The sequence below is a fragment of the Shewanella sp. HL-SH5 genome, from assembly GCF_051163755.1.
GTDB lineage: Bacteria > Pseudomonadota > Gammaproteobacteria > Enterobacterales > Shewanellaceae > Shewanella > Shewanella glacialimarina.
In genome coordinates this window covers 4,029,165-4,144,507 of the sequence record NZ_CP195038.1, presented here as the reverse complement: position 1 = coordinate 4,144,507, position 115,343 = coordinate 4,029,165, and the positions used below count along the sequence as shown (strand labels likewise).

98 protein-coding genes, 1 tRNA gene, 3 rRNA genes and 4 pseudogenes (2 of these 106 cut by a window edge) are annotated in these 115,343 nt (G+C 41.4%); 74 read left to right on the top strand and 32 right to left on the bottom strand.

The features are described 5' to 3' along the window. Positions 1 to 700 carry the 3' portion of a glycine--tRNA ligase subunit alpha gene (gene glyQ, locus ACRWQM_RS18190; protein WP_235087217.1) on the top strand. It extends 206 nt beyond the left edge of the window, so 700 of the gene's 906 nt are visible here — the last part of the coding sequence; its start codon lies beyond the left edge, outside the window; it ends in the stop codon at positions 698 to 700. 10 nt (positions 701 to 710) lie between these two features. Continuing rightward, positions 711 to 2,780, top strand: a complete 2,070-nt coding sequence (gene glyS / locus ACRWQM_RS18185; RefSeq protein WP_434930825.1) for a glycine--tRNA ligase subunit beta — start codon at positions 711 to 713, stop codon at positions 2,778 to 2,780. Positions 2,781 to 2,854: 74 nt separating this feature from the next. On the opposite strand, the gene ACRWQM_RS18180 is transcribed toward glyS, so the two are convergent. Together ACRWQM_RS18180 and ACRWQM_RS18175 are read right to left on the bottom strand one after the other, a co-directional pair. Next, complete coding sequence (locus tag ACRWQM_RS18180; protein ID WP_434927667.1) at positions 2,855 to 3,919, bottom strand: HDOD domain-containing protein; 1,065 nt, start codon at positions 3,917 to 3,919, stop codon at positions 2,855 to 2,857. Positions 3,920 to 4,414: 495 nt separating this feature from the next. Then, positions 4,415 to 7,150, bottom strand: coding sequence for a choice-of-anchor B family protein (locus tag ACRWQM_RS18175; RefSeq protein WP_434930824.1), 2,736 nt, complete (start codon positions 7,148 to 7,150; stop codon positions 4,415 to 4,417). A 110-nt stretch (positions 7,151 to 7,260) separates the two neighbouring features. On the opposite strand from ACRWQM_RS18175, the gene ACRWQM_RS18170 reads away from it, so the two are divergent. Both ACRWQM_RS18170 and ACRWQM_RS18165 read left to right on the top strand, forming a co-directional pair. Beyond that, positions 7,261 to 8,208 carry an MbnP family copper-binding protein gene (locus ACRWQM_RS18170; RefSeq protein WP_434930823.1) on the top strand — a complete coding sequence of 316 codons (948 nt, stop codon included), beginning with the start codon at positions 7,261 to 7,263 and terminating at the stop codon, positions 8,206 to 8,208. Next, the gene (locus ACRWQM_RS18165) at positions 8,208 to 9,485 is read left to right on the top strand and encodes an MbnH family di-heme enzyme (protein WP_434930822.1); all 1,278 of its coding nucleotides are present in this window, start codon (positions 8,208 to 8,210) and stop codon (positions 9,483 to 9,485) included. Before ACRWQM_RS18170 ends, ACRWQM_RS18165 begins: the two co-directional genes overlap by 1 nt. 63 nt (positions 9,486 to 9,548) lie before the next feature. On the opposite strand, the gene gyrB is transcribed toward ACRWQM_RS18165, so the two are convergent. The 4 genes from gyrB to dnaA all read right to left on the bottom strand — a co-directional run bounded on the left by gyrB (position 9,549) and on the right by dnaA (position 15,668). Next, positions 9,549 to 11,966, bottom strand: a complete 2,418-nt coding sequence (gene gyrB / locus ACRWQM_RS18160; protein WP_434927671.1) for a DNA topoisomerase (ATP-hydrolyzing) subunit B — start codon at positions 11,964 to 11,966, stop codon at positions 9,549 to 9,551. Positions 11,967 to 11,981: 15 nt separating this feature from the next. Then, positions 11,982 to 13,064 carry a DNA replication/repair protein RecF gene (gene recF, locus ACRWQM_RS18155; RefSeq protein ID WP_434927672.1) on the bottom strand — a complete coding sequence of 361 codons (1,083 nt, stop codon included), beginning with the start codon at positions 13,062 to 13,064 and terminating at the stop codon, positions 11,982 to 11,984. Positions 13,065 to 13,159: 95 nt separating this feature from the next. Then, positions 13,160 to 14,260 (bottom strand): DNA polymerase III subunit beta, encoded by a 1,101-nt coding sequence (dnaN, locus tag ACRWQM_RS18150; RefSeq protein WP_226412260.1) that lies wholly within the window; start codon positions 14,258 to 14,260, stop codon positions 13,160 to 13,162. Positions 14,261 to 14,279: 19 nt separating this feature from the next. Beyond that, complete coding sequence (gene dnaA / locus ACRWQM_RS18145) at positions 14,280 to 15,668, bottom strand: chromosomal replication initiator protein DnaA (RefSeq protein ID WP_226412258.1); 1,389 nt, start codon at positions 15,666 to 15,668, stop codon at positions 14,280 to 14,282. Between the two features lie 447 nt (positions 15,669 to 16,115). On the opposite strand from dnaA, the gene rpmH reads away from it, so the two are divergent. The 6 genes and pseudogenes from rpmH (at position 16,116) to ACRWQM_RS18115 (ending at position 20,563) form a co-directional block, all read left to right on the top strand. Next, positions 16,116 to 16,253, top strand: coding sequence for a 50S ribosomal protein L34 (gene rpmH / locus ACRWQM_RS18140; protein ID WP_006083827.1), 138 nt, complete (start codon positions 16,116 to 16,118; stop codon positions 16,251 to 16,253). A gap of 16 nt (positions 16,254 to 16,269) precedes the next feature. Continuing rightward, positions 16,270 to 16,626, top strand: coding sequence for a ribonuclease P protein component (gene rnpA / locus ACRWQM_RS18135; protein ID WP_434927673.1), 357 nt, complete (start codon positions 16,270 to 16,272; stop codon positions 16,624 to 16,626). Then, positions 16,593 to 16,847 (top strand): membrane protein insertion efficiency factor YidD, encoded by a 255-nt coding sequence (yidD, locus tag ACRWQM_RS18130; RefSeq protein WP_434930821.1) that lies wholly within the window; start codon positions 16,593 to 16,595, stop codon positions 16,845 to 16,847. Before rnpA ends, yidD begins: the two co-directional genes overlap by 34 nt. Before the next feature lie 3 nt (positions 16,848 to 16,850). Next, positions 16,851 to 18,478: pseudogene (yidC, locus tag ACRWQM_RS18125) on the top strand (membrane protein insertase YidC). A 91-nt stretch (positions 18,479 to 18,569) separates the two neighbouring features. Beyond that, complete coding sequence (gene mnmE, locus ACRWQM_RS18120; RefSeq protein ID WP_434930820.1) at positions 18,570 to 19,931, top strand: tRNA uridine-5-carboxymethylaminomethyl(34) synthesis GTPase MnmE; 1,362 nt, start codon at positions 18,570 to 18,572, stop codon at positions 19,929 to 19,931. A gap of 20 nt (positions 19,932 to 19,951) precedes the next feature. Further along, positions 19,952 to 20,563, top strand: a complete 612-nt coding sequence (locus ACRWQM_RS18115; protein WP_434928904.1) for a 3'-5' exonuclease — start codon at positions 19,952 to 19,954, stop codon at positions 20,561 to 20,563. A gap of 17 nt (positions 20,564 to 20,580) precedes the next feature. On the opposite strand, the gene ACRWQM_RS18110 is transcribed toward ACRWQM_RS18115, so the two are convergent. Further along, on the bottom strand, positions 20,581 to 21,450 hold the full coding sequence (locus ACRWQM_RS18110) for a LysR substrate-binding domain-containing protein (protein WP_434930819.1): 870 nt from the start codon (positions 21,448 to 21,450) through the stop codon (positions 20,581 to 20,583). A gap of 141 nt (positions 21,451 to 21,591) precedes the next feature. On the opposite strand from ACRWQM_RS18110, the gene ACRWQM_RS18105 reads away from it, so the two are divergent. Next, positions 21,592 to 22,722, top strand: a complete 1,131-nt coding sequence (locus tag ACRWQM_RS18105) for an S-(hydroxymethyl)glutathione dehydrogenase/class III alcohol dehydrogenase (RefSeq protein WP_226412246.1) — start codon at positions 21,592 to 21,594, stop codon at positions 22,720 to 22,722. Positions 22,723 to 22,821: 99 nt separating this feature from the next. After that, entirely contained in the window at positions 22,822 to 23,667 is an 846-nt protein-coding gene (gene fghA, locus ACRWQM_RS18100; protein ID WP_434930818.1) for an S-formylglutathione hydrolase, read from the top strand. 77 nt (positions 23,668 to 23,744) lie between these two features. On the opposite strand, the gene ACRWQM_RS18095 is transcribed toward fghA, so the two are convergent. Then, positions 23,745 to 25,118 (bottom strand): alanine/glycine:cation symporter family protein, encoded by a 1,374-nt coding sequence (locus tag ACRWQM_RS18095; protein WP_434930817.1) that lies wholly within the window; start codon positions 25,116 to 25,118, stop codon positions 23,745 to 23,747. Positions 25,119 to 25,243: 125 nt separating this feature from the next. Here ACRWQM_RS18095 and mioC point away from each other — a divergent pair, with 125 nt between their 5' ends. The 19 genes and pseudogenes from mioC (at position 25,244) to ACRWQM_RS18000 (ending at position 45,284) form a co-directional block, all read left to right on the top strand. Beyond that, positions 25,244 to 25,687 carry an FMN-binding protein MioC gene (mioC, locus tag ACRWQM_RS18090; protein ID WP_434930816.1) on the top strand — a complete coding sequence of 148 codons (444 nt, stop codon included), beginning with the start codon at positions 25,244 to 25,246 and terminating at the stop codon, positions 25,685 to 25,687. 485 nt (positions 25,688 to 26,172) lie between these two features. After that, on the top strand, positions 26,173 to 28,062 hold the full coding sequence (gene mnmG / locus ACRWQM_RS18085) for a tRNA uridine-5-carboxymethylaminomethyl(34) synthesis enzyme MnmG (protein ID WP_434930815.1): 1,890 nt from the start codon (positions 26,173 to 26,175) through the stop codon (positions 28,060 to 28,062). Between the two features lie 113 nt (positions 28,063 to 28,175). Then, entirely contained in the window at positions 28,176 to 28,796 is a 621-nt protein-coding gene (gene rsmG / locus ACRWQM_RS18080) for a 16S rRNA (guanine(527)-N(7))-methyltransferase RsmG (protein WP_434927682.1), read from the top strand. A gap of 56 nt (positions 28,797 to 28,852) precedes the next feature. Next, positions 28,853 to 29,641, top strand: coding sequence for a ParA family protein (locus ACRWQM_RS18075; RefSeq protein WP_226412236.1), 789 nt, complete (start codon positions 28,853 to 28,855; stop codon positions 29,639 to 29,641). Positions 29,642 to 29,650: 9 nt separating this feature from the next. Then, positions 29,651 to 30,532 carry a ParB/RepB/Spo0J family partition protein gene (locus ACRWQM_RS18070; protein ID WP_434927683.1) on the top strand — a complete coding sequence of 294 codons (882 nt, stop codon included), beginning with the start codon at positions 29,651 to 29,653 and terminating at the stop codon, positions 30,530 to 30,532. A 226-nt stretch (positions 30,533 to 30,758) separates the two neighbouring features. Then, complete coding sequence (locus ACRWQM_RS18065) at positions 30,759 to 31,142, top strand: ATP synthase subunit I (protein ID WP_434927684.1); 384 nt, start codon at positions 30,759 to 30,761, stop codon at positions 31,140 to 31,142. 12 nt (positions 31,143 to 31,154) lie between these two features. Further along, complete coding sequence (gene atpB / locus ACRWQM_RS18060; RefSeq protein ID WP_434927685.1) at positions 31,155 to 31,976, top strand: F0F1 ATP synthase subunit A; 822 nt, start codon at positions 31,155 to 31,157, stop codon at positions 31,974 to 31,976. Between the two features lie 37 nt (positions 31,977 to 32,013). Then, positions 32,014 to 32,268 carry a F0F1 ATP synthase subunit C gene (gene atpE, locus ACRWQM_RS18055; RefSeq protein ID WP_188843213.1) on the top strand — a complete coding sequence of 85 codons (255 nt, stop codon included), beginning with the start codon at positions 32,014 to 32,016 and terminating at the stop codon, positions 32,266 to 32,268. Positions 32,269 to 32,295: 27 nt separating this feature from the next. Beyond that, positions 32,296 to 32,767 (top strand): annotated as a pseudogene (gene atpF, locus ACRWQM_RS18050) (F0F1 ATP synthase subunit B). Between the two features lie 15 nt (positions 32,768 to 32,782). Next, positions 32,783 to 33,316, top strand: a complete 534-nt coding sequence (gene atpH, locus ACRWQM_RS18045) for a F0F1 ATP synthase subunit delta (protein WP_434927686.1) — start codon at positions 32,783 to 32,785, stop codon at positions 33,314 to 33,316. Positions 33,317 to 33,330: 14 nt separating this feature from the next. After that, entirely contained in the window at positions 33,331 to 34,872 is a 1,542-nt protein-coding gene (atpA, locus tag ACRWQM_RS18040) for a F0F1 ATP synthase subunit alpha (protein ID WP_434927687.1), read from the top strand. A 51-nt stretch (positions 34,873 to 34,923) separates the two neighbouring features. Next, complete coding sequence (gene atpG, locus ACRWQM_RS18035; protein ID WP_226412220.1) at positions 34,924 to 35,784, top strand: F0F1 ATP synthase subunit gamma; 861 nt, start codon at positions 34,924 to 34,926, stop codon at positions 35,782 to 35,784. Between the two features lie 35 nt (positions 35,785 to 35,819). Then, positions 35,820 to 37,211 carry a F0F1 ATP synthase subunit beta gene (gene atpD / locus ACRWQM_RS18030; protein ID WP_434927688.1) on the top strand — a complete coding sequence of 464 codons (1,392 nt, stop codon included), beginning with the start codon at positions 35,820 to 35,822 and terminating at the stop codon, positions 37,209 to 37,211. A 36-nt stretch (positions 37,212 to 37,247) separates the two neighbouring features. Then, complete coding sequence (locus tag ACRWQM_RS18025; protein WP_226412216.1) at positions 37,248 to 37,676, top strand: F0F1 ATP synthase subunit epsilon; 429 nt, start codon at positions 37,248 to 37,250, stop codon at positions 37,674 to 37,676. A 175-nt stretch (positions 37,677 to 37,851) separates the two neighbouring features. Beyond that, a complete protein-coding gene (glmU, locus tag ACRWQM_RS18020) occupies positions 37,852 to 39,216 on the top strand; it encodes a bifunctional UDP-N-acetylglucosamine diphosphorylase/glucosamine-1-phosphate N-acetyltransferase GlmU (protein WP_434930814.1) in 1,365 nt (454 codons plus the stop codon). A gap of 164 nt (positions 39,217 to 39,380) precedes the next feature. Beyond that, positions 39,381 to 41,537 carry a TonB-dependent receptor gene (locus ACRWQM_RS18015; protein ID WP_434930813.1) on the top strand — a complete coding sequence of 719 codons (2,157 nt, stop codon included), beginning with the start codon at positions 39,381 to 39,383 and terminating at the stop codon, positions 41,535 to 41,537. Positions 41,538 to 41,677: 140 nt separating this feature from the next. Next, positions 41,678 to 42,454 (top strand): DeoR/GlpR family DNA-binding transcription regulator, encoded by a 777-nt coding sequence (locus ACRWQM_RS18010; RefSeq protein ID WP_434927691.1) that lies wholly within the window; start codon positions 41,678 to 41,680, stop codon positions 42,452 to 42,454. Positions 42,455 to 42,483: 29 nt separating this feature from the next. After that, a complete protein-coding gene (gene glmS / locus ACRWQM_RS18005; protein WP_434930812.1) occupies positions 42,484 to 44,313 on the top strand; it encodes a glutamine--fructose-6-phosphate transaminase (isomerizing) in 1,830 nt (609 codons plus the stop codon). Positions 44,314 to 44,690: 377 nt separating this feature from the next. Continuing rightward, the gene (locus tag ACRWQM_RS18000) at positions 44,691 to 45,284 is read left to right on the top strand and encodes a TetR/AcrR family transcriptional regulator (RefSeq protein WP_434930811.1); all 594 of its coding nucleotides are present in this window, start codon (positions 44,691 to 44,693) and stop codon (positions 45,282 to 45,284) included. 125 nt (positions 45,285 to 45,409) lie between these two features. Here the strand turns inward: ACRWQM_RS18000 and ACRWQM_RS17995 are convergent, their stop codons facing one another. Next, positions 45,410 to 46,063: a DsbA family oxidoreductase gene (locus ACRWQM_RS17995; protein WP_434930810.1), complete on the bottom strand. Its 654-nt coding sequence runs from the start codon at positions 46,061 to 46,063 to the stop codon at positions 45,410 to 45,412. A gap of 146 nt (positions 46,064 to 46,209) precedes the next feature. After that, entirely contained in the window at positions 46,210 to 46,764 is a 555-nt protein-coding gene (locus ACRWQM_RS17990) for a carboxymuconolactone decarboxylase family protein (protein WP_226412192.1), read from the bottom strand. A gap of 295 nt (positions 46,765 to 47,059) precedes the next feature. Here ACRWQM_RS17990 and ACRWQM_RS17985 point away from each other — a divergent pair, with 295 nt between their 5' ends. The 5 genes and pseudogenes from ACRWQM_RS17985 to ACRWQM_RS17965 all read left to right on the top strand — a co-directional run bounded on the left by ACRWQM_RS17985 (position 47,060) and on the right by ACRWQM_RS17965 (position 53,134). Next, on the top strand, positions 47,060 to 48,025 hold the full coding sequence (locus ACRWQM_RS17985; RefSeq protein ID WP_434930809.1) for an HlyD family secretion protein: 966 nt from the start codon (positions 47,060 to 47,062) through the stop codon (positions 48,023 to 48,025). A 2-nt stretch (positions 48,026 to 48,027) separates the two neighbouring features. Next, positions 48,028 to 48,953 (top strand): annotated as a pseudogene (locus ACRWQM_RS17980) (ABC transporter ATP-binding protein). Continuing rightward, positions 48,950 to 50,047: an ABC transporter permease gene (locus tag ACRWQM_RS17975; protein WP_434930808.1), complete on the top strand. Its 1,098-nt coding sequence runs from the start codon at positions 48,950 to 48,952 to the stop codon at positions 50,045 to 50,047. The pseudogene ACRWQM_RS17980 and the gene ACRWQM_RS17975 overlap by 4 nt, the downstream one beginning before the upstream one ends. Positions 50,048 to 50,270: 223 nt before the next feature. After that, entirely contained in the window at positions 50,271 to 52,280 is a 2,010-nt protein-coding gene (locus ACRWQM_RS17970) for an alpha-amylase (RefSeq protein ID WP_434930807.1), read from the top strand. A gap of 155 nt (positions 52,281 to 52,435) precedes the next feature. Further along, positions 52,436 to 53,134: a FadR/GntR family transcriptional regulator gene (locus ACRWQM_RS17965; RefSeq protein WP_434930806.1), complete on the top strand. Its 699-nt coding sequence runs from the start codon at positions 52,436 to 52,438 to the stop codon at positions 53,132 to 53,134. Between the two features lie 225 nt (positions 53,135 to 53,359). On the opposite strand, the gene ACRWQM_RS17960 is transcribed toward ACRWQM_RS17965, so the two are convergent. The 3 genes from ACRWQM_RS17960 to ACRWQM_RS17950 form a co-directional block, all read right to left on the bottom strand. Next, a complete protein-coding gene (locus ACRWQM_RS17960; protein ID WP_434927698.1) occupies positions 53,360 to 53,569 on the bottom strand; it encodes a DUF2061 domain-containing protein in 210 nt (69 codons plus the stop codon). 161 nt (positions 53,570 to 53,730) lie between these two features. Then, entirely contained in the window at positions 53,731 to 54,633 is a 903-nt protein-coding gene (locus ACRWQM_RS17955) for a 1,4-dihydroxy-2-naphthoyl-CoA synthase (protein WP_434930805.1), read from the bottom strand. Between the two features lie 84 nt (positions 54,634 to 54,717). Continuing rightward, positions 54,718 to 55,068, bottom strand: a complete 351-nt coding sequence (locus ACRWQM_RS17950; RefSeq protein WP_434930804.1) for a hypothetical protein — start codon at positions 55,066 to 55,068, stop codon at positions 54,718 to 54,720. A 77-nt stretch (positions 55,069 to 55,145) separates the two neighbouring features. On the opposite strand from ACRWQM_RS17950, the gene ccoG reads away from it, so the two are divergent. From ccoG to ACRWQM_RS17915, 7 genes are all read left to right on the top strand, one after another. Beyond that, positions 55,146 to 56,573, top strand: a complete 1,428-nt coding sequence (gene ccoG, locus ACRWQM_RS17945) for a cytochrome c oxidase accessory protein CcoG (RefSeq protein WP_434927701.1) — start codon at positions 55,146 to 55,148, stop codon at positions 56,571 to 56,573. Positions 56,574 to 57,135: 562 nt separating this feature from the next. Further along, positions 57,136 to 58,680, top strand: a 16S ribosomal RNA gene (locus tag ACRWQM_RS17940). A 396-nt stretch (positions 58,681 to 59,076) separates the two neighbouring features. Next, positions 59,077 to 61,979, top strand: a 23S ribosomal RNA gene (locus ACRWQM_RS17935). A 144-nt stretch (positions 61,980 to 62,123) separates the two neighbouring features. Then, positions 62,124 to 62,239 (top strand): 5S ribosomal RNA (gene rrf, locus ACRWQM_RS17930). The 16S, 23S and 5S rRNA genes sit together here with 1 tRNA gene alongside, the layout of an rRNA operon. 94 nt (positions 62,240 to 62,333) lie before the next feature. Further along, positions 62,334 to 62,410, top strand: a tRNA-Asp gene (locus tag ACRWQM_RS17925). Positions 62,411 to 63,025: 615 nt separating this feature from the next. Next, positions 63,026 to 63,277: a YkgJ family cysteine cluster protein gene (locus ACRWQM_RS17920; RefSeq protein WP_434930803.1), complete on the top strand. Its 252-nt coding sequence runs from the start codon at positions 63,026 to 63,028 to the stop codon at positions 63,275 to 63,277. A 34-nt stretch (positions 63,278 to 63,311) separates the two neighbouring features. Beyond that, the gene (locus ACRWQM_RS17915; RefSeq protein ID WP_434927703.1) at positions 63,312 to 63,767 is read left to right on the top strand and encodes an Rrf2 family transcriptional regulator; all 456 of its coding nucleotides are present in this window, start codon (positions 63,312 to 63,314) and stop codon (positions 63,765 to 63,767) included. Here ACRWQM_RS17915 and ACRWQM_RS17910 read toward each other — a convergent pair. Genes ACRWQM_RS17910 through gpmM form a run of 4 tightly spaced genes read right to left on the bottom strand, consistent with a single transcriptional unit; the run spans position 63,742 to position 68,462 of the window. Then, a complete protein-coding gene (locus ACRWQM_RS17910; RefSeq protein ID WP_434927704.1) occupies positions 63,742 to 64,497 on the bottom strand; it encodes a divergent polysaccharide deacetylase family protein in 756 nt (251 codons plus the stop codon). The two genes, ACRWQM_RS17915 and ACRWQM_RS17910, sit on opposite strands and share 26 nt — an antisense overlap. A gap of 29 nt (positions 64,498 to 64,526) precedes the next feature. Beyond that, positions 64,527 to 65,738 (bottom strand): S41 family peptidase, encoded by a 1,212-nt coding sequence (locus ACRWQM_RS17905; protein WP_434927705.1) that lies wholly within the window; start codon positions 65,736 to 65,738, stop codon positions 64,527 to 64,529. Between the two features lie 35 nt (positions 65,739 to 65,773). Next, entirely contained in the window at positions 65,774 to 66,907 is a 1,134-nt protein-coding gene (locus tag ACRWQM_RS17900; RefSeq protein WP_434930802.1) for a murein hydrolase activator EnvC family protein, read from the bottom strand. Positions 66,908 to 66,917: 10 nt separating this feature from the next. Continuing rightward, positions 66,918 to 68,462 carry a 2,3-bisphosphoglycerate-independent phosphoglycerate mutase gene (gene gpmM / locus ACRWQM_RS17895; protein ID WP_434930801.1) on the bottom strand — a complete coding sequence of 515 codons (1,545 nt, stop codon included), beginning with the start codon at positions 68,460 to 68,462 and terminating at the stop codon, positions 66,918 to 66,920. Positions 68,463 to 68,801: 339 nt separating this feature from the next. Between gpmM and ACRWQM_RS17890 the strand changes: the two genes are divergently transcribed. The 7 genes from ACRWQM_RS17890 to ACRWQM_RS17860 all read left to right on the top strand — a co-directional run bounded on the left by ACRWQM_RS17890 (position 68,802) and on the right by ACRWQM_RS17860 (position 74,859). Further along, a complete protein-coding gene (locus tag ACRWQM_RS17890; protein WP_434930800.1) occupies positions 68,802 to 69,236 on the top strand; it encodes a rhodanese-like domain-containing protein in 435 nt (144 codons plus the stop codon). 206 nt (positions 69,237 to 69,442) lie between these two features. Beyond that, positions 69,443 to 69,928 carry a protein-export chaperone SecB gene (gene secB, locus ACRWQM_RS17885; protein ID WP_226412160.1) on the top strand — a complete coding sequence of 162 codons (486 nt, stop codon included), beginning with the start codon at positions 69,443 to 69,445 and terminating at the stop codon, positions 69,926 to 69,928. A gap of 3 nt (positions 69,929 to 69,931) precedes the next feature. Beyond that, positions 69,932 to 70,948, top strand: a complete 1,017-nt coding sequence (gene gpsA, locus ACRWQM_RS17880) for an NAD(P)H-dependent glycerol-3-phosphate dehydrogenase (RefSeq protein ID WP_434927709.1) — start codon at positions 69,932 to 69,934, stop codon at positions 70,946 to 70,948. Positions 70,949 to 71,072: 124 nt separating this feature from the next. Next, positions 71,073 to 72,254, top strand: a complete 1,182-nt coding sequence (locus ACRWQM_RS17875; protein WP_434927710.1) for an NAD(P)/FAD-dependent oxidoreductase — start codon at positions 71,073 to 71,075, stop codon at positions 72,252 to 72,254. Positions 72,255 to 72,681: 427 nt separating this feature from the next. Next, positions 72,682 to 72,858 carry a DUF1328 domain-containing protein gene (locus tag ACRWQM_RS17870; protein WP_434927711.1) on the top strand — a complete coding sequence of 59 codons (177 nt, stop codon included), beginning with the start codon at positions 72,682 to 72,684 and terminating at the stop codon, positions 72,856 to 72,858. A gap of 74 nt (positions 72,859 to 72,932) precedes the next feature. Beyond that, complete coding sequence (locus ACRWQM_RS17865; protein ID WP_434930799.1) at positions 72,933 to 73,127, top strand: hypothetical protein; 195 nt, start codon at positions 72,933 to 72,935, stop codon at positions 73,125 to 73,127. 61 nt (positions 73,128 to 73,188) lie between these two features. After that, positions 73,189 to 74,859, top strand: coding sequence for a diacylglycerol kinase family protein (locus ACRWQM_RS17860; protein ID WP_434930798.1), 1,671 nt, complete (start codon positions 73,189 to 73,191; stop codon positions 74,857 to 74,859). Here ACRWQM_RS17860 and ACRWQM_RS17855 read toward each other — a convergent pair. Further along, positions 74,856 to 76,213: pseudogene (locus ACRWQM_RS17855) on the bottom strand (sigma-54 interaction domain-containing protein). The gene ACRWQM_RS17860 and the pseudogene ACRWQM_RS17855 sit on opposite strands and share 4 nt — an antisense overlap. A gap of 260 nt (positions 76,214 to 76,473) precedes the next feature. Here ACRWQM_RS17855 and ACRWQM_RS17850 point away from each other — a divergent pair. Then, positions 76,474 to 76,974, top strand: coding sequence for a hypothetical protein (locus ACRWQM_RS17850; protein ID WP_434930797.1), 501 nt, complete (start codon positions 76,474 to 76,476; stop codon positions 76,972 to 76,974). Between the two features lie 188 nt (positions 76,975 to 77,162). Further along, a complete protein-coding gene (locus ACRWQM_RS17845; RefSeq protein ID WP_434930796.1) occupies positions 77,163 to 77,717 on the top strand; it encodes a BON domain-containing protein in 555 nt (184 codons plus the stop codon). A 102-nt stretch (positions 77,718 to 77,819) separates the two neighbouring features. On the opposite strand, the gene ACRWQM_RS17840 is transcribed toward ACRWQM_RS17845, so the two are convergent. Continuing rightward, positions 77,820 to 78,593: a substrate-binding periplasmic protein gene (locus tag ACRWQM_RS17840; protein WP_434930795.1), complete on the bottom strand. Its 774-nt coding sequence runs from the start codon at positions 78,591 to 78,593 to the stop codon at positions 77,820 to 77,822. Between the two features lie 302 nt (positions 78,594 to 78,895). Here ACRWQM_RS17840 and ACRWQM_RS17835 point away from each other — a divergent pair, with 302 nt between their 5' ends. Continuing rightward, on the top strand, positions 78,896 to 80,212 hold the full coding sequence (locus ACRWQM_RS17835) for an anaerobic C4-dicarboxylate transporter (protein ID WP_434930794.1): 1,317 nt from the start codon (positions 78,896 to 78,898) through the stop codon (positions 80,210 to 80,212). 213 nt (positions 80,213 to 80,425) lie between these two features. After that, positions 80,426 to 80,989: a C40 family peptidase gene (locus ACRWQM_RS17830; RefSeq protein WP_434930793.1), complete on the top strand. Its 564-nt coding sequence runs from the start codon at positions 80,426 to 80,428 to the stop codon at positions 80,987 to 80,989. 102 nt (positions 80,990 to 81,091) lie between these two features. On the opposite strand, the gene ACRWQM_RS17825 is transcribed toward ACRWQM_RS17830, so the two are convergent. Continuing rightward, positions 81,092 to 84,235 carry an efflux RND transporter permease subunit gene (locus ACRWQM_RS17825; protein ID WP_434930792.1) on the bottom strand — a complete coding sequence of 1,048 codons (3,144 nt, stop codon included), beginning with the start codon at positions 84,233 to 84,235 and terminating at the stop codon, positions 81,092 to 81,094. An 11-nt stretch (positions 84,236 to 84,246) separates the two neighbouring features. Then, on the bottom strand, positions 84,247 to 85,482 hold the full coding sequence (locus ACRWQM_RS17820; RefSeq protein WP_434930791.1) for an efflux RND transporter periplasmic adaptor subunit: 1,236 nt from the start codon (positions 85,480 to 85,482) through the stop codon (positions 84,247 to 84,249). A 416-nt stretch (positions 85,483 to 85,898) separates the two neighbouring features. On the opposite strand from ACRWQM_RS17820, the gene ACRWQM_RS17815 reads away from it, so the two are divergent. The 3 genes from ACRWQM_RS17815 to ACRWQM_RS17805 all read left to right on the top strand — a co-directional run bounded on the left by ACRWQM_RS17815 (position 85,899) and on the right by ACRWQM_RS17805 (position 89,063). After that, the gene (locus ACRWQM_RS17815; RefSeq protein ID WP_434930790.1) at positions 85,899 to 86,519 is read left to right on the top strand and encodes a TetR/AcrR family transcriptional regulator; all 621 of its coding nucleotides are present in this window, start codon (positions 85,899 to 85,901) and stop codon (positions 86,517 to 86,519) included. Positions 86,520 to 86,803: 284 nt separating this feature from the next. After that, positions 86,804 to 87,337 (top strand): molybdopterin adenylyltransferase, encoded by a 534-nt coding sequence (gene mog, locus ACRWQM_RS17810; RefSeq protein ID WP_434930789.1) that lies wholly within the window; start codon positions 86,804 to 86,806, stop codon positions 87,335 to 87,337. 154 nt (positions 87,338 to 87,491) lie between these two features. Next, positions 87,492 to 89,063, top strand: a complete 1,572-nt coding sequence (locus ACRWQM_RS17805; RefSeq protein ID WP_434930788.1) for a diguanylate cyclase — start codon at positions 87,492 to 87,494, stop codon at positions 89,061 to 89,063. A 135-nt stretch (positions 89,064 to 89,198) separates the two neighbouring features. On the opposite strand, the gene ACRWQM_RS17800 is transcribed toward ACRWQM_RS17805, so the two are convergent. The 3 genes from ACRWQM_RS17800 to ACRWQM_RS17790 all read right to left on the bottom strand — a co-directional run bounded on the left by ACRWQM_RS17800 (position 89,199) and on the right by ACRWQM_RS17790 (position 91,199). After that, positions 89,199 to 89,456: a hypothetical protein gene (locus ACRWQM_RS17800; RefSeq protein ID WP_434930787.1), complete on the bottom strand. Its 258-nt coding sequence runs from the start codon at positions 89,454 to 89,456 to the stop codon at positions 89,199 to 89,201. Between the two features lie 20 nt (positions 89,457 to 89,476). Next, positions 89,477 to 89,818 (bottom strand): ISAs1 family transposase, encoded by a 342-nt coding sequence (locus ACRWQM_RS17795; RefSeq protein WP_434927729.1) that lies wholly within the window; start codon positions 89,816 to 89,818, stop codon positions 89,477 to 89,479. A gap of 203 nt (positions 89,819 to 90,021) precedes the next feature. Beyond that, a protein-coding gene (locus tag ACRWQM_RS17790; RefSeq protein WP_434929781.1) for an IS3 family transposase occupies positions 90,022 to 91,199 on the bottom strand; the annotation gives its coding sequence in 2 pieces (ribosomal slippage) (positions 90,022 to 90,941 and positions 90,941 to 91,199; 1,179 coding nt in all). Positions 91,200 to 92,116: 917 nt separating this feature from the next. Here ACRWQM_RS17790 and ACRWQM_RS17785 point away from each other — a divergent pair. From ACRWQM_RS17785 to ACRWQM_RS17745, 9 genes are all read left to right on the top strand, one after another. Continuing rightward, positions 92,117 to 93,085 carry a HEAT repeat domain-containing protein gene (locus ACRWQM_RS17785; RefSeq protein WP_434927730.1) on the top strand — a complete coding sequence of 323 codons (969 nt, stop codon included), beginning with the start codon at positions 92,117 to 92,119 and terminating at the stop codon, positions 93,083 to 93,085. 283 nt (positions 93,086 to 93,368) lie between these two features. Further along, positions 93,369 to 94,289, top strand: a complete 921-nt coding sequence (locus tag ACRWQM_RS17780; protein WP_434930786.1) for a hypothetical protein — start codon at positions 93,369 to 93,371, stop codon at positions 94,287 to 94,289. Between the two features lie 26 nt (positions 94,290 to 94,315). Beyond that, positions 94,316 to 94,534, top strand: coding sequence for a superinfection immunity protein (locus ACRWQM_RS17775; protein WP_434927732.1), 219 nt, complete (start codon positions 94,316 to 94,318; stop codon positions 94,532 to 94,534). 210 nt (positions 94,535 to 94,744) lie between these two features. After that, positions 94,745 to 95,443, top strand: coding sequence for a YIP1 family protein (locus tag ACRWQM_RS17770; protein WP_434927733.1), 699 nt, complete (start codon positions 94,745 to 94,747; stop codon positions 95,441 to 95,443). 21 nt (positions 95,444 to 95,464) lie between these two features. Next, entirely contained in the window at positions 95,465 to 96,622 is a 1,158-nt protein-coding gene (locus ACRWQM_RS17765; protein ID WP_434927734.1) for an efflux RND transporter periplasmic adaptor subunit, read from the top strand. Continuing rightward, positions 96,609 to 97,328 (top strand): ABC transporter ATP-binding protein, encoded by a 720-nt coding sequence (locus ACRWQM_RS17760; protein WP_434927735.1) that lies wholly within the window; start codon positions 96,609 to 96,611, stop codon positions 97,326 to 97,328. The genes ACRWQM_RS17765 and ACRWQM_RS17760 overlap by 14 nt, the downstream gene beginning before the upstream one ends. Next, positions 97,322 to 98,563, top strand: coding sequence for an ABC transporter permease (locus ACRWQM_RS17755; RefSeq protein ID WP_434927736.1), 1,242 nt, complete (start codon positions 97,322 to 97,324; stop codon positions 98,561 to 98,563). Before ACRWQM_RS17760 ends, ACRWQM_RS17755 begins: the two co-directional genes overlap by 7 nt. Positions 98,564 to 98,574: 11 nt before the next feature. After that, complete coding sequence (locus ACRWQM_RS17750; RefSeq protein ID WP_434927737.1) at positions 98,575 to 99,687, top strand: sensor histidine kinase; 1,113 nt, start codon at positions 98,575 to 98,577, stop codon at positions 99,685 to 99,687. Next, entirely contained in the window at positions 99,665 to 100,408 is a 744-nt protein-coding gene (locus ACRWQM_RS17745) for a LytR/AlgR family response regulator transcription factor (protein WP_434927738.1), read from the top strand. Before ACRWQM_RS17750 ends, ACRWQM_RS17745 begins: the two co-directional genes overlap by 23 nt. Before the next feature lie 146 nt (positions 100,409 to 100,554). Here ACRWQM_RS17745 and ACRWQM_RS17740 read toward each other — a convergent pair whose 3' ends face one another. The 4 genes from ACRWQM_RS17740 to ACRWQM_RS17725 form a co-directional block, all read right to left on the bottom strand. Further along, positions 100,555 to 100,779: a hypothetical protein gene (locus ACRWQM_RS17740; RefSeq protein ID WP_226412123.1), complete on the bottom strand. Its 225-nt coding sequence runs from the start codon at positions 100,777 to 100,779 to the stop codon at positions 100,555 to 100,557. Positions 100,780 to 100,856: 77 nt separating this feature from the next. After that, positions 100,857 to 102,005, bottom strand: a complete 1,149-nt coding sequence (locus ACRWQM_RS17735; RefSeq protein WP_434930785.1) for an ABC transporter permease — start codon at positions 102,003 to 102,005, stop codon at positions 100,857 to 100,859. Beyond that, on the bottom strand, positions 102,005 to 102,739 hold the full coding sequence (locus ACRWQM_RS17730) for an ABC transporter ATP-binding protein (protein ID WP_434930784.1): 735 nt from the start codon (positions 102,737 to 102,739) through the stop codon (positions 102,005 to 102,007). The genes ACRWQM_RS17735 and ACRWQM_RS17730 overlap by 1 nt, the downstream gene beginning before the upstream one ends. A 2-nt stretch (positions 102,740 to 102,741) precedes the next feature. Next, entirely contained in the window at positions 102,742 to 104,436 is a 1,695-nt protein-coding gene (locus tag ACRWQM_RS17725) for an alpha/beta hydrolase (RefSeq protein ID WP_434930783.1), read from the bottom strand. A gap of 93 nt (positions 104,437 to 104,529) precedes the next feature. Here ACRWQM_RS17725 and ACRWQM_RS17720 point away from each other — a divergent pair, with 93 nt between their 5' ends. The 4 genes from ACRWQM_RS17720 (at position 104,530) to ACRWQM_RS17705 (ending at position 109,081) form a co-directional block, all read left to right on the top strand. Beyond that, the gene (locus tag ACRWQM_RS17720; RefSeq protein ID WP_226412115.1) at positions 104,530 to 104,904 is read left to right on the top strand and encodes a GntR family transcriptional regulator; all 375 of its coding nucleotides are present in this window, start codon (positions 104,530 to 104,532) and stop codon (positions 104,902 to 104,904) included. A gap of 52 nt (positions 104,905 to 104,956) precedes the next feature. Then, positions 104,957 to 105,835, top strand: a complete 879-nt coding sequence (locus tag ACRWQM_RS17715; RefSeq protein ID WP_434927741.1) for an ABC transporter ATP-binding protein — start codon at positions 104,957 to 104,959, stop codon at positions 105,833 to 105,835. Further along, a complete protein-coding gene (locus tag ACRWQM_RS17710) occupies positions 105,832 to 107,163 on the top strand; it encodes a hypothetical protein (RefSeq protein ID WP_434930782.1) in 1,332 nt (443 codons plus the stop codon). Before ACRWQM_RS17715 ends, ACRWQM_RS17710 begins: the two co-directional genes overlap by 4 nt. A 130-nt stretch (positions 107,164 to 107,293) precedes the next feature. Continuing rightward, entirely contained in the window at positions 107,294 to 109,081 is a 1,788-nt protein-coding gene (locus tag ACRWQM_RS17705; RefSeq protein WP_434930781.1) for an AMP-dependent synthetase/ligase, read from the top strand. 59 nt (positions 109,082 to 109,140) lie between these two features. Here ACRWQM_RS17705 and ACRWQM_RS17700 read toward each other — a convergent pair whose 3' ends face one another. Then, on the bottom strand, positions 109,141 to 110,091 hold the full coding sequence (locus tag ACRWQM_RS17700; RefSeq protein WP_434929890.1) for an IS110 family transposase: 951 nt from the start codon (positions 110,089 to 110,091) through the stop codon (positions 109,141 to 109,143). A gap of 333 nt (positions 110,092 to 110,424) precedes the next feature. Here ACRWQM_RS17700 and ACRWQM_RS17695 point away from each other — a divergent pair, with 333 nt between their 5' ends. Both ACRWQM_RS17695 and ACRWQM_RS17690 read left to right on the top strand, forming a co-directional pair. Continuing rightward, a complete protein-coding gene (locus ACRWQM_RS17695) occupies positions 110,425 to 111,213 on the top strand; it encodes a lipase family protein (protein WP_434930780.1) in 789 nt (262 codons plus the stop codon). An 82-nt stretch (positions 111,214 to 111,295) separates the two neighbouring features. Further along, positions 111,296 to 111,697 carry an acyl-CoA thioesterase gene (locus ACRWQM_RS17690; RefSeq protein ID WP_434927745.1) on the top strand — a complete coding sequence of 134 codons (402 nt, stop codon included), beginning with the start codon at positions 111,296 to 111,298 and terminating at the stop codon, positions 111,695 to 111,697. A gap of 34 nt (positions 111,698 to 111,731) precedes the next feature. Here ACRWQM_RS17690 and ACRWQM_RS17685 read toward each other — a convergent pair whose 3' ends face one another. Beyond that, entirely contained in the window at positions 111,732 to 111,980 is a 249-nt protein-coding gene (locus ACRWQM_RS17685) for a GNAT family N-acetyltransferase (RefSeq protein WP_434927746.1), read from the bottom strand. Positions 111,981 to 111,990: 10 nt separating this feature from the next. Next, entirely contained in the window at positions 111,991 to 112,419 is a 429-nt protein-coding gene (locus ACRWQM_RS17680; protein WP_434927747.1) for an acyl-CoA thioesterase, read from the bottom strand. A 198-nt stretch (positions 112,420 to 112,617) separates the two neighbouring features. On the opposite strand from ACRWQM_RS17680, the gene ACRWQM_RS17675 reads away from it, so the two are divergent. Further along, positions 112,618 to 113,658: a hypothetical protein gene (locus ACRWQM_RS17675; protein ID WP_434930779.1), complete on the top strand. Its 1,041-nt coding sequence runs from the start codon at positions 112,618 to 112,620 to the stop codon at positions 113,656 to 113,658. 35 nt (positions 113,659 to 113,693) lie between these two features. Here the strand turns inward: ACRWQM_RS17675 and mtnC are convergent, their stop codons facing one another. Continuing rightward, complete coding sequence (mtnC, locus tag ACRWQM_RS17670; RefSeq protein WP_434927749.1) at positions 113,694 to 114,371, bottom strand: acireductone synthase; 678 nt, start codon at positions 114,369 to 114,371, stop codon at positions 113,694 to 113,696. Between the two features lie 216 nt (positions 114,372 to 114,587). Here mtnC and ACRWQM_RS17665 point away from each other — a divergent pair, with 216 nt between their 5' ends. Beyond that, a protein-coding gene (locus ACRWQM_RS17665) for an alpha/beta hydrolase-fold protein (protein WP_434930778.1) crosses the window boundary here: on the top strand, positions 114,588 to 115,343 show its 5' portion. 411 nt of this gene lie beyond the right edge of the window; 756 of the gene's 1,167 nt are visible here — the first part of the coding sequence; it begins with the start codon at positions 114,588 to 114,590; the stop codon falls past the right edge of the window.

Here is a 115,343-nt window from a genome sequence, read left to right as displayed (position 1 = left end):
ACGCTACGGTGACAACCCTAACCGCTTGCAACATTATTACCAGTTCCAAGTGGTATTGAAACCTTCTCCAGATAATATTCAAGAGTTGTACCTTGGCTCACTTGAGGCTTTAGGTATTGATACTCAAGTCCATGACATTCGTTTTGTAGAAGATAACTGGGAATCACCGACTTTAGGTGCTTGGGGTTTAGGCTGGGAAGTCTGGCTAAATGGCATGGAAGTGACTCAGTTCACCTACTTCCAGCAAGTTGGCGGTATAGAGTGTAGCCCTGTTACGGGTGAAATCACCTATGGCTTGGAACGCTTAGCCATGTATATCCAAGAAGTCGATAGTGTCTATGACTTAGTATGGACAGACGGCCCAATGGGAAGAGTCACATACGGCGATATTTTCCATCAAAATGAAGTTGAACAGTCCACTTATAACTTTGAGCACGCGAATGTTGAAGTACTATTTAGACAGTTTGATGACTGTGAAAAGGCCTGCCAACTATTATTAGGCTTAGAAAAACCATTACCTCTTCCTGCATACGAACAAGTCATGAAAGCCTCCCATGCTTTTAACTTACTTGATGCACGCCATGCTATTTCAGTGACCGAGCGCCAGCGTTATATTTTACGCGTTCGTACCATGGCTAAAGGTGTAGCAGAATCTTATTATAAAGCACGTGAAGCGTTAGGCTTCCCTATGTGTAAGTAGAGGTTATTAGATGAAATTTGAAAACTTACTCATTGAAATTGGCACTGAAGAGTTACCGCCAAAAGCACTACGCACACTTGCGGAATCATTTTTAGCTAACTTTGAAGCAGAACTCACTAAAGCTGACTTACCTTTTACCACATCTACTTGGTATGCAGCACCTCGCCGATTAGCCATTAGCATTACTCAGTTAGCGTTAGCGCAAGCGGATAAAGTTGTTGAAAAACGTGGCCCTGCTGTTAGCTCAGCATTTGATGCTGACGGTAATCCAACCAAAGCAGCCCAAGGCTGGGCTCGTGGTAACGGTATTACGGTAGAGCAAGCTGAACGTTTAGTGACAGACAAAGGTGAATGGTTAGTTCATCAAGCCAAAATAGTGGGTGTAGCCACAAGCAGCCTTATTGCTGACATGACTCAACAAGCATTAGATAAGCTGCCTATTCCAAAGCCAATGCGCTGGGGTAATAACAAAACTCAGTTTATTCGCCCGGTTCATACTGTCACCATGTTATTAGGTGCCGAGTCTATTTCAGGTGAAGTGTTAGGGATTCAATCTGCACGAACCATTCGAGGTCACCGCTTTATGGGGCAAGCCTCATTTGAGTTAGATCATGCAGATAACTACATCACTATGCTCAAAGAACAAGGTAAAGTGATTGCAGATTATCATGCCCGTAAAACCTTGATAAAAGCTGATGCAGAAAAAGCTGCTGCGGTTATTGGTGGTATAGCAGAACTTGAAGATGACTTACTTGAAGAAGTCACCTCATTAGTTGAATGGCCAGTGGTATTAACCGCCAGCTTTGAAGAAAAGTTCTTAAACGTGCCAGCTGAAGCTTTGGTTTACACCATGAAAGGCGATCAGAAGTATTTTCCTGTGTTTGATAACGCAGGCAAGTTACTGCCTAACTTCATCTTTGTCACCAACATTGAATCGAAAGATCCGCAGCAAATTATTTCAGGTAATGAAAAAGTGGTTCGCCCACGTCTTGCTGATGCTGAGTTTTTCTTCAACACAGATAAAAAGCACACCCTAGAGTCTCGTTTAGCCAGCCTAGAAACCGTGGTATTCCAAAAGCAATTAGGCACGTTAAAGCAACGCGTTGAACGTATTTCTGCAATGGCAGGTTTTATCGCTGCACAATTAAATGCCAGCGAAGCTGATGCTAGTCGTGCAGGCTTACTATCAAAAGCAGACTTGATGACCAATATGGTGATGGAGTTTACCGATACCCAAGGCACTATGGGTATGCATTACGCCCGCTTAGATGGTGAGTCAGAAGCGGTTGCTGTTGCTATTGAACAACAATATAAGCCTAAGTTTTCAGGTGATACAGTGCCAACAGATGCGGTATCTTGTGCGGTTGCCTTAGCTGAAAAATTTGACACCCTTGTGGGTATTTTCGGTATTGGCCAAGCCCCTAAGGGAGCAGCAGATCCATTTGCTCTTCGCCGTGCCGCTATTGGTATTTTACGTATTATTGTAGAAAACAATCTACCGTTAGACTTAGTGGAATTAATCGCTCAAGCGCAAACACTTCACGGTGATAGTCTTAGCAATAAAACAACCGCTGATGATGTTCTTGAATTCTTTATGGCCCGCTTCCGTAGCTGGTATCAAGATAAAGGCATTCAAGTTGATGTGATTCTTGCAGTGTTAGCACGTCGCCCAACGCGCCCTGCTGATTTTGATAGTCGTGTTAAAGCGGTATCACACTTCCGCAGTTTAGAGGCATCCACAGCCCTTGCTGCAGCTAATAAGCGAGTGTCTAATATCTTGGCCAAGGTTGAAGGCACACTGCCTGAAACCATTAACCAGAGCTTATTAGTTGAACCGGCAGAAAAAGCTTTAGCGGATAAGTTAATCCAACTGCAACCAGAATTAGCACCCCTATTTGCTAATGCTGATTATCAGCAGGCATTAACCTTGCTAGCCGATTTACGTGAAAGTGTAGACACCTTCTTTGAAGATGTCATGGTGATGGCTGATGATGAAGCACTTAAGAATAACCGCTTAGCGTTACTTAATAGCTTACGTGAGCAATTCTTACATATTGCAGACATTTCTGTACTGCAGTAACGATTAGTTTAAATGTCATTACATAAAAAAAGCGCCCTAGGCGCTTTTTTTATGTGTATTCAAATCAGAGTGATTTAAAACTGTAATAATTTTTGATGTAGTTCATCAAAAGACTCGCGGGAAATGTCGACTTGAGCCAATAACTTAATCAGTACTTCTTCTGATATTTTATTCGCTTGTACTAACATAGAACATTCGCTTATCACATTCGCTCGCCAAACCGCTTTAGCTGCACCTGACTTAGGCGGTACATTAGCATTGGCCAGTAAAGATAAATTTTCAGCAAAGGTATTTGGCAATTGCCAATATTTAGCTAATAAAGCACTTAGCGTCAGTGATTTTGAGGTCATGAGCTGACTAAACAATAATGAATTGGGCTGTTCGCCGGGTTCTGCTTGATGAAAAGCATCAATCAACATTTTGAATATAGCAATCTTACCCACATCATGTAATAGTCCTAATAAAAAAGCGCTATCACGCTCACCTTCAACAAGCTCGCTAGATAAAAAAGCCACCTGCATTGAATGACGCCATATTTCAGCGCCAAAACGACGGAAATAAATTGGCTTAATATCTATCATTTCGCGGGCCAAACAAGCCGTTACAAACTGCCTTAATTGTTCACGGCCCAATTGCACTAAAGCTTGTTGTAAATTAGTCACCTCTCTATCAGAGCGTTTGAAAGTTGTCGAGTTACATAACTTTAAGACTTCAACACTTAACAAAGGATCCTGTTCTATTAATTGCAATACGTCTTTAATATCGACGTCTTGATTAGCCAGCTTATTATCTAATTCAACTATTTTACTGGGAAGTTTTAACACATTTTCAGCTATGTCTTTGGGAGAGCTTAACGCAATCTCAATTTTGCCCATCACTTGGTGCTCAAGATTATTAGCTATACCCGTACCTTGCTGTTGCACAGGAAAAAGTAAACTATAAAATAACGCTGAAACATCAATTGATGACAACTGCTCAGCTTCATTAATCTGCGACTCTACCTGTGTTGTAGTGGCTCGTTCAGCGGCTTTAGCGCGTGATGCAGCTTTTAATTTTTCAGTATTGGACACACCGGTAAACTTAGCTTGTTCTTGATTATCACGAATATTAAACAACTTCTTAAAAAATGTTCTGACCACGGCATTGATCCAAATGATAATGAATAAAAGGCTCTGACTTAACCATAGCACTCTGCAATAAAAGTCGCAGCTAGATGGCGCTGTTTTATAATTTAGCTCAACAATAAAATCTAGATAAGTTATATTTAATTTGCTGATTTCAACAAGCTCACCATAGAACTTTATGTGAGACTCATCAACACAAGTCTGTCCTTGGCCAGTCCAATTACCAATCACCCTCAATGGTTAATCGTTATAAGCCGATATACTCGAATAATGAAGTTTACCATAATTAATCTAGGTGAAATCTACCTAAACTATTTGATCTAAGTACAAGTCATATCAAGCCGACACAAAAACATTATGTACAACCATAGCCGCTAGATAGTAGGGTTTTAACTGTAACGCTTGCCAGTTTAATAAAATAGCAAAGTTAGTAGGTGTTCACTCACTAACAAAAATGGAACCATTAGGTTCCATTTCTTATAACACGCTAATAATTACCCACAACCACGATTAAGCTATTCTACGCTTACCTATTAAAGCCAATAATAATAGCGATATCCAACCTAAGCTGCCGCCACTGCTGCCACCGGATGGCTCAGTTATTGGTACAGGTAATGGCACAACAGCCGCCTTGACCGTAATAGTTACGCTTGTTGAAGCGCTAGCTTGCAAACTATCCGTTGCTGTCACACTAAACACTAAGCTTGTATCATACGTTGGTGAAACAAACTGCGCAGAGGCTGTATTCGCATTAGTTAGGCTCACTGCAGTACCACCTGTTTGTTGCCATAGGTAACTAATAGCATCATTTTCAGGATCGGAAGCCACTGCGGTTAATGTCACGGTTTCCCCTGCATTCACCTCACGACTGTCGCCCACAGTAACAATAGGAGCGCGATTAAGCCTGTCATTATCAACTAAAGTCACTGTCTGGATGTAATAACCAAGTACACTTGAGTCAACACTGGTCAGTTTTATCAAAAATAGCTCATTACCTTCAACGAGAGTATCTTCCTTGGGGGTAATAATAATTTCCTTAGCTTCTGAGTCGCCATCTAACCAGACGAGTTCACCACTTAGGTTACCTTGAAGATCCTCTGTTAACGATGCGGTGCCTTCTATAAACTCATAGTTAACACGCACCTCACCTACACTACCACCAACGCGTAATACCGATACACTTAGTGGATCTGCTCCTTCATTAATAGTGCTTAGTTCGCGCTCAAAACCAAGGGTGCCTGGCTGAGGTACATCTTCGCCAATAGATAACTCATGGTAGCTTGGGCTGGTAATGCCTAAACCGCCCTGGGGATCAAACAAACGGACAAATGCCTTAAGCTCACGGTTTTGACCACTGTCAAAGGTGGTGATAACAATTTGCTTGTGCGTAAGGTCATTGGCCTCCCAACTTAACCGCCCTGTTTGAGCCTCAAAATCACGCCCTTGCTTTGCACTTGCCTCTAGGGTTTCATAACCCACATCAACAACACCTTCGCCTTGCGGACGTTGCACATTAACAGTAATCACATCTCCCGCTAGTGCAGATGATGTTGTTGAACTAAAGCTCGCATTACCCTGAATCTGGCTTTGCGTCTTATCTCGCAGAATATACAAACCACTATTGATATCGCTAGCAATCACTAAACCAGATGGCAAGTAAGGGTAAACGCCCCAAACGCCGTTAAACGCATTACTGTCTGACGCTGGAAAGGTATCAAAGTAACCTACCTCTTTAGGGTCGTCTGGCTGACTAATGTCTAAAATAGTCACGCCACGTTGATAATTGGACATGTAATATCGATTTCCACGAACATAGCCATTATGATCTATCGCCTTAGTCGGTCCAGACCATACTTTAACTAAACTAGGAGCATCTAGATTATCAACATTAAAAACCCGTAATGTAGTATTAAGTCCGGCTCTTTGTTCATCTAATTCATCGTGGACAAACACATAACGTTTATCCTCGCTCCACCAGCCTGAATGAACATATTCAGCTTTAGCATAGCTAACTTCTGACAATGACTTACTCTGTGAGGGGTTGGTAATATTCCAAAGGCGCATGCTGTTTTCATTAAAATCTAATAAAACCGTGCATATGGCCGTTTGACAGCTGGCTTGTGCTCTAGCATCGTCAACTACCATAGAACTGGCATCATGAGTGTAATCATCACGCGTGGCACCGCTATGACTAAAACTAGCACTTAAGCGACCGGGGTTTGTTAGGGAATAACTCTTAAAGGCACCACCAGCACTACTTTGACCTACAATATGAAGGTTGGGTGTTAAACCACTTAACGCGGTATTGGTAGTATAATCAAGATTACTGATATACACATTGTGCGCCGCTCCTTCAGCTGAATCAGTTGCTAGTCGAGTGATAGAGGTCGGCAACTGGCTTAAATCAATAATTTGAATCTTATCTGAGCCTTCTGATGTCACGTAGGCATTGGCTTTCCAGCGAGAAGTTAAGGTGTCAAACCATTGATAAACTTTAATATCGCGCCAACTGGTATTGCTACCAGAAACAGTACCGATTTCAACCGGATTAGCAGGATCGGCCAGACTCACTACGGCGGTACCATTGGTTAATCCAATAATGGCATATTCTGTACCGGTATTAAGATCTACATGGCCCCAAATATCATTGGCAGCCGAAGGTTTGGAAGAAAAGCTACCAAGGGAAACATGGGATACTAAGTCGATGGCATCACAGTTAAAGCCACCCGCCTTACCACCTGTACACTCCTGACTTGAATGGTCTTGCTGTAACGCTTGATGCTCTTTTAACATCTCATCAAGCTGACTGCCATACTGTCCTATACCATCACTTATCACCCTAAAACCACGATCGTGTAAGCTAGATGCAAACTCTAATGGTACACCTGCCAAAACAGTATTATTAAGCTGTGGCGCCTGGGAAAGATAATGATCAAAACGATTAAATCCCCCCATAACAGGCACGATTTCACTGGTCAGTAAGAAGAGTTCATCGATATCTTGAATTTGATAATAACCATCAGCAACCAATACACGATCGCCCTTATTAGCGTGAGTCACTGCATAAGCAATTGTTTTACAAGGGCGCAATGCGTTATCACATAAGCCCTTATCTTGACCCGTCTCACTGACAAATCTTGCTTTATCATGCTCTGAATGCGCCAGTGCGGAAGTATTAACAAAACAACTAAGAGACAATAAACCTACAAGTTTAAGGCCACTCTTACATAAATAAGGGAACGTCATAATGAACTCCGTTTTTGTTCCAGTAGTTAAAATCAACGAGAAATCAGTGCTTTTTGAGGGTTTATTTTGTAGGATACAGAAAAGCAACACATAAACAACAATAAGATAACATGTCATCATTTATTTATATTACTTCCCTTAGCACCCATTTTAGACGGTTAAAAAAATCCTTAGCGTTAAGCCCTACACATCTATGGATATGGCCTTTAATATGCTTACTTGTCGCTTGTAGTGACGGTTCTGAAGCGCAATCAGCACAAAACAAGTCATTAAGAGTTATATTGATGTGGCATGACAAAACAGTAACGTGCAACGAGCCTCTATTAGCACAGTGGCATTTAGCACAACTCCAATTTTACTTAAGTAACTTTACCCTTAACGGTCAACCCATCACGCTCAAGACAGATGCCGATTTGGAGACATTAAGCCATCAACAGAAAAATTTATTGTTATTGGGAGGAGATTGCCAAGGTAAGGAAAATTGGACAATTGATTTTGAAAGACCATTGACACCGGGCTTAATGGGTTTTGAATTGGGTGTGCCATTTAAGCTTAATCACGGTAATCCACTTAAAGCGCTACCGCCACTTAATCAAAGTGATATGTTTTGGACATGGCAACAAGGGCATAAATTTTTACGATTGGATTTGAATAAAACTAACCAGCCAAACTCAGCAGTTACCACTAATCAGACAACTGCAAACATACCTTTAGCTAGTCTGCAAACCGGCTGGCAATTTCATTTAGGCTCTATCGGTTGCCAATCAGCAAGTGTAATGCGTGCACCTTTAAAGGCTTGCCGCTACCCCAATAGAGCCAAAGTCGAATTAGCTTATCAAGGGGAGCAAAAGCTAATATTAGACTTAGCTCCTCTACTAACGACTGTACTTAATGATGACAAACTCTCGCAACAGGCTTGTATGTCTGATCCACAAAGCCTAAGTTGCCAGCCTCTGTTTAACGCTTTAGGGATAAACAGTGCGAGTGAAGCAGCTTTAACACTCAAACCTCTGGATAGCGATATATCTGATACCCCTAAAATGTGGCGATTTAATTAATGCAGATTAACCGACCCAGCAAACCTCAATGGCTGGCCACCATGGCACTTGCGCTGTTAATGCTGCTCGCATTGGGCTGTGGGCAAGAAAGTCACCAACAAAATGATAATCAGGCAGAATCTGCTAGCAAAGTCAGCCAATATGAATGGCCAATACCAGAAGGCTTCCCAAAGCCTGAAGTGCCTGCCGACAACCCAATCACACAGGCCAAGGTCACATTAGGCCGTTACTTATTTTATGACACTCGCCTGTCTGCCAATCAAACACAAAGCTGTGCCAGTTGCCATTTACAATCCAAAGCCTTTGCCGAAACACTCAAGGTTTCCATAGGCAGTACAGGGCAAGCGCACACTCGTAATGCGCCAGCCTTAGTCAATATTGCCTACAACAAAACCCTCACCTGGGCCCACGACGGTCTAACTCATATAGAGGAGCAGGTTTTACTGCCCCTGTTTAGTGAGCAGCCAGTAGAAATGGGGCTCGCGGGTAAAGAAGCATTAATACTCGCACGATTTACCCAAGCGCCCTACCCAGCACTATTTGAGCAAGCTTTCGGCCAACAAGCTAACGGTGTTGACTTTATACAGATAACTCAAGCTTTAGCGAGTTTTGTAAGAAGCTTAGTATCCTTAAACTCACCCTTTGATGCTTACGCCTACAATGAGCAAGACGATGCCCTGAATGAAGCCCAACTCGCGGGAATGGCGCTATTCTTCTCAGAAAAACTTGAGTGCCATCATTGCCATGGCGGCTTTAACTTTACCCAATCCACCAGCCACGAAAAGCAACCACTAGACAGACGCCCTTTCCACAATACCGGCTTATATTACACTGAACGTACTGGGTTACTTGGCACATCATTAGCCAGTAATAGTTTGGCTGACACGGCATTGACACCAGTACAGCAAAATAGCCAGCTAGGTTACCCTCAAAAGGATACTGGTCTAGCTCAAGTCAGTGGTAAAGCTATCGATGACGGTCGTTTTAGGGCCCCAAGCTTAAGAAATATCAGCCTAACAGCGCCTTATATGCATGACGGTAGCGTGGCGAGTTTATCTGAAGTGATAGATATTTATGCAGCTGGTGGCCGTAATATTACAGCAGGGGAACACCAAGGAGATGGACGACAAAATCCATTAAAAAGTCCATTCATTAAGGGCTTTGAAATCAGTGAAGCGGAAAAACAACAGTTACTGGCTTTTCTCGCCAGCTTAACCGATGAAAAATTCATCACCAATATCGAATTTAGCGATCCCTGGGTTGAGATTAAACCGTAAAAAATGCAAACAAAAAAGGAAAGCCTAAGCTTTCCTTTTTTATCGCTACTGTTACGCTTAAAGCTAGACGTCTAAGTTAGCCACATTTAACGCATTAGTTTCAATAAACTCACGACGAGGCTCAACATGATCACCCATCAAACAACTGAACAGTTGATCGGCAGCGACCGCATCTTCAATCATGACTCGCAACATACGACGAGACTCTGGATCCATTGTAGTTTCCCACAATTGCTCAGGGTTCATTTCACCCAATCCTTTGTAACGTTGAATATATAAGCCACGCTTTGCTTCACTAATGGTCCAATCTAACGCTTCTAAGAAGCTATCCACTTCTTTTAGACGCTCACCACGTTGCACATAGCCGCCTTCTTCAATCATACCGTCTAAAGCAGCACCTAATTTAGCAATGCGCAAATAGTCATTCGAAGTGAAGAAGTCATAGCCAAATACGTAACTAGTATCAATACCGTGCTTACGAATAATGACTTTTGGGGTATACACTTTACGCTCAGGATCTAAAATAACTTCAGATGAATAAATCACCCCACTATTTTCTAAAGCAACTAAATCAGCAATAAAGGCATCACACCATGCATTCATCACACCTTGATCAGCAAGCATTGCAGTGGTGATTTCAGGATGATAAAGCATACGATTAGTAATGTTAGTTGGAAAACGTTTTTCTAAGCGTTTGATAATCTTTTCAACTTCACGATACTGGGTCACTAAACGCTCTAATGGTTCACCGCTCATACCTAATGAACCTTGGCTTGGATAGATGTGAGTACCATCTAAAGCCTGAGTTGTTAGATATTCAGTTAACGCTAACTCATCTTTTAAATACTGTTCTTGTTTGCCTTTTTTAACTTTGTACAAAGGTGGTTGTGCAATATACACATAGCCACGTTCAATAAGCTCAGGCATTTGACGGAAGAAGAAGGTCAACAGCAAGGTACGAATGTGCGAGCCGTCGACGTCAGCATCGGTCATGATAACGATATTGTGGTAACGGGTTTTGTCTGGATCGTATTCATCACGGCCAATACCACAACCTAGAGCAGTGATAAGCGTGGCTACTTCTTGTGAAGATAACATTTTGTCAAAACGGGCTTTTTCTACGTTTAAAATTTTACCTTTCAACGGCAGAATGGCCTGATTTTTACGATTACGCCCCTGCTTAGCACTACCGCCAGCAGAGTCTCCTTCCACTATATATATTTCAGAAAGACCAGGGTCTTTCTCTTGGCAATCAGCTAGTTTACCTGGCAAACCACCTAAATCTAATGCGCCTTTACGACGTGTCATTTCACGCGCTTTACGCGCAGCTTCACGCGCACGAGCTGCATCAACAATTTTACCGACAATCAACTTAGCATTAACTGGGTTTTCCAATAGGTAGTCATTCAACTTCTCACCCATGGTTTGTTCTACCGCGCTTTTCACTTCACTTGACACTAATTTATCTTTGGTCTGTGAGCTGAACTTTGGATCAGGCACTTTAACTGAAATAACCGCAGTTAAGCCTTCACGGGCATCATCACCTGTGGCACTAGTTTTGCCTTTTTTATTGAAGCCTTCACGCTCCATATAGGTATTCAAGTTACGCGTTAACGCACCTCTAAAACCGGCTAAGTGAGTACCACCATCACGTTGGGGGATATTATTGGTAAAACAGAAAATATTTTCTTGATAACCATCATTCCATTGCATAGCCACTTCAACGGTAATGCCGTCTTCACGCTCTTGCACAAAATGGAATACTTCTTTGTTAATAGGTGTCTTATTACGGTTTAAGTAATCGACGAACGCGCTAATACCGCCTTCGTATTTAAAGAACTCTTCTCTATTTTCACGCTCATCTACAAGGCGAATACCAACGCCCGAGTTAAGGAAAGAGAGCTCGCGAACACGTTTAGCTAAAATATCGAAATGAAATTCTACATCGGTAAACGTTTCAGAGCTTGGCCAAAAACGAATTTCAGTACCGGTTTTAACTGCATCACCAATTTCGGTAATAGGTGAATCAGGTACACCATGAGTGTAGAACTGTTCATAAATCTTACCCGCACGACGAATAGTCAGCTGCAGTTTTTTTGATAACGCATTAACTACCGATACGCCCACACCGTGAAGGCCGCCAGAGACTTTATATGAGTTATCATCAAACTTACCGCCAGCATGCAGTATGGTCATGATCACTTCAGCGGCAGAAACCCCTTCTTCTTCATGAATAGCAACCGGAATACCACGGCCATCATCTTTGACAGACACAGATCCATCGCTATGAATCATGATAGTAATGTCACTACAGTGACCGGCTAACGCTTCATCGATAGAGTTATCGACGACTTCGAATACCATATGGTGAAGGCCCGTACCATCATCAGTATCACCAATATACATACCAGGGCGCTTACGTACTGCATCAAGGCCTTTTAGAACCTTAATACTCGAAGAATCGTAACTATTCTCTGACATATTTCTCTCTCGTTGTTATTCAATAACCGTTACTTGTCCATCTTCAACATGAAATATCCTGTCGGGGGGACTTGTTAACGAATCGACTATTGCTGCAGGCTCGATTGCGGTGACAAATATTTGTGCGCCGGTTTCGGTTAACTGTTTCAACAATAGCTGCCTATGCTGTGCATCCAACTCTGACGGTAAATCGTCGACTAAATAAATGCTGTTTTTATTCAGTTGTTGTTTGAGCAACTTTCCCTGTGCAATACGCAGTGCACAGACTAATAATTTTAATTGACCACGGGATAACGCGTCCTGCGCAGGCAAGTTGCCTACCCGTAAACGTAAATCCGCTTTATGCGGGCCGCTTGCGGTATTTCCGGTGGCTAAATCTCTAGGATATTGGTTTTCTAATAATTGCGAAAAGTCCGTTTTGCTATCCCATCCTCGGGTAAAGGAAACATTAATATTAACCTGAGGTAAAAACTCATTGATTATACCCTTTAGTAGCTCATTTAACGAGTCTACATAGTGATTTCGTATATCAGTGACCTGTTCAGCATACCGTACCAATTCCTTATCCCAAAACTGTATTTGAGAATAGGCGGCTTGATTTCTAAGAAGTTGATTTCTTTGCTTTAAAATACGTCTAGTATTAACCCAGGCTTGATAGAATTGTGGATCAGAATGAAACGCGCCCCAATCGATAAACTGTCGTCTAGCCTTTGGTCCTTCAAACAGCAGTGAGAAACTTTCTGGGGTTATCACCTGAATAGGTAATGTTTCAGCCAATACAGACAGCTTTTTTACTTTATCACCATTAATTTTAACTTCTATTTCACCGCTGCGATGGCGGCGCAAACCAATTTTTGTATGCTCTTCACCATCGGTAAGTTGGGCAAATAACACTAAATTATCGGCGTCAGTATTAATCACCCGTTGCGATAAGTGGCTACGAAAAGAACGTCCCATGCCTAAAAAGAAAATCGCTTCAAGAATACTGGTTTTACCACTGCCATTTTGGCCATAAATCAAATTTAATCCATTGCCAGTACTAAGATTAGCAGACAAAATATTGCGGAAAGAGTTAATGGTTAAGCGGCTAAGATTCATGCAAACCTATGGGTACTGTACGCGCTGAATTAAAGACAAAACAAGGTGCATATAAGCACCTTGTTAACTATGGTTAATAGACTACCACAACACCCTTATAGGCGCATTGGCATAACCACATACATGGAGTCTTCTTCAAGGTGATTCTCAATTAAAGCACTTGAGTTACCATCTATTAAGGTGATGCGAACTTCATCACTGGCAAGGTTATTGAGTACATCCAATAAATAGCTAACATTAAAGCCAATTTCTAAATTATCTGAATTATAGTCAACATCAATAATCTCTTCGGCTTCTTCCTGCTCAGGGTTATTAGCGGTAATTTTTAATAAGCCAGGTTCAAGCTGAATACGCACACCACGGAACTTCTCGTTAGAAAGAATCGAGGCGCGGGTTAATGCTTGTTTAAGCTGATTACGGCTGGCAATGACTATTTTATTGCCCCCTTTTGGCAGCACTCTTCGATAGTCAGGGAAACGCCCATCAACGAGTTTACTGGTAAATACTGCATTGGCCGTTACGGCACGAATGGCATTATCACCAATACTGATTGTAATATCTTGATCTTCACTATCCAGTAAGCGCGACATTTCTACCACGCCTTTACGCGGGACAATAACTTGTTTTTCTGGCAGTGTTTGTTCAACTTGGCGGTGGCTTAGCGCTAAACGATGGCCATCTGTGGCAATAGAACGCAGCATGTTGCCTTCGGTTTCAAATAGTAAACCATTAAGATAATAGCGCACATCCTGGTTAGCCATTGAAAACTGAGTAGAATCAATAATCGATTTCAACACACCTTGTTTTATACTAAATTCAATATCCGCTTGGAATGCTTCAACGTTAGGGTAATCTTCGGCCGGTAATGTGGCCAATGAAAAACGACTACGGCCAGAACGCAGCAACCATTTATTATCTTGTTGCTCAATATGCAGTTCTGATGAGTCAGGTAATGATTTAACAATATCTAACAGCTTTTTGGCTGGAACCGTTGTGCGTCCAGTAACAACATCACCTTGAATAGCGGCTTGACCAACCAGCTCAACCTCTAAATCTGTACCGGTTAACTTAAGTGAGTTGTCACTAACTTCAACAAGTAAATTGGCAAGAATGGGTAAGTTGTGTCTACGTTCAACGGCACCACAAACCAATTGCAATGGTTTTAACAGTGCATCCCTATCAATTGAAAATTTCATTGTGTCAGTATTCCCTGAATTAAGAAGAAAGCGTTCTTATTAAGTTGGCATAGTCTTCTTTAATGTCGTGACTTTCTTCGCGCAGCTGCGCAATCTTACGACAGGCATGCAGCACGGTTGTATGGTCTCGACCACCAAATGCATCACCTATTTCAGGTAAGCTATGGTTTGTGAGTTCTTTAGATAGCGCCATCGCCACTTGTCTTGGCCTTGCCACACTACGCGAGCGACGTTTAGACAGCATATCTGCCATTTTTATTTTGTAGTATTCTGCCACTGTTTTCTGAATATTGTCTATCGTGACTAGCTTTTCTTGTAATGCTAAGAGATCACGTAATGCTTCACGGACAAAATCAATGGTAATTGGGCGGCCAGTGAAGTTAGCATTAGCAATAACACGGTTTAATGCCCCTTCTAGTTCACGTACGTTAGAACGTAAACGTTTAGCAATAAAGAACGCCACTTCATCAGGTAGGTTTATTCCACTCTCTTGTGCTTTACGCATTAAAATCGCCACACGGGTTTCTAACTCTGGTGGCTCAATAGCTACTGTTAAGCCCCAACCAAAACGCGATTTTAAGCGATCTTCAACACCGTCAATCTCTTTAGGATAACGATCTGAAGTCAAGATGATCTGATGATTGCCTTCCAATAACGCATTGAAGGTATGGAAAAATTCTTCTTGTGAACGATCTTTGTTAGCGAAAAATTGAATATCATCAATAAACAAAGCATCAACACTGCGATAGTAACGTTTGAATTCTTCTATAGCATTATTTTGTAATGCTTTAACCATGTCCTGAACAAAACGCTCAGAATGCATGTAAACCACTTTTGCATTTGGGTTATTTTTAATGATGCCATTGCCGACAGCATGCAATAAGTGAGTTTTACCTAAACCTGTGCCGCCATATAAAAATAACGGGTTATAAGCGCCACCCGGATTTTCAGCAACTTGTAATGCAGCAGCTTTACCTAATTGGTTTGATTTACCTTCAACGAAGTTATCAAACTGATAAGTAGGGTTAATGTTACTACGATGGTTAGCATTGGCTACAGGGTCAGCTTGAGTGTTAAAGGTTGTGCCAACACGCGCCTTAGTCTGGTGACCACTTGGCTTTGCATAAACAGGGGCTGACACCACTGGAGTTTGGCGAGCTGAAGGACGACTACCAATATCAAAACGCAATTTAGGCGCATTACTGCCCATTTGCTCGGTAAAAAATTGATTAATGATATTAATGTACTTATCACGCACCCAATCTAATACGAATCTATTTGGAGCATAAAGAACTAACGTATCACCATCCATTTCAGCTTGTAACGGACGGATCCACATACTGAACTGCTGAGCCGATAATTCGTCTTGCAGCCTACCGATACATTGTTGCCAAAGTGAAACCGCCACTTATTTCTTCCCCAAAAATAGGTTAACAAAAGGAGATCTATTCTATAGTGAGATCAGGATGATCGCTATCGTTAATCTAATATTTATCCCCAAGGCGATCATTGTATGTGGATATCTTCGATCATTAAAGATCAAAGCCGATCTATTTTCTATCAAAATGATGCAAATCCCGCTTTATTAACCGATCCAGAATGATCTATAATGCGCATTCTTCGATCTGGTAATATAGTTTTAAAACCACTATATATTGTGTTGGTACACAGAGTTATCCACACAATATTGTGGTATTTAACAAATCTTAACGAAGGTTAATTGGCAGAAATTTATCATATAACCATTTTGGCTGTTGACGCTGAGAGTTAAAGTGATTACAATTCGGCCTCTTTTTTACCCTTACCTCTAATGTTGGAGATAAGGCAAATTCACTAACAAAGACGGATTGCCATCATGAGTAAACGTACTTTTCAACCTAGCAACCTGAAGCGCAAGCGTTCTCACGGCTTTCGCGCTCGTATGGCCACTGTAGGCGGCCGTAAGGTGCTTGCACGTCGTCGTGCGAAAGGTCGCGCTCGTTTGTCTGCTTAATTAAGTAGATAACTAGGTGACTAGCTATACCTTTACGCGGGAGTTACGTTTGCTAACTCCCGCGCAATTTAAATCTGTATTCTCCAATCCAATCAAAGCATCCTCTGCTGAAATAACTCTGCTCGCTGTTCCAAACCAAGAGCAACATCCCCGTTTAGGATTAACTGTTGCAAAACGTTTTGTTAAACGTGCTAATCAGCGTAATCGTATTAAACGTGTGATAAGAGATAGTTTTCGTTTACATCAACACGACATCCCCAACATAGATATCGTAGTATTGGTCAGAAATGGCGTGATGGAAATGGAAAATGCAGAACTACATAAATTAATAGAAAAGCTATGGCGCAAACTCAGTCGCCGTTACAATGGCTAGCAACCACGTTAATTCGTGGCTATCAACTTCTTATCAGCCCTATGATTGGACCGCGTTGTCGATTCAATCCAACATGTTCACATTATGCTATTGAAGCAATAAAAACACATGGAACGGCAAAAGGTAGTTGGTTTGCAATCAAACGCATATTAAAATGTCACCCTTTACATGCCGGCGGTAATGATCCCGTCCCCCCTAAAAATGACAGGTGTAATAAATAGGCTATGGAATCTCAACGCAATATATTGCTAATAGGTCTGCTGTTTGTCAGCTTTTTAATGTGGCAACAATGGCAAACAGATAAAACACCACAACCCGTCGCAATTGAATCATCAGTTGTAGCATCGACGGCAAATAATTCTCAAACATCTGATGTTCCAGATGCTGATACTTCCCTACCGGAAGTGGTTAGCGCATCTAAAGAACTGATCACTATTACTACAGACCAATTAGTATTAAAAATTGATCCAGTAGGTGGCGATATTGTTTATTCAGCATTAGTTGGACACAGACTTGAAATAGATAAAGAAGAATCTTTTGTACTGCTTGAGCAAACAAAAGACATCTACTATATCGCCCAAAGCGGCTTAATTGGCCGTAATGGTATCGATAGCAGTGCAAAAGGTCGCGCGCACTATACTAGCCAGTCACAGCAATATACTTTAGCTGATGGCCAAGATAGTTTAGAAGTGCCACTCACTTTTGTTGCTGACAACGGCGTTACTTACACGAAAGTCTTTGTACTTCACCGTGGTAAATTTAGTATTGACGTTGATTACCGCATAAACAACACTTCAGCAGAACCACTGCAAGTTCAAATGTATGGTCAAATTAAGCACAGCATCAAAGAAAGCGAAAGCAGCATGATGATGCCAACTTATCGCGGTGCGGCTTTCTCAACTGCAGACACTCGTTATGAGAAATACAGCTTCGATGACATGGCTGACAAAAACCTAGACAAGAAAACATTAGGTGGTTGGGCTGCAATGCTTCAACACTACTTTGTGTCTGCTTGGGTGCCACCAGCTGATGATCAAAACACCATTTTTTCAAGCGTCAGTGCGGGGGGTTGGCTAACATAGGCTTCCGTGGCGCGATATATGATATTGCACCAGGTGCTGAGCAAACGATTTCATCGCAATTTTATGTTGGTCCTAAGGATCAAGAAGCATTATCTGCCATTTCTGAGTCACTGAACTTAGTGGTCGATTACGGTTTCCTTTGGTGGTTAGCCATTCCAATTCACTGGTTATTGATGTTCTATCAATCATTTGTGGGTAACTGGGGTATGGCGATTATTTTAATCACTCTTACAGTACGTGGTTTGTTATATCCACTCACCAAAGCACAGTACACCTCTATGGCTAGAATGCGTAACCTGCAGCCTAAACTAGCGGACATGAAAGAGCGCTTTGGTGATGACCGTCAAAAGATGGGTCAAGCTATGATGGAACTCTACAAGAAAGAAAAAGTAAATCCACTTGGTGGCTGTTTACCTATCCTTCTGCAAATGCCTATCTTCATTGCACTTTACTGGGTATTACTTGAAAGTTATGAATTGCGTCATGCGCCATTCATGCTATGGATTAACGATTTATCGGTACAAGATCCTTACTATGTACTTCCGTTATTAATGGGTGTGTCTATGTGGTTAATGCAAAAGATGCAACCAATGGCACCGACTATGGACCCTATGCAAGTTAAGATGATGCAGTGGATGCCAGTTATCTTTACTGTGTTCTTCCTATGGTTCCCAGCAGGTTTAGTTCTTTACTGGTTAGTGGGTAACTTAGTGGCCATTACCCAACAAAAAATTATTTATGCCGGACTTGATAAAAAAGGCTTAAAATAAGCCCAAGCTCTGCAGTAAACTAAATAGTTTGATAATAAAAAGGCGGCTTAATTGGCCGCCTTTTCCATTAATGATTTAGCAGGAAATAACCGTGACAACAGATACTATTGTGGCACAAGCTACCGCACCCGGTCGTGGTGGTGTAGGCATTATTCGCGTATCAGGTGACTTAGCCAGCAAAGTGGCCACCGCTATTATTGGTCATATTCCTAAAACACGTTATGCCGAATATTGTGACTTTAATAGTAGCGATGGTCTGGTGATCGACCAAGGTATCGCTTTGTTCTTTAAAGGGCCTAACTCATTTACCGGTGAAGATGTTTTAGAGCTACAAGGTCATGGCGGCCAAATAGTATTAGACATGCTAATAAAGCGTGTTATGGAAATTGACGGTATTCGTATTGCCAAACCGGGTGAGTTTAGTGAACAGGCCTTTTTAAATGACAAGCTTGATTTAACCCAGGCAGAAGCCATTGCTGACCTAATTGATGCAACCAGTGAACAGGCTGCTAAAAGTGCACTGCAATCACTTCAAGGTGAGTTTTCTAAGGAGGTTCATCAGTTAGTTGAACAAGTCACCAACCTGCGTTTATATGTCGAAGCGGCGATTGATTTTCCCGATGAGGAAGTCGACTTTTTATCCGATGGAAAAATTGCCAGTGCGTTATATAAAATCATCGATAAACTAGACACTGTTCAAGCCAGTGCTAAGCAAGGGTCCATTATTCGCGAAGGCATGAAAGTGGTTATTGCAGGCCGCCCTAATGCCGGTAAATCAAGTTTACTCAATGCACTAGCTGGAAAAGAGTCAGCCATTGTTACCGAAATTGCTGGCACTACCCGTGATGTATTACGTGAGCATATTCACCTTGATGGCATGCCACTGCATATCATCGATACTGCGGGTTTACGTGATACCACAGATACCGTTGAGCAAATAGGTATTGAACGTGCCTGGGCTGAAATAGCCACCGCTGACAGAGTGTTGTTTATGGTCGATGGCACCACAACCTATGCCATTAATCCACATGATATTTGGCCAGACTTTATTGACCGCTTGCCACCAAGATTAGGTATTACCGTTATTCGTAATAAAGCGGACTTAACTGGCGAACCGTTAACAATGTCGGAAGAACAGGGTTATGACGTCTACCGTATATCTGCTAAAACGGGTTTAGGAATTGAAGATCTTAAGCAGCATCTAAAATCGTTAATGGGTTATCAAAGTAATTTAGAAGGCGGATTTATTGCCCGTCGTCGTCATTTAGAAGCCTTAGATTTAGCTGCAAGCCATTTAATGCTGGGTAAAGAACAACTTGAAGTGTATTTAGCTGGTGAATTACTCGCAGAAGAGTTACGTATGTGCCAGATGGCATTATCAGAAATAACCGGTAAATTTACCTCAGATGACTTGCTAGGCAAAATATTCGGCTCATTCTGTATTGGTAAGTAGTGTATAGGTAATAAGTGAATATGCTGTTAGCTAATAATGTCATCGTACTCGATTTTGAAACCACCGGCTTATCACCTGATAACGGTGACAGGGCGATAGAAATAGGCGCGGTAAAGATTGTTGACGGTGTCATTATTGATACCTTCCAGTCTTTAATCAACCCAGGCAGAAGAGTGAATGCCTTTATTGAACAATATACTGGGATCACTAATGCTATGTTACGTGATGCACCAAGCTGTCAGGTAGTTATGGATAAATTTGCAGACTTTATTGGTGACTTTAATTTGGTTGCTCACAATGCCAGTTTTGATAAAAAATTTCTAGATGCTGAATTTGCTTTATGCAAGCGACGCTATTCAGGACAATTTGCGTGCTCATTATTGTTATCACGTCGCATAAGCCAACAGGCACCGAACCATAAACTAGCTACTTTAGTGGAATATCATCAACTGCCAACCGATGGATTATTCCATCGCGCATTAGCAGATGCCACAATGACAGCACATTTATGGTTGCATCAATTAACATTACTTAGTGATAAATCGCCAGGTATTGATTTAGCTTTTGATACCGTCAATAACATTACTCGAATGCCCAGAGCTCAAATTAATCGATATTTAACCCATTTATAAACAATTAAAACCATTAATTAAGGTAATTTGTCAGCCAACATATCGACTAATAAACGCACTTTGGCAGATAAATGCCTATTTTGCGGATACAAGGCCCAAATACCTTCTTTTGCCTGTTGGTACTGACCCAGTAACACCGTCAGTTGGCCCAGTGCTATTGCCTCATTGACGTAATAACCGGGTAATTGCACAACTCCCATGCCCCTTATAGCCGCATCTAATAACGTCATGCCACTGCTACATTGCAAACGTCCCTGCACTTTAATGACTTTCTCTTTACCCTGCTCATCAAAGTGCCAATGGCTATTAGTGCCAATTAAACAATCATGTTTATTTAAATCGGTTAAATTTTCAGGCACACCGTATTGCTTAAGATAAGCAGGCGAAGCGCAAACATATTGGCGACGGCTACTGAGCCGTTTAGCAATTAAGCTCGAATCAGCCAAACGCCCTAATCGAATAGCCAAATCATAACTGCCATCTACCAAATCCAGCTGTTTATTGGTTAATTCACAAATAACTTCAACTTGTGGATATTGCGCCATAAAATCTACCACAATAGGCATAACAAACCGTTCACCATAAGTGACTGGTGCTGTCATTCTAATAAGCCCTTGTGGAGAATGCTGCAAACTAGAAATAGCCCGTTCAGCCTCTTCTAGCCCATCCAACACTTGACGACAATGGCGAAAATATATCGCGCCTTCTTCAGTAAGAGAGACTTTACGTGTAGTACGATAGAATAATTTTATTGCGAGCCTATTCTCAAGTTGGCTCACTTGGCGACTCACCTGTGCGGTGGAAATACCTAAACGGCTAGCGGCTTGAGTAAAGCTTTCTGTTTGAGCAACAGCGACAAACTCAACCACTCCATCCCATGGCATCATTATTACATCCTCGTAAAAGTAATTTGTAAAATAAGCTTATTATCATCTTACAGAAAACAATTACAATAGTTTAATCATCTACACTGTGTAGAGCGCTTTTTTGTTAACCTAGCTAAAGTAACCTTAAACAGGAATAACCACATGTCAGCACAATTTATAAAATCTAAAGCCGCCGTTGCTTGGGGACCAGGTCAGCCATTAAAAGTGGAAGAAGTAGACGTAATGTACCCAAAAGCAGGTGAAGTGATGGTCCGCATTGTGGCATCAGGTGTTTGTCATACAGATGCCTTCACATTATCAGGAGATGATCCTGAAGGTGTATTTCCGGCTATTTTAGGACATGAAGGTGGCGGCGTAGTCCACATGGTAGGTGAAGGCGTTACCAGTGTTAAAGTGGGTGATCACGTAATTCCACTGTATACCGCTGAGTGTGGCAAGTGTAAATTTTGTACTTCAGGTAAAACCAATTTATGTAGCGCCGTTCGTGCAACTCAAGGTAAAGGTCTAATGCCTGACGGCACTACACGTTTCTTTAAAGACGGTGAACCTATTTTTCATTATATGGGCTGTTCAACATTTTCTGAATACACAGTATTACCGGAAATATCTTTAGCCAAAGTAAACCCTATAGCACCACTTGAAGAAGTATGTTTACTCGGTTGTGGTGTCACTACAGGGATAGGTGCTGTACTTAAAACAGCGAAAGTACAAAAAGGTGATACGGTTGCTATTTTTGGTCTAGGTGGTATTGGTTTATCGGCAATTATTGGCGCAACCATGGCCGGTGCAAGCAGAATTATTGGCATAGACTTAAACGAATCTAAGTTCGAGTTAGCTAAAAAGCTGGGTGCAACTGACTGCATTAATCCTAAAAACTTTGATAAACCCATTCAAGATGTGATTGTTGAAATGACTGACGGCGGCGTTGATTTCTCATTCGAATGTATTGGTAACGTCAACGTAATGCGCAGCGCATTAGAATGTTGTCATAAAGGTTGGGGTGAGTCTGTCGTGATTGGCGTAGCAGGCGCAGGCCAAGAAATATCAACCCGTCCATTCCAATTAGTTACTGGCCGAGTATGGCGTGGTAGTGCATTTGGTGGTGTAAAAGGACGCAGTGAATTACCCGGAATTGTTGAGCAATATCTCGCAGGCGAATTTAAACTAGACCAGTTTATTACCCACACAATGGGACTTGAAGGAATTAATGATGCATTTGATCTTATGCACAAAGGAGAAAGTATTCGCAGTGTAATTCACTTTAATAAGTGATTTTAATCGGCACTATCTAGCTATAATAAACAGACTAATAACACTATCTACTTTAGTGTTATTAGGTTTTCTTGCAAGTAACAGCAAAAAGGAACCAAGATGCCTATTGAACAAGTGAGCTCTACTAAAGTATTTAATGGCTGGCATAAACAGTTTAGTCATCAATCAACCAGCACACATTGTAGTATGCGTTTTGCTATTTTTTTGCCGCCACAAGCACAAACAAAAAAAGTCCCCGTCCTTTATTGGTTATCAGGATTAACCTGCACCGATGAAAACTTTATGCAAAAAGCAGGTGCACTTAAACTTGCTGCAGAACTGGGTTTTGCTATTGTTTGTCCTGATACCAGCCCCCGCGGTGATGAAGTACCTGACGATAGTAAAGGAGCATATGATTTTGGCTTAGGCGCTGGCTTTTATGTTAATGCCACTCAAGCGCCTTTCAATAAACACTATCAAATGTATGATTATGTCGTTGATGAGTTACCCGCCATTATTGAAGCTAACTTTCCCGTCACAAAACAACGTGCAATTAGCGGCCATTCTATGGGCGGCCATGGTGCACTGCTTATCGCCTTTAGTAATCTTGCTAGATACAGCAGCGTGTCAGCATTCAGCCCAATCTGTCATCCCATAAGTAGTCCTTGGGGCCAAAAAGCTTTCAAAGGTTATTTAGGAGAAGATGAAAGTACCTGGCTTGAATATGACAGCTGTGAGCGACTAAAAACGTTAACAGATGTAAAAGCGTATATTCCTGCGCTGGTGGATCAGGGTAGTGATGATAACTTTTTAGCTGAACAACTTAACCCACAAGCCTTAAAAGATGCCGCTAAACATGTTAATTACCCGTTAACCTTACGTATGCAAGAAGGTTATGATCACAGTTATTATTTCATCTCCAGTTTTATTGAAGAACACCTTCGCTTTCACGCTAAATATTTTTAACAAGTAAACCCACTTATATAAATGAAAAAGGAATGCAGATGCATTCCTTTTTTAAGTTATAAAGTAAATATACCCAATTAATTTAGCTGATTAACTTTTAACTTAGCAAAGTATTTAACCGAAGCTGCCTTAACTTTAGGTGCAAGTAAAATAGCTGATGTCATTGTTGGAATAGCCATTAATGCGTACGCAGCATCAATAATATTAACAATTTCTTGAAGACTAGCAGTTGCTGCAAACAAAATGGCCAATAAATAAAAGTATTGATAATAGCGTATTTTGCTACGACCAAATAGAAATGCAAAACATTGACCACCATAAAAAGCCTGAGTAAAAATGGTACTAATACTGAAAAACACCACACATAAAATCAATAAATAAGGTCCAACACCAGGCATAGTTATACTAAATGCCTGAGCAGATAAATTAACCCCTTCAGCTTCTGTTCCCTGCCAAACCCCAGATATTAATATAATCATCGCCGTAGCAGTACACACCATTAGGGTGTCAATAGCAGGACCAAGCATAGCCACTAAGCCTTCTTTTACTGGCTCGTTAGTTTTAGCACAACCATGGGCCATCACTTCAGTTCCAATACCAGCCTCGTTAGAAAAAGCCGCTCGGCGAATACCTATTAACATAGTGCCTAAAATCCCTCCTCCAACCGAATTTAATGAGAAAGCTTCGGTGAAAATTAATGCAAAATACCCGGGTATTTCATTTAGATGAGTGGCTATAACGTAGAAAGCACAACCCATATAGATCAAAATCATCAAAGGAACCACTTTAGATGCAACCGTTGCAATTCGCTTGATCCCACCCAAAATGACGCTAGCAACAATTAACATCACTACGATCCCAAGGCCAAGATCCAACATAAAAGTCGATTCATTTGCAGGAAAATAGCCCGGCTTAACGATCAACCATTCACGAATGATCTGCACTAATTGATTTGAATTAAATAATGGAAAATTACCGACTAATCCTACAACACAAAAAAATACCGCTAAAAAGTGCCATTTTTTAGAAAGTCCCTGGGTGATAATGTACATAGGTCCGCCCTGTACATCCCCATTTTCATCTTTTCCACGGTACATAATAGCTAAGGTACAGGTAAAAAATTTAGTTGCCATCCCCACTATGGCACTGATCCACATCCAAAAAATAGCACCAGGTCCCCCCACCATAATAGCCACAGCCACACTCCCTATGTTGCCCATACCTACAGTACCGGCCATCGCACTGGATAAGGCTCCCGCATGACTAATATGGCCCTCTGCACCATCATCAGGATGTTTACCACGCAAAATATTAATTGCATGACCTATATATCTAAATGGCACAAACCGAGAGTAAATCAGGAAGAATAATCCACCTCCCACGAGTAAAATGAGCATATGTGGGCCCCAGGCAATATCGGCAAATTGCTGAGTAAGTTCAACTAAAGTCATTATTTATGTTACACAATTGTAAGAAGATTAATCTAAAACTACTGAGTCTCCCTAAAAGGTGCAATGAATAAATTGCATAAATCAGGCAAAATGAATAAATATCTCGAACATTATTTGGAGTTAACATGGCAAAAATAGCACTATTAGTAGGCACAACGTTAGGCGGCAGTGAGTATATTGCCGATGATTTAGCCGCTCAGCTCGTTGAAATAGGCCATCAAACAAGCGTTATGCTGGAGCCAAATCTAGATAATTTGAGCGAATATCCACTATGGATTTTAGTTTGTTCTACTCATGGAGCAGGCGATCTACCCGATAATATCCAGCCATTTTATCAACAATTAATGCTAAAAATGCCGGATCTGAAACAATATCAGTTTGCTTTATGCGCTATTGGCGATTCAAGTTACGATACTTTTTGTCAGGGGCCAGAATTACTGATTAGCTTATTTGAAGCCGCTGGAGCAAAAGCCATTGTGGATAAGATCCAAATTGATGTACAACGCGATCCTATCCCAGAAGAGCCCGCCTTATCATGGTTATCTAACTGGCAAGGGCTGATCATTTAGATCTATTAACACTTTTTATGGGTGTAATAGATCAATAACCCACAATTTAGTTCCAGTTTATCCACAAAAAACTAATTTTATTTATAAGTATGTGGATAAACTATTAATTTATACGATCATAACCCTGTACTGTTCACACCCCGATCTTGATCAAGATCCCCCTTGTGGATAACTATGCGATCTATCCCCAGCTTATCTTGGGTTTGATCGCTAAATGATCACAGGATTAGGATCTTGTAAGCCTATAATATTAATTAAAAATTAGCGTTACCCACAGATTTCATCGATCCTAATAATAAACATAATAAGAAGATCTATATAAAGATCTTAAGATCTATTAGTCAAACCACATTAGATCGAACAGGTAAAAATGATCTTTCACCAAGTGCCCTTCAAATGCTAAAATGATCCGCTCAATTTGAACTCGACTAAAACTCGACAATTTTTTTAACCCATTTTTTTAAATTAGTTAACGTAGGTTGCAAATGCATTTTCATGAACGGTTTGATGTAATTGTTGTTGGTGGTGGTCATGCCGGAACTGAAGCCGCACTCGCCGCTGCAAGAATGGGATCAAAAACCCTATTACTCACGCACAATATCGATACTCTAGGACAAATGTCCTGTAACCCAGCAATCGGTGGTATCGGAAAAGGTCATTTGGTCAAAGAAATTGACGCTTTGGGCGGTTCAATGGCAATAGCAACTGACTTTGCAGGAATTCAATTTAGAACATTAAATTCCAGCAAAGGACCAGCGGTTCGAGCTACTCGGGCACAAGCTGACAGAGCTTTGTATCGTCAAAAAATTCAACACATTCTTCAAAATCAAGCTAACTTGCGAATATTCCAACAAGCTGTAGATGACGTTGTTGTTGAAAATAATAGAATTATTGGTGTTGTTACTCAAATGGGATTAGCATTTGAAGCACCAAGTGTTGTGTTAACAACAGGCACTTTTTTAAGCGGTAAAATTCACATTGGCATGCAAAACTACAGCGGTGGTAGAGCAGGTGATCCACCAGCTATCGCACTAGCAAATCGTTTACGTGAATTACCAATCCGTGTCGGACGATTAAAAACCGGTACACCACCTCGTATTGATGCAAACACTATTGATTTTAATCAAATGACAGAACAAAAAGGCGATACACCATTGCCAGTAATGTCATTTATTGGTGATGTTAGTCAGCATCCTAGACAAGTATCTTGTTATATCACACACACCAATGAAAAGACCCACGATATCATTCGTGGTGCTTTAGATAGAAGTCCAATGTATTCAGGGGTTATCGAAGGTATTGGTCCAAGATATTGTCCATCTATTGAAGATAAAATACATCGCTTTGCAGATAAATCATCACATCAGATATTTATTGAGCCAGAAGGCCTAAGCACTAATGAAATTTATCCAAATGGTATTTCAACCAGTTTGCCATTTGATGTACAGCTTAATTTAGTTCGTTCGATTAAAGGCATGGAAAATGCTGAAATTATGCGACCAGGTTATGCTATTGAATATGATTATTTTGATCCAAGGGATCTTAAAAATTCACTAGAAACAAAAGCGATCGCTGGATTATTCTTTGCAGGGCAAATTAACGGTACAACAGGATACGAAGAAGCTGCTGCACAGGGCTTACTTGCAGGAATGAATGCTAGTTTACTGGTGCAAGGTAAAGAAAGCTGGTGTCCACGCCGTGATGAAGCTTATCTTGGTGTTTTAGTTGATGATTTATCAACTTTAGGCACCAAAGAACCGTACCGTATGTTCACCAGTCGTGCTGAGTATCGTTTATTATTACGTGAAGATAATGCCGATTTACGTTTGACTGAAAAAGGCCGTGAATTAGGATTAGTTGATGATGATCGCTGGGCTAAATTCAGTGAAAAACGTGAATCGATCGAATTGGAATTGCAGCGTCTTCGTGGCCAATGGGTTCACCCAAATTCACCTTTGCTAGATGTATTAAATCCAGAGTTAAATACACCTATATCACGTGAAGCTTCTTTTGAGGACTTATTACGTCGACCAGAAATGGACTACTCTAAGTTAATGTCTTTAGAAGGATTTGGCCCTGGACTTGAAGATCCACAAGCAGCAGAACAAGTACAAATTCAAGTTAAATATTCAGGTTATATACAACGTCAGCAAGGCGAAATAGATAAAGCTATTCGTCATGAAAGTTCATTGTTGCCGTTAGATTTGGATTATCAAGAAGTACCCGGTTTATCCAATGAGGTTATTGCAAAATTAAATAACCATAAACCTGATACAGTTGGTCAAGCATCGCGTATATCTGGAATAACCCCAGCAGCAATATCCATTTTATTGGTACATTTGAAAAAACGTGGCTTATTGAGAAAAACTGCATAAATTCAACTAAACCGATTAAACTCAATCATAAGGGGAGCCATAAGGCTTCCCTTAGTGCTTTTACGGCTTCATAATACCGAAGATTATCGATAAAAATTAAAGAGGCGTTATTTGTGCTAGCAGCTCAACTTAGTGATTATTTAGCTGAAATAAACATATCAGCGACAGAATTACAACAAAAACAACTTGTTGGCTTTGTTGAAATGCTCAACAAATGGAATAAAGCCTATAATTTAACTTCGGTTAGATTACCTGAACAAATGTTAATCCGCCATGTGATGGACAGTTTAGTGGTATCCCCTTATCTTGAGGGCCAACGATTTATTGATGTTGGAACCGGCCCGGGTTTACCTGGGATCCCACTTGCAATCTTAAATCCGGATAAAGAATTTGTCTTACTAGACAGTTTAGGTAAACGTATCCGTTTTCAAAAACAGGTTCAATTCGAGTTAAAGATTAACAATTTCAGCTCTATTGAAAGCAGAGTAGAAGCTTATCATCCCAAAGATAAATTTGATGGTGTGTTGAGCAGAGCATTTGCTTCTATTACTGACATGTTGAACTGGTGTCATCATTTACCTAAAGAAGGTGGATTATTCTACGCATTAAAAGGTCAATTGACCGAAGCTGAAATAGCCGCAATACCTGCTGAGTTTAAGCTGATTGAAACCATCGTTTTACAAGTACCAAAGCTTGATGAACAGCGACATTTATTAAAATTGGTAAAAATGTAATACTCACTAGCAGATATACGTATACCGGACATCAATAATTACAACAGGATAATATTGTGGGTAAAATCATTGCCGTTGCCAACCAAAAAGGTGGCGTAGGAAAAACAACAACTTGCGTAAATTTAGCCGCATCACTTGCCGCCACAAAGCGTAAAGTGTTGTTGATTGATTTAGATCCACAAGGTAATGCCACTATGGGCAGTGGTGTTGACAAATATGAAGTCGAAAACACCGCCTATGAGTTACTGGTAGAAGAAAAACCGTTCGATGAAATGGTGATAAGAAATACCGTAGGTAAATATGATCTCATTGCTGGCAATGGAGATGTTACCGCAGCAGAGATCAAATTAATGGAATTTTACGCTCGTGAAATTCGCTTACGTAATGCACTGGCCCCGATTAAAGATCAATACGATTTTATTTTTATTGATTGTCCGCCATCACTCAATATGTTGACCGTAAATGCCATGTCAGCAGCTGATTCAGTATTAGTACCTATGCAATGTGAATATTATGCCCTTGAAGGACTCACCGCATTAATTGATACCATCACAAAATTAGGCGCTATGGTTAATCCGGCGCTAAAAATAGAAGGGATCCTTCGTACTATGTACGACCCTCGTAATCGATTATCTAACGATGTATCTGATCAACTAAAACAACATTTTGGTGAAAAAGTTTATCGTACCGTGATCCCGAGAAATATTCGTTTAGCTGAAGCACCAAGTTTTGGCGCACCTGCCATGTATTATGATAAGAGCAGTGCCGGAGCTAAAGCATATTTAGCCTTAGCAGGCGAAATTATTCGCCGTGCAGAGCAGCAAACAACCATTAAACAAGCGTAGGATGAGATAATGACGGTAAAAAAACGCGGTTTAGGTAAAGGCTTGGATGCCCTACTAAGCCATAGCAATGCGGCAAGTCGACAATCAGATATTCAGCAAAATAGTGTCAATCAACAGGATAATGAGCTGATACATCTTGATCTGGATTTATTGCAACCGGGCAAATATCAACCTCGTAAAGATATGTCACCTGAAGCGCTAGAAGAATTAGCTGAATCTATTCGCTCACAAGGGATTATTCAGCCCATTGTTGTGCGTAAAGTATCAGAATTTAAATATGAAATTATTGCCGGTGAACGTCGTTGGCGTGCAGCTCAAATCGCAAAGCTGAATAAAGTGCCATGTTTAGTTAAACAAGTGGCTGATGAAGCTGCTGTGGCGATTGCCTTAATTGAGAATATTCAGCGTGAAGACCTCAATGCAATGGAAGAAGCCATAGCATTGCAGCGCCTATTGACTGAATTTGAACTCACCCATCAACAAGTGGCCGATGCCGTAGGCAAGTCACGTGCATCAGTATCTAATTTGTTGCGTTTAAACAGTCTTAATGAGCCGGTAAAGCGTTTATTAGAAAATGGCGATATAGATATGGGCCATGCCCGTGCCTTACTTGCTATTGAAGGTGATGAGCAAACTAACCTTGCCAGATTAGTCGCATCGAAAGAAATGACTGTTCGTGAAACAGAACGGTTAGTAAATAAAGCGATAAATCCTGCTAAACCTCCTGAAACTATGCCTAAAGATCATGATGTAAGCCGTTTAGAGCAACAGTTAATTGAAAGATTAGGTGCTAAAGTTGCAATTAATCATGGCAGTAAAGGAAAGGGTAAAATTGTAATAAATTATCAAAATCTTGCTGAATTAGACGGTATTTTGAGTAAAATTCACTAATTTTTAACAATAAACCACATCATCAATAAGTTTGTGATGCAGCTATCTATTTTTGTTTTTGCAGTTCTTGATGCAAATCACCTTTAAAATAGCTGTTTTACGCTTATCAAAGTTGCAAACAAAATGCGAAAAGGTATACTTTGCAGGCTTTTTGTAAGTTAAGGCTGGGTTAATAAAGTTAATTTAGACTGCAACTCGCAAAAAGCACGAATGCGGAGAGAAAAATTTGACTAATGTTTTAGCGCGTCGTGGCCGGTCTTCAGCCTATAAAATGGTGATATTTCAGGCGGCGGTTGTTGGGGCTACATCAATTTTACTTTTCGCTCTGTGGGGTGTTCAGTATGGTCTTTCTGCTTTGGCGGGAGGTCTCATTGCTGTACTGCCCAATTTTGTATTCGCAACCCTAGCCTTTTCCCATGCGGGGGCAAGTGCGTCAGGAAAAGTCGTTCAATCGTTTTTTCTGGGGGAAGCGGTAAAGTTACTGCTAACCATAGTATTGTTTGCTATTGCGTTTGGTTTGTTAGATATGGTGTTCGCACCTTTATTTGCAACCTATGCTTTAGGTCTTATAGTGCCATGGACAGTCCCTTTATACTTCAAGCAAAATTAAGTGAGATTAATCATGGCGACAACTGGTGAAGCATTAAACGCTTCCGAGTATATCCAGCATCACCTGACTAATGCGAAAATGTGTTCTGCCGATGGCGGAGTTGCTTTTAACTATGCATGTCAAGATGCCGGGTTTTGGACTTGGCACATTGACTCACTTTTGTTTTCAGTTGGCCTTGGGATCTTGTTTTTGTGGTTATTCCGCAAAGCAGGAAAAAAAGCAACCACTGGTGTTCCAGGTAAATTTCAATGTTTCGTTGAAATGTGCGTGGAAGGTGTTGATAAAATAGCAAAAGATTCATTTAATGGTCGTAATGCTGTTATTGCACCGTTAGGTCTAACTATATTCGTCTGGATTTTCCTGATGAACTTAATGGACTTAATTCCGGTTGATTTTATACCTGAAGCCGCAAACAGATTATTAGGTGTTCCTTACCTTAAAATTGTACCTACCACCGATTTAAACGTCACTTTAGGTATGTCCTTAAGTGTGTTTGTGTTGATTGTGTTTTACAGTATTAAAGTTAAGGGTATTGGCGGTTTCACTAAGGAACTAACATTACAACCTTTCAATCATTGGTTATTGATTCCAGTAAACTTAGTTTTGGAAACTGTCACCTTGATTGCGAAGCCTATTTCATTAGCGCTTCGTCTGTTTGGTAACCTGTATGCAGGTGAGTTGATCTTTATTCTGATAGCACTTATGCCTTGGTGGGCTCAGTTCGCACTTTCAGTGCCTTGGGCTATATTCCATATTTTGGTTATTGTGCTGCAGGCCTTTATTTTCATGATGCTGACGATTGTTTATCTAAGCATGGCTCATGAAGAACATTAATTTAGAAATTGATAATTAGACATTTATCGGAGATAAAATGGAAACTGTAATTGGTTTTACGGCAATCGCTGTTGCTATCATGATTGGCCTAGCTGCATTAGGTACAGCAATCGGATTCGCAATCTTAGGTGGTAAGTTCTTAGAAGCTTCTGCACGTCAACCTGAGCTAGCGCCAGCGTTACAAACTAAGATGTTCATCGTAGCGGGTCTACTTGATGCGATCTCTATGATTGCGGTTGGTGTTGCATTATTCTTCGTATTCGCGAACCCATTCTTAGCTCAACTTGGCTAATTTAGCACCCTGTAAGGAGTTGACGTTATGAGTATTAACGCTACCCTGCTAGGCCAAGCAATATCTTTTGCGCTCTTTGTGTGGTTCTGCATGAAGTTTGTATGGCCGCCGTTGATGAATGCTATCGAAGAGCGCCAGAAGAAAAATTGCTGATGGTCTGGCCGATGCCGGCCGTGCTGCAAAAGATCTAGAGTTAGCTCAAGCGAAAGCCACTGAGCAACTTAAAGATGCTAAGGCAACTGCCAACGAAATTATTGAGCAAGCTAACAAGCGAAAAGCTCAAATCGTTGAAGAAGCAAAGGCTGAAGCAGATGCTGAGCGAGCTAAAATTGTCGCTCAGGGTAAAGCAGAAATTGAGAACGAACGTAATCGCGTGAAAGATGACTTGCGTAAGCAAGTAGCGGCTCTAGCCATCATTGGTGCAGAGAAGATTCTTGAGCGTTCGATTGACCCAGCAGCCCACAGCGACATAGTTAATAAACTAGTTGCTGAAATTTGATTAAGGAGTTGAGTAATGGCTGAATTAAGCACCATCGCTCGTCCTTACGCAAAGGCAGCTTTTGATTTTGCAGTTGAACATAAAGCGGTAGATAGTTGGACAGAAATGTTAACTTTCGCGTCATTGGTAAGTGTAAACGAATCAATAAAGCCACTGCTTAATGGCACTCTAGCCAGTGCTGAACTTGCTTCACTATTTATTAAGGTATGTGGAGAACAAGTCAACGAGCAAGGTCAAAACCTGATAAAGGTAATGGCTGAAAACGGTCGTTTAGCGATACTGCCTTCTGTATCGCTGATTTTTGCTGAATACCGAAATGAGTGGGCGAAAGAAGTTGAGGCCGATGTGGTTTCTGCTTTCGAGTTAAACTCTGAGCAACAGCAGCAAATTAGTGTTTCTTTAGAGAAACGTCTCGCACGCAAAGTTAAGCTGAATTGCAGTATTGATACATCGCTAATCGGCGGTGTGATTATTAAATCAGGCGACCTAGTCATTGATGGCTCGGTAAGCGGTAAGTTATCGCGTCTGTCTGATAAGCTGCAGTCGTAATTGGGAGTTTTAGCATGCAACTGAATTCCACTGAAATCAGCGATCTGATTAAACAGCGGATCGAGCAGTTCAACGTCGTTAGTGAAGCTCGCAACGAAGGTACAATCGTTGCAGTAAGTGACGGCATCATTCGCATTAACGGCCTTGCCGATGTAATGCAAGGTGAAATGATCGAACTGCCTGGTGGCTGTTTTGCAATCGCGTTGAACTTAGAACGTGATTCTGTCGGCGCTGTAGTGATGGGGCCTTATGCTAGTTTAGCAGAAGGCGATAAAGTTAGAACCACTGGTCGTATTCTTGAAGTACCAGTTGGTCGTGGTCTACTTGGTCGCGTTGTTAACACACTGGGTGAGCCTATTGACGGAAAAGGACCTGTCGACAACGATGGTTTCTCTCCTGTTGAAGTAATTGCTCCTGGTGTTATTGAACGTAAGTCAGTATCGCAACCAGTTCAAACAGGTTATAAAGCCGTTGATTCTATGATCCCTATTGGTCGTGGACAACGTGAATTGATCATTGGTGACCGTCAGACTGGTAAAACAGCGATGGCAATCGATGCAATTATCAACCAGAAAGATTCAGGCATTAAGTGTGTCTATGTTGCTGTTGGTCAGAAAGCCTCTACCATAGCCAACGTAGTACGTAAACTTGAAGAACATGGCGCATTAGCAAACACTATCGTTGTAGTTGCATCTGCTTCAGAAACAGCTGCACTGCAATTTTTGGCGCCATATTCTGGTTGTTCTATGGGTGAATACTTCCGTGACCGCGGTGAAGATTCTTTAATCGTATATGATGATTTGTCTAAGCAAGCAGTTGCTTACCGTCAGATTTCATTACTATTGAAGCGTCCACCAGGACGTGAAGCATACCCAGGTGACGTTTTCTATCTACACTCTCGTTTATTAGAGCGTGCTTCACGCGTAAACGAAAATTATGTAGAGAAATTTACTAAAGGTGCAGTAACAGGTAAAACCGGTTCTTTAACTGCGTTACCTATTATTGAAACCCAAGCTGGTGACGTATCAGCGTTCGTACCGACTAACGTAATTTCGATTACCGATGGTCAGATCTTCCTTGAAACTGACTTGTTTAACTCAGGACTTCGTCCAGCAGTTAACCCAGGTATTTCTGTTTCTCGTGTTGGTGGTGCAGCGCAGACTAAGATCATCAAGAAACTGTCTGGTGGTATTCGTACCGCACTTGCACAGTATCGTGAGCTTGCAGCGTTCTCACAGTTCGCATCTGATTTAGATGAAGCAACTCGTGCTCAACTTGAGCATGGTGAGCGTGTAACCGAATTAATGAAGCAAAAGCAATATGCACCAATGAGTGTTGCCGCCCAGTCTGTGTCTATTTTTGCAGCTGAAAAAGGCTTCCTTAAAAGTGTTGCTTTAAATGAAATCGGTCGCTTTGAAGCCGCTCTGCTTTCATACATGAACAGTCAACATGCTGACCTTATGAACACCATCAATGCTACTGGCGATTATAACGCTGATATCGAAGGTGAGTTAAAGGCAGGCATGGACAAGTTCATTGAAACCCAAACCTGGTAACAATGAACGGGGTGTCCATGGGCACCTCAGGTCCCAGATTGGAGAGTAGAGATGGCTAACGCTAAAGAGATTAAAACCAAGATCGCGAGTATCAAAAATACTCAGAAGATCACTTCCGCTATGGAGATGGTAGCCGCCAGCAAAATGCGTAAAGCGCAGGAACGCATGGCTGCAAGCCGTCCATATGCTGAAAATATGCGTAAAGTGATCGGTCACGTAGCGCAAGGTACTCTCGAATTTAAACATCCAATGTTAGAAGTTCGAGATGCTAAGCGGGTTGGTTACATTGTTGTAGCAACCGACCGTGGTCTTTGTGGTGGTTTGAATACCAACTTATTTAAAAAGGTTGTGACAGACATTAAAAAATGGAAAGAACAAGGCGCAGAAGTTGAGTTTTGCCCAATTGGTGCCCGTTCTGTTCAGTTTTTTAAAAGCTTTGGTGGTCAAATTTCCGCCCATGCATCAGGTTTAGGCGACGCGCCCAAACTTGCTGATTTGATTGGCACTGTACGTGTCATGTTAAAAGCTTACAACGAAGGCAAACTGGACCGTCTGTACATTGTGTTTAACAAGTTTGTTAATACAATGACCCAGACTCCTGTGATCGAGCAACTGCTACCTTTACCTAAATCAGATGAAGAAGTAGCTAGTTATCCTTGGGATTATATTTACGAGCCAGATCCAAAAGAAATTTTGGAAACACTGCTAACTCGTTATATAGAATCACAAGTATATCAAGGTGTTGTTGAAAATATTGCCTCTGAACAGTCTGCCCGTATGGTAGCAATGAAAGCGGCAACAGATAACGCTGGCGACATGATCGATGGTTTACAACTCGTCTATAACAAGGCCCGTCAGGCTGCTATTACGCAAGAACTGTCGGAAATTGTATCAGGCGCTGCAGCGGTTTAGGTTTAGGTAACGAAATCAAGTTTAGAGGATTAATCATGAGCACAGGTACTGTTGTCCAAGTAATTGGCGCGGTTGTGGACGTAGAGTTTCCACAAGATTCTGTACCTCGAGTATATGACGCTCTGAAGATCACAGGCGAAAGCCCATGTAATGGTTTGGTGCTGGAAGTTCAGCAACAACTAGGTGGTGGTGTTGTTCGTACCATCGCTATGGGTTCTTCTGATGGTCTGCGTCGTGGTTTAGAGGTAGCAAACTCAGGTTCACCAATTTCTGTTCCGGTAGGGGTTAAGACCCTTGGCCGTATTATGAACGTATTGGGCGAGCCTATCGATGAAGCGGGTCCAATTGGTGAAGAAGAGCGTTATGAAATTCACCGTGCAGCACCTTCATACGAAGATCAGTCAAATTCAACTGAGCTATTAGAGACGGGTATCAAGGTTATCGACCTTGTTTGTCCTTTCGCTAAAGGTGGTAAAGTCGGTCTGTTCGGTGGTGCTGGTGTTGGTAAAACAGTTAACATGATGGAACTGATTAACAACATCGCTAAAGCTCACTCGGGTCTTTCTGTATTCGCTGGTGTTGGTGAGCGTACTCGTGAGGGTAACGACTTCTACTACGAGATGGAAGATTCAGGCGTATTAGACAAAGTAGCCATGGTTTACGGTCAAATGAACGAGCCTCCAGGTAACCGTTTACGCGTAGCGTTAACAGGCCTGAGTATCGCTGAAAAGTTCCGTGACGAAGGTCGTGACGTACTGTTGTTCGTTGACAACATTTACCGTTACACCTTAGCGGGTACTGAAGTATCTGCACTTTTAGGTCGTATGCCTTCTGCAGTAGGTTATCAGCCAACACTGGCTGAAGAGATGGGTGTTCTTCAAGAACGTATCGCTTCAACCAAAACAGGCTCTATTACTTCTGTACAAGCGGTATATGTCCCAGCGGATGACTTAACAGATCCGTCACCAGCAACAACCTTCGCTCACTTAGATGCGACTGTTGTATTGTCTCGTAATATTGCATCGCTAGGTATTTACCCAGCGGTTGACCCATTGGATTCGACTTCACGTCAGTTAGATCCACAGGTTGTAGGTCAAGAGCATTATGATGTTGCAAGCGGTGTACAAACTGTATTACAGCGTTATAAAGAGCTGAAAGACATTATTGCTATTTTGGGTATGGATGAGTTGTCAGATAATGACAAAACCATGGTATTCAGAGCACGTAAGATTGAGCGTTTCTTGTCTCAACCTTTCTTCGTAGCAGAAGTGTTTACCGGTTCTCCTGGTAAGTACGTTTCTCTTAAAGACACTATTCGTGGCTTTAAGGGTATCTTGGATGGTGAGTTCGATCACATCCCTGAGCAAGCGTTCTACATGGTTGGCTCAATCGATGAAGCTATCGAAAAAGCGAACAAGAAGAAATAACTAGGCCGTAAAGCTTAGTTCTTTAAGGAGAGCTCAATGGCAGGCATGACAGTCAAACTTGATATTGTTAGTGCAGAGAAAAGCTTATACCACGGCGAAGTTACTTTTTTTGAAGTATCTGGTGCTGAAGGTGAATTAGGTATTATGCCTAATCATGCTCCTTTGCTAACAAAGATCAAACCTGGCATGGCGCGCATAGTCAAGCAAGATGGCAGTGAAGAAGTGTTGTATCTTTCAGGTGGTATCCTGGAAATTCAACCAACATCTATTTCTGTTCTTGCTGATGTTGGATTGCGTGCCGATGATATTGATGAGCAAGCAGCTTTAGAAGCTAAACGTCGTGCAGAAGAGAAAATTGCTAATGCCGGCGTAGACTTCAATTATGAAGCCGCAACAATTGAATTAGCTAAATCGATAGCGCAATTGAAAGTTGTTGAAACCATCAAAAGAAATATCACCAGATAAGTTGATTATTTGCTGGATAAAAGGCGACTCATTTATGAGTCGCCTTTTTTATTTCTGCTGTTTTATTGGGATTGTTTATTCATCGTCGATGGCTGTGGTGAGTATTTTCCATTTTAGGCTGTATTCAGCTAAAATAGCGCCAATTATACTTTTTAGTCTTTTAAAGGAATTAATCATGTCGTTAAATGTTGTGATCTTAGCTGCAGGCAAAGGAACGCGTATGCGCTCAGATCTTCCTAAAGTGTTACACCCAATCGCCCATAAAAGCATGGTTCAACATGTTATTGATACGGCAAACGCTTTAGGCTCCAAGGCTATTCAACTTGTATATGGCTATGGCGCAGACAAACTAAAGCAAACATTGGGTGAGCAACCTTTAAATTGGGTGTTACAAGCTGAGCAATTAGGGACAGGCCATGCTGTAGCACAAGCCAATTCAAACATTAGTGATGACGATACAGTATTAATTCTTTACGGCGATGTACCCTTGATTCAGCAATCAACCTTAGAAAAATTATTAGCTGCCCGCGCAGATAATGGCTTAGCTATTCTGACTGTTAACCTTGTTAATCCAACTGGATATGGCCGAATTGTTCGTCACAACGATAATGTCGTCGGTATTATTGAGCAAAAAGATGCTAACGCTGAGCAATTAAAAATTACCGAAGTGAATACCGGTATTATGGCTGTACCGGGTAAGCAATTAAAAACCTGGTTAAGTCGTTTATCTAATAGTAATGCCCAAGGTGAATATTACCTGACTGATATTATAGCGATGGCACATGCCGATGGTGTGGCTATTACGACTGCTCAACCTGAATCTGCTATCGAAGTCGAAGGGGCTAATAATCGAGTGCAACTGGCTCAATTAGAGCGTGCTTACCAAGCTCGTGCGGCTGAAAAGTTAATGCTTGAAGGTGCTAACTTGCGTGATCCAGCCCGTATTGATATCCGCGGAGAGGTAACCGTTGGGATGGATGTGATGATTGATGTCAATGTGATCATTCAAGGTAAAGTCACTTTAGGTAATAATGTGACTATCGGCTCCGGGGCTATTCTTATTGATTGTGATATTGCCGATAACGCTGAAATTAAGCCTTACTCAATTATAGAAGGCGCTAAATTAGGTAAAGCCGCCAGTGCCGGACCATTTGCCCGTTTGCGTACCGGTGCAGAATTAAAAGAAGATGCTCACGTGGGTAACTTTGTTGAAATGAAAAAAACAGTACTCGGTAAAGGGTCTAAAGCAGGGCATTTAAGTTACTTAGGTGATGCACAAATAGGTGCCGGGGTAAATATTGGTGCGGGTACTATTACCTGTAACTACGATGGTGTTAATAAGTTTGTTACCACTATAGAAGATGGTGTATTTGTTGGCAGTGATACTCAACTTATCGCTCCAGTTACCATAGGTAAAAATGCCACCTTAGGTGCAGGCTCTACTATAGCCAAAGATGTTGGCGAGGGTGAATTAGTGATAACCCGTGTGAAACAGCGTCATATTGCTGGATGGCAACGCCCGGTAAAATTTTCGAAGTAATACTCTACATTCACTACTTCTATTGGCGATAAGTGTGATGCACTTATCGCTTTTTTGTAAGTTCCAACAAATAAAGTAAATATTCTGTAAATTTTAGCTAATAATAATCATTCTCATTTAGTATGCCTGCATTAAATCGGTATAACATCTAAATAGAGGTATGAATGTTAACTAAACTATCAGCAGTAGCAATAGCCGTTACAACGGGATTGTTGTCATATTCAGTGCACTTTGATGCTCAAGCAGAACAAGCCACATCAGTTTCTTCAGTGCAAGTTTCTCCAGATCAAGCTGCCGCATCGCATAAAAACATTGAACGTATAGAAGTCACTGGACGGACATTTAACGACTACAAAGTGGGTTCAGCATCAGGTGCTATGCGTGGCAATATTGACTTAATGGACACCCCGCAATCTGTTAATGTTATCCCCGATTTTGTTACCGATGAACAGCTTGCTACTAACTTAACTGAAGTTTTAGTAAATGACTCAAGTGTTACAGCAGGAACAACTCGCTGGAACCGCCAAGTGTTTAGTATCCGTGGCTTTGAATTAGATTCAGGTAACGGTTACCTTATTAATGGCCACCAGCAATGGTCGCACTATGTGCAGCCTATTGAAACGCTACAGCAGGTAGAAGTATTAAAAGGCCCTTCAAGCATGTTATATGGTCAGTCAGGCCCTGGTGGCTTGGTTAACATGGTGACAAAAAAGCCAACTTACGACAGCATGCTAGATCTAGGTTTTGATACCGATGAAAACGGTTCAACTCGTTTTCAATTAGATGCAGGTGGCAGTTTTAATGAAGCGCAGACCATGCGCTACCGCGCAGTATTAGTGAAGCAAGATACTGAGTATTGGCGTGAGTATTCTACCAGTGATGAAGCTCAGGAGCGCGATCGCTGGTTAGGCTATATTAATACCGAATTTGACCTCAGCGACGATCTTATGTTGTCACTTAAATATGACCATACTCAAGATAAGGCGGGTATAGATGCTGGTGGCTGGTTAGACAAGCAAGGTAATGTTATTGGTAACAACGAAACTATATGGGATGCCCCTTGGGCATTTACCGACAACACGGTATCAAATCTAGGTGCAGACTTAACTTGGCATATCAACGACACATGGAAATTGAAGACGGGATATAACGAGCAGCAGTTTAATCGTCAACGTTTTGATTCTGCTCCACAGTATGTTGAAGACCCATTTACCGCTAATGGTTACAACATCAAACCATTTGACCGCTACGATGATTGGCAACATAAAACCGCTTATGCTGACTTTACTGGCGAATTTGATATAGCAGGTATACAACATCAGTTGCTGATTGGTGCTAACTACCTGGATTACTTTTATCAACAACGCCGTGATGGCGGTAAAAAATTAGTCAATGTTATTCCTGGTCAGCCAGTTGCTGTGCCTGATTATGACTATAACAATGTTGCAGCGCGAGCAGCGAGCACTTACAAATACTACGGCTTTTATCTACAAGACTTAATGACCTTGAATGAGCAATGGAAATTACTTGCAGGCGTGCGTTATGACGAGCAAAAGAAAGACGGTCTAGGTGAAAATAGCTATGCCGTATCACCTAAGTTTGGTGCAATTTACGCTCCTGCAGATAATGGCAGTATCTATGTTAACTATTCAAAAAGCTTCAGCCCACAGGGCGCGGTAAATAATGAATCTGACGTTAACAATGGGTTAGATCTAAAGCCTGAATATGGTATCCAATATGAAGTGGGCACTAAGTGGGAGTTATTTGATGATAGCTTGCTATTAACGGCAGCTGTTTTTGATATAACATTAGAAAACATCACCATTACCGAGACATTACCTACACCAACGGGTAAGTTTACTGACATTACCACTCAAGGTGGCGAGCAAAAACATCGTGGTTTTGAAATGGGTGCCCAAGGCCAATTAAGTGAAAGTTGGTTTATGACCTCCTCTATGATGTTTTTAGATGCTAAGTATCATACAGGCGACAATCGTGAAGGTAATACGCCTATCGATGCACCTGAATGGTCTGCCAACATTTGGACTCGTTATGAAATGACCGAGAGCTTTGCCATGAATTTTGGCGCAATCTACGTCGGTGAGCGTTTTGCTGATGTTAATAACACTATCACTAAAGATGATTATATCCGTTTTGATTTGGGTGCAGCATACACTCTGGATATGATGGGCAAAGATGTTAGCTTTCGTGCGAACATAAAAAACCTGTTCGATACCGATTACATCGAAGGTGGCCAATATAATATGGTTACCATAGGTCAAGGTCGTAACTTTAACCTAGCGGTAGAAGCTAAGTTTTAATATTAGTTAACGCCCAAAACGTAAAAAAGCAGCGATTATCGCTGCTTTTTTGTTATTTATCTTTCAACAAGTCTAGATAAAGTTTCATTTGTTGCTAAAATATCTTTCGTTTCGTAACTTAAGTGAAAGAAAACCCCATTATGAATAAGCGTAATACCCAACAACGTCGACACAGCATTATCAACCTGCTTAATCAGCAAGGAGAAGTCAGTGTTGAAGAGTTGTCTTTACGTTTTGAAACATCGGAAGTCACCATTCGCAAGGATTTAGCTACTTTAGAAAAAACAGGCTTATTGCTACGCCGTTATGGTGGCGCTATTGCAGTGCCCGACGAAGTCACTCAGCAATTTAGTGCCAAAATAGCACCCAATAAACTGGCTATAGCTAAAACCGCCGCCGCGCTGATTAAAGATCACAACCGAATTATTATTGATAGTGGTAGCACTACCACAGGTATTGTGCAGCAGCTAAATAACTTGCGTGGTTTAGTGGTAATGACTAACTCATTGCAGCTGGCCAATGCGATTCATGAACTTGAAAACGAACCGACATTATTGATGACCGGTGGTACATGGGACCCGCATTCTGAGTCTTTTCAGGGCCAGGTAGCTGAACAGGTTTTACGCTCATATAACTTCGACCAACTATTTATCGGTGCCGACGGCTTAGATTTAGAGCGGGGTACCACCACGTTTAATGAGCTAACCGGGCTGAGTAAAGTGATGGCCGAAATGTCTCGTGAAGTTATCGTCTTGCTTGAATCATCAAAAATAGGTCGCCGAATTCCAAATTTAGAACTGCCTTGGAGCGAGATCAATGTATTGGTCACCGATGACCATATCTCAGCCGAGGCATTACAAACCATTACAGACCAGGGCGTAAAAGTGTTACTTGCGTCCTATGTCGAATCAAATTAATTTTTAAATTACTCAATAGGTAAATAATCATGTGTGGAATCGTTGGCGCAGTAGCGCAAAGAGATGTAGTAGAAATTTTAGTTGAAGGTCTACGCCGTTTAGAATATCGCGGTTATGACAGTGCAGGTGTTGCGGTTATCCATAATGACGAGTTAAGCCGCACCCGTCGCTTAGGTAAAGTACAAGAGCTATCATCAGCATTAGATGAATCCCCATTAGCGGGAGGCACTGGTATTGCGCACACCCGTTGGGCAACCCACGGTGAACCCAGTGAACGTAATGCCCACCCACATTTATCTGAAGGTGATATTGCCGTTGTACACAACGGTATTATTGAAAACCACAACAAGCTACGTGTAAAACTGAAAGAGCTAGGATATGTGTTTTCATCAGACACAGACACAGAGGTTATCTGCCATTTAGTGCACCATGAACTTAAAACGGCTAATACGTTATTATCAGCGGTACAAGCAACCGTTAAGCAGCTAGAAGGTGCATACGGTACAGTGGTTATTGACCGTCGCGACAGCGAACGCATGGTTGTGGCTCGTAGTGGCAGTCCCCTTGTTATCGGTTATGGCATAGGTGAAAACTTTGTCGCATCAGACCAGCTTGCACTACTGCCGGTAACGCGTAATTTTGCTTTCTTAGAAGAAGGTGATGTTGCAGAGGTCACGCGTCGTGAAGTGAATATTTATGACTTAAATGGCGATGCCGTTAAGCGTGAAGTTAAAGAGTCAGAAGTGACCCATGATGCAGGTGATAAAGGTGAATACCGTCACTACATGCTAAAAGAAATTTACGAGCAACCAATGGCTTTAGCGCGCACTATAGAAGGTCGCATCGCCAACAAACAAGTACTAGACAGCGCCTTTGGTGACAACGCCGCAGAGTTCTTAAAAGACATTAAACACGTACAAATTATCGCCTGTGGTACTAGTTACCATGCAGGTATGGCAGCACGTTACTGGTTAGAAGATTGGGCCGGTGTGTCATGTAATGTTGAAATTGCTTCAGAGTTTCGTTACCGCAAATCACATTTATTTCCAAACAGCTTATTAGTGACTATTTCACAGTCGGGCGAAACCGCCGACACGTTAGCAGCAATGCGCCTTGCTAAAGAAATGGGCTACAAAGCAACCTTAACTATATGTAACTCAGGTGGTTCATCGTTAGTACGTGAATCTGACATGGCTTACATGATGAAAGCCGGTGCTGAAATTGGCGTAGCCTCAACCAAAGCATTTACCGTGCAATTAGCCGGTTTATTAATGCTTACCGCTGTGATTGGTCGTTACAACGGTATGTCAGATGAGATGCAAGCTAACATCACCCAAAGTCTGTTATCAATGCCAGCTAAAGTAGAGCAAGCATTAGGTTTGGACGATGCAATTGCTCAGCTTGCAGAAGATTTTGCCGACAAGCACCATGCACTATTTTTAGGCCGTGGCGATCAGTACCCAATCGCAATGGAAGGTGCGTTAAAACTAAAAGAAATATCATACATTCATGCAGAAGCTTATGCCTCAGGCGAATTAAAACACGGCCCATTAGCACTTATTGATGCTGATATGCCGGTTATCGTGGTTGCGCCAAACAACGAACTGCTTGAAAAGCTTAAATCAAATGTTGAAGAAGTACGTGCCCGTGGCGGGTTAATGTATGTGTTTGCTGACAAAGACGCTGAGTTTGAATCAGACGACACCATGAAGGTGATTCCAGTGCCTCATTGTGATGAGTTTATGGCGCCACTTATCTACACTATCCCACTACAGTTATTGTCATATCACGTGGCATTAATTAAAGGTACTGACGTGGATCAACCACGTAACTTGGCAAAATCGGTTACGGTAGAATAAGTAACATTATTGCTAGTGGTTGATATTGCATATTATGCCTATTAACCAGATACATAAAAGCAACTAACTCTGAGAGTAGTTGCTTTTTTTTATTTTTTGCCGATGTTCTGATTGTTTTACCGCCTAAGTAAGTAGTAGCGCTTCGCCTACATATTCATTTAAAAGAAAAATAGCCAACTAGCAGGATTTCATCCTATTAGTTGGCTAAAAGGGAGGCTCAATAGCAACACACGATGAACTCATAATTAAATATCGCCAAATATAGCAATATTGCTTCAGTTAATAGAATACCGTTAAACGGCTGGACTAAAATAAGTGTCATGACTATAATTGAGCGGTCGTTCAAAACGTTACCTTGCTTTTCTAGAGATAAACTAATGAGTAAACCTGCTAAATTTAATCGCGAAGATATTATTGAAAAAGCGGCCAATTTATATTGGGAAAAAGGCTTTCATGCTACTTCTATGCGTAATCTACAAGAAGTTGTTGATATGCGCCCAGGCAGTATTTACGCTAGTTTTGGCTGTAAAGAGGGATTGTTTAAAGCGGCATTACAGCATTATGTCAAAAGTGGCGTTGCTCAACTTCATATGTGTATTGCTGATACCCATTCTCCATTAGCGGCGTTAAAGCTGTTTGTTGAACGTGCAGTATTAAGCCAAGGTAATGCGCCAAGTGGCATGTGTATGTTGGTTAAAACAGTCGCAGAGCTAACGGAAGATAATGCTGACTTATTAGCAGAAGCAAAAGAGTCTTTGGTAATGGTTGAAGCTGAGTTTGCAAGTTTATTGGCTCAAGCACAACAAAATGGTGAGTTAGATACAGCACAAACGCCACAAGCGTTAGCACGTTTTTTACAGGTACAAATTATTGGTATTCGCACATATGCCCACGCAAATCGTGACGACAATACCATTGGTGATTTTATCGAGGCGATATTCAGTAACCCACCGTTAGCCATTAAAAAATAAGGTATTCACGGTATTTACTGTGCTCTAATACCAACACAAAAACTAATCAATGTAATCCTTATTTCTTTAATATTAAAAAGCCAAAACCAATAAGGATTTTGGCTTTTAAAGTCGTTAGTTTTAATTTATGCTTTTTGTTCGGCCAGTAGTTCGCTAAGCGCTTGCTTATAGGACTCAACAGGATGAGCACCATTTAATGCACTAGTACGATTAAATACCACTGTTGGCACAGAGTTTATGCCTGCAGATAACCATTGGTTTTTGTCTGCTGTGATATGTGCTCTAGCTTCTGCATTATCTAATAGCGGTATTGCTTCTTTTGGATTCAAACCCACAGCGATCAGTTCATTGGCAAGAACAGCTCTGTCTGACACATCTTTATGTTCGCTAAAAAATGCTTCAAATAAACGCATTTTAAGCTCGGTTTGTTTGCCAAAACCTTTGGCATAATTTAACAAGATGTGGGCATCAAACGTGTTGACCATTTTCATGTCATCAGCATAGTTGAACTTAAATCCAAATTCCGCGCCACGGGCTGCAATGTTGATTCGAGCACGATCACTGTCTGCTCGACTAGAGCCATATTTGCGGGCAACATGCGCGCGCAGTTCTTCACCTTCTGGTGGCATATCTGGGTTAAGTTCGAACGGCTGCCATTCAATGTCAACTTTATCTTCAATACCAAGCTCGTTAATGGCTTGTTTTAATCCTTCATATCCAACGATACACCACGGACAAACAACATCGGAAATGATATCGATTTTAATTTTATCTGCCATATTTTCACCTGCTTTAATGCGACGTTATATGTTTCAATAAATGAAAAAGAGAGCAAGTCATTGACCCACTCTCTTCTGTTTACTTAAATCCATCCTATTTTGAGTTTAGAATAAGTGGCGTGTCAGAATAAGTTTGCTCGTTTAAGTTACTTATTGTTTTGCCAAGCGAATTTTTTAAAAGGCGCATCAACAGGAGTATGAGCAAGATGATTAACATAATTGCTGATCACTTTTTGCGATAAACCTAATATGATTTCAAGTAATTGACGTTGACCATAACCTGCCGCAAAGAATGCTTCCATTTCAGTATCTGACAATATTCCGCGGTTACGTACTACAAGTAATGTCGTGTCGTGAAGTGCTTGTAATTTGGCATTTGGCATGGCTTCACGGTTTCTTAATGCATCAGACAATGCGGAGTCTACTTCCATCATTTCGGCTATGCCAGTATGAGCCGGTACACAGTATGTACAACCATGCTCAACATTTATTGTCTGCCATACTACGGTTAATTCATCAGCATTAAATGAAGATTCGGTAAATAGCGTGTGTAATGTTTGATAGGCTTCAAAAATGCCAGGAGACTCGGCTAACACACCATGAAGATTAGGGATCATACCGTAGGCTTTTTTAGATTGTTCTAATAAGGCTTTGCTTTCTGCAGGAACGGTTTCTAAATTATGGATAGTAAATTTGCTCATATGACACTCCAAAAAGGTCGTTTATCTAATAAGTGATAGGTTAATCACTTCATTGTTTGCTTAGTATGGATATAATATAAACATCTTTTGAACGATCGTTCAAGATTTATTTGAGCAATCGTTCAAATACTTTTGTCACTCATTCAAAATCAATAGATTTAATAAACCTTTTTTGAGATGCTGGTGTAACTCAAAGTGCGGTAATGCATTGATGTTTAAGGTTTTTTACAAGGGTTTATATTCTAAGCGACCCATGAGTTGCTAATGGGTATGTGATTTTAGTTAAGGAAAATAAATGCGTTTGATAATACTAGGCATGTTTTTTATATTCATGCAGCTAGCTTGTTCTCCTACCTCAGTACCACAAGCTATTGGCACGCTAGAGCGTGATCGAGTGACATTTACCGCCACCTCGAATGAGATTATTCGTGAGTTGCCCGTTATTGAAGGCAGTATCGTTGAAGCTGGGCAAGTGTTGGTGCGATTAGATGCTAAAAACCAGCAAGCTATCCTGGCTAATGCGATAGCCAAAAAGGCCAAAGCGACGGCTTTTTTGCTAAAGCTGACTAATGGCGAGCGGGTTGAAGATATCGCCTCAGCACAAGCTAAGGTAGCTCAAGCTAATGCGCAGTTTGTTGAGGCACAGAAAAATTATCGCCGTCAGGTAGAGTTAATCGCCCGTAAATTAGTGAGTCAATCTGATTTAGACAGCGCTTTAGCCAGTCGAGATAAAGCACTGGCATCATTAAATTCGACCAAGGAAGAGTTTAGCAAGCTTACCGCGGGATCGCGTATTGAAGACATCGAGCAAGCCAAAGCTGAATTAGCGGCTAGCCAAGCAGAAGTTGTTTTACAAACCCAGAAGTTAGATGAGTTAACCATAGTGGCCACCCGCGATGGCATACTAGATAACTTGCCATATAACTTAGGTGAGCGAGTGGCGCTAAACAGTGTTGTGGCAGTGATGTTGGCTAATAGCGTGCCCTACGCTAGGGTATATGTCCCTGCACCGCACCGTATTCATTTTATTCCTGGCTTAAAGGTCACTGTGCATGTCGATGGTGTTGAACAAACATTAGTTGGCACAGTACGCTGGGTATCTCATGAAGCCTCATTCACCCCTTATTACGCTTTGACTGAGAATGAACGCGCCCGGTTAATGTACCTTGCCGAAGTCGATTTAGAAGACTCTGCGGCAACATTTCCTTCGGGTATCCCCGCCCAGGTTGACTTGATTATTAATAATTCAACGGGAGATTAGTCATGACTGAATTCGTTATTGAAGCAGTCAACGTGGTGAAAAAGTTTGGTGATTTCACTGCTATCGAAAACGTCACCTTACGGGTCCCTAAAGGTTGTATTTACGGCTTTTTAGGCCCAAATGGTTGCGGTAAATCCACCATGATAAGAGTGCTAACGGGTTTGCTAAGCCCTACATCGGGTGACATCACCGTATTGGGCTTATCCATGCCCAAGCAAGCAGAATCATTACGCTTAAAAATTGGCTACATGACCCAAAAATTCTCCCTGTATGATGATTTAAGTGTGCAAGAAAACATGCAGTTTATGGGGCAAATATTTGGTATGAGCAGTAAGGCGTTAAGCCTACGCATTAATGAGCAGCTAATGACTTATGGGTTAGATTCTATTCGTCAACAAAGGGTCGCGGGTATGAGTGGTGGTCAGCGTCAGCGTTTATCTTTAGCGTGTGCCACTATGCATAACCCAGAGTTACTTTTTTTGGATGAACCTACTTCCGCGGTTGACCCGCAAAATAGAAGAGAGTTTTGGGAGCAGTTGTTTGAGTTATCAGCACAAGGCACCACTATTTTAGTCACCACCCATTACATGGATGAAGCTGAACGTTGCCATCGTTTGGCGGTAATGGAATCAGGTATTATTCGTGCAGACGGAGAACCTGATGCTTTAATGCGTGATATGGGCGTTAATATTGTCGAGGTTAATAGTCCAGACCTACGTACATTGAAAAAAAGCTACTGGCAACCAAAGCAGTTCGATCAGCGGCGCAGCTAGGAGTACGTTTAAGGGTGTTGATTTATCAAGACATCGCCGATCCTATTCAATGGCTTAAAACAACTTTTCCTGAACTTGCCCAAGCTGAAATGAATCTTGCTCGTCCAAGTTTAGAAGATGTGTTTGTGTGTGTTACCGGTGAGGGGCGCCAATGATGTCTTTCTATCGAATAAAAGCGGTAATGGTGAAAGAGATCCGTCAATTATCAAGGGACCGGATTACCTTTGGCATGGTAGTGATGATCCCGCTTATTCAGCTATTGTTGTTTGGTTATGCCATTAATACCGACATTCGCCAAATACCGATAGCAGTTGTCGACCAAAGCCAGAGTACTGCGGGGCGGGTGATAACTGAGTCTGTTAAAGTCACTCAAGTAGTGAACGTTGTTAGGCATTTTGCTACCGCAGAAGAGGCTGAGCAAGCCATTAAACAGGGAGTTGTGCGTGCAGCGCTAATACTTCCGCAGGATTTAACTCAGCGAATGGTGCAAAATAGAGTGTTAGGTCAATGGATAGTTGATGGCTCAGACACCATGATCAGTTCAGCTATTTTAGCGCTACAGTCTATGCCGTTAACCGATTTTGATTTCGACATACGCCCTAAGACCGTTAAAACCTTTGAAGTTGTGTTGTTTTATAATCCAAGCCGACGCTCTGCGGTGAATATTGTGCCGGGTTTGTTAGGGATTATATTGACCATGACGATGATCCTGTTTACCAGCACCGCCATAGTACGTGAACGGGAGCGAGGTAACTTAGAGCTACTGATTACCACTCCAATTAGCCCAATGGAGCTGATGATAGCCAAAATTGTTCCTTATATATTTGTTGGCTTAATACAGGTGTTTATCATTTTGGGGTTAGGCCATTGGATATTTGATGTGCCTATTAATGGGTCAGTTGCACAGATATTATTCGGTACCCTATTGTTTATTTCAGCCAGTTTATCATTGGGGTTAATGATTTCTACCTTGGCTAAAAATCAATTACAAGCCATGCAAATGACCATCTTTATCTTATTACCTTCAATATTATTGTCTGGTTTTATGTTTCCGTATGAAGGTATGCCAGAAACGGCACAATGGATATCAGAAGCGCTTCCGGCAACTCACTTTATGCGTTTAATTCGAGGTGTTGTATTACGAGAAGCTGATTTAATCGACCTATGGCGCGATACCCTGTGGCTTGCTTGTTTTACAGTGGTCGGTTTGTTCGTTGCAGCAGCTCGATTTAAGAAAACATTAGATTAAATAACCTCTGTTATGATTTAAAATTGCTATTATTCAGCCGCTTGAATTAGCCTTCTGGCTATGATTTTGTGTGCTTACTTTAGCCATTAGCTGACGCTACTTTAGTCGTTATGCATACGTATTCAATATTCCAAGGTGTTTATTTGTTCGATTATTAGGCGATACTGATTTGGGTTAACAAATTGTTAACTCCAATAAAAATCTAATAATAAAGGCCTTAAACATGAATCCTAATCGCGCGTTAACTAAGGTAGCCATAGCAACAGGTTTATCTTTGTGTATGTCATCATCAGTATTTGCCAACCCACAACCGACTACATTTGTTCATCTTTTCGAATGGAATTGGCAAGATATTGCTCAAGAATGTGAACAGTTTTTGGGGCCAAATGGTTATGCCGCGGTGCAAGTATCACCACCGAACGAACATATTCAAGGTAGCCAGTGGTGGACTCGTTATCAGCCAGTAAGCTATCTACTACAAAGTCGTGGAGGTAACCGTGGTCAGTTTATTGATATGGTTAGCCGCTGTAAGGCGGTTAATGTAGATATCTATGTTGATGCGGTGATTAATCATATGGCTAGCGGCAGTGGAACAGGCACCGCAGGCAGTGCTTATGGTAATAAAAGCTACCCAGCATATAGCCCGCAGGACTTTCATAACACATGTGCGATTAAAGATTACAACAACCGTTGGGAGGTTCAAAACTGTGAGCTTGTTGGTTTAACTGATCTTAATACCAGTGCTAATTATGTTCAAACCACGATTGCGGGTTTTTTGAATGATTTGACTAATATAGGTGTCGCAGGCTTTCGCTTTGATGCCTCTAAACACATGGCCGTTGAAGATATTCAAGGTGTGATGTCAAAGGTAAATGGCACACCTTTGGTTTTTCAAGAAGTGATTGATCAAGGTGGTGAAGCCATTAGTGCCAGTGAATATACCAGTGTGGGCTTGGTGACTGAGTTTAAATACTCAACCCAGTTAGGCAATACATTCCGTAATGGCAATTTAGCATCTTTAAAGAACTTTGGTGAAGGCTGGGGTTTTATGGCCAGCAGTTCTGCAGTTGTTTTTGTCGATAATCACGACAATCAACGTGGTCACGGCGGCGCGGGTAATGTGATCACGTTTGAAGACGGGCGCTTATATGACTTAGCCAATGTGTTTATGCTGGCTTATCCCTACGGTTACCCAAAAGTGATGTCGAGTTATGCATTCAATGGCAATACCGATGTTGGCGCGCCTGGCGTTAGGGTTCATAACAATGGCAATTTAGAATGTTTTGGCAACAACTGGAAGTGTGAGCATCGTTGGGGCTATATTGCTGGTGGGGTGAGTTTTCGAAATAACACCGCTGATAATTGGACGGCCACAAACTGGTGGGACAACGGCAACAATAAAATTGCTTTTGGTCGTGGTAGTTCAGGTTTTGTGGCTATTAATAAAGAAAACTCAAATTTAACCGCAACGTTAGCGACATCTATGGCGCCAGGGACTTATTGTAACGTGCTAAAAGGCAAAATTGCTCAAGACAAGCGATCATGCAGCGGCGAAACGATTGTTGTTAATAATAACGGCTCCATCAATGCTAATGTTGGAGCTTGGGATGCGTTTGCCATTCATCAAGGTGCTAAGCTCATTACAGGTGATGCTGTGAATAATCCTGATTGGAAGCGGACGGTTATTTTTATTCAAGCTCAAACACAAAGCGGTCAGGATATGTTTGTGCGTGGTGGCATTGATCACGCCTATGCGGCAAGTAATCTATATAAAACCTGTACCAGCAGCAATTTTGAATGTGCCATTCCAATTAGACATAACAACTTGCGTAATACCACTACAGCACCTTGGAAAGCCAACGATACTTATCTAGATTGGTATGGCCCTGAGGCTGCTCAAAGCCCTGAATCATCGGGTTCTGCATTAGATTGGACAACCAATTTATGGCCAGTAGCTTGGGGAGCTAAACAAACGGTTGCTAATAATGGCTTCGGAGAAGAGCCTTTAAACATCTGGGGACAACATTATTGGATGTTAGATGTGGATATGGATTGCAGTAAAACGGTTAATGGATACTTTGAGGTTAAAGCGTTCGTCAAAAATGGCCAGGGATGGGAAAGCAATATCAGTCAGTCCAACACACCATTCCCTTCAAGTAATCATGTCGCTCAATGCGGTAAAGTGAATCAATTTAACTTTAATAGCAATGGCGTACAAATAGGTAACTTGTAAGATCTTTGGGTAATTAAAATGGCTAAAACACCCGTTTTAGCCATTTTTATGGGTAACAAATTTTCTGGACTGAATTTACACATACTAAGTAATAAGCAGAGGATCTTTATAGTATGATGTGACGTATTCGTGAAACATCAATAAGACATACCAGCATGGCAAGCATACCTAGGCAAAATCTGACCCATCAACTTACTCATGATCTTGGTATTGCTATCGTCAGTGGGGAATATCCTATTGGAGAAGGGTTGCCTTCAGAAGCTGATTTGTGTGTTAAGTACGATGTTAGCCGCAGTTCAACGCGTGAAGCGGTAAAGATGTTGTCGGCCAAAGGCTTGATTACCTCTCGCCCAAAGCAGGGCATAAGAGTGATGCCAGAAAGCCAATGGAATATGTTTGATATTGATGTCTTACATTGGATACTATGCAGTAAACCCTCTTTATCATTATTAAAAGAGTTTACGCAAATGCGTTTAGCATTAGAGCCAGAAGCAGCAGCATTGGCTGCCAAGAACGCAACTGCTGAGCAGATAGAGCATTTAGGTATAGCGTTACAGCGAATGAAGGATGCCGAGTTGGGGCTTGAAGACCCACTTGAGGCCGATATTTTATTTCATGCAAATATTCTATGCTCTAGTAATAATCGCTTTTTTATTCAAATGACCGGTTTTACTAGTACTGCATTAAAGGTGAGCTTGCGTTATACCAACCAGATGAAAGGGGTTAATGGGGCTAATGTGGAAGATCACGCAGCTGTTTATAATGCGATAAGAATGCGCCAGCCTGAATTAGCCAAAACAGTTATGGTTAAGATCATTGATGAGTTATTAGTGTTAATTGATTCTAGATTATAACGGTTGAACTTCCTCTACGTTTGCCACTCTGGTGTAGAAGGGAGGCTAAAATAGCCTAAAACCAATTTGATCAGGCAAGCAGTTCAAATATTGAAGCCAACATCGTAAACCCGTCTTTATATGAGTGTTGTGCTGAAACATAGGTGCGCACTCTTATATTGCTATTACTAGAGTGTCTAGCTGGGTTGTCATAGATAGGTTGCCATACTAAGTGACTAATGTTGATTAATGGATAGGCGTTAGCTCAAGTTCTTGAGCTAACTTCTTTGCTTCAATACGGTTCCAAATTTTATCGTGAAAATAAAATACCACTGTGTTCACAGCTGGTTCGATTAATGCAACTGCGCCACCAATGACAATACTGCCAGTGAGTAGGTAGGTAACCGTAAATGCGACAGAGAAATGCAGTACAGCAAATGTCATTGTTTTTTTCATGATAAGACCCCCAATTGATTTGTTTAAATGATAGTGATTATCATTTATGATTGGAAGCTAAATTTATTAGTTGGGTTAATCGATTTTTTAAATCAATAAGCCTGCTGAGACAAAGCAGGCTTATAATTCTCTTTTTAAAGACTTATTGAATCGTCAAACAATTAATAATGCCAAGGAAATTTAGAAAAGTCTTTGTCGCGCTTTTCTAAAAAGGCATCGCGCCCTTCTTGTGCTTCTTCTGTGCCGTAAGCTAAACGAGTTGCTTCACCGGCAAACAGTTGCTGGCCAACTAAGCCATCATCAGCCATATTAAAGCCATATTTGAGCATGCGCATTGCGGTAGGTGATTTAGCGTTAATTTCCTTCGCCCATGCTAAGGCTTCTATTTCTAGCTCAGCATGTGGAATAGCACGGTTAACCATGCCCATATCAACCGCTTCTTCTGCAGAGTAATTAAACCCCAAGAAGAAAATTTCACGGGCGCGCTTCTGGCCAATCATCTTAGCTAAATAAGCGCTACCATAACCTGAGTCAAAACTGCCTACATCAGGGTCGGTCTGCTTGAAAATAGCATGCTCTTTAGATGCTAATGTTAAATCGCAAACCACATGTAAACTATGACCACCGCCAACAGCCCAACCGGGCACAACCGCAATAACCACTTTAGGCATAAATCGAATTAACCGCTGCACTTCTAAAATATGCAGACGGCCCATGCGGGCGACATCGGGCTTACCTTCTTCAGCGCCTTCATATTTATAACCGTCTTTACCGCGAATTCGTTGATCTCCACCTGCGCAAAAAGAGTATTGACCTTTTGCTGATGGTCCATTGCCAGTGATAAGCACACAGCCGACATCTGACCATTGTCTGGCGTGGTCTAAAGCGATAAAGAGTTCATCTACAGTTTTTGGGCGGAATGAGTTAAGGCAATCTGGGCGATTGATGGCAATGCGCACTGTGCCTTGATCTTTGGCGCGGTGATAAGTGATGTCTTCAAAGTCGAAGCCACTCACAGAGTCCCAAAGTGTTGGGTCAAATATATCGGAAATCGGTTGTGTCATTATAAGTTAGCCTTTTTCAATCCATTATCCAAAGGCTATGCTGTATTAATATCTAGGTCAATCTAGCGAGCATAAAAGCGTTAACTATATCTGATCGCAAATGAACCGTAGGTTATCCCGACTAAACACCGGGTGGTTTCTCGTTGAGCTTGAGCAATACTCTTCTTTAAATTTTGCAATAGAGTCGCTATCAATGAACACACCATCAAGTTCACGAATTTCTATGGTCGACAAGCGTTCATAAATTTTCTCTTTAATAATAGGAATTTTATGATCGACCCGCTGAATTGTTGTGCCTGTCATCGAAGTCACTTTTTTATCAGCAGTAGTAAACATTGTTTGCACATATTCTATAGGCTCATCAAGCTTATTCGTTTCTGTTGCAAAGTAATAAATAATGCCACCTATGATGGCTAAACCTATCCAACCTCTCATTTTTTTGTCCGAGTTAATGTTAGAAAGGTATATACTATTCCAGTTTGTTTGTAATGTTAATGTAGTAAGGTCGTAAAATGACAATAGAATCGAAACCCAAAGATTATTCGAAACAAAATCGAATTAAGATTCATCAGCCTGATGCGAACAAAGCCGACCGTTTTAATCCCAGCAATAGTATATATGTACGCGCCGTTGATGGACTTTGGACAAGAGTTCGCCGTCGTATGGGCTGGGTTACTATGTTGTTCTTTCTTATTCTCCCATGGATCCAGTGGGGCGACCGACAAGCGGTATGGTTTCACCTTGCAGAGCAGAAGTTTCATGTGTTTGGTCTGACTATCTGGCCACAGGATCTAACACTACTCGCCGCCGTCTTTATGATTGCCGCCTTTGGATTATTCTTTGTCACCACTTATCTCGGTCGAGTATGGTGTGGTTATACCTGCCCGCAGACCGTATGGACGTTTATCTTTATCTGGTTTGAAGAGAAATTTGAAGGCGCACGTAATAAGCGTATCAAGTTAGATCAAATGCCATGGAGTGTCGATAAAGTCTGGCGTAAAACCGCAAAACATAGCGCATGGATATTCGTCTCCCTCTTAACCGCAATGACCTTTGTATCTTATTTTGTGCCGACACGAGAAGTGTATATAGATGTCCTTACGTTAAATGCCGATGGCAGCATCTACTTCTGGGTGATTTTCTTTACCATAGCCACATACGGTAATGCAGGATGGATGCGTGAAATTATGTGCATCCATATGTGTCCTTATGCGCGATTCCAAGCGGCAATGTTTGATAAGAATACCTATATTGTTGGCTATGACACTAAGCGCGGTGAAACTCGCGGGCCTCGTTCTCGTAAAGATGATCCTAAGGAAAAGGGATTAGGAGATTGTATTGACTGCGATCTTTGCGTTCAGGTTTGTCCAACGGGAATCGATATCCGTAACGGCTTGCAATATGAGTGTATTAACTGCGGTGCATGTATTGATGCATGTGACAACACCATGGAACGTATGGGATATGCTAAAGGCTTAATTAGCTACACCACAGAAAACAAGCTTGATAACGTAAAAGAGACAGTTCTGCGTCCTAAGTTAGTTGGTTACGGCGTTATATTAACTGTGATGATATTATTGTTTGTTTACGCCAGTGCAACCATAGCGCCGGTTCGAATGGATGTTATCCGTGATCGCAATGCCCTTTACCGTGAAAACAATCGAGGTGAAATAGAAAACACCTTCACGATTAAAATACTGAATAAGACCGAGGCTAAGCACGATTACCAGCTAAGCGTAGAAGGACTTAATAACGCAAGATGGATCGGACTGGACAATGTCAGTATTGCGGCAGGTGAAATTCTAACATTACCTATTAGTGTAGCAATTGACCCGGTAGAGCTAAAACGTAGCGTTACCAACATCAATATCGTTGTACGAACTGAAATAGATGGTGAATCCGTCATTACAACCCAAGAAACACGATTCTTCGGTGAGTAAAAAACAGTAAGAATAGTCATAAAGCATATGAAAAAGGGACTAATAGTCCCTTTTTTGTGCGTTTCGCCCAAAAAATGCCCCATCAATGCTATTTTAATAAAAAACTTATTAAAAGCCCTTGCACTGCCTCAGAATCTCCCTATAATGCGCATCCACTGACACGGCACAGCGCGAAAGCAAAGTGACGAGTTAGGTTGATTTGAAAGGATAAAAACTTCGGTTTCATCATCAAATCAACAGCGAAAAGAAAGTTTGAAAAAACACTTGACGCTGACAACAGGGTCTGTAGAATACGCAGCCCAAGCCAACGACCTAGCGTCCAACGGCGATGTTTGAAAAATCAACATCAACGCTCTTTAAAAACTTAAACAAGAAATCTGTGTGGACATTCACAGGTATTGAGTTATTCGAAATTGCTTCTTCTTAGGAAGAACAATCAAAAAATTTAAACTCAATGCAACGATGAATGTTCATAGCAATATGTACAAAAAGACTTTGTTAGCTTCGGTTAATAAAGCAATCAGAATTCATTGAGCCGAAACCTTCGGGTTTCAAAAAACTTTAATTGAAGAGTTTGATCATGGCTCAGATTGAACGCTGGCGGCAGGCCTAACACATGCAAGTCGAGCGGCAGCGGGAAGATAGCTTGCTATCTTTGCCGGCGAGCGGCGGACGGGTGAGTAATGCCTAGGGATCTGCCCAATCGAGGGGGATAACAGTTGGAAACGACTGCTAATACCGCATACGCCCTACGGGGGAAAGGAGGGGACCTTCGGGCCTTTCGCGATTGGATGAACCTAGGTGGGATTAGCTAGTTGGTGAGGTAATGGCTCACCAAGGCGACGATCCCTAGCTGTTCTGAGAGGATGATCAGCCACACTGGGACTGAGACACGGCCCAGACTCCTACGGGAGGCAGCAGTGGGGAATATTGCACAATGGGCGAAAGCCTGATGCAGCCATGCCGCGTGTGTGAAGAAGGCCTTCGGGTTGTAAAGCACTTTCAGTAGGGAGGAAAGGCAGTAGTTTAATAAACTATTGCTGTGACGTTACCTACAGAAGAAGGACCGGCTAACTCCGTGCCAGCAGCCGCGGTAATACGGAGGGTCCGAGCGTTAATCGGAATTACTGGGCGTAAAGCGTGCGCAGGCGGTTTTTTAAGCCAGATGTGAAAGCCCTGGGCTCAACCTAGGAATTGCATTTGGAACTGGGGAACTAGAGTCTTGTAGAGGGAGGTAGAATTTCAGGTGTAGCGGTGAAATGCGTAGATATCTGAAGGAATACCGGTGGCGAAGGCGGCCTCCTGGACAAAGACTGACGCTCATGCACGAAAGCGTGGGGAGCAAACAGGATTAGATACCCTGGTAGTCCACGCCGTAAACGATGTCTACTCGGAGTTTGGTGACTTAGTCACTGGGCTCCCAAGCTAACGCATTAAGTAGACCGCCTGGGGAGTACGGCCGCAAGGTTAAAACTCAAATGAATTGACGGGGGCCCGCACAAGCGGTGGAGCATGTGGTTTAATTCGATGCAACGCGAAGAACCTTACCTACTCTTGACATCCAGAGAATTCGCTAGAGATAGCTTAGTGCCTTCGGGAACTCTGAGACAGGTGCTGCATGGCTGTCGTCAGCTCGTGTTGTGAAATGTTGGGTTAAGTCCCGCAACGAGCGCAACCCCTATCCTTATTTGCCAGCGAGTTATGTCGGGAACTTTAGGGAGACTGCCGGTGATAAACCGGAGGAAGGTGGGGACGACGTCAAGTCATCATGGCCCTTACGAGTAGGGCTACACACGTGCTACAATGGCGTATACAGAGGGTTGCAAAGCCGCGAGGTGGAGCTAATCTCACAAAGTACGTCGTAGTCCGGATTGGAGTCTGCAACTCGACTCCATGAAGTCGGAATCGCTAGTAATCGTGAATCAGAATGTCACGGTGAATACGTTCCCGGGCCTTGTACACACCGCCCGTCACACCATGGGAGTGGGCTGCAAAAGAAGTGGGTAGTTTAACCTTCGGGAGAACGCTCACCACTTTGTGGTTCATGACTGGGGTGAAGTCGTAACAAGGTAGCCCTAGGGGAACCTGGGGCTGGATCACCTCCTTACCTATACGACTAACTCAATACCTAAAGTGCAGAGATGCATGTGAGTGTTCACACAGATTACTTGTTAACTTCTTCGGAAGTAGAGTGAAACACACCGCTTGCCGGTTAAGTGTTGTTCTTTAACAATTTGGAAAGCTGATAGTACTAACTAAAGGCGCATGAATGATGATTCGTTGTCGTTTGTGTGATTACGTTAGTGCGAAAATAATATTGATGCGAAAGCATCAGTATCTTGAGTTCTCAAAACACTGTTTAAGTGTCTTGAATATTCTAAAAACTAAGGCGAGTCACACTTCCTGGTCGGGAGTGAGACAAGTAAAAACCAGCTAGTTGCGATACAGTCTGATTAGTTCATTCTCTTGTTTACAAGGGTTGTGAAACTCATTTGGGTTGTATGGTTAAGTGACTAAGCGTATACGGTGGATGCCTTGGCAGTCAGAGGCGATGAAGGACGTAATAACTTGCGAAAAGCGTTGGCGAGCTAGTAATAAGCATTTGAGCTAACGATATCCGAATGGGGAAACCCGGCCACATAAGTGGTCATCATACAGTGAATACATAGCTGTATGAGGCGAACCTGGGGAACTGAAACATCTAAGTACCCAGAGGAAAAGAAATCAACCGAGATTCCCCTAGTAGCGGCGAGCGAACGGGGATTAGCCCTTAAGTCTATGGGGTGTTAGTGGAATGAGTTGGAAAGCTCAGCGGCACAGGGTGATAGCCCCGTACATGAAAACTAACCATAGATGAAAACGAGTAAGGCGGGACACGTGACATCCTGTTTGAATATGGGGGGACCATCCTCCAAGGCTAAATACTCCTGACTGACCGATAGTGAACCAGTACCGTGAGGGAAAGGCGAAAAGAACCCCTGTGAGGGGAGTGAAATAGAACCTGAAACCGTATACGTACAAGCAGTGGGAGCGGTTCTTGAGACCGTGACTGCGTACCTTTTGTATAATGGGTCAGCGACTTACGTTTTGTAGCGAGGTTAAGCGAATAGCGGAGCCGTAGGGAAACCGAGTGTTAACTGCGCGTTTAGTTGCAAGGCGTAGACCCGAAACCGAGTGATCTAGCCATGGGCAGGTTGAAGGTTGAGTAACATCAACTGGAGGACCGAACCGACTTATGTTGAAAAATGAGCGGATGACTTGTGGCTGGGGGTGAAAGGCCAATCAAACTCGGAGATATCTGGTTCTCCTCGAAAGCTATTTAGGTAGCGCCTCGAGCGAATACCATTGGGGGTAGAGCACTGTTAAGGCTAGGGGGTCATCCCGACTTACCAACCCTTTGCAAACTCCGAATACCAATGAGTACTACTCGGGAGACAGACAGCGGGTGCTAACGTCCGTTGTCAAAAGGGAAACAACCCAGACCGTCAGCTAAGGTCCCAAAGTGTATGTTAAGTGGGAAACGATGTGGGAAGGCTTAGACAGCTAGGATGTTGGCTTAGAAGCAGCCATCATTTAAAGAAAGCGTAATAGCTCACTAGTCGAGTCGGCCTGCGCGGAAGATTTAACGGGGCTAAACATACCACCGAAGCTACGGGTTTGCAGTTTACTGCAAGCGGTAGAGGAGCGTTCTGTAAGCGGTTGAAGGTGAAGGGGTAACCCACACTGGACGTATCAGAAGTGCGAATGCTGACATGAGTAACGATAAAGGGAGTGAAAAACTCCCTCGCCGAAAGACCAAGGGTTCCTGTCCAACGTTAATCGGGGCAGGGTGAGTCGACCCCTAAGGTGAGGCCGAAAGGCGTAATCGATGGAAAACAGATTAATATTTCTGTACCTCTGCTAACTGCGATGGAGAGACGGAGAAGGCTAGGCTAGCGCGGCGTTGGTAGTCCGCGTTTAAGGTAGTAGGCGGTGTTCTTAGGCAAATCCGGGAACACGTACTTAAATGTACACGTTGAGAGCTGATGACGAGTCACTAAGGTGATGAAGTAGTTGATGCCATGCTTCCAGGAAAATCTTCTAAGCTTCAGGTTAGTAGGGATCGTACCCCAAACCGACACAGGTGGTCGGGTAGAGAATACCAAGGCGCTTGAGAGAACTCGGCTGAAGGAACTAGGCAAAATGGTACCGTAACTTCGGGAGAAGGTACGCTGCTGTTGGTGATGGGACTTGCTCCCTAAGCTGACGGCAGTCGCAGATACCAGGTGGCTGCAACTGTTTATCAAAAACACAGCACTGTGCAAAATCGCAAGATGACGTATACGGTGTGACGCCTGCCCGGTGCCGGAAGGTTAATTGATTGGGTTATCGCAAGAGAAGCTCATGATCGAAGCCCCGGTAAACGGCGGCCGTAACTATAACGGTCCTAAGGTAGCGAAATTCCTTGTCGGGTAAGTTCCGACCTGCACGAATGGCGTAATGATGGCCACGCTGTCTCCAGCCGAGACTCAGTGAAGTTGAAATTGCGGTGAAGATGCCGTATACCCGCGGCTAGACGGAAAGACCCCGTGAACCTTTACTATAGCTTGGCACTGAACATTGAACCTACATGTGTAGGATAGGTGGGAGACTTTGAAGCTTCGTCGCTAGATGGAGTGGAGTCAATCTTGAAATACCACCCTTGTAGTTTTGATGTTCTAACTCTGGCCCCTTATCGGGGTTGAGGACAGTGCCTGGTGGGTAGTTTGACTGGGGCGGTCTCCTCCCAAAGAGTAACGGAGGAGCACGAAGGTTGGCTAAGTACGGTCGGACATCGTACGGTTAGTGCAATGGCATAAGCCAGCTTAACTGCGAGACATACACGTCGAGCAGGTACGAAAGTAGGTCATAGTGATCCGGTGGTTCTGAATGGAAGGGCCATCGCTCAACGGATAAAAGGTACTCCGGGGATAACAGGCTGATACCGCCCAAGAGTTCATATCGACGGCGGTGTTTGGCACCTCGATGTCGGCTCATCACATCCTGGGGCTGAAGTCGGTCCCAAGGGTATGGCTGTTCGCCATTTAAAGTGGTACGCGAGCTGGGTTCAGAACGTCGTGAGACAGTTCGGTCCCTATCTGCCGTGGGCGTTGGATGATTGAGGGGAGCTGCTCCTAGTACGAGAGGACCGGAGTGGACGAACCGCTGGTGTTCGGGTTGTCATGCCAATGGCATTGCCCGGTAGCTACGTTCGGAATCGATAACCGCTGAAAGCATCTAAGCGGGAAGCGAGCCCCAAGATGAGTCATCCCTAGAGCTTTAAGCTCTCTAAAGGGCCGTAGGAGACTACTACGTTGATAGGCAAGGTGTGTAAGCGTTGTGAGGCGTTGAGCTAACTTGTACTAATGACCCGTGAGGCTTAACCATACAACCCAGATGGGTTTTACTGATACGACTTAGTATTAGAATGGGACGCTTAAATAGTGTGACGAGACTCAAACTCAGATAAAGTAATCAGCTTTCCGAATTATTATTTAATGCTAGTTAAATAGCGTTAGATAACCAAATTTGTCTGGAAACCATAGAGCTGCGGCACCACCTGATCCCATTCCGAACTCAGAAGTGAAACACAGTATCGCCGATGGTAGTGTGGGGTCTCCCCATGTGAGAGTAGGTCATTTCCAGGCGCCTAATTTCTCTTTTAAGTAAGAGAAGTCTACTGATAGTGACATATCAGCGACTTAAAAAGAATTTAGCATCGTGCGCAAGCAATTTGCTAAAGGAGCGGTAGTTCAGTTGGTTAGAATACCGGCCTGTCACGCCGGGGGTCGCGGGTTCGAGTCCCGTCCGCTCCGCCAACTTAAGACGAAGGCCTTTGCAGCAATGCAAAGGCCTTTTTCGTTTGTGTAATTTAAAAATATGGGTAATAGTTCTGTTGGTTAAGGCTTTTTCGAGACATCGATTCGAGACAGCGGCCTGTCACGCCGGAGGTCGCGGGTTCACTCTTGTTACCAGCAGCGTCCGCTTCGCCAACTTAAGACGAAGGCCTTTGCAGCAATGCAAAGGCCTTTTTCGTGTGTGTAATTTAAAAATATGGGTAATAGTTCTGTTGGTTAAGGCTTTTTCGAGACATCGATTCGAGACAGCGGCCTGTCACGCCGGAGGTCGCGGGTTCACTCTTGTTACCAGCAGCGTCCGCTCCGCCAACTTAAGACGAAGGCCTTTGCAGCAATGCAAAGGCCTTTTTCGTGTGTGTAATTCATAAGCTAGTGTGGTAATTTTGTTGGCTATAAAGGTATTCGGTATTTTTTGATAGTATTACTTTTGAGATGTTCATCGACTTTGTTATCAATCCATGTAGTTTATAACACCAGTCTTTTTTTAAATGTGTTGATTGGTGATCTATAACTGTTAGTGTTTCTTTTAAAGAGATATCAGATATATAATTGGTTACTTTATTATACGAGATTAGAATGGATTGTCGGTTAGGTTGTGGGGCATGTTGTATTTCGCCGTCGATTACGAGCGCTATTCTAGGGATGCCTGAGGGGAAACCCGCAGGTGTCCGTTGTGTTCAATTAAGTGATAAAAACCTATGTATGATCTTTGGTCAACCACAGAGGCCTATTGTGTGTAGTGGTTTTTCTGCGAGTATAGATGTTTGTGGCTCTTCAAATGAGCAAGCTTTATGGTTGATCAATGATTTAGAGCGTTCAACATGTTAAAGTCGTTTTTTCTTTTATCGAGTATCGTTTATCAATGCAATTAACTCGCTATACAGATTATGGTATCCGCATTTTGATGTACCTTGCAGTACAACCAGAGCGAGAAGCTTTGTTCCGTATTGCAGAGGTAACTAACGTTTTTGATTTATCATCAAATCATGTTGCTAAAATTATCCATCAGCTTGGAAAGTTAGGTTACTTAAAAACTATTCGGGGTAAAAGTGGTGGGTTTAAATTAGCTATTGCTATTAATGAGATTCAAATAGGCTTGTTGGTTAGACAACTAGAGCCCTCATTAGTAGCTGTAAATTGTGAAAAACCATTTTGTCGTTTTACTCCCGTATGTAATTTAAAAGGGGTATTAGGAAAAGCGGTTGCTGCTTATTTGGCGGTATTGGATCAATATTCTTTAGCGGATATAGTAAATAATAAATCTGAGTTAATCGCTACCTTACCTGATTTATCTATCTCAGTGTTTGATATGAGCTAGTTGAATAAACTTTAGCGATATCGGTCGCAAGTAAATCTGAAGTGTGTACTAAGTCGATACCATTTTCTTTTAATCTAGGGAGGTTGGCCTTTAGGTAGGCAATAGTTTCAGGATACGGGTGTGCGATAGCAACCAGTGTACCTTGCTGTTTGGCTTGATAAATAATTTGTTTGAACTGCTTTTCAAGTGCGTGTTGGCGTAAGTCATTATCTAAAAATACTTGCCGTTGCAATAATGGCACTCCAACTGCTTTTGCCTTATCACTCGCCTTGCTGTATTTGGTTGTCATACTGTCAACAAAGTAAGCTTGCTTGCTTTTTAAACTTTCCATCACCCATAACATTGGTTTGTCTAATTGAGTCAGTAAGCTACCCATATGATTATTCGCCCCGCGGGCAAAAGGGATATTTCCAAAGGCAGATGTTATTTCGTGTTTAACTTGTTGCTCGTTCATGTCATTAGTTAATCCACCAGGGCCTAATGCATTGCCGCTCAAGGCCTGCATTGGTAAATGTAGCATTATCTCATGACCCTTATTATGGCCTTCTAATGCTAGTCTTTGTCCTAAAGGTGTATGGGGTAAGACTGATAAGGTAATATTTTGAGGTAGAGACAAAACAGCCTCATCTGTTTGACGATATCCAATATCGTCAATGATGATAGCTAGGTTTGCTGCATTTAATGATGAAAAACAGGCAAATTGTAATATTATTATTAATAAAAAGCGCACAGTTATTATTATTTTCTTTTTGATTTTATTTAGTTTTCTCTGCTATCTATCCAGGCGATAGCTGAGTCGATTTGCTTATCGTAATCATTATCTAACATTTTTTCTGTACCGATTATAGGCATATTCATCTCATCTGTAACAGCAGTAATTGATATTTCTATATCTGGGGTAATGCCTATGGTGTTTATATTATTTCCATCAGGGGTACTGTAATTAGCAATAGTCAGTTTGATGGCATTACTTTGGCCAAGTATGGGGATAAGGCTTTGGACTGTTCCTTTACCAAAACTGGTTTCTCCTAATAGGGTTGCGCGATGATTTTCTTGCAGCGCCGCTGCTAAAACCTCAGAAGCCGATGCTGAACCTTTATTAATCAACACGACCATGGGGATCTTAGCAAAAATAGTATCTGAAGAGGCATAGTAGTCTTCATTTGCATCAAAAATACGTCCTGTAGTGGTCACTATTCGACCATGATCAAGAAATAAATCTGCAATACTAATTGCCTGGTCTAGTAGCCCGCCTGGGTTATTGCGTAAATCTAAAATTATTCCTCTTAGAGGTATATGCTGCCATTTTATTGCTTGTTTACTTATCGCATCGGTTGCATCTTCCTGGAAGCTTGTCAGATGCAAATAACCAATGTCACCATCAATAATTTTACTGTTTATAGAATTGATGTGGATAAAGTCTGGTTGTAAGGTGATTTGAATCGGCGTTTTAGTCGCAATGGGTTGAAGGCTTAATGAGATAGGCTGATTATTATTACTATATTGTCTGATTTCGGTTAGCACCATTTGCAGGTTTGTGGCATCAACAAGCGTATCATTAAGCTTGATAATCTTATCGCCCGCTTTAATACCCGCACGTTCAGCCGGTGAATTTTTAAAGGGAGTTATGATGGTAATTTTGTCCTGGTCAGTTGCGACTTCAAACCCAAAGCCAAAATACTCACCTTTGTTAGAGTCGTTTATCGCCTGAAAATCTTCATGAGTTAGGAATCCAGAGTAGGGGTCAAGTTCTGTAAATATCCCTTTTATTGCGGCATCAATCAGTTGCTGACGATCTATTTTATCTACGTAGTAAGTTTCAACAGTATCAATAACATCGATTAAAAGTGGGTAGTCAAAGTCATAATAGGCAGGCTTGGAGTTTGCGTGCTCTAAACTTGAAATGCTGATCGAAAGTGCCACGCACACGCCAAGTATAAAGCAACTAATATAACGGATGATTTGATGCATAACAGCCCCGATAACTATGGGCAGTTTGCGTTATCCTAGCGACAGTATCTTGCTGGATCGACCGCTTGCCCTTTATGTCTTATCTCAAAGTATAGGCTAGGTTCGGTCTGTCCACCTGAACGACCGACTAAAGCAATCGATTCGCCATCATTTACACTGTCTCCAGCCTCCTTAAATAGGGTTTGAGCATGGCCGTATAGACTCATATAGCCTTTACCGTGGTCAAGTACCATCACCATACCAAAACCTCGTAACCAATCGGCATATATCACTTTACCCGCGGCAACAGCTTTAATATTTTGCCCTTCAGGTGCGGTTAATACAGCACCTTTCCATTTTATTTGACCAGAACGGTTGCTGCCAAAACGCTCACTCATGCGACCTTTTGTTGGCCAGCTTAGCTTACCTTTTCTATTCTCAAGCCCATCCATTAATGGGTTGGCTTTTGCCGTAACAACAGCTTGTTCAACAATACGCTTTAAACTGGCCTCTTCAATTTGTAATTGTTCTAGCTGAGCACCTTTGTTGGATAAGGTGCGTTGAATTTGAGTTAGGGTTTGCTGGCGTTGATTTTGTTCATTACTTAACTGTTTAGCTTGTTGCTTCTGGTCAATCATTACAGTGTTCAGTTGCTGCTGCTTTTTGACTTGTTTGTTTTGAACTTCAACTAATTGCTCGCTAGTGGTTTTTAGTTTACTTATCGCTTTGATGCGCGCGTTATTTAAATATTGATAGTAAGCCAGCATGCGTTCAATGGTTGCAGGATTTTGCTGATTGAGCATCATCTTACTGTAATCATGGTTCCCGGCTAAATAAGCGCTAGATAGCTGCTTTGATAACGTTTTTTGTTGGCCAATTTTTTGTGCCGTTAAGCTTTTCTGTTGTTTTTCTAAATCAATAAGTTGGCTGCTGATGTTTTTTAATGAGGTTTGAGTTTCATTTACCCTGCTTGCCGCGCGTGCAATGGCTTGCTCATCTTTTTTAAGTAATGTGATGAGTTTTTCTCGTTGTTTTGAGGTGTTTTTTAAATCATTTTGCTGCGCATTGATTTGTGTCTGAATAGACTTTAACTCAGACTGACGTTTGCTGAGGTCGGCGCCTGTTGCGGCATAGGATAGTATTATAAAGCCAGCGAAAATGCTGGCTTTAACAAAGAAACGAATTATCACAGGTAATTAATTACTCTTTTAAGTCAATGATACAGCGGCCGGTCATTTCGGTTGGCACACTTTGCCCCATTAACGTTAACATCGTTGGTGCGATGTCACATAAGCGGCCGTTAGGTTTGATAGTAGCATCACGACCGACATAGATGAAAGGAACTAATTCACTTGTGTGCGCAGTATGGGCTTGACCAGTAGCTGGATCGGTCATTTGCTCTGCGTTACCGTGATCAGCGGTGATAATACATTCACCCCCTACTTTGGCTAATGCTTCTACTACTCGACCAATACACGCGTCAACTGCTTCACACGCTTTTACTGCAGCATCAAACTTGCCAGTATGACCCACCATATCGCCATTAGGGTAGTTACACATGATCACGTCGTATTTGTTTGATTCAATCGCGCCTACCAGCTTGTCGGTGAGCTCAGTTGAGTTCATTTCTGGTTGTAAATCATAGGTAGCCACTTTAGGTGACTCAATTAAAATACGGTCTTCTCCGTCAAATGGTGCTTCTTTACCACCATTGAAAAAGAAGGTTACATGGGCATACTTTTCTGTTTCAGAAATACGTAGCTGAGTTTTACCTTGTTTTTGCAGTGTTTCACCAAGTGTATTAACAAGATTGTCTGATTCAAACGCCACAGGTGCTTTAATATCGTCAGCGTATTGGGTCAACATGACAAAGTTAATTTGGGGTGTTTTATGACGAACAAAGCCATCAAAATCTGGATTAACAAAGCTGCGGCTAATTTGACGTGCACGATCTGCGCGGAAATTCATGAAAATTAATGCATCGTTGTCATTTAGTGTCGCTGCCTGGCCAGTTGCATCAACAATAGCCGATGCGGCAACAAATTCATCATTTTCATCACGAACATAAGCGGCTTCAAGTGCATCGACTGAGTTCGTATAGTCAAACTTACCTTTGCCTTCAGTAATCAGTTCATAAGCTTGCGAGACTCGATCCCAACGATTATCACGATCTAATGCGAAGTATCGTCCAATTAAGGATGCAATACGACCTGTTCCTATTTCGGCAAAAACAGTATTAAAGTGCTCAATACTGCCTTTGGCGCTTCTTGGTGGAGTATCTCGGCCATCTAAGAAGGCGTGCAAGTAAACGGCTTTAGCACCACGGGAAACCGCCATGCGGCACATTGCTTCTATGTGTTGCTCATGGCTATGAACGCCGCCGGGTGATAACAGCCCCATAATATGAACCGCACCGTCTGCTGCTATAGCTTTATCTACCGCATCAACCAGAGTTTGGTTCTGTTCAAACTCATTATCTTCAATGGCTTTACTGATCCGCGTTAGTTCTTGATAAACAATGCGACCAGAACCAATATTGATATGGCCAACTTCAGAGTTACCCATTTGGCCATCAGGTAAGCCTACATCAAGACCTGAACCTGAAATTAAGCTGTTAGCATAGGTGGCTGTTAACTTATCCAAGACCGGAGTGTTAGCGTGAAATATCGCATTATCTTGCGGATTTTCACGATAGCCCCAGCCATCAAGAATAAGCAGTGCCAGCGGACGTTTAGTTGTCGTCATGGAAGTACCCTTATTTAAAGTGTTAAAGATGAAGTTAAAAATGAAATTGGATAAATATTACTACTTATTAGCTGTTGGCAACAGGCTTAGGTTCTCGATTGCCCTAACGGGTGATTAAATTTCATTTATATGTGAGTGTTTACGCAATTAACACTTTTTGACCTTGTTTGAGGTACGTAATTCTGTGTGAAAAATTGTCTGAAAGGTAATTAACATATCCACCAAGATTGAATCTTACCTAACCACTTTGATGTCACTCTGAGCCCTGTATCTTAAGCTTGTTTGGGTATATACTCTTGGCCAAATTAATCTTAGCTCGATACGTTATAGGCAGTGACCATGCAAGAATATATTGAATTTTTAAGAGCAAACCCAATGTTGTCTTTGGCTTGGGCTGGCTTATTTTTTGCTTTAATTGTGACGACATTCAAATCAAGTACATCAAAAGTAAAGACCGTTAACAATCATGAACTCACGCTAATGATGAACAAGCAAGACGCTAAAGTTGTCGATGTGCGTGGCAAAGAAGAGTTTAAAAAAGGCCATATCGTTGATTCTATTAACGTGCCATTGTCTGAAATTAAAAATAATCAGGCTACAAGTCTTGAAAAGTTTAAAACCAGCCCCATTATATTAGTATGTAACGCTGGCATGACATCTTCTCAAGCGGCTCAACTTCTTGTTAAACAAGGCTTTGAAAACGTATATAACCTTAAAGGTGGTATGGGTGATTGGCAATCAGCAAATATGCCAGTTGTCAAAAGCAAGAGATAGTCACTAGGTTCATCATATTGCAGTAAAAACATAGTGTTGAGTAAAAATCGACACTATTAGTTTTTGATCTTACTAGCAACGATGCTTAATCGCATTTCGCTGTTTGGTCGACTTTAGGGGCAAGGCGAGGTTACCCTCATTTATTAGCCCAACACCATATTCGCTCCACAGAAAAGCGAAAAATAACATTATATAGGTAGGATATCATGGCTGAAGAAATAGCAAACAACGAAGCAATTGCACCACAGTTTAACATTCAGCGTGTTTATACAAAGGATTTGTCTTTTGAAACACCAAACAGCCCAGCTGTTTTCCAAAAAGAGTGGAACCCAGAAGTTAAGTTAGACTTAGACACGCGCAGTACTAAGTTATCTGACGATACTTATGAAGTGGTACTTTCTTTAACTGTTACCGCTAAAAATGGCGACGAAACAGCTTTCTTATGTGAAGTTCAGCAAGCGGGTATTTTCTCTATCGTTGGCTTAACAGAGCCACAATTAGCACATTCTTTAGGCGCTTATTGCCCTAACGTATTGTTCCCATATGCTCGTGAAACTGTTTCTGGTTTAGTTGCTCGTGGTACTTTCCCACAACTTAACTTAGCGCCTGTGAACTTTGATGCACTATTTGCTCAATATGTTCAACAGCGTCAAGCGGCTGCTGCAGAAGCGCCAGCTGAAGCTAACGCGTAAGTGATGAGCAGCACTGCCGAAATAACGGTATTAGGGGCGGGGTCTTATGGCACCGCCCTTGCTATTTCTTTAGCAAGCAATGGCCATAAAACCTTATTGTGGGGACACGATCCCAAGCGCATGCAGGCATTGGCCGATTCGCGCAGCAATGAAGCTTACCTACCCGGAATAACATTCCCTGACTGTTTGCACATTGAACTTGATTTAGCTAAAGCCTTAGCTGCTAGTAAAAATGTGTTAGTGGTTGTGCCAAGTCATGTTTTTGGTGATGTATTAAAGCAAGCCAAACCCTTGTTGCGCAGTGATGCTCGTATTGTGTGGGCGACCAAAGGTTTAGAGCCTGAAACAGGCCGCTTATTACAAGATGTAGCACGTGAACAATTGGGTGAGCAATATCCCCTAGCGGTATTGTCTGGCCCTACATTTGCTAAAGAATTAGCCGCAGGTTTACCAACAGCAATATCGGTAGCGGGTACTTGTCCGCAGTTCACCCATGACTTAGTTGAGCTTTTACATAGCCCTAAACGTTTACGTGTATATGCCAATGATGATTTCACTGGTATTCAGCTTGGTGGAGCGGTAAAAAATGTTATCGCTATTGGTGCTGGTATGTCTGACGGTATTGGCTTTGGTGCAAATGCACGTACCGCACTCATCACTCGTGGTTTAGTTGAACTAAGCCGTTTAGGTGAAGCTATCGGCGCCGATGCATCAACCTTCATGGGGATGGCGGGTTTAGGTGATTTGGTATTAACCTGTACCGATAATCAGTCGCGTAATCGTCGTTTTGGTTTGGCTTTAGGTCAAGGCAAAGACGTGATCACCGCCCAAGAAGAAATCGGTCAAGTAGTCGAAGGTTACCGAAACACTAAAGAAGTGTTTACCTTAGCCAAACGCCTAGGGGTAGAAATGCCGATCACCGAGCAAATTTACCAAGTGTTATACCAAGGTAAAGCACCGGTTGAAGCAGCAAAAGAGTTACTCAGTCGAGACAAAAAATCTGAAACACTGAAAAAATAGTGCAACAGAGCGGCTAAGTTAACCGTGAGTAGATACCAAAAAGGATGCTAAAATAGCATCCTTTTTTGCATTTAATATTTATCAATTAAATACAAAACAACCCATTTAAAGTGTGGAGTAAAACGTGAAACATCATGACGTAATTATTATCGGCGCCGGCGCGGCAGGATTAATGTGTGCTGCAACTGCGGGTTATCGTGGTCGTGATGTCCTCGTGCTAGACAACGCCAAACAAGCTGGCCGTAAAATACTTATCAGTGGTGGTGGACGATGTAACTTCACTAATCAAAAGGTTGAACCAAATCAGTTTCTTTGTGGTAACCCCCACTTTGTCAAATCGGCATTAGCTCGCTATCGTTCAAGCGATTTTATTGAGCTGGTTGAACGTCATGGTATTGAATACCAAGAGCGTGATCACGGGCAGTTATTCTGTAATGACTCAGCCAAAGAAATAGTCACCATGCTGATGACCGAGTGCGAATGGGCAGGGGCAAAGGTTCAGCTGCGAACTGAAATGCTATCTGTTACTAAAACAGATACAGGATTTAATTTAACTACCTCAAATGGTGATTTTAGTTGCGAGTCGTTAGTTATCGCAACAGGCGGCTTATCAATGCCTAAACTTGGCGCGACACCATATGGCTATAAAATTGCAGAACAGTTTGGTTTAAAGGTACTGCCTACCAGTGCTGGCTTAGTTCCATTTACGTGGCATGCCGAACAAAAAGTGCGCTTTGAGCCGTTATCGGGTATTGCTGTGCCGACAACCATTACCGCTCAAGATGGCACTCAATTTAGTGAGGCCTTACTGTTTACTCATCGTGGCCTATCAGGCCCAGCAGTGCTACAAATTTCAAATTACTGGCAACCAGGTGAGGCAATTTCTATCAATTTATTACCGGGTGAGAATGCGCTAGATAAAATCGAATTCGCACTGAAACATCATCCGAAACAAAGCCTGCGAAATACCCTTAGCCAATGGCTACCGAAACGATTAGTTGAGGCCTTATTTGAAGAAGCGCAATTGGATAAAGCGTTAAATCAACTGGGTCATGGCGAGCGTGAAACGCTGGCTAGTGAGTTAAATGACTGGTCTATTGTCATGAATGGTACAGAAGGCTATCGCACTGCAGAGGTTACCTTGGGTGGTGTTGATACTAATGAGTTGTCATCAAAAACCATGCAAGCCAATAAGGTACCAGGTTTGTATTTCATTGGTGAGGTAATGGATGTAAGTGGTTGGTTAGGAGGGTTTAATTTTCAATGGGCATGGTCATCTGGCGTTGCGGCGGGGTTAGCTGTTTAAAGAGTTTTTTATGAGTTCTTTTGTCAAAATACAGAGGAACTCTGCTTTATAACTTTAGGTCGTTTTTCCTTTAATCAATCGTTTTTTTATTCATACTTTTTCTAATGCCTCTTCGTCATCTTGTTGTAACCACCTCGATTTTTCGTCGATATCCCCAATAATTTATTGGAATGCTCCTTTCCCCATAATTAATGTGAAACTCTTACCGAATTGTCGGTAATTATTGCCAATAACTGAGTTTGTTAATGATATTGAAATAAAGGATTTGAATTTATTTTCTTTACTTATTAGGCTCTTAGTTGGTTTTTTTAAGGTTGGCATGAAGTTGGCTTGGTATAAAGTAGTTAAATGATACACAAACAGTTGTTCATTAATACTAGTTTGTTTTTGTGCGTTATTGATCGTCCCATACTCAAGGAGGTTTCTTATGTTAGGTTGGACATTGATGTTTTTAGTTATTGCTATCATTGCAGGGGTGTTAGGTTTTGGTGGTATTGCTGGTACTGCTGCCGGTATTGCGAAAATAATCTTCTTTATTTTTATTGTGTTACTTGTTATCTCTTTAGTAGCAAGTGCAATACGAGGTAAAGCACCTAGGGCATAACATGATACAAGTGACGCCTTATAATTTAATACATAAACTACAAATGGAATGGCCTCATGGTCAAGGAGATCAATATGAATTTACTAAAAAAATTAAGCATGATGATTTTATTAGGATTAACAACAGTAGGCATGATCGCGTGCTCTGATAACAAAGCTGAAAATGCGGGTGAAAAAGTTGATGAGATGATGACAGACGCCGGTAATGCAGTTGAAGACGCGTGTGAAGACGTAAAGGAAGGTCTTAAAGCAGAAGACCCTAACTGTTAAAGATACTAGGCAGCGCACAATAATGCGCTGATTTCTGTTGTTTTTAAAATAGGACGCTTATATGTTAACCAAGATAAATATTAAGTATTACTACACAGGCGGGGCTTTATTAGCTGCGCTTTTGTGTGTGTTATTTAATTCACCATGGGCTAAATTTTTTATTGGTTGGTTAGCATTCTCTTTGGGTTTAGTGAGTTTTGCTTATTGGTTTAATGCTGGTGGTGTTTTTCGTAAAAAACAAAATGGTTCAATTCCTTGGTATATCAGCTGGGGATTTGTCCCTTTTCTATTGGGGTGTCAGGTTTATAATGCCTGGGCAAGAAAACACGATAAAGTACCCGCAATTCAAAAAATTGAAGATCAACTCTATTTAGCATGCCGTCTATTTCCTTCTGATATTGAATACCTTAAAACCCAAGGGGTTGATGCCATTCTAGATGTGACGGCTGAATTTGATGCATTAGATGGCACATTATTGGCTGAAGATATTGATTATTTAAATGTGCCTGTTTTAGATCATAGTGTCCCCTCGGAAGCACAACTTAATCAGGCGATAAATTGGCTAAATAACCAGGTACTTAACGGTAAAAAGGTTGTAGTACATTGTGCACTAGGCCGTGGACGGTCAGTACTCGTGCTAGCTTCTTATCTTGCTTGTCGCGATAGCAAAAGTAATTTAGAGGATGTGTTGCATTCTATTAATGAAATTCGCCATACCGCTCGTTTGAATAAATGGCAATTTACAAAAGTATCCCAAATGTACCAACAAAATCGAATTAAAATTAATAAAACACTCTATTTAATTGCTAATCCTGTATCGGGTGGTGGCAAGTGGCAAGATGATGCTGAATATATTCAACAAACCTTATCGAGCTATTATCGAGTAAAGCTGCTTGAGACGACAGAAGATAAAGATGCTGCAGTACAAGCCCGTGAAGCCGTTAAGTGCGGGGCAGATATAGTTGTAGCCTGTGGGGGGGACGGTACGGTTAATGAAGTTGCTTCGATATTGGTAAACACCACAATGACATTAGGTATTATTCCGATGGGGACGACAAATGCCTTGGCTCATACCTTATTTGGTGTCGGCAGTAAGGTGATCCCTGTTGCTCAAGCCGTGGATATTTTGATTCAAGGCCATTATCAACCTATTGATACCGCAATATGTAATGAACGGATAATGCTATTGCTAGTGGGTATTGGTTTTGAACATAAGATGATTGAAACTGCTAATCGAGATAAAAAAAATGAGTCGGGTCAGTTTGCTTATTTGAGTGGCCTATGGGATGCCATTGATGAAAATCAGCCATTATCTTTGTCTATGCAATTAGATGATGGTAAAACACATACCATTGATACTACCAGTATAGTGATTGCCAATTCAGCACCTTTCAGCAGTTTACTCGCACAGGGTAATGGCGAGCCTAATATCATTGATGGACTATTAGATATTACTTGGATTGAGCCGACAGAGTCATCACAAGAGCAGCTACTGAGTTTGGTCGATTTATTATTTACTGGGATTACGCGTCTGTGGAACCAAACTAATAACAAGCTTGAGTCTGATGCAATACATCATGCCCAAGCTAAAAAAATATACTTAACAGCTCAACAAAAAATACATTATGTGATTGATGGAGAGCTTTTTGAATCTAATGATGTCACGGTAGAGGTTGTGCCGAAATCATTGAAGGTTTTTGTGCCTAAAACCAGCCCGATTTTGAGGCGTTAATCGGCACTGCCTTTATCTTCATACTTACTGAGTTTGTTATACAAGGTTTTAACGCTTATACCCAGTTGTTCGGCGGTATCTTTTTGTTACCGTCAGCTTGCTCTAGCGCTTGATAAATAGCGACCTTTTCTATTTCATCTAAACGCATACCAGCGGGTACTATAATCTTATCTGTGGTATTTTCTGGCTTAGATTCGGTTTCAAGTATGTTGAAATGACTTCTGTCAATCGTATCGTCAGCGAGAATATAAGCTCTTTCAATGGCATGCTTTAACTCACGCACATTACCTGCCCAACGCTGTTGTTGAATAAAACTGACAGCTTCTGGCGTAAAGATTTTATTGAGTTTTTCAGTGACATTTCTATAGGCTAAAAAATGTTTTGCCAACCCGAAAATATCATCACCTCTATCACGAAGTGGTGGAACGCGAATAGGAAAATGAGCTAGTCTGAAGTATAAATCCTCACGAAAAAGACCATGCTCAATAGCGCTAGCAGGATCACGATTAGTTGCAGCGATAATGCGTACATTGGCCTTTTTTATACTGGCACTGCCAATGGGGCGATATTCGCTATTCTCTAATACCCTTAATAATTTCACTTGATGATCAATGGGCATTTCAGTAATTTCATCTAGAAATAACGTCCCGCCTTCAGCTTGATCAAATACCCCACGATGATCACGGTGTGCACCGGTAAAAGCCCCTTTAGTGTGACCAAATAGCTCGCTGTCGACTAATTCCGGACTGAGTGCACCACAGTTAATTGCAATAAAAGGTTCGTTTGATCTGTTACTTGCAAGATGAATAGTGTTAGCGACTAATTCTTTACCTGCACCACTCTCGCCAACAATTAATACATTGCTTTCTGTCACCGCGACTTTGCGAACAGTGCGATACAGCTTATGCATAGCACGGGATGAGCCAACGAGTAATCCATATTGATCTAACTCACTGGATAATACCTGCTGGCGTTTAGATGATTCTAGTAATAAGTCTTGAGCGAAATCACTTAGGGTGTCATCAATGAGTTCCATATCGTATGGCTGTCTAAAATGGTAGCCAGCACCTTCTGACATTAATTTATCAAGGTTAGGGTTGGGTTTCCCTTCACTTAAAAAGATAAATTCAATGTCAGACATTAAGGCGTTACCTGTAAGGCTGGCATAATCAGCTTGGCTTAATTGAGATACTTCAATAATTGCCACATCTGCGTTACTCGCCTCAAGTTGTGTTGGCCAAGGGAGCTCAGTAATACTCGCTATTTTATTGAAATGCCTACAACTAGCTACTTGTAAGAGCCGTGTAGCTGTTTGAGGATGAAGCAAGTGGTAAAACAAGATAGGACCGGCCATGTCAGTGTTACTCCTTTTTGGTGCTCATTTAACTAATGGCAACTTTGTAAATTTGACAATAACAATCGGTAACTTTTTCTTAACATGTTGTTTGTGTCGAGAAGGTTTTGCAAATAATAACTTATTAATCAATTTTTTAATGGTTTTTCAGTGTTGTGTACGAATTATGCATGACTCAATCATAAGGTGAGCCATATTAGTTTATCCATTATGACTACAAATATTACAGGATAGCTATTAGTTATTTAATGGTAGGAGAAATGACATTGCAATATTCACAGATTAACTATTTATCAAGCAAGCAAATCGATTTAGGGGTTATTCGCGATGCAATTGATTTGTGTCAAGCGGGGCAGTTGTTTTACTCGCAAACGATTGCCGATATGGATGACTATAATTTCAAGCGTATTTTTATGGATATGGCTGCAACTAGAAGATCTATGTTGCAACATTTGGTGCCCTTATTTCAGCGAATAAAGCAAGGTGAAGTGGCATCTTATGATGTTCAACCAATTAGCTCATCGTCTTTTATTACAGGATATGCACATGCAAGTGATGCAATAAAGCAAGATAAACTATGGACAGCAGTAGGGTGGCTTTTAGATGTAGAACACCAGGCTTTAAATCAACTTAAGTCGGCTGCTCGGCAGGTAACAAATAAAGAGGTTGCTCAGCAATTAGCGGAAGGCTGTGCATGGCTTCAAATGGAGTGCGATAGTATGAAAAGCCTCTATGTGGGCAGTAAAAATGCTGCTAATTGAATGATTGCATCGCCATTGAATATTAGTTATCACTCAAGTGAAAGAGTTACCGGTTATCGGTAAAAATGTCCAAAAATGATTAGGTTTACACACATGTTAAATAATAAAAATCATTTAAAACATGAGTTTAATTTGTTGGCATGATTTACGCAGTACTTATATCAAGATAAACAATGGAGGATATCTTTATGAATAAGACAACATTATCTTTGGTAGTAAGTACGATGCTTGGTGCAATGGCTTTTTCTGCAAATGCAGCACAAGATTGGCAGGATGACGCTAAAGACGCATGGGTTGACGGTAAAGTTGAAACCACATTATTGCTCAACACCAATCTTAACTCGTTTGATATCAATACCGATGTACACGCCGGTAAGGTTATTCTAACGGGTAAAGTCGATAGTAGTATTGATAAATCATTAGCGGGTGAGCTGGTTAAAAGCTTAGATGGCGTTGAAAGCGTTGATAATCAATTGACTGTTATGATGCAGCAAGATGATAGTAAAGGCAGTGATTTAGGTGATGACCTAACCGATGCTAAGATAGCAATGATTGTTAAAACACGATTATTGTTTTCTGATGATGTAGCGGGTTCTAATATTAATGTTGATGTTAAATCTGGTGTTGTAACACTAGAAGGAACAGTAACAAGTGATGCAGAACGTGACTTGGTTGTTGCTATTGCTAAAAATGCTGACGATGTAGATAAGGTGGTTGATGAACTCAGTATTACGGATTCATAGACTATACCAACATCAAGGTGACATTAGATCGAAAAGGCCAGCCTGCGTGCTGGCTTCTTATTAAGTGTAATATAACCAAATGACACTGATATGAAAAATCGTTTAATCAACGGTTTCTGAGGTAAATCTACAACTTTCAGTATGTTGATTAAATTTATCTAAAAAATCGGGATATTGTTTCAAAAAGGTTTTACCAAAATAAACACCTAGTGATCTATCTAGATTGGGCACTACAGCAAAATTATTTAGTGGAATGTTGACTCGTTTGGCAGCAGCTTCAAAAAACAAGTTGTTTTCTAAGATCGCACCTATGCGATTTTTTTCAAGTAAGTATATCAACTCATCCAAAGTACTTGCTTGGTGGATAACGTTATAATTGTGTTCTTTTAGCCAGAATGTGGCGTTGGAATGTCTGCGAGCACCAAATTGTGCGTTTGATTTAATCGCGTCTTGATTTAAGGGGATAGCGGTATTTTTGAGTAAGTAAAAGTTCCATTGCTGTGCAATAAAAGTATTTGATAATACCGCAAAACCATCTCTTTCATTGTTGTGTGAGGCTGAAAAAAAACCATCGTACTTGCCTTGTTTCACTTCTAACTGCGCACGCCCCCACGGGAGAAATATTACCTTGTAAGGTTGTTGAAGTTTATCCATTACACAGTCTAAGGCTTTTATCGCATAACCATCATTTTTTTGACCAACTTCTATTTGGTAAGGCGCCCACTCCTGGGTGGTAATGGTGATAACTTTGTCAACCACAGCTGCTGCGGCTAATTGGCTTGAAAGTAATAGCAACAATCCAATCAATATTAGGCTTAAGTGAGCCGTTAACATTTTTGATTTTGCATTAAAGCACTTATTTATCAGCCGATTCATTAATTGCCACCCTTTTGTATCACTATTCTTTGCACTTAAGATTAACTTAGACTCGTTGTAAGTCAAAAATATATCAGTGGTAGTTTGTTAATGAGTGGGTGAAGCTTGGCTGAGATAACCTTTCAAGTTGATTTTTATAAACTAATTAGTTAGATGAGTATAACTCTCATAAAAAGTGTTCAATAACTCACAGTTTTATCTATTAGGCACGGCGCTTTATGCAATAGCTTGATTTTGGTCACTAACGGTATTTTCTGCTGTGTTATACCTGCAACAGCTATTTAATATGGTAGGTACTGATAATGTTTTATATACATATGCTGTTGTTACTAATTGTCATTTTTGTTGGTATACGCCATGGCGGAATCGCCTTTGGCTTGCTGGGTGGGCTAGGTGTTTCGGTACTGGCTTTTGTATTTGGTATAGCACCGGGTACGCCGCCTGTCAGCGTAATGCTGATTATTTTGGCTGTAGTCGCGGCTTCAGCAACATTAGAGGCCACTGGTGGTTTAAAACTGTTGGTCAAGTTTGCCGAAAAACTATTACGTAAACACCCTGAACACATCGTTTTTTTAGGCCCACTGTGTACCTATTCGTTAACTGTACTTGTTGGTACTGGTCATTCGGTTTATCCACTTCTGCCCGTTATTTATGATGTTTCATACAAGAAAGGTATCCGACCTGAACGACCATTAGCCATGGCCACAGTCGCCTCACAAATGGGCATTACAGCAAGCCCAATAGCCGCCGCAGCGGCAGTGGTATTGGCAACTGCGGTAGATAATCAGCTTGATATTGGCTTAATTAATGTATTGATGGTGACTATTCCTGCGACCTTAATCGGTTTGCTGGTGGCGTGTACTTGGAGCTTAAAGCGGGGTAAAGATTTAGATAAAGATCAAGAGTTTCAGGCACGTTTAAAAGATGATGAGTTTCGTGAGTCATTAATCGATCCTAGTGCTGATAAAGTGCAAACCCCAGCCGCAGAGGCAACAGCAAAGAAAGGTTTAATAGTATTTTTACTGGGTATTTTTGCTGTGATCATGGTGGCTATGTTTAGCAAACAAGTATTACCCAGCGGTGTCAGTATGTCGGTAGCGATTCAGTTTATGATGTTGTCTGTCGGTGCGGTTATCTTATTGGCTACCAATGTATCGCCTAAAAAAGTGGTCACCAGTAATGTATTTAACGCAGGTATGACCGCGGTCATCATTATTTTTGGCATAGCATGGATGAGCGACACCATTATAGAACACCATAAAACCTATTTGGTTAGCGCGGTAAGCGATATTGTCAGTGTGTATCCATGGACATTTGCTATTGCGATGTTTGTGTCATCCATTTTCTTAAAAAGCCAGGCTGCGGTTTTAACTATTATGCTGCCATTAGGTTTTTCATTGGGGATCCCGGCGCCAGTATTAATCGGCGTGCTACCCGCGTGTTATGCTTACTTCTTTTTCCCATTCTACCCAAGTGATTTAGCCGCGATAAGCTTTGACAGAACAGGCACAACTCATATTGGTAAGTATGTACTTAATCACAGCTTTATTATTCCCGGCTTTATTGGCGTGATCACGGCAACCTTGGTTGGTTACTTCCTGTCAATGGCGATAAATTAATCACAATTTATCATCAAGATAATTGATGTGAATGAATGGCAGCCCCTAGGTTGCCATTTTTACTTGCTAGAGGAGGAAAGTTTTATTTTGAGATTTTTTTTAACTGGTGTAAATTATCCTGTTTATTACTTGAACAGTATAATGATAAGTTAATCTTTTTAAACAAAGTTTAGCGTGATTAACAGATATATTTAGGCTTAGAGGTCTATTAAATTGAGAAAGAAATTACTGCTTATTAGCTTGTCGGTATTGTTGAGTGCTTGTGCTACTCAGGTGCCAGTGACAGTGGTTAAGCCTCCACCAAAGCCTGTGATTGTAAAGGCTGAGCCAAAATTACCTAAGTGGAGTGAGCCTAATTTATTAGCTTACCATCAGGATTGGGCGGGAACGCCTTATCGATTAGGTGGTATGAGTAAACAAGGTGTTGATTGCTCTGGTTTTGTGTACTTAGCTTATCTTGACATAGTGGGTGAAAAGTTACCTCGCTCTGTCAATGCGCAACGTGTATTAGGTAAAGAAGTCCCACGTGAAGCCTTAGAAGTGGGCGATTTAGTATTTTTTAAAACCGGTAAAAGCGCCCGTCATGTGGGCATTTACATGGGAGATGCCAGGTTTTTACATGCATCAACCAAAAAAGGGGTTAAGATTTCCAGTTTAAATAACGTGTATTGGAAACCGAGATTTTGGTTTGCTAAACGCTTAAAAAGTACTACGTTTGAGCAAAATATGTCTTTAGCAAGTTTAGTTGATTACGCCCAACAACAGTCAGCTTTATAACTCAGGTATTTTGCGCTTGATGTTTACCAATAAAAAAACCGCTAACAATGTTAGCGGTTTTTTATTGTCTACGCCCAAGTTTACTCAAGCAGAACCATGAGGTTAATCAACTGGTGTGGTTTTATTTTTGCCCCGTTTTGCGAGCGCATAATAAAATAATGGCGTTAAAATAAGGCCAAAAATTGTTACTCCAATCATGCCAGAGAATACCGCAACACCCATAGCTTGACGCATTTCTGAACCTGGTCCGCTTGAAAACACCATAGGTACCACGCCCATAATGAAGGCTATCGAGGTCATTAAAATAGGCCTTAAACGTAAACGGCCCGCTTCAAGTATGGCTTCTAATGCTTCCATGCCCTCATCTTGTAACTCTTTGGCAAACTCAACAATGAGGATGGCATTTTTGGTTGCTAGCCCTACCAGAACAATTAGCCCAATCTGGGTAAAAATATTGTTATCTCCACCGTAGATAAGCACCCCTGTTAATGCCGACAACAGCGTCATGGGAATAATGAGAATGATGGCTAAAGGTAAGCTTAAACTTTCATATTGCGCCGCTAATACCATAAACACTAATAAGATAATTAATGGATAAATATACGCGCCAGCATTACCTGCGAGGATCTGTTGGTAGGTGATCTCAGTCCACTCGTAGGTCATGCCATTAGGTAAGGTTTCCGCTAAAATCTTTTCAATGGCAGCTTGTGCCTCACCGCTACTAAACCCTGGTGCAGCACCGCCATTTAATTCTGCAGTGGTGAAACCGTTATAATGCATAACACGGTCAGGGCCAGATGAATTGGTGACATTAATAAACGATCCAATAGGCACCATTTCACCTTGGTTGTTACGTACTTTAAGTTGGGCGATTTGTTCAGGCGTTTGTCTAAACTGCTCATCTGCCTGTACGTTCACTTGATAAGTGCGGCCAAATTGGTTGAAGTCGTTGGCGTAAACCGAACCCATGTATCCCTGCAGGGTAGAGAACAATTCGTCTAACGACACCGATTGCTGTTTGGCTTTGGTGCGATCAATATTCACTTCAAGTTGTGGCACATTGACTTGATAACTCGAGAACACTCCCGCTAGTTCTGGCGTTGCCCATGCTTTTTGCATCACTTGCATGGTCACTTTATACAACTCTTCGTAACCGTAGTTAGCGCGGTCTTGAATTTGTAATCTAAAGCCACCAATGGTGCCTAAGCCTTGTACTGGCGGTGGCGGAAAAATCGCAATAAATGCCCCGTCAATGGCTGCAAATTTTTGATTTAACGCCGCTGCAATAGCGCCTGCTGATAATGATGGATCGCTGCGGTCATCAAAGCTATCTAATGGGGTAAATACAATCGCGCTGTTAGTACTGTTGGTAAAGCCGTTAATGCTTAAACCTGGAAAGGCGACAGCATGGGCGACACCTGGCTGTGCTAAAGCAATACGCGACATTTCTTTTACCACGGCTTCAGTGCGATCTAACGATGCGGCGTCAGGCAACTGAGCAAAGGCAATAAGATACTGTTTATCTTGGCCTGGTACATATCCGGTAGGGGTATTGGCAAACTGTAAGCCTGTTAAGCCCACTAAACCGATATAGAGAATACCGACTACAGCACCAAAGCGGATGATTTTTTTAACTAACCAACCGTAACCATTAGACATACGGGCAAACAGGCGATTAAACGGATTGAATAACCAGCCGCCTAATAGCTTATCCATGCCGCGGGTAAGTGCGTCTTTTTTCTCGTGATGCCCTTTTAGCAGTAATGCCGATAGCGCAGGGCTAAGGGTTAACGAGTTAATCGCTGAGATAAAGGTTGAGATAGTAATGGTTAGTGCAAACTGCTTATAAAACTGGCCGGTTAAACCTGACATAAAGGCGGTTGGAATAAATACCGCCGCCAGTACCAATGTGGTAGCAACAATGGGACCGGTCACTTCTTTCATTGCCTTTTGGGTTGCAGCAACGGGCGATAAGCCATCAGAAATATTTCGTTCAACGTTTTCAACCACCACAATCGCATCATCGACCACAATACCAATCGCCAGCACTAAGCCAAACAATGATAAGGCATTCAGCGAGAAGCCCATTAGGTGCATAAAGGCAAAAGTACCCACAAGCGATACCGGAACCGCCACTAATGGAATAATGGATGCGCGCCAGGTTTGTAAAAATAGCACAACAACAAGTACTACCAGCAACAAGGCTTCAAGTAATGTTTGTACCACGGCTTTAATTGAACCGCGCACGAATACAGTAGGGTCGTAGACGATGTCATATGCTAAGCCGTCTGGGAATGACTTAGACAGTTCTGCCATTTTAAGGCGAACATCATCAGATATTTGAATCGCATTAGATCCAGAAGCTTGAAAAACAGGCAATGCCGCAGCGTCTTGATTGTCTAGCATTGAACGCAATGCATAAGTCGATGCGCCTAATTCAACCCGAGCCACATCTTTTAAGCGGGTGATTTGACCTTGTTCGCCTACCTTAACAATGATTTGTTCAAACTCTTCAACGTTGGCTAAACGGCCCTTAACATTGATAAGTAGCTGGAAATCGCTATCGCCACTGGGCTGCGCGCCTAAACTGCCGGCAGCTGCTTGTTGGTTTTGCTCACGTATAGCGGCCACGACATCATTCGGTGATAAACCAATCGCTGCCACTTTGTTAGGGTCTAGCCAGACACGCATACTGTAGTCGCCCGCACCAAATACCCGCACAGCACCGACGCCTTCAATACGCGCGAGCTCATCTTTTACTTTTAACACCGCATAGTTAGACAGATATAACATGTCATAACGATTATCTGGAGAGGTTAAATGCACCACCATAGTTAAGTCTGGTGATGACTTTTCGGTGACAATACCTAACCTTTGCACTGTTTGCGGTAAACGTGGTTTAGCTCGCTCAACTCGGCTTTGTACTTGAGACTGGGCTAAATCAACGTCGCTACCAATGGCAAAGGTGACGGTTAATGTCATACGGCCATCAGATGTGGCTTGAGATGACATGTATAGCATGTTCTCAACACCGTTGATTTCTTGCTCTAGTGGGGAGGCGACTGTTTCAGCGATAACTTTTGGGTTAGCCCCCGGATAGCTTGCAGTCACCACTACCGTTGGTGGAACCACTTCAGGGTATTCGGTGATCGGTAATTGCCAAACAGCAAGTGCGCCCGAAATAAAAAATAGCAACGATAAAACCGCGGCAAAAATCGGTCTTTTAATAAAAAATTGCGATAACATTTTGTGGTTCCTTAGCCTTGATTAGCGTCATCAGCAACACGTGCTGTGAGTGGCTGAGTATCAAAGAGTAGCTGTGCTTGATGTAGCGCTTCAATTTGGCTGCTATCGGCCATTTCTGTCATTTTTGGCGTGATAGTGACGTTGGGACGCACTTTTTGCAGGCTATTCACCACAATGATGTCTTTTGGCTGTAAACCCGCGGTCACAATACGTAAGCCATGAATTTTTTCACCTAAAGTGATACCACGATATTCAAGGGTGTTTTGCGCGTTGACCACTAGCACAAACTTGTTATTTAAATCAGTAAAAATCGCTTTGTCGTCGATTAAAATACCTTGATATGACGCACTGCCAGCAATACTGATACGGGCAAATAAGCCGGGCAATAAACGATTGTCTGGATTGGCAAATGAGGCGCGTACACGAATGGTACCGGTTTGCTGATTAACAGCGTTATCTACAAAGTCGATAACACCTTGGTAAGTAAATTCGGTTTGATTGGCTAATGCCATTAGTACAGTATTGTTACCAGAGCGCGGATCTTGACGCTGGTTTTGAGCCGATAGCGAAGAGTATTTAAGGTAGGTTTGCTCGTCGATATCAAAATAGGCATACATGTTTGAGGTCGATACTAAACTTGTTAACTGAGTTTGCCCCGCAGTAACATAGTTACCCGCAGTTTCATTGGCGTAAGATACCCGGCCAGCAATGGGTGCTGTGACTTGGGTGTATTCCACATTGAGTGTAGCGCGTGTTAGTGCCGCTTTTACCGATGCCACCGCAGCCGCAGTTTGGTGTAAGTTACTGCGACGAGTATCAATTAATTCTTCAGATACGGCTTGCTGGTTAAACAACTTGTTAGCGCGTTCAAAATCATTTTTAGCCAGTTCATTGGCGGATATGGCACTGGTCAACTCAGCTTGTAAACGTTCAACTTCGGCAGCAAATACTCTCGAGTCGATAGTAAATAACACATCGCCTTTATTAACCAGCGTCCCTTCTTTAAAGTTCACCGACTCTATGTATCCTGATACGCGAGGCACTAGGGTAACTTCTTCAGGAGCTTGTAAGTGTCCGGTAAACTGATCCCACTCGGTAATACGTTCATGGATCACATTGGCAACATTCACTTCGATGGCTGCTGATGGCATAGCTTGTTGTGGAGGCGATTCATTACCACATGCGGTTAATAGCAATGCGGTTAGGCTCACTATCAGTGTGGATAGAATGGATGTAAATCTGTTCATGTAATTGTCCTTTCAACAATGGCTTTGATGTCATCTAGTGTGTTGCTTTTGTTGTCTAATAGTTAAATTTGTACCAAAAGGTAAAAAATGTTCTGTACCGAACGGTAATATATAGATTAAAATAGACCTGTCAATTAAATGTGTACCGATAAGTATTAAATCATTTTATAAGATATGTTATTTACGATGAGGCAATCTGTTACCGGGCAAGTTAGCCTTAGTGACTTGGGTCAACCTTGATACATTAAGGTCTTTATTTGATGTTGGTAGCGTGTAACATACTCAATAATCCCCACAGGGAAGTGATTCAGACTTTGAGTCAAAGTATGGCGTTGTGGTAAAGTGTGCTGATTATTTTTCAGTGTTTGGTTAACTTATTAATCATCAACAATTAATCAATTTAAAGAGGTGATGTTTTGACAGAAATAAAGACAGCTTGTGTCGGACGTCCTCGTGGATTTGATATTGATTTTGCTTTAGCACAAGCATTGGACGTATTTTGGCGTAATGGTTATGAAGGGGCGTCTTTAAGCGAGCTGACCGCTGCGATGGGAATTAAAAAACCGAGCCTTTACGCCGCATTTGGTAATAAAGAACAATTGTTTTTAAAGGCAATTGATTTATATGAAAGTCGACCTGAATCATTCTTTAATCAGGCATTTCAATGTGATCATATTGGTGATGTTATTAAGGGATTATTACTCGGCGCGGCTATGCAGTTTACCGATACTAATCACCCGCAAGGTTGCGCCTTGGCCAACAGCACCTTATCGTGCAGCGAAGCGAGCGAATCAATTAAACAGGCCATACTTGAACGAAAGGCACAACATAATCAAAATTTAGTCGCAAGATTTGAAACCGCTAAAAAGCAGGGTGAGTTGAAGGAGGAATGCTGTCCTGAAGACCTAGCTAGGTTAATGGCAATTTTGTTTCAGGGGATGTCGGTACAGGCGTCAGAAGGAACAAACGTTGAAGCGTTAATCAAAGTGGCCCAAATGGCGGTTGATTGCGTGTTATCCCAGTATGTTAATAAGTAGCTAGTTGGACGACGTTTTTTATCTGTGCTAATCAGTTTAAATGTGCCATCAGAATGATGCTGTCTTGTTAACCTTTATCGTTAATCACCTCTTCACACTCCCGCTCTTCGCGCGGTTATATCGGCTGTTAATAGCGTGTATAACTGACAATGCTGTTTAAACAACTCAAATAGTCATTCAGTGATCAAGATATCAGTTTAAGATTTTGTGAACATAGGTTTTTTTGTTAAATTAACAGCCTATTTATCAATATTACTTTTTACCCACACTAGGGAATAAATAACATGAGTAAAGCAAAAATCGGCATTGTTACAGTGAGCGATCGTGCCAGCGCAGGCATTTATGAAGATTTATCGGGCAAAGCCATTATTGACGTACTTAATGAATATTTAACCTCGCAGTGGGAACCTGTTTATCAAGTGATACCCGATGAGCGAGATGTTATTGAAGCAACTTTAATTGATATGGCAGATAACCAAGGTTGCAGTTTAATCGTGACTACTGGTGGGACAGGCCCTGCAAAACGCGATGTAACCCCAGAAGCCACTGAAGCGGTATGCGATAGAATGATGCCAGGCTTTGGTGAGTTAATGCGTGCAGAGTCATTAAAGTTTGTGCCAACCGCAATTCTTTCCCGTCAAACCGCAGGTCTTCGAGGTGATTCATTAATCGTTAATTTACCCGGTAAGCCTAAATCAATTCGTGAATGCTTAGATGCAGTATTTCCCGCTATTCCATATTGTATCGATTTAATGGAAGGGCCATTTTTAGAATGCAATGAAGATGTGATTAAACCATTTAGGCCTAAGGCAAAATAGGTTTTAATTGTTACCCTGTTTAAGCCCAACATTGTTTGGGCTTTTTTATGTTTTAAAAATATGAAATCTATCGATAATTTGTAGATAGATAAATTATCGTTATGAAAAATCACGACTACACTCAATAGTAATATTTGAATTTGAGTGAATATGCATGACGTTAAAACGCTTTTCATTGCTGCTGTTATCATCACTGTTGATAAGTGTTGCGTGTTTAGTTATGACTATTTATTACTTTTTTTACCTTCCTGGCATTAATGCTGAAGTTGTTGACCAGCAACAACAAGAATATGTTTTGCTTAAAGCTGCCTTTTCCGCATCGGCTAAAAATTTAACCACCCTAACCTATGACTACGCGGTTTGGGATAGTTTGGTGGAGTTTGTTAATGCGCCATCGGACGAATTCATAGCCAGTAATTTATTATCAAATGCATTTGAAGTGGCTAATGTCGATGCGGTGTTTATCCATACCGTAAATAAGCAGTTTGTTTGGCAATACTTAGATGAATCCATCCGTGATAGCTCCTCAGCGTTAAGAGAATTTGTTGAGGGAAAAACAGCAACCGAAGCAAAAACTTTATTACCATCTGCTGCTGATATCTCTGCACAACAAGCTTCAACTCGTCATGGGTATTATGTGATTGCTGAACAGTTATTTTATATCACTAACACGACTATTTTACCTTCAGAAGGCTATGGCGTTATCGCGGGCAGTATCACTATGGCCAGGTTAGTCGATAAGGAGATGATAGACGAAATTGCCGGCTATTCTATGGTGCGTTTTTCTATTGATAAAAAGATTAATACGCCTGCTGATGCACAACCCATGAATGATTTTTTTAGTTTTGATCAGTTACAGGTAGTAAATGCTTCACACAGTTGGCTTATCCGTAATGCCTTTGATGATCAGACGATGGTTATCACAGTGCATCATCGAAAAGGATCAAGCCCTAAGTTAGATGCTGTTTCAATTATTTTGTTATTGTTAATTGCGACCCTGATAGTGTCATTGTCGATGATGATGTTATCGCGATTTTTAATTTTACCTCTGATCCATTTCAACAGCAGTATTAATGCCTCTTCAAATGATAATCTAATGGCTAAGGTTCCTAATCAGCATTTTATTGATGAAATAGACAATGTGTCTAATTCATTTAATCAGCTGTTAATTCGGTTTTATGAACAACAAAACTATTTAGAAACATTAACGCTTCAGGATGCGTTAACCGAAATCACTAATCGTCGTGGATTAGAGGCTTTTGCGGACAATGTGATGGCAGAATGGTATCAACAAGCGACGGGTTTTAGTGTGATGATGTTAGATATTGATCATTTCAAACTTTATAACGACCAGCATGATCATCTTGCTGGCGATAAGGCTTTAGTGGATGTTGCTTGTTGTTTAATGGAGACCATGGCGTCCCATGATGCGCTTGTTGCGCGCTATGGCGGTGAAGAGTTTTGTGTCATTGTGAAAGATGATAATACCCGAGCAGTAACCTTTATTGCTGAGACGTTACGAAGCGCAGTTGAAAACTTACACATTAAGCACGATGTTGATGGTACTTTGTGGCTGACAATCAGTATTGGGGTGATGGTGGTACCTAAGCTATTTGAAAATGCTCAGCAGCACCAATTTCATGATTTATTAAAATTGGCAGATAAGCAGCTCTATCTAGCTAAAAATACTGGCCGAAATAAAGTGATGCTGAATGTACTGTCTTAAACTTAGTTTTTGCTGGCATGCTTTTGCGGGGACTTTTTCTTAAGCTCCGGTTATAACATTGCTTCTATCTTTATGACAGTTCGACGCTCATTGCGGCCATACTCTGTATTGGACTGCTCAAAATGGTCTGTTTGGCTATTCATAGGCTTCACTGAATTTGGTTTTTACTGCTTCAAATAACCTAGGTTGGGTTGACTTAAGTTGAATAACAAAATCATCGTTAATCTGTCTAATTTTGTTCGTGGTAGAGACCTGACAATGCAGTGCATCCAGTGTAATAAGCGCCATAGCGTCAATAATATTGCGGGCAATTTCAGCTCTTTTTCCCTTTAGAATTTGAACTACCTTGATAAAGCGCAATGCCGTTGCAAATATCAAATGTGCTGACGACATGAAGCGTATTCTTGGCATCTTCATGCCCCGCGCAGGTTTTTGCCATCCAGCGCTATAACTGTTTTCCCTTCTGCTTGTCGTTTCTCATTGGCCCAACCACACACTCCTTGTAGAAGGAGTTCACAGTCCAATGCTCTGATAATATTAGATATACAATGCCTGCGAGGGATGCCATTTTTGAATTTCTGGTACAGACGCAGCCAATCGAGTTGTTCCTCTCCGAACTCATGAATAGACTTCCAGCCTTTGCCGCCGCTAAGGATGGCACTGAGAGTTAGGAATACCACATCGACAATATTATGTTTTAGATTGATATCTTTACGAGGGCTGGTGATCTTTTCTAGTTGTTTTAAAAGAGTCATGGCTATTAGTGGGTTATTGGTTAGTATTGCTCAGATCATGACTAGCCGTAAAGTGGGCCCCCGACCTAGCTACCTACTGAATCTTACCTTACCATAGTCAAAATATAGTTTATCTATCTCATACATCAATCCTTTACTTATCCTGTTTATTATCTAGTGTCATTCCCAAGTTTAATAAAAAAATTGATTTATTACTGTAGTGGTCAAGTAAAATTGGCCACGGTTTTAGAGTCATTCCAATATAAACGTTCTGACTCATTTGGCGTTAACCCACCATTATATTGATGGGGCCTAGTTTCACTGTAATATCCAGTGATGTAATTTGTGATCGCTTTGTCTGCTTCTGTAAAATTCCCATAACCATTTACAGGTACCCATTCAGATTTCAAACTTCTAAAGAAACGCTCCATTGGTGCGTTATCCCAACAATTCCCGCGACGACTCATACTTTGCTCAATCTGAAGACGCCATAATAACTGCCTAAATTTCAAGCTAGTATAATGCGAACCCTGATCACTGTGATAAATCACATTCTCAGGTTTACCCCTTAACTCAAACGCCATATTCAAGGCTTTGCACGTCAGTTCACTATCTGGCGATAATGACAAAGCCCATCCCACAGGTTTGCGGGAAAATAAATCTAGAACAACCGCTAAATATGCCCAACGATTACCGACCCAAACATACGTCACGTCGCCACACCACACTTGATCTGGTTGGGTAACAGCAAACTGTCGATTAAGCGTATTAGGGATAGCTACATGCTCTTGTGTTGCTTTCCTATAAGCATGCTTAGGCTGCTGACAACTGACTAACCCAAGCTTTATCATGAGATTACGGGCTCGATAACGACTAAGTTTAATCCCTTTGTTAGTCACTAATTGCGCTATCGTTCGAGCACCGGCAGAGCCATTACTAATACGATGCGCGGTCTTCACTTCACTGCATAAAATTGTAAAATCAGCATCAATATGCTCTTTTCTTTTTAGCCAATATTTATAGCTACTTCGATGCACTTTGAATGCATTACAAATTGTGAGAATAGAGTGGCTCTGCTTGAGTTGGCTGATTAGCGCAAATTGTTCATCGAGTCTGACATCAAGAGAGCGGTAGCCTTTTTTAGGATTAGATTATGCTCCTCAATACGTGCTATGTGTTTCTTCAACTCACGAATTTCAATTTGTTCAGGGGTAATGGGAGAGGCTTTTGGCGTGCCACCCTGGCGTTCTAGTTTTAACTGTCTCACCCATTTATCCATGGTTGATTTACCCACGTTCATCGCCTTTGCAGCTTCGATGATGCTATGGTTTTTATCTAGGACTAATTGGGCTGCTTCAAGTTTGAATTCAGGACTAAATGTTTTTCGGGTTGTCGATCTCATGTGTTCACCTAAAGTAATTTACGAGGTAATAATATCACCTCTATTTAGGTGGCCAAAATAACTATGCCACTACATACCGTTAATCATTTTTTTTGACCGCTTTTCATAAGAGTAAAAATAATTACGTGATACCTCCTATTATTTATTTCAAGCAGACGCTTAACAAGATAATAAATTAAAGATGACTGATGAATTTATTATTTAAATCATTATCTATAAAAAGGAAGCCATGACATGAAAATCGAAAACACGACAGAACTTAAATCACAATTTGGTGTAGCAGGTACTTCACAACTACAAGTAGTTGGTGGCCCAATTTGTATCGGCGTAATGGTTGTATTAATACAAGCTTAATGTTAAATGTTTTTTACTAATACTTTGTAAGGATATTAATAATGAAAATCGAAAACACGACAGAACTTAAATCACAATTTGGTGTAGCAGGTACTTCACAACTACAAGTAGTTGGTGGCCCAATCTGTATCGGCGTAATGGTTGTATTAATCGCTCACTAATTACTGACTTAACTAACTCATAAATAACAAGGATATTAATAATGAAAATCGAAAACACAACAGAACTTAAATCACAATTTGGCGTTGCAGGTACTTCACAACTACAAGTGGTTGGCGGTCCAATCTGTATCGGCGTAATGGTTGTATTAATCGCTCACTAATTACTGACTTAACTAACTCATAAATAACAAGGATATTAATAATGAAAATCGAAAATACGACAGAACTTAAATCACAATTTGGCGTAGCAGGAACTTCACAATTACAAGTGGTTGGTGGCCCAATTTGTATAGGCGTAATGGTGGTATTAATACAGGCATAGTCTGGAATGGGTCGCTGGCTTACTATTGTCGCTGTCAGTAAGTTAGCTTACCCCTCAATATAAAAACAAGGAAGAACATCATGGAATTTAATCACAAAGTAGAAAGCTTTTTAAGTAATCCTGCTTCTTGGGTAGATACGTTAACGGCGATGGAGAAAAGTAGAGGAAACAATTTAAATTTTACGCTTGTTAATAAGTTAAAGTCATTGTTTGCTCAATCGCCATCGGTTCAAATTGAAGCGATATCCGATGTGATTAAGAATGAACATGATGCGGTACTTGATATTATTCTCAAAGAAAGCACAGAAAACCTATCTACTAATGATTTTTATGTCTATCCAATTGCTGGTCATTCAACTGCTTTTGCTCAGAGAATAATATTAGACAGTAATGATGATTTTGATTTAAGTATTGATTTTATTGATCAAAAACTACTTTCAAACTACAAGTCAACAAGTAAGCGTAACTTAAAAGATCGTGGTATTTCATTTTATGGCAGAGAAACACTCACATTCTTTATTAAGTCAGGCAATATGCGTCTTTCCAATTGGGAGCATGATTTACAGCGGACTAATCTTAATCTTGCGCAATGTGAGCATACTGGTGATATTCGAGTTTCCGATGGTGAGTGCATTTATAAAAAAGCCAATGAAACTTACATGTTTGAAGAGTCTGAAGGTAATGCTGTGCTTATCTCATTAGAGTTGAAACGAAATAAGTCACCTATTAGTTTAATGTTCTCTGCCTATGATTATCAGCTTAAGTTCCAAAACCCATCAGATGAGGTCGACTCTAGGGTGCAGTTGCATATTTCATTGCTCAAAACGATGGATTATCAAATAGCTATTCCAACTATTAAAAAGTTTTTGAATCACCCACAGCACTATATGCGCTGGTATGCAATGCAACAATTATTGGGGATGGATGCCCTACAAGTAATTGATGAGTTAGAGAGTATGGCTAAGTCAGATCCTCACCATGAAGTTCAACAAGCGGCCTCTCAAACCTGGGACATTGTACAAAGCCAGTTACTTCAACGTGCTAGTTAATCATTAAATGCTTTAATAGCAACGATAAGCAGCGGCCATTCCAGGTTGCTGCTTTTAGTTTTACCCACATAATCTACCACTCACTAACTAATCTCTACCTTTACCTTGAGTCGTTTATCTTAAGTTGATGTGGACTTGTCATATTACTTCTGCCGAAAATCCTTTTGTTTGACCGTTAATCACACTTTAGCGCTGTTATTTCTCTCCGTTGCTATTATCAATCCATACCAATTACGGCACTAAAAAGTGATTGAATATACAATTTATTATAGGGAATATAACCATGCCATTAAAATTAGATCTAAATCATATTGATGAGTCTATTTCACTTGATGAATGTTATGAGCAGCTTATAGAAAGTAAGTTTGACTCTTCAGATGATGAGAGCTTTCAAACTGTTGCTCCTATTTTAAAGAAGTTAAATAACAATAAAAAATTCTTACCAGAAATCTTAATGACAGAATTAGAAAAACACTGTGATATTCAAAAGAAAACAAATAAATATACCCCTCAAGTGATCATGCTTAAGCCTGCTCAAAAAGGGATTAACTTTTTTATGAGAGCGAATATTTGGTTAGCCAAAAAAGATCCTTTATTACAAACATCTGGTGAGAAATCATTTTTCTATAATGTGCCTCATGATCACAACTTTAGCTTTCTAACTTCGGGTTATACAGGCCCTGGATATGGAAGTGACTATTATGAATATGATTATTACGATGTTGTTGGATACCCAGGTGAGAAAGTTGATTTGAGATTCATTGAGCGTAAGAACTTAACTGAGGGCGAGGTGATGCTATATCGTGCTTATAAAGATGTGCATAACCAATTACCAGCAGAGGAGTTGTCGGTATCACTCAATATTATGCCTTCAACCATGTTTGCACATTTACGCCCACAATATGTATTCGATGAAAACTGTTCAAAAATAGTAAGTTCAACAGTTACATCAAATTCATCTATGGAACCCATACTCCACCTTATCGCTGAAATGGGGAGTGACGATAGTCGTGAGTTTATCGAGCGTTTTGCTAATACTAGCTGTATTGAAGAAGACCGTTTTAAAGCGATTAAAGCATTAGTGTCAGCGGAAAAAGAAGTAAATAAAAAGTCAAAAATAATTGAAGAGTTGGGAATTAAGTCCAATTCAAAATTAGTGTCACAATTAAGTCGTAATTATTTATCAACCCTAGCATTAGCTTAATATTTAATTTAAAAGAGGAAATTATTATGTTTTTATCAAATTTAGGATTAAGTACTGGTCAAATTGTACTTTTAGTTCCCTTGTTTTTTGGTGTCTATTTTTTACCTTCAATTGTAGCGATCTTACTTAATCGAGAGCATAAAGGAAAAATAATGGCGGCTAACGTTCCTGCAGGTATTTCGTGGATTGTATGGTTTGGTATTTTAGTCTGGGCAATTTCTGGTCGAGAAAAGGTTAAATTTTAATGAAAAAAGCACTCGATAGCTGCTGGTGATATTGTTTATCACTTGCAGCTTTCTTGCTTTATCCCTTCTCCAACTTCCTGCAATTTGTATCGCTCCCTCGATACCCATTACCGAAAATCACTTAGTTTGACCGTTTGTCATTTTCCCCAGTCAGTTTTTTCCTTATTTGATATTTTATTTATAAGTAAATCCAATCATGAGGGAGTCATTATGGCTACTGTAGTTAATACGGTACTGGATGCGTTTGTTGCACCAAGTTCGTTGTTTGAAAAGTTTGATAATAATCAGAAACAAAGCGGAATCTTGTTACTTACGCTGATGTTATTAATATTTGTGAGTCATTACTGGTTTTTTGGTGGCATGACTGATGAGTATTTGCTTAATCAGCAATTAGCGAAAGTTAATGATTTGAGCGTTCAGGAATTAGCAGTCGTTAGAGAAAGTATGAGTATGACTTTGCAATATACCTGGATATTCGTGGCTGGGATGACCGCAATAGGGCATTTATTTGTGGTGATTGGTTTAAGCCTTTTTTTTGCGATGGTCTCTAAATTATCAAACACACAAATGAAAAGTTTTAGTGTGAAAAATTGGTTTTATTTTGCGTCATGGTGCCAGTTACCTTGGATAGTAAACTACGTAGGTTTCATGATGTTGTTTGCAAGCTCTACGACTGGGAATTTACCTTTGGATCTAATCGATTACGCCTCCGTAGCGCAGTTGTTTACCCATAATGAGGGGGGCGTTTACGTTGCACTGTATTCGTCAATGAATTTATTCTCTATTTGGTCAATTACGATATGTTCACTGGGGTTATCTCGTTATTTTTCTATGCGTTTATCTAGCACTATCGCCATTTCTTCAGCACCTTATCTTATTTTTTATGGGGTGTGGTTTGCAGTGCTTTAACTAGTAAAAAAGGAGTTTTACATGAAAAAGGGAATCGTCTTACTGTGCATTCTAATTGGCTTTTCTAGCTTACTAATATTGAGCAAAAACAAGTCTCGTGATGTTGGTGTGCAAGTTGATACTCAGAGTGTGAGTAAGAGCAGCATCAATGACACTATTTTAGCTTCTGGCAATTTACAGTTTTCCCGTGAGATTCAGATCCGCTCAGAATTGACTGGTATTGTTCAGCATGTGCATGTCAAAGAGGGGCAACTGGTTAAAAAAGGTGAAATACTCATTGAGATCGATCCTAAGAGCTTTTTAGCTGATGTACGCAAAGCTAAGGCTGCTGTTGAAATTCAATTGATTGAGATTGAGCGACTTAAAGAAATTGAGTCAGAAACAGCGCGCCGCGCCAAACAGCATATTGGCTTAGTGGCAAAAGGATTGATGGATAAAGATACTTCGGCACAACTACAAAGCCAGTTAAGGATTGCCCAAATCGACGTGTTGGCTGCTCAACAGGGGCTTGAACAATACAGAGCAACTATGGTGCAAAGTCAAAATCGTTTGGATAAGACTCGATTTGTGGCTGCAATAGACGGGCTGATTTCAACCGTAGATATTAAAGTGGGTGAGACTGTTATAGCTGGCACGACAAATATAGTTGGTAGCCCGTTGATGACACTAGCTGATACAAAGTCTTATGTTGCTCAAATTAGAGTCGATGAGGCTGATGTTGCAAATATAGCAATAGGGCAAGACGTGGAAGTGTTCTTGGCTGCGACACCTCGCCAAGCTGTGTTAGGTAAGATTGATTCTATTAGCACTTCAGCCAAAAATGATGGCATAAACAAAGGCCTTTACTACAAAGTCGAAGTGACACTAGACGCGGAGCAAATGGTTTATCCAGGAATGAGCTGTCGGGCAGAGATTTTACTGGCCCGCTCAGACCGTGAGTTGACGGTACCGGTAGCGGCTATTAATCGCGATGAGGAAGGTTATTTTGTTTGGATTGTGGAAGCGAATAAAGCGACTAAAAAGTCGGTTAAGCTAGGAATGTCTACTGATACAGAGCAAGTTATATTGTCGGGTGTAGTGCAAAATGACTTGGTCATAACTGGGCCGAGTCGTTTAGTGAGCAGCCTGGAAGAAGGCCGAGAAGTGCAACATAAGGAAAGTTATCATGCTGCAATCTAACTCAGTTATACAATTAAATGGCATCACCAAGAACTATCCGTTGGCGGGTGAAGTCTATCAAGCTTTACATCCTTGTAGCGTATCTATTGAGCAGAACGATTTTGTTGCAATAACGGGCCCTTCAGGGTCGGGTAAGTCGACGTTGATGAATATTTTAGGCTGCTTATCAACACCCAGCGAGGGATGCTACATGCTCAATGGCGAAGATGTAGCTGGTTACAGTGAGTCAGAGCTCGCATATGTCAGAAACCATTCAATAGGTTTTATCTTTCAAAGCTTTAACTTACTGCCACGTCAAAGCATTCTACAAAATGTTATGCACCCATTAAAATACCGTATTATGCCGTCTCGCTCTCGACAACAGCTTGCGCTTAATGCGTTGGAGAAAGTAGGTCTGGCAGGCAAGCGTGACGTGTTACCTAATCAATTATCTGGTGGACAACGTCAACGCGTAGCGATTGCTCGCGCTTTAGTAACTGATCCCAAAATATTACTGGGTGATGAGCCAACGGGGAACTTAGACAGTAAAACAACTCGCGAAATAATGGCGCTATTTGATGAACTACATCAACAAGGGCAAACCATAGTCTTAGTGACTCATGAGCAAGACATTGCGAACCATTGTCAACGTGAAATTCGATTAGTGGATGGTCAGATCGTATCAGATATTTCTACCCCATCAATTAGACTGGAGGCAGCATGTTGAGCAACTTATTTCACCATCTCTATGAAGGTACAATAGCAGCAATTCAGTCTATTTGGGCTAATGGTTTTAGAAGTGCACTGACGACCTTAGGCATTATTATTGGAGTGGGATCGATTATTACAGTGGTATCGATTACTGAAGGTTTGAGCCAAGGGGTAGGTAATCAGCTAAAAGATCTTGGTAGTGACATGGTTACCATAAAAGCACAAACCAATACTGAGCTTGAAATGTTGGGGATTGCGAATCAACTTAGCTATGACGACTATTTGTCTATCAAGAGTAAAGCGCTGGGAATTAAACATATTGCCGCTAAAATGCGCGCATTTAGCTTTGGGTCGGAAGTGAGATATGGCCAACAAAGCTTGCATACTCAAGTTATCGGAACCGAGAGTGATTATCAAAAAGTGGTTAACGTTTTTCCCGAAATCGGCCGATTTCTTTCCCATGACGATGATGCTAAAAGACGCCGCGTGGTTTTTTTAGGTAGCTCAGTACTAAAAAAATTAAAACTGCCAGCTCAACCTGTTGGTGAGTTTATTTTACTCGGGAGCGAATGGTTTAAAGTGATTGGATTGGCCGAAACTAGGGGGAGTTTATTTGGGTTTGATCAAGATAACTATGTTATTGCACCACTAAGTACTATTCGCTCGTTAAATGGGACAGATAGTACCAATAATATTGATATTGTATTTAGTCCAGAAGCGGGGGCGGATCTCGCATCAATTAAATACTCTGTTAGCCAAATTTTAAGGAATAAAAATAAGATAGATGCAAGCGAAGCTGACTTTTTTGAATTTGAAACCGCAGAGAAAACACGTCAACAATTCAGTGATATTACTAATTCAATTACTTTTGTCGCCGCGGGGGTTGTTGGCATCAGCTTAATTGTAGGGGGAATTGGTATTATGAATATTATGTTGGTGTCAGTAACAGAAAGAACAAAAGAAATTGGCATTGCTAAGTCTTTGGGCGCCACTTCTTATATTATTTTGACTCAATTTTTGATTGAAGCCAGTGTGTTGTCTTTATTTGGTGGTATAGCTGGAATCGTGCTAGGTTATTTGCTTGCGGGTGTTATTTTCATGTTTATGCCAGTGGTTGGCTCTCTTACTATTCCTTTATGGGCAATTTGGTTAGCTCTTGGATTTAGTGGAATTATTGGTATAGTATTTGGTATTGCTCCAGCGATAAAAGCATCTAAATTGGACCCCATAGATGCATTACGATATGAATAGAAGGATCTCAATTGTTAAAGCAGTTTTATCAACATAGCCGTAACACCAGTAAAAGTTACCGTGCAGCCATGATGATCATGTTTGGATTGCATTTTGTGTTAACTTGGTCAGTGATGTTATCGCTTGTGGAAATGCCACAGCATCATTATAGCGACATTATTTTACGCTCTTTCCTAGAAGCCAGCCTGTTAATTTTTATTTGCCATTGTTTATTACGTCCCTACCTGCGAATGAACATGTTAGGCGCCAGTATGGATATTTGGACAACGTTTGTTGGTCTAGCCTATATTTTGTTTGTCTCATTTATTTATTTTATATTGTCGTATGGATTGGGGAAATTAAGCTTTTTACAAAGTACTGATATCAACCAAATTCAAGTGATGACACAGGACGGTAAGTTTGGCGGTGAAGTCACGACCTTAACCATATTTGTTATTGGCATATTAGAGTCATTTGCGACGTTATTTTTATGGTGTGTTGCTTATCTTGTTTGGCAATTTCACAAAAATAAAAAAGAACTCCAACTTGAAGTCAATGAAAGTCAAATCCAGCAACTTACCAATCAACTTAGTCCCCATTTTTTATTTAATACACTCAACAGTATTCGAGCACTTATTTTTGCGGATCAAGAAAAAGCTGCTGAAGTGGTGACATTGTTATCTGATCTGCTGCGTAATCAAATGCAATCGCAAATGAAAACTAAGTCGACGCTAGCACAGGATTGGTTAATTACTGATAAGTATTTAGCCATTGAGAAAGTGCGCTTTGACAAAAAGTTACAGCTAACGGTGCAATTGGCTGAAGCTACACTAAGCCAGAATATCCCAACGTTAACTCTGTTAACGTTGGCAGAAAATGCCATTAAACACGGTATATCAACAAGCCGTAAGCCAGGTTTTATTCATGTTGAATCGGCAGTCTTGAATGATGACTATTGGCGTTTAACTATTACCAATAGCGTATACGCGCAAAAAGTCCAGCCAAGTACAAAGGTGGGAATACATAACGTCAAGAAGCGACTTGAGCTGATGTTTACTAGCAAATATCAGTTTTTCAATGGACTGGATCAAGACCAATTTGTGGTTTCAATGGAGTTACCTTATGTTAAAAGTGCTAATCGTTGATGATGAATATTTAGCTCGTTTAGAGCTAACAAGGTTACTGGGGAAATTTGCTGATGTTGAAATCGTTGCTGAAGCAGAAGATGGACTACAAGCGCTTGAGATCTTGTCTGATATCAATGTAGATATTGTGTTTGTTGATATTCAAATGCCTGAAATGGATGGGCTTGAGTTTGCTAAGAAAGCACAAGAACAGCAAAGTCATATCGTTTTTTGTACTGCGTTTAGCGAGCATGCTGTAGACGCATTTGCATTGAATGCCTTTGATTATATTGTGAAGCCTATTATGCAAGATAGGCTAGAAGCTGTTATCAACAAAGCGCGTTTAGTCAAAGAAAGCCGCAGTGATGATGAGCTTACCCACAACCAATACTTACCTGATAACCACGGCTTGCTACTCAAATTTGGGGGCGATTATAAAATTGTGCGTATACAGGACATTACTCGTTTTGAATCAATAGGTAATCATGTGGCTGTTTATTCAGAGGCAGGGAAATCTTACTTACATATTTCGTTATCAAAAGTAGAGAAGCGGTTAGATGCCAACTTATTTTTCAAAGCCAGTCGCAGCGATATTTTACGTATCGATAAAATGAGTAAAATTGAGGAAGGAATAACGGCCGGTAGCTTGCTTGTACACATGAATAATGGTCAAGAAGTGGATGTTAGTCGACGCCAGGTACAGCAATTGCGTAAGATTTTTAGTATTGAGGCTACATTTTAGATGCTGTATTAGGATCAAAATGTAACCTCATAATGATTCAACGGATGGCATTGCAGTTAATGATAACCTTCACGTTAGTTTTAAGGTTCCAGGTGTTGAAAAGTTATGTGGGTGCTTGTTTATGCAATGTAGACATATTTCACACGTTATAACTTTTTAAACTGCTGCTTTAGCTCAAAATCACTGTCGGTGACTAACCTTTCTAGCACTTGTACTCGTTCAATCAGTGCTTGGTTTTGTGACTTAAGCTCGGCCATGCTCCCTGTGTCTGAGTTTTGCTTGTGCTTCATATAGTACTTAAACATTTCTGATGCAGTAGTGCCAATGACGATAATCAACACTAGGGCCATTATTGCGAAATCATTTTCCATTTTAAATTCCTCATTTTCTAGTATTTAATGACCCAATCCTTACCGATAAGCGCTAAGGATTGGGCGAATGACAAAGGTTATAGGCCAAATACGACCTTTTCACTTTTAAGCATTTTTTCCATCCCAAGCATTAAGCCGATTGAGATTGCTAATGTGGCAATAGAGGACACTGCTAACTGCAACATAGCGATTTCTTTACCTTTGATAAAGTCCATGAGTGCTTGCTGCTGGCCAGACACAGGCAACCACTGCAATGCATCTGGAGCAATGTTGTAACTTGCCGCCATTGACAGTGCCAGTGGCACAAACAACACCATGGTTAAATATGACTGAGCTTCTTTGAAGCTTTTAGCCATAAATGACACAAACAATTGTAAGGTCGAAGCCATCAAGGCGACAGGAATACCAATAACGAACATCAGTCCCATAAAGTCGGTGGAGATATTGATGCTAAAGCCCAGCTCTTGCCATGGCACAAAGGTGTAGGCCACTTTGGATATAAGCAAAATAAGCACTAAGCCGAGTAAGGCGAAAGTGGTTACCGCAATCACTTTGCCTAACACAAGTTGACGGGTGCTAATGGGGTGACTGAGCATTAAAGCTAATGAATTTCGTTCACGCTCGCCGGCACTGGTGTCGATGGCTAAATTCATCCCCGAAATAAATACCGAGTAAATCATGGTGAAAATTGCGATACCTAAAATCATGCCACCTTTTGAATCAGGAGTAGCTTGATCTTTTACATTCACTTTTAATGGTTGCATCACTTGCGGGTTAATGCCGCGGGCGATTAACCGTATACTGCCCATTTCTGAACTATAAGCTTGTAGTTCAAGTTGTAGACGACGGATCGACTTTTGCAGTTTTTCATTAGAGTTGTCTGCTTCTAAAATGACTTCAGCAGGTTTAGCTTTGGCCATGTTGGCGGTGTAATCGTCACTAATGGTTAAGATGATTGCTTTAACATCTGCGTCGGGTTCAATCGTTAAGTCTGCTTGGTTAATGCCTTTTCGACCTAGGTAACGGACTAGATCGGGTGCATTGTCTGCTTTATTAATGGTGATGTTTAAATCTTCTGGGCTGGTTAGCTGACCAATTAGCACCATAAACAGGGCGCACATAAGTAAGGGCGTACCGATGGCGTAATATAAACCTGCCATTACTGAACGTTTGTCACGTGCAGCATCAATGAGTTCTTTGCGCACCATTGCGATGAGTTTATTCATTATGCTGCGATCCCTTCGTCAGTTCCGATAAGTTTAATGAAGGCTTCTTCTAATGAAGCCTCACCCGTTTGTTGGCACAGCTCGTCTGGACTTCCCGTTGCGACGACTTGACCATTGGCCATAACGATAACGTGATCGCATAATGCGGCGACTTCCTGCATAACATGGCTTGAAAATAATACGCAGTGCCCACGTGCTTTCAGGTCGATTAAAATATCGCGTAATAAGCGGGTACTCATTACATCTAGACCACGGGTGGGTTCATCTAAAATAATATTAGTTGGCTGGTGGACTATCGCCTGTGCTAAAGCGGTCTTCATCCGTTGCCCCTGTGAAAATCCTTTACAGCGTCGGTCACTAATGTCACTTAAATTGAGCTGGTTGATGACATTCTCGGTCGCGACTTTAGCGTCCTTGCGTGACATGCCACTTAGCTCAGCGAAGTAGGTAATATATTCACGTGGGGTTAGGCGCTCATATAAGCCAAAAGGATCCGGAAATAGGCCTAACTGTTGTTTGGCGGTAATAGGATTATCGGCAATGTTAATGCCGTCTACTTCCGCATAGCCTTCATCTGGGGTTAATAAACCGAATAAAGTGCGTAAACAGGTCGTTTTGCCCGCACCGTTTGGGCCGAGTAAACCGGTTATATGGCCATCTTGGGCGCTAAAGCTCAGTTTGTTCAATGCTTGAACATCACCGATTTTTTTCGATAAATTGGTCACTGAAATCATGATTATTCCTTATCCGTGCCAGTGGCATTGTCGGTAGCGTTGTTTATTACACTGTCAGTGACATTATCTGCCGCAGTCTCTTTTACCATGTCGACGGTATTTTCAGCCGCTGGTGTGATTGTGACATTGCCTTCAACGTTTGACTGCGTGGCAACGGTGAGTGGCTCAACTGAGTTAGCGTTGAGATAAAAGCTGCGGCGAATATCTTTTTGTAAACAGCTAGCATCCAGGTTTTTCACGCTACCACTGTCAACCAAATCAGCAATGAGATCGTTGGCACAGGTTTGAGCTGCCACACCATGGGTGGCGAATGGTGATATAAAATGCTTAGCGTTAGTCATTTCTGTTTGCGCTAATGCGGCCCAGTTAGGTGGGGTTGCGGGATCTAATTCACCAGATAACAATAATGTCGGTAAATCACTGCGGATGGGCTCACTAAAGGTGTCTTTAACCGGCGGTAGTTTCCAAACTTCACAGGTTTTTTCAAGGCCTTCAATCATGCTCGCGCTGATGTAAGATTCTTTGGCGTCTTTACGCATTTGATCAGATATACGGTGTATATCTTCACCGCATACCACTGAGGCATGCATGCCCATTGCTATGCCGATACTATCTGACGTTAAGGTATAAATACCCATAATCGGTTGATAATTTTCTAGAGCAGCTTGATGAATCGCATGGGGCAATAACGCGCGTATGGCTGGGGTATATAACCCCATTCTAATAGCACCTATAAACTTACTGCGAGTAAGTAAAAATGTGCTTGGCTCATTGGTTTGTGGGTCACGCACGCTTTGGGTTATGGCTTTTTCGCTAAGGCGTTTATTGGCGGTGGTAAAGTCGGCTAATAAATCTGGATATTGTGCTTGGCAAGCAGTGTTGCTGGCGCAATCGCGCATTAATAATTCAAATCCACGCTCAATCGCTCCGCCGATTGCCATAACACTTTGTTGCATTGGTACAACACCATCAAGTGTGACAGTGGCAAGTACTTCGGGATAGTGACGCATATAAAGCTGAGCCATTCTTGTGCCGTATGAAATGCCATAAAGATGCAGTTTTTGGTAGCCTAAATATGCTCGTACCGCTTCAAAGTCGGTTAAGGCTGTCTCGCTACCGTATTGGGTAATATCAGCATCGGTTTGCGCAAAACACTTTTCTGTTTCGGCTATTACATCGATATTTTCGTCATCAAAAGCTAGCATTGATATCACTGTACTGTCTTCGCAGTTAAGGATGTTTGATTTTCCTGTTCCGCGTTGATCGATCAGTAAAATGTCACGTTGCTGACGCACTTTACTGAGTAAATTTTCAAACCAAGCGGCATTATCAATCGCTGATTGCCCTGGGCCACCGGCTATCGCTAATAAGGCTTCGTTTGGGTGGGTATCTTTAATGGCCGGTAATATCGCAAAGTGGATATCAATATGCTTTCCATCTGGTTTTTGCGGATTTTCTGGCACACTAATTTTGCCACATTGTAGCTGCTCAGACATCCCGTCTAAGTAACACGCGCTGGTTTTAGCTGATTTGATAATATTCAGCTGATTGTCGACTTCAGCTGCAATACTAATATTGGCAAACACCATCGCAATAACGATAGCGGTACCACGACGAGCAAGTTTTGCCGATTGGCATAAAGCGGTGGTGCTTAGCCTTGAGATAAGTGCTTTGCTGACAAACTTCCTATAGATCATCGCAACGTTTCCTTTTTGCATTTTTAGATGATTGTGTTAACTTACTATAAGTGTATGAGTGTATCAATGTATTAATACAGTTGTTAGAGACTAATGTTAGAACTATTAAATGTCAACCCCAGCAGCGGCGAACCTATATATCGTCAATTACATGATCAAATAGTCAGTTTGATTGTGGGCGGACAGTTGCAAGCTGATGAGGTATTACCTTCAGTAAGGCAAATGGCTGAGTTTTTAGCGGTCAACCCAATGACGGTATCACGTGCGGTACAACAATTAGTCGATCAAGGCTGGATTGAGCGTCGTCGTGGGCAGCCTTCAATAGTCGCGGCTCGCACAGATACTCATACCACTTCTGGTAGCAGTTTATTACAACCCAAAATTAAAGAATTAATTTCTCAAGCTCAGCAGCTAGGTGTGAGTTTAGCTGAGTTAGAAGTGTTAATTGGCCAGCATTGGCAAGAGTAAGCTCACACAACCAAGTGAACACTTAGATTATACATGCAAGGAATCGCTAAAAATGACCAGAGAAGTCTCGCCAATACTCACATTTTCAAATGTCAGTAAAACTTATCCTGCCAAGGGAAAACAAGTGGCGCGTGTGGCGTTAAATAATCTGTCATTAGAACTCACACCGGGCATGGTTGTGGGGTTATTGGGACAAAACGGTGCAGGGAAATCGACCTTAATGCGCTGTGCATTAGGTATATTGGATATTGATCAAGGCGAAATCAGTACGTTAAATCAAGCACCCTTTATGTTATCAGCTCAAGCCAAAGCTAAAATTGGTTATGTGCCACAGCAGCCTTTTGGTTACGAAGGTTTTACCGTCGATCGCGCGTTAGATTTACATCGCAGTTTTTATCCTGATTGGGATATTCAATTAGAACAAGATTGGTTGGTTAGGTTTGATTTAGATGCCACTCAATCTGTGCAGAAACTGTCGGTAGGACAACGCCAAGCGTTAGCGTTAATCATGGCAATGGCGTATCGACCTCAGCTGTTAATCCTTGATGAGCCAGTGGCCAGCCTTGATCCAATAGCAAGACGCAAATTTATGACAGATTTGTTTGATTTGGCGCTGGAGTCTGGTTCTGCTGTGCTGTTTTCATCACATATCACCTCAGATTTAGAGCGCGTAGCTAGCCATGTGGCGTTAATTAAGCAAGGCCAGTTGGTGTTGTTTAAAGAAATTGACGCGTTACGTGAACAGGTTAAATTATTGAAAGTCAGTTCTGATGCGCAATTGCCTGCTCACTTAGTTGTGTTGCATCAAACTGAAACCCAAGGCACCCGTACGATAGTGGCGGATGATTGTGTGGGTGATGAGCTATTCCCAGGATTATTAAATCAACAATCATTGAATTTAGAACAGCTGTTTATGGAGCTGCATCGATGAAAGCCCTTTTCAGCGATTTTTTACATGCCAGTAAACGGCTTACTCCAGGTAGTGTTAAGTTAGCTGATTTTATTAACCCCCAATGCTATCGAGGTATGTGGCGTTTGTGGGCATACGATATTGGCAGCATTAGCTTTTTGTTAACCGCGTTAGTGGGTATAGCAATCGCATTATTAAGTGCTTACGTGGGTAAAACCAGTGCCGTTAGCATGATGCTGTCAATGTCTATAGCGTCAACCGTACTGGCGGTGGCGTGGCAAATAAATCGCTTAGTCGCCACCGAAACTAGCCGACTTATTCCAGGCTATCAACGTAATGTAGTTGTGCAAGCGTGCGCTATTTTATTTGGGTGCTTTATTCTGACTATGCTACTTGCTTTAGGTTTGGCTCCCCAGGGTATTAATACTGTGTTGCTGTCTTCAATTGTGGCGTTAGCTTTTTTGGTTTTAAGCTTACGATGGCAACATGGTTTTCAATTTTCAATGTTGTTATTTATTGGCATAGTGTTTATCGATAGCGTTGCAGCTCAGTTTTCTCCAGTGTTATTAATCGTATTGATGGCGGTGATGATTGCAGCCGTAAGAATACAGTTTAGTTTATTAAGTTGGCATGCCAACGCCCGGCAACTTTACTTAAATGGCATGGAAATGGGGTGGGTGTGGGTACCTAACTTAAAACAAAGTATTTTGCTTCATTGGTTGAACCGTCAACTACATCCCATTAATTTCTTTGTGGGGCCATTATTGGCGCTATTACTTATCTTTATTGTTCTTATTGGCTCATTGTTATTTGTTTTATCTAACTTATTTGGCTGGGATTTTCCGGTACCATTTTTAGCGGGACAATTATTACTAATGGCGGCAAGTTTAGTGCATTGGACTCGATTGCAGCGTTGGCGTAGTAGTGAAACTTTATTTTTACTCCCTTGTTTTAGTGGCTTAGTGGGCTTACAAAAAGCGTTTCATGATGCTTCTTATCGATTTGTTGGGCTATCCTTAATAGTGATGCTATTAGTTTGCTTGGTGGGCAATCTATTTGGCCAAGGGTTATCTTTCTTATTCATTATTCATTTGCTGTTAGCTACGGGTTGGGGCGTTGCTATGGCTCTGGGGTTTGGGGCCATAAGTCGAAGTGTTAGCCAGTTGTCAGTGTCTATGGTGTTGATGATTGCCCATTCGGTATTTATATCGTTAAGTTTTGACTCATTTGAGGTGCAAGCTAACATGGTTTATTGGCTAGTCGCTGACGGCACGCTACTGCTACTGGCAATAATACTATTAACCTTGGGGCGAAAGCAGTTGTGGAAAAATGGCTTAATGGATCAATAAATCTCAATGTAATTGTTTAAAAGTTGAACTTTAGCTCATGAATAGAGCAAAAACTCTTATTGTTTATTATTGCTTCAGGTAGAATGCAACAAAAAGCAGTACAGCTGTAAGCTAAAAAGGTAGCACTCAAATGATCCTTGAAAAATATCATATCGTCAGACTTCTTCAACAAAAAAGCCAAGCTTTAGGCGACAAAATTGCCCTTGAAGGTTTTGAAATGACTGCGCCGTGGAATACGGTTTCCTGGCAGCAGTTTGATACTATCACCAGTAAAATAGCACAGTTGTTGATTGGTTTTGGTTTGCATGTTCAAGATAAAGTGGTCATTTTGGCGCAGAACAGTCCCCAGTGGAGCTGTGCTGATATTGGGGCATTAAAGGCGCGTAATGTAGTTGTGCCGGTTTATCCCACAAGTACCATGGAACAGGCTGTATTCATTGTTAATGATGCTCGGGCAAAGGTGATTTTTGCAGGTGATGAAAGCCAATATCACACAGCGTGTAAAATCCAAGCTCAGTGTCCAACGGTTGAACATATTGTGGTGTTTGACAGTGCAGTGGCGTTAGCCTCAGATGAGCATTTTCATTTAGACACAATACTAAGTTCAGCCCCTTCATCGACTAGCGAAGATGAGCTAGTGTTGCGTTTGTCGCAAACCTCTTTAGATGACTTATTGACGCTAATTTATACCTCAGGTACCACGGGTGATCCTAAAGGTGTGATGCTGGATTACCGTAATATCGCCTCAATGGTTGAACAACATGATACTGAAATAGCCTTTAAAGAAGGTTATGTGTCATTAGCCTTCTTACCGCTAAGTCATGTGTTTGAGCGTGGCTGGAGCTTTTACGTGTTATGTCGTGGTGGCCGAAATGTGTATTTAAATGATACTCATCGCATTAAACAGGCCATTGCAGCAGTAAAACCACACACATTATGTGTTGTACCGCGTTTTCTTGAAAAAGTGTATAGCGCAGTACATGACAAGGTAAATACCGCACCAGCCTTACGACAAAAGTTATTTCATTGGGCAATAGGCATAGGTGCGCGCCAATTTGAAGTTAGCCAAGGCCGTAAACCAGCCAACTTGATGTTGTCTGTGCAGTGGAAATTGGCTAACAAGCTGGTGTTTAGCAAGTTACAAAATGTCTTAGGCGGGCGGTTGAAGTTTATGCCTGTCGGCGGTGCAGCCCTTGACGTGAATGTTACCGCTTTCTTTCACAGTATTGGTGTGCCTATTTTATGTGGTTATGGCATGACAGAAACCTGTGCCACGGTTACCTGTAATACATTAAGTAATCGCGTAACTGGGTCAAATGGCAAACCTTTACACGCCATGGAAATAAAAATCGGTAACAACAGTGAAATTCTCGTCCGTGGCGATACCGTTATGCGGGGTTACTTTAATCGCCCAGAAGATACTTTAGAAGCCTTTGAAGACGGTTGGTTAAAAACCGGCGATGCAGGCATGATAGATGCTGATGGCAACTTGCATATTACTGACCGTATTAAAGAGTTGATGAAAACGTCCAACGGCAAATATATTGCTCCACAACGTGTTGAAGGCAAAGTCAGTTGCTGCCCGTTTGTAGAGCAGGTGGCTATAATTGCGGATGCTAGAAGCTATGTGTCCGCGTTAATTGTACCAGCATTTGAAGCATTAGAGGTATGGGCGAAAGAGAAAGGGATTAGCGTTGAAAATCCAATCGATTTGCTGCGTAACACTCAAGTGGTAGAGCATTTTGAGCAACGCTTAAAAGAGTTGCAACATGAGCTTGCTAGCTTTGAACAAATCAAAAAGTTTACGTTACTTCCTGAAGCCTTTTCCATGGAGTCAGGCTTAATTACCCCCACGATGAAGCTCAAGCGCAAAAATATCTATAACAAGTATGCTAACGAGATTAATGCGATGTATTAAACATACTTATTGTTTTAACTAAAGAGCATAACAAGAGACTATGGCGTCAATAGTTAATTTTATGCTTTTGGCGCTTCCCATAAAACACCATCTCTTAACATCGAATTTAAGATCACAACCATCTTTCTAATACAGGCAATAATAGCCACTTTCTTTGGTTTTCCTGCCGCAACTAACCGCTGATAAGTCTCTTTAAAAACAGGGTTAGATTGTATCGCTGACATCATGGCCATGTATAAAACCGTTCTCACTTGATGCCGACCCCCTTGGATCTTTCTATGCCCTTTGAAACGTCCACTTTCTTTATTCATGGGTGCAACACCAACTAATGAGCTGGCTTCTTTGTTATTGATATAACCTAATTCTGGTAGGTTGCTGATGATGGACGCAGCAGCAATTTTACCTATGCCTTTCATGCTTTGCAGGATGATATTTTTAGCTTGGTAGTCAGGGTTTGATTCGATGAGATTAACGATTTTAGTTTCAATTTTTGTAATCTGATTTTTAAACACAGTCAGAATAGGTTTGATAGTCATCGCTAGTTCTTTCGGAAGAATTTGAAGTCTGTTCTTCTCCATAGTTTGCATCACCAATAGTTGATTTCGTCTTCCGACTAAATCGCTCATAGCCTGCATTATCTCTGGCTTTAGTGTCGATAGCCGAGGTTTAATCGCTTCACTATAATGGGCGATAAGCTGTGCATCTAGCTTGTCAGTTTTAGCGCGTTGGCCAATTGCACCGGCAAAGCGTTTTATGTGTACAGGATTAGCGATTACGAAGGGTAAATTAGCATTCGCACAAGCCATAATAAACGGCATTTCAAGCCGTCCCGTCGCTTCAATGACAATACGTTCTGGGTGGTGTTTTTTAATGAGCCTCACCGCTTCTTTAATGCCTTTTTCATCGTTAGACACGGTGAAATAGATATCGAGAGGTCGAATATAAATGTCGAGTTGGAACTTGCCAGTATCGACACCGACGTTAATGTTTTGATTAGTTTTTGTTTTCATAATAAGCTAACTCTTGCTTGCAAATGCGGGTTCGAGACCCAGTAGACTATTCGAGTATTTTGCTTGGAGTCGTTTGTCGCGTTCTTTCTTGTTATCGGTCTCTCAATAGAGGATCCAGCACTCAATCGAACTACGACAAATGAAAGCTTTAGTTGCAGCTAAAGCCTGGGTCTCACATTACCCGAAACTGGGAATGATGTGTAATTAGTTGGGTTTATTATCCATACAAGCCCCCTTTATAGGGGCTTTTTTTGATTTGTAAAATTTGGTCATGCCCGTGTCATTTTACGTGTTTAATCTGGTGACATCATAAATACTTAAATATGCAGCTAATTGAAAAAACTTAAGCGCTATCAATATGAACGTTATGCGGTGCTTTGTAAGGTAACGTATAAGCCTGATTTTTCGCCTGAGAAGTTGGGGTTTGTGGCAGAGAATTATCAACAGATTGCCAATCGTTGGGGCAATGTTTGCGCACGAATTCTGTGGCGTGAAGATCAAACTGAAGTGCTGGTGGTATTTCGTGGTTCGCAAACGGTGAATGAGTGGTGGATTAATACCTGGTGTTGGCCGGTTACCAAAGTTTTTGCTGATGCCGAGTATCGAGTGCATGCAGGATATGAGTATTTACTGGAGCAAACAGCCAACCCTAAACCTCCTGAGTATCTGACGGGTGTCAGCCTTTATCAACAACTGTATACTATTTTGACTCCTCTAATTCAATCGGGTAAGCGTATTAGCTTAACTGGACATTCATCTGGCGGTGCGATGGCTATTCTGGCTGCCGATAGGTTAGAGCGAGACTTTCCCCGAGCAATTAAGCGGGTGGTGACATTTGGTCAACCTGCACCGGGTTTTAAGAGTTTTCAGCAACAATATTTACTGCATAGACGAACTTATCGTATTTGCTGTGGTGTCGATATGGTGACATTTCTGCCTCCTTTACCGGGTATTTACTACCATGTGGGTAAAATGCTGTGGCTACATAATGAAAGAATTTATGACAATATCCATCCGGTAAATCGATTTTTATTAAGTATTATAAGCTGGTTGATATCACCGTTTGCATATCATTACATGCATAAGTATATTCGAGACAAAGACTTCTTTGATGATGTTTGATGACTCTATTAAACTCTTGTTGCCGCTGAATTGAGTTTGGCGATGATGACCCTGAATATACCGATTATAATAAGGAATTACCGTGCCAGTGACTCAGTTTTCTTTGGATTTAACACCGCGATTTTGTGAAACCGATGCCCTAGGCCATATTAACAATACCGTTATTCCGGTGTGGTTTGAGGCGGCAAGAGATCCTGTTTTTGAAATTGTGAATCCAGGACAAGATTTATCAAAATGGAATATGATTATTGCAGGTTTTACCATAGCGTTTAATGCGCCCACGTTTTACGGTAAAACGGTAACGGTAAAAACCCACATTAGCCGTATCGGTAACAGCAGTTTTGAAATCGCTCAAAGTTGCTGGCAAGAAGGTAAGCAAACCGCCGAAGCAAAAACCACTATGGTGCATTACGATTATAAAGCAGAAAAAAGCCAGCCATTGTCTGATGCGGTAAAAACGCAATTAGCTGACCTAACGGGGTAATCATTTAGCAACTGTAAGTGAGATACTAGCTAATTTAACGCAAAAATTTTTGTACGTAACTGCAACTGGCTTCTATAGTCAGTTGCTGCTCATTCGCCCAGCCTAACCCTGCTTGTACTAATTTTTCAGCCATTCCCTTGCCACGCATTGATGGTGGTACAAAAGTATGGTGAAAATTGATGGTTTTATTGTCTGTGTGATATTCCAACATAGCTTGTTCACCCTCTGAACCTGCTACAAAACGATGCTGTTCTGGCTGATGTATGACAGTCATATCATTCATACTCTTTTCTCTATGATTTGGCATAAAGCGTTAGCGCATTAAGTAATGGCGCGGTTAGATCGGCTTTTTTACCTGATTTAAAGTTAAACATCACTACTTTAGCCCAGCCTTGGGTTGTCACAGCTTGTTGTGCTTCACTAAATGCAGTGTAGTGCATGGTAAAGCGGTCTGCTTGAATATCACTAATCGTCACACCAATAATTAAGGTATCGGGAAAGGTTACAGGGCGTTTATAGCGTGCGTTAGTTTCACTTAAAACAGGGCCTACTCCCGTTTTATGTAAGTCTTCTAGTAAGTTTATTTGATTAAAAAAGTCTAATCTGGCAGTTTCGAAATATTTGAAATAAACAGCATTATTGACATGCTGTAAGGCATCCATTTCGCCCCATGCGACTGGGATCTTGGTGTGGATCGGGTGTTCAGCGATAAAGTCTTCCATGTGGCTTATCCTTATTCTTATAAGTTGGTATAAGTTTTTTTAAACGGTCGTTTAATATATAACACCAATTTAGCAATCATTGATACTGACAACAAGTATAAAAACACGTTATGTTATTGTTTTGCCATTAGCTTAAATGGCTGCTTTTATAAATAACATACGTATTCTGATGCGATGGCCAAAGTGAGTAAGGGAATCATGTTTGCACGAATAAAGTCGTTTAAGTTGCCAGAAGCTGCCGCAATACCCAAATTAGTATTCCAACAGCTAATTAGTCGATTGATTGTACTGCGTGATCAATTGTCTATTGCGCAAAAATTCTATCTGCTTGCCATTTTGTTACTTATTTTTAAGCAGCCATTGGCTTTAGTTGCACTGGTCAGTTTACTCGCCATATTGCTAGAGTTTTGGCCTATCTTTGAAAAGGTTTGGCATAGCCTAGCGGGTAAAGCGGTACTGCTATTGTTTTATGCCATAATCGCTAATTTTGCTCTAGCAAATGCCAGCTCTGTGGTTAACGATGTCGTGGGCGTGCCAGCTCAACATTTTAATTACACTCATAACTTTGCTATTTTGCTGTATATCCCTGCCTGGTTCATTATTATCAGCGGGATCGTGATGTTTTTAGTGCAGATTATGTCACCCGCTTACTTCTTATTTATATGGATATTGAGGCCATTAGGTATCAAGTCACCTCAATTTATACATCATAGTACTTTTCGACGTAGTACATTTTTAGTCCGAGTGATGCTGTCTTTTGTGGTGATTTACCATTTGTGGATGTTGTTAGGTGTTGATTTAGAAAGTAATATTGAAGATCCTGACAGTCCAGTGTCTCAGGTACTAAACCAGCAAGATGTAAATATGAGAGAGGATATATTAGACCAGCTGGAACAACCTCTAGCCAAAGACAATCTCAGTGCGACAGATGATAAGCAACTAGAGGGTATGAACCTTAATATCAATATATTTCAAGAGATTGACTTCAAGCAGGTCCACCACAATTACTCTTTAGGTGTGCGTAAGGCGGTAGCATTATTTGCTTATACATTCGAGGCAGATAACTTGTCCCGTTGTGAAAAATCGGCAGATTCACACGTTGTAGAATTGAATGATTATGAAATACTGGCAATAACACGCAATAGTAATGCTGTTTATGATTATGACTTTGTTATTAAACCATGTGTTTCAGTTGCTTTTGGCCGAATGCTGCCAAAGCCAGTGAATCAAGTAGAGTGATAATGCTTCCCCCACCTTAATAGCGGGGGAGATTGTTACACAGACAGTTCATCAAATGTGGTAATGGTTTTGAATTTAGCCGTGTTGGCACTTGGCTCTCTTACCATTTGGCAAGTCATTAACCCAGCCGCTTCTGCGGCTTGTAACTCTTCCACTCTATCGGAAATAAACAGCAGCTGTTTTGGTTTTAAACTGATGGTGTTACAAATGTTGCTGTACGCCTGCTTGTCTAATTTATTACCGGTACGAGTATCAAAATGACCGCTAAATTTAGCGGTTAAATCACCTGAGTCGGTATGACTAAACAGTAATTTTTGCGCGTCTACAGATCCAGATGAAAAGCTATAAATACGCAGGTTTGCGTTAAGAATTCGGTCAATATTGTCGATGAAATCTGGATAGATATGGCCTCTAAATTCAGAGCGGCTATAGCCTTGTTTCCAAATCAATCCCTGCAAGGTTTTTAATGGAGTCAGTTTACGGTCTTCATCAATCCATTGGCATAAAATTTCATTCACACGGGTAAGATCTGCTTCAGGTTCAAGCGCGATATCTTTCACATCACTAATGCAGTAATCAACCAATGCATTAGTTTGATTTTGCTCAAGAAAGTCTGCCATTGCTTTTTTGGAGTAAGGAAATAATACATCCTGAATAAAGGTTAGATCGGTAGTGGTACCAGCGGTATCAACGATGATGGCTCTAATACTCATAATGTTTTGTGACTCCAAATAAACAAATTAACTTGCCTGTGATCCTATGCTTTATTGCGGTTAATGGCTAGCTTAATTGCATTATCCGAGCTGAGGATTTGTTGTAAGTAAATCATAAATCACAACAAATGTTTGAAAGTTGTACGCTCAGTTTTTAGGTGTTAAGTTAGGTTTAACTGATTTACTCATTTGAGCTACCTATTTTCAAGGACGAATATGATTCAATCCCTACGTTGTTATTATTTTTTAACGCTCATGTTTTTTATTGCCATATTCTGGTCAAGTCAGCCTTGTGCCAAACCCGCTTTCCCCGTTTCGACCACCGAAGAACTTAAGGTAACGTCCACTTTACTGGGTGCTAAGTCGGCCAATTTCATGGTGACTTTGCCACATAATTATCAACAGTCACCGAACAAACGTTATGTTGTTCTGTTGGATTTACATCCAAGAAGTCATTTAATGCTGGTAGGAATGCACGACTGGATGAGCCATAACGGCGGTTGGCCATGGCCTGAAACGATTATTATTACCGCACCGGATGGCCATCAAGCCTTGGGGAAGTTAAAGCAGCGTGCAATAGAGCAACAAGGTGATCAGGCACTACTGGACTTTTTTGAGCAAGATTTACTGCCCGCAATTGATAAACGCTATCGCACCAACGGCTTTCGTATTTTTAACGGCTTTACTGGTAATGCTGGTTTAGTGCTCTACAGCTTAATTAATCGTCCAAGCTTATTTAATGCCTATATTGCTGCTAGCCCAGTGTTATCAGCAGACTTTGCATATGTGCTAAATGACGCGCCTGAAAAGCTTAAAAACATGCAGGGCAAACCAAGGTTTCTATTTGTTAGCACCAGTGATAGTGACTTTGAGCAAAGACAACTAGATTCATTTGCTAAGCTTGAAGGTATCATTCAAACCAATGCCAATAGTCAATTGAACTATCAAATAAAGCGTTTTGACGGCAGTTAT

Excerpts from the sequence above, each read along its gene's own strand:
- glyS (WP_434930825.1), top strand. The coding sequence starts at position 711 with ATGAAATTTGAAAACTTACTCATTGAAATTGGCACTGAAGAGTTACCG.
- ACRWQM_RS18175 (WP_434930824.1), bottom strand. The coding sequence starts at position 7,150 with ATGACGTTCCCTTATTTATGTAAGAGTGGCCTTAAACTTGTAGGTTTA.
- ACRWQM_RS18170 (WP_434930823.1), top strand. The coding sequence starts at position 7,261 with ATGTCATCATTTATTTATATTACTTCCCTTAGCACCCATTTTAGACGG.
- ACRWQM_RS18165 (WP_434930822.1), top strand. The coding sequence starts at position 8,208 with ATGCAGATTAACCGACCCAGCAAACCTCAATGGCTGGCCACCATGGCA.
- gyrB (WP_434927671.1), bottom strand. The coding sequence starts at position 11,966 with ATGTCAGAGAATAGTTACGATTCTTCGAGTATTAAGGTTCTAAAAGGC.
- recF (WP_434927672.1), bottom strand. The coding sequence starts at position 13,064 with ATGAATCTTAGCCGCTTAACCATTAACTCTTTCCGCAATATTTTGTCT.
- dnaN (WP_226412260.1), bottom strand. The coding sequence starts at position 14,260 with ATGAAATTTTCAATTGATAGGGATGCACTGTTAAAACCATTGCAATTG.
- rpmH (WP_006083827.1), top strand. The coding sequence starts at position 16,116 with ATGAGTAAACGTACTTTTCAACCTAGCAACCTGAAGCGCAAGCGTTCT.
- yidD (WP_434930821.1), top strand. The coding sequence starts at position 16,593 with ATGGCGCAAACTCAGTCGCCGTTACAATGGCTAGCAACCACGTTAATT.
- ACRWQM_RS18115 (WP_434928904.1), top strand. The coding sequence starts at position 19,952 with ATGCTGTTAGCTAATAATGTCATCGTACTCGATTTTGAAACCACCGGC.
- ACRWQM_RS18110 (WP_434930819.1), bottom strand. The coding sequence starts at position 21,450 with ATGATGCCATGGGATGGAGTGGTTGAGTTTGTCGCTGTTGCTCAAACA.
- ACRWQM_RS18105 (WP_226412246.1), top strand. The coding sequence starts at position 21,592 with ATGTCAGCACAATTTATAAAATCTAAAGCCGCCGTTGCTTGGGGACCA.
- fghA (WP_434930818.1), top strand. The coding sequence starts at position 22,822 with ATGCCTATTGAACAAGTGAGCTCTACTAAAGTATTTAATGGCTGGCAT.
- ACRWQM_RS18095 (WP_434930817.1), bottom strand. The coding sequence starts at position 25,118 with ATGACTTTAGTTGAACTTACTCAGCAATTTGCCGATATTGCCTGGGGC.
- mioC (WP_434930816.1), top strand. The coding sequence starts at position 25,244 with ATGGCAAAAATAGCACTATTAGTAGGCACAACGTTAGGCGGCAGTGAG.
- mnmG (WP_434930815.1), top strand. The coding sequence starts at position 26,173 with ATGCATTTTCATGAACGGTTTGATGTAATTGTTGTTGGTGGTGGTCAT.
- ACRWQM_RS18070 (WP_434927683.1), top strand. The coding sequence starts at position 29,651 with ATGACGGTAAAAAAACGCGGTTTAGGTAAAGGCTTGGATGCCCTACTA.
- atpB (WP_434927685.1), top strand. The coding sequence starts at position 31,155 with ATGGCGACAACTGGTGAAGCATTAAACGCTTCCGAGTATATCCAGCAT.
- atpE (WP_188843213.1), top strand. The coding sequence starts at position 32,014 with ATGGAAACTGTAATTGGTTTTACGGCAATCGCTGTTGCTATCATGATT.
- atpH (WP_434927686.1), top strand. The coding sequence starts at position 32,783 with ATGGCTGAATTAAGCACCATCGCTCGTCCTTACGCAAAGGCAGCTTTT.
- atpA (WP_434927687.1), top strand. The coding sequence starts at position 33,331 with ATGCAACTGAATTCCACTGAAATCAGCGATCTGATTAAACAGCGGATC.
- atpG (WP_226412220.1), top strand. The coding sequence starts at position 34,924 with ATGGCTAACGCTAAAGAGATTAAAACCAAGATCGCGAGTATCAAAAAT.
- atpD (WP_434927688.1), top strand. The coding sequence starts at position 35,820 with ATGAGCACAGGTACTGTTGTCCAAGTAATTGGCGCGGTTGTGGACGTA.
- ACRWQM_RS18025 (WP_226412216.1), top strand. The coding sequence starts at position 37,248 with ATGGCAGGCATGACAGTCAAACTTGATATTGTTAGTGCAGAGAAAAGC.
- glmU (WP_434930814.1), top strand. The coding sequence starts at position 37,852 with ATGTCGTTAAATGTTGTGATCTTAGCTGCAGGCAAAGGAACGCGTATG.
- ACRWQM_RS18015 (WP_434930813.1), top strand. The coding sequence starts at position 39,381 with ATGTTAACTAAACTATCAGCAGTAGCAATAGCCGTTACAACGGGATTG.
- ACRWQM_RS18010 (WP_434927691.1), top strand. The coding sequence starts at position 41,678 with ATGAATAAGCGTAATACCCAACAACGTCGACACAGCATTATCAACCTG.
- glmS (WP_434930812.1), top strand. The coding sequence starts at position 42,484 with ATGTGTGGAATCGTTGGCGCAGTAGCGCAAAGAGATGTAGTAGAAATT.
- ACRWQM_RS18000 (WP_434930811.1), top strand. The coding sequence starts at position 44,691 with ATGAGTAAACCTGCTAAATTTAATCGCGAAGATATTATTGAAAAAGCG.
- ACRWQM_RS17995 (WP_434930810.1), bottom strand. The coding sequence starts at position 46,063 with ATGGCAGATAAAATTAAAATCGATATCATTTCCGATGTTGTTTGTCCG.
- ACRWQM_RS17990 (WP_226412192.1), bottom strand. The coding sequence starts at position 46,764 with ATGAGCAAATTTACTATCCATAATTTAGAAACCGTTCCTGCAGAAAGC.
- ACRWQM_RS17985 (WP_434930809.1), top strand. The coding sequence starts at position 47,060 with ATGCGTTTGATAATACTAGGCATGTTTTTTATATTCATGCAGCTAGCT.
- ACRWQM_RS17975 (WP_434930808.1), top strand. The coding sequence starts at position 48,950 with ATGATGTCTTTCTATCGAATAAAAGCGGTAATGGTGAAAGAGATCCGT.
- ACRWQM_RS17970 (WP_434930807.1), top strand. The coding sequence starts at position 50,271 with ATGAATCCTAATCGCGCGTTAACTAAGGTAGCCATAGCAACAGGTTTA.
- ACRWQM_RS17965 (WP_434930806.1), top strand. The coding sequence starts at position 52,436 with ATGGCAAGCATACCTAGGCAAAATCTGACCCATCAACTTACTCATGAT.
- ACRWQM_RS17960 (WP_434927698.1), bottom strand. The coding sequence starts at position 53,569 with ATGAAAAAAACAATGACATTTGCTGTACTGCATTTCTCTGTCGCATTT.
- ACRWQM_RS17955 (WP_434930805.1), bottom strand. The coding sequence starts at position 54,633 with ATGACACAACCGATTTCCGATATATTTGACCCAACACTTTGGGACTCT.
- ACRWQM_RS17950 (WP_434930804.1), bottom strand. The coding sequence starts at position 55,068 with ATGAGAGGTTGGATAGGTTTAGCCATCATAGGTGGCATTATTTATTAC.
- ccoG (WP_434927701.1), top strand. The coding sequence starts at position 55,146 with ATGACAATAGAATCGAAACCCAAAGATTATTCGAAACAAAATCGAATT.
- ACRWQM_RS17920 (WP_434930803.1), top strand. The coding sequence starts at position 63,026 with ATGGATTGTCGGTTAGGTTGTGGGGCATGTTGTATTTCGCCGTCGATT.
- ACRWQM_RS17915 (WP_434927703.1), top strand. The coding sequence starts at position 63,312 with ATGCAATTAACTCGCTATACAGATTATGGTATCCGCATTTTGATGTAC.
- ACRWQM_RS17905 (WP_434927705.1), bottom strand. The coding sequence starts at position 65,738 with ATGCATCAAATCATCCGTTATATTAGTTGCTTTATACTTGGCGTGTGC.
- gpmM (WP_434930801.1), bottom strand. The coding sequence starts at position 68,462 with ATGACGACAACTAAACGTCCGCTGGCACTGCTTATTCTTGATGGCTGG.
- ACRWQM_RS17890 (WP_434930800.1), top strand. The coding sequence starts at position 68,802 with ATGCAAGAATATATTGAATTTTTAAGAGCAAACCCAATGTTGTCTTTG.
- secB (WP_226412160.1), top strand. The coding sequence starts at position 69,443 with ATGGCTGAAGAAATAGCAAACAACGAAGCAATTGCACCACAGTTTAAC.
- gpsA (WP_434927709.1), top strand. The coding sequence starts at position 69,932 with ATGAGCAGCACTGCCGAAATAACGGTATTAGGGGCGGGGTCTTATGGC.
- ACRWQM_RS17870 (WP_434927711.1), top strand. The coding sequence starts at position 72,682 with ATGTTAGGTTGGACATTGATGTTTTTAGTTATTGCTATCATTGCAGGG.
- ACRWQM_RS17865 (WP_434930799.1), top strand. The coding sequence starts at position 72,933 with ATGAATTTACTAAAAAAATTAAGCATGATGATTTTATTAGGATTAACA.
- ACRWQM_RS17860 (WP_434930798.1), top strand. The coding sequence starts at position 73,189 with ATGTTAACCAAGATAAATATTAAGTATTACTACACAGGCGGGGCTTTA.
- ACRWQM_RS17850 (WP_434930797.1), top strand. The coding sequence starts at position 76,474 with ATGACATTGCAATATTCACAGATTAACTATTTATCAAGCAAGCAAATC.
- ACRWQM_RS17845 (WP_434930796.1), top strand. The coding sequence starts at position 77,163 with ATGAATAAGACAACATTATCTTTGGTAGTAAGTACGATGCTTGGTGCA.
- ACRWQM_RS17840 (WP_434930795.1), bottom strand. The coding sequence starts at position 78,593 with ATGAATCGGCTGATAAATAAGTGCTTTAATGCAAAATCAAAAATGTTA.
- ACRWQM_RS17835 (WP_434930794.1), top strand. The coding sequence starts at position 78,896 with ATGTTTTATATACATATGCTGTTGTTACTAATTGTCATTTTTGTTGGT.
- ACRWQM_RS17825 (WP_434930792.1), bottom strand. The coding sequence starts at position 84,235 with ATGTTATCGCAATTTTTTATTAAAAGACCGATTTTTGCCGCGGTTTTA.
- ACRWQM_RS17820 (WP_434930791.1), bottom strand. The coding sequence starts at position 85,482 with ATGAACAGATTTACATCCATTCTATCCACACTGATAGTGAGCCTAACC.
- mog (WP_434930789.1), top strand. The coding sequence starts at position 86,804 with ATGAGTAAAGCAAAAATCGGCATTGTTACAGTGAGCGATCGTGCCAGC.
- ACRWQM_RS17805 (WP_434930788.1), top strand. The coding sequence starts at position 87,492 with ATGACGTTAAAACGCTTTTCATTGCTGCTGTTATCATCACTGTTGATA.
- ACRWQM_RS17800 (WP_434930787.1), bottom strand. The coding sequence starts at position 89,456 with ATGTCGTCAGCACATTTGATATTTGCAACGGCATTGCGCTTTATCAAG.
- ACRWQM_RS17795 (WP_434927729.1), bottom strand. The coding sequence starts at position 89,818 with ATGACTCTTTTAAAACAACTAGAAAAGATCACCAGCCCTCGTAAAGAT.
- ACRWQM_RS17785 (WP_434927730.1), top strand. The coding sequence starts at position 92,117 with ATGGAATTTAATCACAAAGTAGAAAGCTTTTTAAGTAATCCTGCTTCT.
- ACRWQM_RS17780 (WP_434930786.1), top strand. The coding sequence starts at position 93,369 with ATGCCATTAAAATTAGATCTAAATCATATTGATGAGTCTATTTCACTT.
- ACRWQM_RS17775 (WP_434927732.1), top strand. The coding sequence starts at position 94,316 with ATGTTTTTATCAAATTTAGGATTAAGTACTGGTCAAATTGTACTTTTA.
- ACRWQM_RS17770 (WP_434927733.1), top strand. The coding sequence starts at position 94,745 with ATGGCTACTGTAGTTAATACGGTACTGGATGCGTTTGTTGCACCAAGT.
- ACRWQM_RS17765 (WP_434927734.1), top strand. The coding sequence starts at position 95,465 with ATGAAAAAGGGAATCGTCTTACTGTGCATTCTAATTGGCTTTTCTAGC.
- ACRWQM_RS17760 (WP_434927735.1), top strand. The coding sequence starts at position 96,609 with ATGCTGCAATCTAACTCAGTTATACAATTAAATGGCATCACCAAGAAC.
- ACRWQM_RS17755 (WP_434927736.1), top strand. The coding sequence starts at position 97,322 with ATGTTGAGCAACTTATTTCACCATCTCTATGAAGGTACAATAGCAGCA.
- ACRWQM_RS17745 (WP_434927738.1), top strand. The coding sequence starts at position 99,665 with ATGTTAAAAGTGCTAATCGTTGATGATGAATATTTAGCTCGTTTAGAG.
- ACRWQM_RS17740 (WP_226412123.1), bottom strand. The coding sequence starts at position 100,779 with ATGGAAAATGATTTCGCAATAATGGCCCTAGTGTTGATTATCGTCATT.
- ACRWQM_RS17735 (WP_434930785.1), bottom strand. The coding sequence starts at position 102,005 with ATGAATAAACTCATCGCAATGGTGCGCAAAGAACTCATTGATGCTGCA.
- ACRWQM_RS17730 (WP_434930784.1), bottom strand. The coding sequence starts at position 102,739 with ATGATTTCAGTGACCAATTTATCGAAAAAAATCGGTGATGTTCAAGCA.
- ACRWQM_RS17725 (WP_434930783.1), bottom strand. The coding sequence starts at position 104,436 with ATGATCTATAGGAAGTTTGTCAGCAAAGCACTTATCTCAAGGCTAAGC.
- ACRWQM_RS17720 (WP_226412115.1), top strand. The coding sequence starts at position 104,530 with ATGTTAGAACTATTAAATGTCAACCCCAGCAGCGGCGAACCTATATAT.
- ACRWQM_RS17715 (WP_434927741.1), top strand. The coding sequence starts at position 104,957 with ATGACCAGAGAAGTCTCGCCAATACTCACATTTTCAAATGTCAGTAAA.
- ACRWQM_RS17710 (WP_434930782.1), top strand. The coding sequence starts at position 105,832 with ATGAAAGCCCTTTTCAGCGATTTTTTACATGCCAGTAAACGGCTTACT.
- ACRWQM_RS17705 (WP_434930781.1), top strand. The coding sequence starts at position 107,294 with ATGATCCTTGAAAAATATCATATCGTCAGACTTCTTCAACAAAAAAGC.
- ACRWQM_RS17700 (WP_434929890.1), bottom strand. The coding sequence starts at position 110,091 with ATGAAAACAAAAACTAATCAAAACATTAACGTCGGTGTCGATACTGGC.
- ACRWQM_RS17685 (WP_434927746.1), bottom strand. The coding sequence starts at position 111,980 with ATGAATGATATGACTGTCATACATCAGCCAGAACAGCATCGTTTTGTA.
- ACRWQM_RS17680 (WP_434927747.1), bottom strand. The coding sequence starts at position 112,419 with ATGGAAGACTTTATCGCTGAACACCCGATCCACACCAAGATCCCAGTC.
- ACRWQM_RS17675 (WP_434930779.1), top strand. The coding sequence starts at position 112,618 with ATGTTTGCACGAATAAAGTCGTTTAAGTTGCCAGAAGCTGCCGCAATA.
- mtnC (WP_434927749.1), bottom strand. The coding sequence starts at position 114,371 with ATGAGTATTAGAGCCATCATCGTTGATACCGCTGGTACCACTACCGAT.